We start from the raw sequence: 115343 nt of genomic DNA on the forward strand, positions 1-115343 counted from the left end.
TTGATAGGCCAGATCTGGAAGCCCGGTAACGGGTGGAGGTGACTGGTACTAATAGGCCGAGGGCTTGTCCTCAGTTGCTCGCGTCCACTGTGTTGGTTCTGAAACCACGAACAACCGTCGTAGCCACGGTCACGGCTCCGGTTGACAGTTTCATAGTGTTTCGGTGGTCATAGCATGAGGGAAACGCCCGGTTACATTCCGAACCCGGAAGCTAAGCCTCATAGCGCCGATGGTACTGCAGGGGGGACCCTGTGGGAGAGTAGGACGCCGCCGAACTATTTTTGAGAAAACCCCCGTCCGGGGATACCGGACGGGGGTTTTCTGCGTTCAGGGGTGATTTTCTGCGGGCGCTCCGAGTCCCGTTTCTGTGGCGGAACTCGAAGCACCGGGTCAGAGACGGCCGGCTGCCTTCAGGGAGAGATAGGCATCCGCCAGTGCGGGGGCCAGCTCGGACGGCGTCGCGTCCACCACGGTGACGCCGTGACGCGTGAGTTTGTCGGCGGTACGCCGACGTTCCGCCTTGGCCTGGGCCGCTGAGGCCGCGTCGTAGACGGACTCCACGGAGCCGCGTGACGCTGCCATCGCCTCGATGGCGGGGTCCGCCACCGAGGCCACGATGACCGTGTGCCGTTTCGTCAGGCGGGAGAGCACCGGGAGTAGACCCTCCTCGACGGGGGCTGCCTCCAAAGACGTGAGCAGGACGATGAGGGAGCGGCGCGGGGCTGTGTGGAGGGCCGGGGCGGTGAGGCCGCGCGCGTCGGTCTCCACCAGCTCCGGTTCGAGCGGGGCCATGGCGTTGACCAGCGCCGGAAGGACCTGGTGGGCCGTGCGGCCCTGGACCAGGGCGCGGGTGCGACGGTCGTAGGCGAGGAGGTCGACGCGGTCGCCGGCCCGGGAGGCGAGCGCTCCCAGGAGGAGAGCCGCGTCCATGGAGGCGTCGAGACGGGGTGCGTCGCCGACGCGGCCCGCCGAGGTGCGGCCGGTGTCCAGGACCAGCAGGATGTGCCGGTCGCGCTCCGGGCGCCAGGTGCGGACCGCGACCGCGGACTGACGGGCCGTCGCGCGCCAGTCGATGGAGCGGGTGTCGTCCCCGGGAACGTACTCGCGGAGGCTGTCGAATTCAGTGCCTTCGCCTCTGCTCAGGACGCTGGTCCGGCCGTCGAGTTCGCGCAGGCGGGCCAGTTTCGACGGGAGGTGCTTGCGGCTGTGGAAAGGCGGCAGGACGCGGACGGTCCAGGGGACGGCGTGGGTGCCCTGGCGGGTGAAGAGGCCGAGCGGGCCGTAGGAGCGTACGGTCACGCGGTCCGCGTGGCGGTCGCCTCGCCGGGTGGGCAGGAGGCGGGTGGTGACGCGGCGGCGTTCGCCCGGGGGGATCGTCACGCGGTGGCGGGACGCGGCGTGCTCCGTGCCCGGACGCCAGGCGCTGGGTGGCCAGGCGTCGCGGAGGTGTGCGCGCAACGGGCGGCGCGACGGGTTGGTGACGGTGAGGGTGACGTCGGCCGGGTCGCCGAGGCGTACCGAGGTGTCGCCCGAGCGGGTCAGGCGCAGGCGGCGTACGGGGGCGGCCAGGGCGAAGTCGCAGGCGCAGGCCAGGGCCAGCGGGGTGTTGACGGCGAGGATGCCCGTCCAGCTGGGCTCCCAGATCCCGATGGGGAGGGAGCCCAGGGCGGCGAGCAGGGCCGTACGTCCGGTGAGGGCCATGTCGGTGTCGTCTCCGGCCCGGTCAGCGGGGGACGGGGACGTGGGTGAGGAGGGCGTTGATGACCGAGTCCGGTGTGACGCCTTCCATCTCCGCTTCCGGGCGCAGCTGGATGCGGTGGCGCAGGGTCGGCAGGGCGAGGGCTTTGACGTCGTCCGGGATGACGTAGTCGCGGCCGGTCAGCCAGGCCCAGGCGCGGGCCGTCGCGAGCAGGGCCGTGGCGCCGCGCGGGGAGACGCCGAGGGCGAGGGAGGGGGAGTCGCGGGTCGCGCGGCAGATGTCGACGACGTACGCGGTGATCTCCGGGGAGATCGTGGTCTTCGCGACGGCGGACCTGGCCGTCTCGAGGTCGGCGGCCGTGGCCACCGGGCGGAGGCCGGCGGCGTGCAGGTCGCGGGGGTCGAAGCCGGAGGCGTGGCGGGTGAGGACGTCGATCTCGTCCTGGCGGGTGGGCAGGGGGACGTTCAGCTTGAGGAGGAAGCGGTCCAGCTGCGCTTCCGGGAGGGGGTACGTGCCCTCGTACTCGACCGGGTTCTGCGTCGCCACCACCATGAACGGCTCGGGGAGCGGGCGCGGGGTGCCGTCGACCGTGATCTGACGCTCTTCCATGGCCTCCAGCAGGGAGGACTGGGTCTTGGGCGGGGTCCGGTTGATCTCGTCCGCGAGGAGGAGGTTGGTGAAGGCCGGGCCTGGCTGGAAGGAGAAGCGCGCGCTGTGGGTGTCGTAGACCAGGGAGCCCGTGATGTCGCTGGGCATGAGGTCCGGGGTGAACTGGACGCGCTTGGTGTCGAGTTCGAGGGAGGCGGCGAGGGCGCGGACGAGGAGGGTCTTCGCCACGCCCGGGACGCCCTCCAGGAGGACGTGGCCGCGGCAGAGCAGAGCCACGACCAGGCCCGTGACGGTGGGGTCCTGGCCGACCACGGCCTTGGCGATCTCGGCGCGCAGGGCCTCCAAAGACGCCCGTGAGCTGCGGGGATCGGACGTGGGCCCGGCATTGTCAGTGGTCGGGTCCATCATGAATGGCGTACCTCTCTTTCGAGGGCGTCGAGGTGGTCGGCGAGGGCGATGAGCGCCGCGTCGGTGGCCGGCGGCGGGCCGAAGAGGAGCGTGTGCACGTCCCTGGCGGGCGTCGGGAGCCGGCGCGCCAGGGCGGGGAGGAAGGTCTCGGGCGTGTGGGCCTGGGACGGGGGGATGCCGATGAGGGGGGCGAGCGTGGTGCGGGTGGAGATACGCAGGGCCGTGGCGGCACGGTCGCGGGCGTTCGCCTTGCGGTAGAGGCGGGCGCGGCCTTCGACGGTCTCGGAGGCGCGGATCGCGACGGGGAGCCGTTCGGCCACCAGGGGACCCAGGCGGCGGGCGCGCCACAGCGCGGCGAGTGCTGCCGCGATGAAGAGTTGCAGGGTGCCCCAGAGCCAGCCGGAGGGGAGCAGGTCGAGGAAGCCGCGGTCGTTCTGTGCGCCGTCGGCCGCGGCGTCGTCGGAGAGGGAGGGGAGGTACCAGACCACATGGGTGCGGGTACCGAGGAGTTGGAGGGCGAGCGAGGCGTTGCCCTGCTCGTCGAGGCGGTCGTTGAGAAGGATGTCGGGGGAGCCGAGGACCACCGTGTCGCCGGTGCCGGTCAGCGCGGGCAGGCGCAGGAGGGTGGGGGCGCCGTCGCTCGGATAGCAGGAGTCGGCGTCGGTGCGCGTCGTGTCGTAGCGGTGGCCGCCCGTCTCGGCGGGGCCGGCCCGCCGGGCCGCGGGCAGGGTGCAGTGCGGGGCGAGTGTCCGGTCCGTGCTGGGCGCGGGGTCCTCGCTGACGCCGGGGGCGAGCCGCTCGACAGAGGCGGCACTGGGGGCGACGAGGAGTGTGCGGCCGCCCGAGTCGGCGGTCGCGGCCTGCAATTGCTCCTGCTGGTGCGGGGTGAGCAGGTCGGGGGCGGCCACCAGGACGGTGGTGTCGCGGTCGGTCGCGGCCCGGGCGTCCGCGGTCGTGGTGACCACGCGGGTGTCCACGCCGCGCTCCGCGAGGAGTTGGGCGACGGCCCGGCTGCCGTACGTGTCGGCGGAGCGGGGGTCGAGCGTGCCGTGCTTCTCGCCGGAGCGGACGGCCGCGATGGCCACGCCGGCGACCAGGAGGACGGCCAGAGCGAGGGCGATACCCCGCGTGCGGGTCCAGATCTGACGGACCGTAGGAGTGACGGAGGTGTCGTCGGAGATCGGGGCCGGGAGTGGCGGTGCCGTGAGCGCCGTCGTCGTGGTCGGCGCGGTGGGCGTGACGGTTGTGGTGGCGATGGCTTGGGGGGTCGGGGGTTCGCCTGGGGTGCCGTTGTCGCGGCGGCGGTGGCGGGAGCCGGGCGTGCTGTCCTCGGCTGGTGGTTCCGGGGTCGGCGTGGGTGTGCCCGGTCCGACTGGCGGCTGCGGGGACGGCGTGGAAGTGTCCGGTCCGGCTGGTGGCTGGGGGGTCGGCGTGGGTGTGCCCGGGGGGTGGGGCTGTGGGGTGGTGCTGGTGTGGCGGGAGTTGGGCGTGTTGGTGCCCTCGGCCGGGGGGTGAGCGTCAGCGGCCTCGTGCGGCCGCGGGGTGGTGGGGTCGGTCACCGGGGGGCTCCCGGGGTGGCGGTCGGTGCCGGGGTCGTGCGGGCCAGCTCGGTGTCGAGGGAGGCCAGGCGCTGGTACGTGTCGGGGGTCGCGGTGCGGCCGCCGTACGCGATGGCGTCGAAGGCGCGGGCGGCCGCGTGCAGGCGGTCCGCGTGCAGCGGGAGCGGCCGGGCGGCCTCCGTGGCGGCCTCGTCGGCGGTGCGGCCGGGGTGCGGGTCGAGCAGGGCGCGCTCCTCCAGGGAGCGGACGAGGGCACGCATCCGCTCCTGGACGGCCTGGTTCCAGTGGCCCTGGGCGGCGTGCGCGTCGGCGGCCGCGCGGTGTTCGGCGGCGCTGCGGGGGCGGTCGTCGAAGAGGGGCGCGGCCGGGGCGGGCGAGCGGCGCGGGGTGCCCAGGCGCCACCACAGGGCGACCGCGACGGCGACGACGGCCACGAGGATGACGACCAGGCCGAGCGCTCCGCCCGGTGCGGCGTCGGACGCGGCGGAGAACAGCTTGCCGACCCACTCCCAGAACGCGTTCAGGGCGCGGACGAACCAGCTCGGGTCGTGCTCGTGGTACGCGGGCTTGGACAGCTCACGCTCGGCCGCCTCCCGGGCGGGGCCGCGCGGGAGCGTGACCGGTGGTGCGTCGCCGCCGGCGCGCGTCAGCCGGGCCGCGGCGGTGAGCACTCCCCCTGGCGTGCTCACCGCATCAGCTCCCCGGAGTGGCGCCGGGGGTCTGCCCGTAACCGTGCAGGCCCGCGGCGCGGGCGAGTTCGAGGTCGAGGGCCTCGCGGCGGATCCGCTGGTCTATGTAGAGCAGCACCGTGACGCCCGCGGTGATCGGGAAGGTGATCGTCGAGCCGACCACCGCGCCGATGCCGCTGACGATCAGGAAGGCCCAGCCCACGTCGCCGCCGGTGTCGAGGAAGCCGCTCAGGCCGTCGCCGCTGACCGCACCGGCGATGAGGCTGAAGGGGACCAGGATGATCGACGCCACGACGCCGGCGATGATCGAGGCGAGGATCTGGATGCCGAAGACCCGCCACCAGGAGCCGCGGACGAGCTTGGTGGAGCGGCTCATCGCCTTGCGGACGGTCTGCTTCTCCAGCATCAGCGCGGGCGAGGCCAGCGAGAAGCGGATCACCAGCCAGATCGCGACCACGAATCCGGCGAGGCCGCCGACGACCGCGAGGGCGAGCCCTCCGTCGGACGAGCCGAACAGGGCGACGAGGAGGCCGGGGACCGTCCCGGCGAAGACGACGACGACGGCGATCAGCGGCAGCAGCAGCGTCAGCCCGAGCAGCCGCAGGACCTGCGGGCGGGCATCGCGCCAGGCCTCCTTGGTGGTGACGGATGTGCCGAGCACGGCACGGCTGGTGACCGTGGTGAGCAGGGCGGTGGCGACGATCGTGCCGAGCAGCGTGACCACTTGGACCACGCCGGAGCCGGCCAGGATGCCGCCCATGGCGCGGGTGACCTCGCCGGCGCCGGCATTGGGGTCGTCGAGGACGTCGGTGGTCGCGGAGTCGTTCAGGACGAAGCCCTGGAGAAGGACGACCAGGACTTCGGTGAGCACGGCGACGGCGAGCGAGATGCCGAGGACGGTGCGCCAGTACGTACGCATCGTGGAGACGGCGCCGTCGAGGATCTCGCCGACGCCGAGCGGGCGCAGCGGGATGACGCCGGGCTTGGCCGCGGTGGGCGCGCCGCCGCCGTAGCCCCAGCCGCCGGAGCCGTAGCCGCCCGGGCCGCCGGGAGGCTGGCTGCCCCAGCCCTGGCCGCCCCAGCCCTGCCCCTGCCCCTGGCCCGGGGCAGGGGGCGGTGGTGGCGGGGCCTGGCCGGCGCCGGAGGCGGGCGGGCCGGAGGGCGCGGACCACTGGGCGGGCGGCGGCTGCTCCTTGGACCACTGCGGGCCCGGGGTGTCCTGCGGGCGGGCGTCCTTGGGACCGGCGCCCTGGGACTCCCCGTCCGGGCCGTCCTGGCGGTTGGTGCCGTCGGGGCCGTCGGAGGGGGCAGATCCGGGCGATGCCCAGCCCGGAGTGTCGTTCATCGTCGCTCCTTCAAGGTGCCCGTCCGCGGTCGCGGCGGCAGGTTGGCTGCCATCGTGCCACGGGGCGGGGCCCGGATGACCTGGGCCCGTAGTGGCTGGACACCTTCAATTGTCGGGCCTCTCCGGGGCAGACTGGGCAGATGGCTGATCAGTACGCGCAAACCGGCGGGAACATACGGCCCAGCGAGGACATACAGCCCAGGACCATCGACATACCGGCGATCCGGTGGGAGGAACCGGCCGAGGGACCGGTTGTCGTGCTGCTCGACCAGACACGGCTGCCGGCCGAGGAGGTCGAGCTGGTGTGCACGGACCCGCAGGGGCTCGTGCAGGCGATCCGCTCCCTGTCCGTGCGCGGGGCTCCGCTGCTCGGCATCGCGGGGGCGTACGGGGTGGCGCTGGCGGCCGCCCGGGGGTTCGACGTGCAGGACGCGGCGGACGGGCTGGCCGCGGCCCGGCCCACCGCGGTCAACCTCGGATACGGCGTGCGCCGCGCCTACGAGGCGTACCGCGGCGCGCTCGGGAGCGGCTCGGGCGGCGCGGAGGCAGGGCGGGAGCGGGCCGCGGCGGCAGCGCTCGCCGCCGCGCGGGCGCTGCACCAGGAGGACGCGGCGGGCAGCGTCAAGATGGCCGAGCACGGGCTGCGGCTCCTCGACGAGCTGCTGCCCGGCGGCAACCACCGCCTCCTGACGCACTGCAACACCGGGGCGCTGGTCTCCGGCGGGGAGGGCACCGCCTTCGCCGTGGCGCTCGCCGCGCACCGCTCGGGACGGCTGCGCCGGCTGTGGGTGGACGAGACGCGTCCGCTGCTGCAGGGGGCGCGGCTGACCGCGTACGAGGCGGCACGCAACGGCATGGCGTACACGCTGCTCACCGACAGCGCGGCGGGATCGCTGTTCGCCGCGGGCGAGGTGGACGCCGTGCTCGTCGGGGCGGACCGGATCGCCGCCGACGGTTCGGTGGCGAACAAGGTGGGGAGCTATCCGCTCGCCGTGCTGGCGCGTTATCACCATGTGCCGTTCCTCGTGGTGGCGCCGGTGACGACGGTGGACCCGCTGACGCCCGACGGCGCGTCCATCGAGGTGGAGCAGCGCCCCGGGCACGAAGTGACAGAGGTCACGGCCCCGCAGGCGCCGCTGGCCGGGATCGAGGCGGGAGGCGGAATTCCGGTGGCACCGCTGGGGACACAGGCGTACAACCCCGCGTTCGACGTGACGCCACCGGAGCTGATCACGGCGATCGTGACGGAGTGGGGTGTCGTTTCGCCCGTGACAGGTGGGAGTCTGGCGGAGCTGTGTTCCAGGTCACGCCAGGTAACGATGAGCTAATGGGATGATGTGGTCCATGAAGGGACGAGTCCTTGTCGTCGACGACGACACCGCACTGGCCGAGATGCTCGGCATTGTGCTGCGTGGTGAAGGTTTTGAGCCGTCGTTCGTGGCCGACGGCGACAAGGCGCTGGCCGCTTTCCGTGAGACCAAGCCCGATCTGGTCCTCCTCGACCTGATGCTGCCCGGACGGGACGGCATCGAGGTGTGCCGCCTGATCAGGGCGGAGTCCGGGGTACCGATCGTGATGCTCACGGCCAAGAGCGACACCGTCGATGTCGTCGTGGGCCTGGAGTCAGGCGCCGACGACTACATCGTGAAGCCGTTCAAGCCGAAGGAGCTGGTGGCCCGCATCCGGGCGCGGCTGCGCAGGTCTGAGGAGCCCGCCCCCGAGCAGCTGACCATAGGTGACCTGGTCATCGACGTGGCCGGGCACTCGGTGAAGCGGGAGGGGCAGTCGATCGCGCTGACCCCGCTCGAGTTCGACCTGCTGGTCGCGCTCGCCCGCAAGCCGTGGCAGGTGTTCACGCGTGAGGTGCTCCTCGAGCAGGTCTGGGGCTACCGGCACGCGGCCGACACCCGTCTGGTGAACGTGCACGTCCAGCGGCTGCGCTCGAAGGTCGAGAAGGACCCCGAGCGGCCCGAGATCGTGGTGACGGTCCGTGGCGTCGGCTACAAGGCCGGACCGAGCTGACGTGTCCCGGGACAGTGCCGCTGCGGCGCCCGGCAAGCCGGGGTCACGTCCGGAGCGGCCTGTGGGATCCCCGGCCGGGCGTGGCTCCTGGCTGCGCCGGGCCGTGGACGGGGGTCTGCTCCTGAAGGGCGGGATGAACGGCAGCCCGGTGCTGCGCCTGTTCACCCGCTGGGTGCGGCGCCCGCTGCTGCCCGCGATGCGGCTGTGGCGGCGCAACATCCAGCTGAAGGTGGTCGTCACGACGCTGCTGATGTCGCTCGGTGTGGTGCTGCTGCTCGGCATCGTGGTCATCGGCTCGGTGCGCAACGGTCTGCTCGACGCGAAGGTGAAGGCCTCGCAGAGCCAGGCCGAGGGCGGGTTCCGGGCCGCCAAGGACAGGGCGGACTCCGCCCTGGCCGGGGTGCGCGGCGGCGCCTCCGACGACACCCGCGCCAATTTGAGCTCCAACAAATGGCTGAGCGACCTCGCCACCCAGCTCTCCAGCGGCGGCAAGGGTGCCTTCGACGTGGTCACGCTGAGCCCCGGCGACGCCGACAGCGGCAGCGGACGCGGGCCGCGTGCCTCCGGTGGTGTGGAGCCGGACCGCAGCGTCCCCGGCGACCTGCGCGCGCGGGTCGACCGGATGACCGGCGCCTCGCAGAAGTACACGCGCATCGTCTACAAGGGCGGCGGCGAATCGCAGCCGGGCCTCGTCATCGGCAAGCGGCTCACCGACCCGCAGGGCCACGCCTACCAGCTGTACTACCTCTTCCCGCTGACCCAGGAGGAGAAGTCCCTGGGCCTGGTGAAGGGCACGCTCGCGACGGCCGGACTCTTCGTGGTCGTCCTGCTGGGCGCCATCGCCTGGCTCGTCGTACGGCAGGTCGTCACGCCGGTGCGGATGGCGGCCGGGGTGGCCGAGCGGCTCTCCGCGGGCCGCCTCCAGGAACGTATGAAGGTGACCGGTGAGGACGACATCGCGCGTCTCGGCGAGGCCTTCAACAAGATGGCGCAGAACCTGCACCTGAAGATCCAGCAGCTGGAGGACCTGTCGCGGATGCAGCGCCGGTTCGTCTCCGACGTCAGCCACGAGCTGCGCACACCGCTGACGACGGTACGGATGGCCGCCGATGTCATCCATGAGGCACGGGCCGACTTCGATCCGGTGACCGCCCGCTCCGCGGAGCTGCTCGCCGATCAGCTGGACCGGTTCGAGTCCCTCCTTGCCGACCTGCTGGAGATCAGCCGCTTCGACGCGGGGGCCGCCGCGCTGGAGGCCGAGCCGATAGACCTGCGCGAGGTCGTACGCCGGGTCGTCGGCGGCGCCGAGCCGCTCGCCGAGCGCAAGGGCACGCAGGTGCGGGTCGTCGGCGACGAGCAGCCGGTGGTGGCCGAGGCGGACGCGCGCCGCGTGGAGCGCGTCCTGCGCAACCTCGTGGTGAACGCCGTGGAGCACGGTGAGGGCAGGGACGTCGTGGTGCGGCTCGCGGCCGCGGGTGGCGCGGTCGCCGTCGCCGTGCGCGACTACGGGGTCGGGCTCAAGCCGGGCGAGGCGACGCGGGTCTTCAGCCGTTTCTGGCGGGCCGACCCGGCACGCGCGCGTACGACCGGCGGTACCGGCCTCGGTCTGTCGATCGCCCTGGAGGACGCGCGGCTGCACGGCGGCTGGCTGCAGGCCTGGGGTGAGCCGGGCGGCGGTTCGCAGTTCCGGCTCACGCTGCCGCGGACGGCGGACGAGGCGCTGCGCGGTTCGCCGATACCGCTGGAGCCGGAGGACTCGCGGCGGGCGCGGGAGGCCGGCGCGGCGGGGCTGCCCTCCGGCGCGGACCGCAAGCCGGCGACCGTGCCGGCCCAGCCGGCCGGGTCGGCGCAGAGCGCGATAGCGCCCCGGCTCGCCTCCGCCGCCGTGGCCGCCGATCCGACGGCGCTGCCGGGCAGTGGCGCCCGGGTGGTCTCGCGCGGCGTGCACGGGGACGGGGCGGCGGGTGTGCCCCGCCAGCCCGGCGAGCACCCGCGCCGGACCGCGGACGGGGCCCCGGCGGACCGGGCACAGCGGTACGGGGGCGGGATCGACGAGGCACGCGCCGACTCCGGTGCGTGGCGTGGGGACGTGGCCGTGGGCGGGCGCCGGGCCGCGGAGCCGGACGAGCGCGGCGAGGGGAGCGACGGCGGTCGTGAGTGAGCAGCGGGCGCCGCGACGGCGGCGCGGGGTACGGGCCGGGGCGCTGGCCGGGTGCGGCGCGATCGTGCTCGCCGGGTGTGCGTCGATGCCGGACAGCGGCGGGCTCGAATCGGTCGAGGCGTCACAGCGGCCGGACTCCCAGGTGCGCGTCTTCGCGCTGCCGCCGCGCGACGGGGCCAGTCCCATGAACGTGGTCGACGGGTTCCTGGAGGCTCTGACCAGCGACGATCCGTCGTATGCGATGGCGCGCAAGTATCTGACGCCGGAGGCCGCGAAGGGCTGGCGGCCGGGGGAGCAGACCGTGGTGCTCGCCGACGGACCGAGCCCGCGTCCGGTCGGACAGCAGAACGCGGGGGACGAGGGCCGGGTCTTCCGGCTGACGGGGCAGCAGGTCGCCACGGTCGACAAGCAGCAGGCCTACCAGCCGGACCCGGGCCAGTACGACATGAACCTGCATCTGTCCCTGACCAAGACCGCCAAGGGGAACCAGTGGCGGATCGACAGCCTGCCCACGGGTGTCGTGCTCGGGGAGTCGGACTTCCAGCGGATCTACCAGTCCGTCAACAAGTACTACTACGCGGTGAACACGGTGGCTGAGGACGAGCCCCCGCAGAAACGGCTCGTCGCGGACCCGGTCTTCGTACGGCAGTGGACGGACCCGCTGACCGAGACGGTCAGGGAGGTCCTCGCCGGGCCGACGCGGTGGCTGGACCGTGCGGTGCGCACGGCGTTCCCGACCGGGGCGGGCCTGAAGGACGGCGTGCAGTCGCTGGCGCCGGACGACGCGAACAAGCTGACGGTGCCGCTCAACCGGCAGGCGGAGGACGTCACGCCGACCAAATGCCGGGAGATGGCGGCGCAACTGCTGTTCTCCTTGCGGGACCTGTCGTCGTCGAGCGTGGACGAGGTCGAACTGAAGCGGGCCGACGGCCGGCTCATGTGCGCGCTGAACGAGTCGGAGGCCGACGCCCTGGTGGCGCCGCGCCGCTCCGTCGTCCTGGACGACCAGTACTTCCTGGACGGCAAGGGGCGGCTGGTCCGGATGCCGGGCAGGAGCAGCGCGGACCGGGACCCGGAGCGGGTGCCGGGGCCGCTCGGCGAGGGCGGCCAGCCGATGCGTTCGGTGGCCGTCTCGCGGGACCAGGAGCGGGCCGCGGGGGTGTCGAGCGACGGCCGTTCGCTGTACGTGGCGTCGTTCGTCAGCAGCGCTTCGCTGGGGGACGCGCTGGTGCGCAGCCATGCCGGGGACGTCAAGGACGGCCTGTCGACGCCCAGCTGGGACGGGCGCGGCGACCTGTGGGTGGCCGACCGCAACCCCGCCGATCCGCGGCTGCTCGTCTTCGGCAAGGGGCTCGGCGACCGGATGCAGCAGGTCGCGATCGAGGGGCTCGGCGACGACGACCGGATCGAGACGGTGAAGCTCTCCGCCGACGGCGCGCGCATCGCGCTGCTGGTGAAGAAGGGCAAGGGCACGGCGTCGCTGCGGATCGGCCGGGTCGAGCGGGGGACCGACGGGGAGGGCGGCGCCGAGTTCTCGGTGGCCGATCTGCGGGTCGCGGCACCCGAGATGGAGGACGTCACCGCCGTGTCCTGGGCGGGCGGCAGCCGGCTCGTGGTGGTCGGCCGGGAGGCCGGTGAGCTGCAGCAGATGCGGTACGTGCAGTGCGACGGCTCGACCCCGACCGGCCAGGCACTGCCCGGACTGACCCGGGTGAGCGAGATCGCGGCCTCCGAGGACGACCGGCTCCCGCTGCTGGCACACTCCGACGACGGCATCGTCCGGCTGCCCTCCGGGGCGGCGTGGCAGTCGGTGGCGAAGGACGGGACGGCGCCGGTCTATCCGGGGTAGCGGGTGGTGCCGTAGCGGCGCTCGAACTCGCTTCCGGGCCGCGTCGGCGCCCCGCTCTGCGTTGCCCACAGACCGCCATCCACAGACAGTCATCCACAGACCAGTTGTCCACAGGCCGTTGTCCACAGGGGTGGTCGCGCGGGGCGCGGGTCGGCACAGTGGGGGTATGCGGGGGTGGTGGCAGGACCTCTCCGATCTGGTGCTGCCCGCTCAGTGCGCGGGCTGCGGCAGATCTCGTACGTCGCTGTGCGCGCGGTGCGCGGCGGCGTTGCGCGGCGCTGCGCCCGGCCGGGTGCGGCCGCGGCCGGAGCCGGCCGGACTCCCGGTCGTGCACGCGGCCGCGCCGTACCGGGACGCGGTGCGAGCCGTGCTCCTCGCGCACAAGGAGCGTGGGGCGCTCGGGCTGGCCGAACCGCTCGGCGCCGCTCTCGCCGGGGCCGTACGGGAAGGGCTCTCCGGGGCTGGTCGGACAGGGCTCGCCGAGGCGGCGCAGGCGGCGCCCCCCGGGACCGGCCGGGGCGGTGGTCCCAGCGGCGCCGAAGCGAGGGGTGGCGGCGTCGTAGCGCTCGTCCCCGTGCCGTCCGCGGCCCGTGCCGTCCGGGCGCGCGGGCACGACCCGATGCGGCGGATCGCCTACGCGGCGGCGGCCGAGCTGCGCCGCGGCGGCGTCCCGGCCCGGGTCCTCGCGGTGCTGCGGCAGCGGCGCGCGGTCGCGGACCAGGCGGGGCTCGACGCCCGGCAGCGGCTGGCGAACGTGACCGGCGCGCTGGAACCGGTCGGCGGGAGCGAGCGGCTGCTCGCGGAAGTTGGCCGGATCGTGCTGGTCGACGACCTCATGACGACGGGCGCCTCGCTGGCTGAGGCGGGCCGGGCGGTACGCGCTTTGCCGGGTCCGCAATCGGGCCGGCGGCTGGTCACGGGAGCGCGGGAACGCTCTGTGACCGGCATCGGAAATACCGCCCCGGAGATGGTCCTGGGGGCGGTGATTGCCGCTTCTCCGGATTCCTTCGAAATAAACCGGAACTGACCGAGAATCTGCTTCGTTGCAGGTAGTGACAGGGTTATTTCATCTGAATGGAGGTACGCGCCAGTAGAGGGTGACGACATCCGTCCGGGCGAGATATGTTCGGATGTGAGGAACTTGGGCGAGAAAGCCAGCCGGAGCGCCTCGCATATCGGAATGCCGTGCGGTGGGTTTGCGAAGAGATTCGACAATCACCCGTACCGGTGGGGTGGAGATCTTGCCCACGGGGGAGGAGGAGGTGGAAGTCACCGAGTCCGAGGCTCCGGAAGTGGCCGGAGCCTGGTGCAAAAGGGAGATGCTCCGCAACAGCAGCGGAGCGATCCGGGAACGGAGTTCTGCGTGGACATCGTCGTCAAGGGCCGCAAGACCGAGGTACCGGAGCGGTTCCGCAAGCACGTGGCCGAGAAGCTGAAGCTGGACAAGATCCAGAAGCTCGACGGCAAGGTGATCAGCCTCGACGTCGAGGTGTCCAAGGAGCCCAACCCCCGACAGGCCGACCGGTGCGACCGCGTGGAGATCACGCTGCGCACGCGGGGCCCGGTGATCCGGGCGGAAGCCGCGGCAAGCGACCCGTACGCGGCGCTCGACCTCGCCACCGACAAGCTGGACGCGCAGCTGCGCAAGGAGCACGGCAAGCGCTCGACCAGGCGCGGCACCAAGCGGATCTCGGCGGCCGAGGTCGCCGAGCGTGTTCCGGACGCGGCCACGCTGAACGGGGACGGTTCGCTCGCCCGGGACGAGAGCGGGACCGACGGCGTGCCGACCACCAAGATCGGCCCGCTCGAGGTGCAGGGCGAAGGCCCCCTCGTCGTGCGCGAGAAGACGCACGTGGCGGCACCCATGTCGCTCGACCAGGCGCTCTACGAGATGGAGTTGGTCGGGCACGACTTCTATCTCTTCGTCGACTCCGAGACCAAGGAACCGAGTGTCGTCTACCGGCGCCACGCCTATGACTACGGCGTGATCCACCTCAGCACCGACCCCATGGTCGCCGATGACGAGGTGCGGCACGCCGACGCGGGTGACGCCATCGGCGGCTGAGCCGTCCGGACACCGCTCTTCACCGGGGCACGGCTGTCCGAAACTCACTCGTCCGGTGCCCCTGGAGCGCGCGTGCGCCCCGGGGGCACCTTTGTGCGACCCCCCGGTGCACCGCACCGTCGTCGCACGGCGGTCGCGGCATGAAATCATGGCCCGGCCGGGTCAACCGGCGTGTCGGCGCCTCCGGTTGGCGCGGCACAGGAGAACGGGCCACGGCCTTCAGGGGGAGGAACGATGGCGGACAGCTTCGGACCGATGCGGGGCGGGGGCGCCGGCACTGCCGACGACGGCTCCGGCATGGGACCGGGCGCCGCGGGCGCCCCGCGCGAGGAACCCATCCGGGTCCTCGTCGTGGACGACCACGCGCTCTTCCGGCGCGGCCTCGAGATCGTCCTCGCCGCCGAGGAGGACATCCAGGTCGTCGGCGAGGCCGGGGACGGCGCCGAGGCGGTGGACAAGGCGGCCGACCTGCTGCCGGACATCATCCTCATGGACGTCCGGATGCCCAAGAGAGGCGGGATCGAGGCCTGCACCTCCATCAAGGAGGTGGCCCCCAGCGCCAAGATCATCATGCTGACGATCAGCGACGAGGAAGCCGACCTCTACGACGCGATCAAGGCGGGCGCGACCGGCTACCTCCTCAAGGAGATCTCTACCGACGAGGTGGCCACGGCGATCCGCGCGGTGGCCGACGGTCAGTCGCAGATCAGCCCGTCGATGGCGTCGAAGCTGCTCACCGAGTTCAAGTCGATGATCCAGCGCACCGACGAGCGCCGGCTCGTGCCCGCGCCCCGGTTGACCGACCGGGAGCTGGAGGTGCTCAAGCTCGTCGCCACCGGCATGAACAACCGGGACATCGCCAAGGAGTTGTTCATCTCGGAGAACACCGTGAAGAACCACGTGCGCAACATCCTGGAGAAGCTGCAGCTGCACTCCCGGATGGAGGCCGTGGTCTACGCGATGCGCGAGAAGATCCTGGAGATCCGCTAGCCCTGGCCGTCCTGGCCGCGCCCTACCTGCCCTGCTCCGGGGCCTCGCCCAGCGCGGCGATGAGCGCCGTGCGCAGGGACGCGTCCGCCATGCGCTCCACGCGGACGCTGTCGCAGCCCACCCAGCTCGCCGCCTCCCACAGGGCCGCCGCCGCCCCCGGGACCGCCCTGGAGCCGTCCAGGGAGACCTGCCGCGCGACCAGGGTGGTGCCCTCCCGCGCCGGGTCGACCCGGCCCACCAGGCGCCCGCCGGAGAGCACCGGCATCGCGAAGTAGCCGTGGATCCGCTTCGGCTTGGGGACGTAGGCCTCCAGGCGGTGCGTGAAGCCGAAGATCCGCTCGGTGCGCGCCCGCTCCCAGACCAGGGAGTCGAAGGGCGACAGGAGCGTGGTGCGGTGGCGGCCGCGGGGGGCCGTGGCCAGCGCCGCCGGATCGGCCCAGGCCGGCTTCGACCAGCCCTGCACGGTCACCGGGACCAGACCGGTCCCCGCGACCACCGCGTCGAACTGCTCGCTCTTGAGCCGGTGGTAGTCGGCGATGTCCGCGCGCGTACCGACGCCCAGCGCCTCGCCGGCCTGGCGGACCAGCCGGCGCACGCACTCCGCGTCGTCCAGGTCGTCGTGGAGCAGCTCCGCGGGAACGGCTCGCTCCGCCAGGTCGTAGACCCGCTTCCAGCCGCGCCGCTCGACGCAGACCACCTCGCCGTACATCAGCGCGCGCTCGACGGCGACCTTCGACGCGGACCAGTCCCACCACTCGCCCTTGTTCTTCGCGCCGCCCAACTCCGTGGCGGTGAGCGGGCCTTCGGTGCGCAGCTGCTTGATGACCTGCTCGTACGCTCCGTCGGGCAGGTCGTGGTGCCAGTGCGGGCGGGTGCGGTAGGCGCGGCGGCGGAACGCGAAGTGCGGCCACTCCTCGATGGGCAGGACGCAGGCCGCGTGCGACCAGTACTCGAAGGCGTGCCCCCCGGTCCAGTACGCCGCCTCGACCTTCCTGCGGCCGACCGCGCCCAGCCGCGCGTACGGGATCAGCTCGTGCGAGCGGGCCAGCACCGAGATCGTGTCCAGCTGGACCGCGCCGAGGTGGCGCAGCACCCCGCGGACCCCGCCCTTGCGGTCCGGGGCGCCGAGGAGACCCTGGGCGCGCAGCGCGATGCGGCGGGCTTCGTCGGCGGACAGATCGGCGGCGGGACGCGGCAAGGTCGTCATACCGGAAACGATAGGCCCGGCCACTGACAGTGCGGGCGGGGTCCGGCAGGTGCCGGGGGCGGGTGTCAGGCGGGGGCCGGCAGGTAGGGCAGGGGGCACGGCAGGCCCAGGTCCGAGGGGAGCAGGGCGCCGATCCAGCAGTCGCGGAGCACCTCCTTGTTGAGCAGCCCCGAGCGCAGCACGCCCTCTATCGTGAAGCCGGCCTTCTCGGCGACCGTGCGCGAGCCCACGTTGCCCACTTCGGCCCGCCACTCCAGGCGCGTACAGGCGAGGTCGGCGAAGGCCCAGCGGGCCAGGCCCAGGACGGCTTCCGTCATGTAGCCGCGGCCGCGGTGCTCCTTGGTCGCCCAGAAGCCGATCTCCCAGGTGCCCGCGCGCGGGTGGTGCAGGGAGACCGCGCCGAGGACCGGGCCGTGCTCCTCGGCGCGCAGGGCGAAGGTGTACTCGGTGTCGGAGCGCCAGCCGTCCGGGACCATGTTCCGCACGAAGTACTCCGCGTCCACGCGCGTGTAGGGCGAGGGAACGGGGACCCAGCGCTGGATCTCGGGGTCCTGGACCGCCGCGCACACCTCGTCGATGTCGGCGGGCACGAACGTGCGCAGCTGCAGGCGGCCGGTGGTGAGCGTCACGGGGTCCATCGCCCGATTGTGCGCGGGACGGGGGAGGGATGTCACCACTTTTCGTGTCCCTTACCGGCACCTTCCGCGGGCCCCGTCCGTTGGACCTCACGGCAGACCTCCCGGCGCGGTGGGGTCCTCGCATACGATGGCCGTTGCTCAGGCTGTCGCCTGAGTAACCGACCGTGCCAGGCCCGACCGGCAAGGAGACCAACCGCGTGTCCGTCCTCCAGAAGATCATGCGTGCAGGCGAAGGCAAGATCCTGCGCAAGCTGCACCGCATCGCGGACCAGGTCAACTCCATCGAAGAGGACTTCGAGTCCCTCTCCGACGCCGAGCTGCGCGCCCTCACGGATGAGTACAAGCAGCGGTTCGCGGACGGCGAGAGCCTCGACGACCTGCTGCCCGAGGCGTTCGCGACCGTGCGCGAGGCCGCCCGGCGCGTCCTCGGCCAGCGCCCCTACGACGTCCAGCTGATGGGCGGCGCCGCGCTCCACCTCGGCTATGTGGCCGAGATGAAGACCGGTGAGGGCAAGACCCTGGTCGGCACGTTGCCGACGTATCTGAACGCGCTGTCCGGCAAGGGCGTCCACCTGATCACGGTGAACGACTACCTGGCCGAGCGCGACTCCGAGATGATGGGCCGCGTCCACAAGTTCCTCGGACTGAGCGTCGGCTGCATCCTGGCGAACATGACGCCGGCCCAGCGCCGCGAGCAGTACAACTGCGACATCACCTACGGCACGAACAACGAGTTCGGCTTCGACTACCTGCGCGACAACATGGCGTGGTCCCAGGACGAGCTCGTCCAGCGCGGCCACAACTTCGCGGTGGTCGACGAGGTCGACTCCATCCTCGTCGACGAGGCCCGTACGCCGCTGATCATCTCCGGCCCCGCCGACCAGGCCACGAAGTGGTACGGCGACTTCGCCAAGCTCGTCACCCGCCTCAAGAGGGGCGAGGCGGGCAACCAGCTGAAGGGCCTCGAGGAGACCGGCGACTACGAGGTCGACGAGAAGAAGCGCACCGTCGCCATCCACGAGCCGGGCGTCGCCAAGGTCGAGGACTGGCTGGGCATCGACAACCTCTACGAGTCGGTGAACACCCCGCTGGTCGGGTACCTGAACAACGCCATCAAGGCCAAGGAACTCTTCAAGAAGGACAAGGACTACGTCGTCATCGACGGCGAAGTCATGATCGTCGACGAGCACACCGGCCGTATCCTCGCCGGCCGCCGCTACAACGAGGGCATGCACCAGGCGATCGAGGCGAAGGAAGGGGTGGACATCAAGGACGAGAACCAGACCCTCGCCACGATCACCCTGCAGAACTTCTTCCGCCTCTACGACAAGCTTTCCGGCATGACCGGTACGGCGATGACCGAGGCCGCCGAGTTCCACCAGATCTACAAGCTCGGCGTCGTCCCGATCCCGACGAACAAGCCGATGGTCCGCAAGGACCAGGCCGACCTGATCTACCGCACCGAGGTCGCCAAGTTCGACGCGGTCGTCGACGACATCGCGGAGAAGCACGAGAAGGGCCAGCCGATCCTGGTCGGCACGACGTCGGTCGAGAAGTCCGAGTACCTCTCGCAGCAGCTCTCCAAGCGCGGCGTCCAGCACGAGGTGCTCAACGCCAAGCAGCACGACCGGGAGGCGACCATCGTCGCCCAGGCCGGCCGCAAGGGCGCCGTCACCGTCGCCACGAACATGGCGGGCCGCGGTACCGACATCAAGCTCGGCGGCAACCCGGACGACCTCGCCGAGGCCGAGCTGCGCCAGGCGGGCCTGGACCCCGTCGAGCACGTCGAGGAGTGGGCCGCCGCGCTGCCCGCCGCCCTGGAGCGGGCCGAGCAGGCCGTCAAGGCTGAGTTCGAGGAGGTCAAGGAGCTCGGCGGGCTCTACGTCCTCGGTACCGAGCGGCACGAGTCGCGGCGCATCGACAACCAGCTGCGCGGTCGCTCCGGCCGGCAGGGCGACCCCGGCGAGTCGCGGTTCTACCTCTCGCTCGGCGACGACCTGATGCGGCTGTTCAAGGCGCAGATGGTCGAGCGCGTGATGTCGATGGCGAACGTGCCGGACGACGTGCCGATCGAGAACAAGATGGTGACGCGGGCCATCGCCTCCGCGCAGTCGCAGGTCGAGCAGCAGAACTTCGAGACGCGTAAGAACGTCCTGAAGTACGACGAGGTGCTCAACCGGCAGCGTGAGGTGATCTACGGCGAGCGCCGCCGCGTCCTGGAGGGCGAGGACCTCCAGGAGCAGGTGCAGCACTTCATGGACGACACGATCGACGCCTATGTCGGGGCCGAGACCGCCGAGGGCTTCGCCGAGGAGTGGGACCTCGACCGGCTGTGGGGCGCCTTCAAGCAGCTCTACCCGATCAAGGTGACGGTGGAGGAGCTGGAGGAGGAGGCCGGTGACCGCGCGGGGCTGACCGCCGAGTTCATCGCCGACGCCGTCAAGGACGACATCCACGCGCAGTACGAGGAGCGCGGGGAGCAGCTCGGCGCCGACATCATGCGGGAGCTGGAGCGCCGGGTGGTGCTCTCCGTGCTCGACCGCAAGTGGCGTGAGCACCTCTACGAGATGGACTACCTCCAGGAGGGCATCGGCCTGCGCGCCATGGCGCAGAAGGACCCGCTGGTCGAGTACCAGCGCGAGGGCTTCGACATGTTCACCGCCATGATGGAGGGCATCAAGGAGGAGTCCGTCGGCTACCTGTTCAACCTGGAGGTCCAGGTCGAGCAGCAGGTCGAGGAGGTCCCGGTCGAGGACGCGGCGCCCGCCACCTCGCTCGACAAGGAGGACGCGGTGCCGGCGCAGGCCGGTGCGCGTCCGGAGATCCGGGCCAAGGGCCTGGACGCCCCGCAGCGGCCGGACCGCCTGCACTTCCAGGCGCCGAACGCCGAGGGCGGGGTCGACGAGGGCGACTTCGTCACCGAGGACGGGCCGGCGCGGTCCGAGGCGGACGGCCTGACGCGGGCCGAGCGCAGGAAGCAGTCGAAGGGCCGTCGCCGCAAGAAGTGACCGTCGTCGCGTGAGAGGGCCGGGCACGGGGTGCCCGGCCCTTCGCGTTCCCGAGACACGGCCGCCCGCTCAGCCGTGGTCCCGCGGCGGGCGCCCGTCGAGTTCGACCGCGGTGACGCGCCAGCGGTCGTCGTGCGAGAGGTGCAGGCGGAAGGCGAGGGCGTGCAGCCGGGTGCCCGCGGTGATGCGGGCGAAGACCTCGAAGGTGCCCTCGGACGGTTCGAAGTGCCCGATGCGGTGGATCGTGGGGCGCCGGCCGCCGGTGCCGAGGGAGCGCCGGGCCACCAGCCACAGGAGGTCGTCGTAGGCCCGGTCGGCCGTGTGCCGGGCGAGCCAGTGCGGCGGTTTGTGCCCGCAGAGCACCAGCAGGAGCCGCTGCGTGAAGAGTTCGGTCGGGTGCGGCGGTGCCTGCGGCGGGACCCGGCGTTCGGCCGGGCGCCGGGAGTCCCGGCGGGACGGGGGCCGGGTGGTGGATCGCGGGCCCCGCCTGGTCATCACCTTCTGCACTGCGCGCCTCCGGATACCAGTGAGTAACTCTGTGGGGGACCTTCTACGGCGCCCGGCGGAGCCCGCGCAAGGCGGGCGGGGCCGGGCCCGGTGGCGGCGGCGCGTTCACTTATCCGGGTGACGCGAGCGGCGACGGGCGGGTGGTGGGGCGGGCGCCGGGGGTGACGCGGCGGCGCGCCCTTGACGGGGGCGCCAGGTGCGGCCGGCAGTCCGAAGGGGGACTCCCACCCGTATCCTGAAGGCCCTACCGACCCCGAAGACGACAAGACGACGAAAGCGGCCGGCCATGCGCGTGTACGTTCCTCTGTCCCTGCCCCGACTCGCAGAGGCGTACCGGGCCGGCGAGCTGGGGCCCGCGCCGTTCACCGCCTACGCCGTCACGCCGGCGCTGCGCGAGTGGTACCTGTCCGACGACATCGAGGAGCTGGAGTACGCGGCGCTCAACCGGGCCGCGCTGGCCTCGCTGCGGCTGCTCGCGGGGGAGCCCGGCGCGGCGCGGCGCCGGGTCGTCGTCGCCGTCGACGTGCCGGACCGGGCCGCCGCCGTGGACCCCGGCAGCGGGCTCGACCCGAGCGCGCTCGGTGAGGTGTCCGTGCGCGAGAGCGTGCCGCTGGCCAAGGCCGCCGCGGTGCACGTGGACGCCGACGACGCGGAGGCCGACGTCACCGCCGCCGCGGCCGCGCTGGGCGCCGCCGACCACGGTGACGACGACGCCCAGTTCGTCGTGGACGGCGCCGAGGACCACGAACTCCTCTGGTTCGCCACGCAGGAGATCGCGAACCTGGTGGACCGCGCCGAATAAGGCCGTGGAAGGCGTGGGGCGCGAGGGGTATTTTCTCCGCATGGGGAAGCACATAGCCGCGGCGCACATCGTCTGGGACTGGAACGGGACCCTCTTCCACGACAACGACGCCATCATCCGGGCCACCAACGCCGCCTTCGAGGAGATCGGCCTGCCGCCGATCACACTGGAGCGGTACCGCGCGCTGTACTGCGTGCCGGTGCCCAAGTTCTACGAGCGGCTGATGGGCCGGCTGCCCACGGCGGCCGAGTGGGACGTGATGGACGAGGCCTTCCACCGGCACTACGCCGAGCACTCTGTCGCCTGCGGACTGGCCGACGGGGTGGAGACGCTGCTCGCGAGCTGGCAGGAGGCCGGGCGCAGCCAGTCCATCCTGAGCATGTACGAGCATGAGCAACTGGTGCCGCTGGTAAGGCAGTTGGGGATCACCTCGCGGTTCGTCCGGATCGACGGGCGGACCGGTCCTTCGGGCGGCAGCAAGGCTGAGCACATGGTGCGGCACCTGGGCGCGCTGCGCGGCGTCGCCCCGGAGTGCACCGTGGTCATCGGGGACGCCGCCGACGACGCCGTCGCCGCGCTGGGCGTGGGGGCGCGGGCCGTGCTCTACACCGGGGGCTCGCACAGCCGGGCCGGCCTGGAGGGCGTGGGCGCCCCGGTGGTCGACACCCTGGCCGAGGCGGTCCGGGAGGCCGAGCGGATCGTGACGGCGGCCTGAACGGGTCCGGGCCGAGGCGCCTGGCGTGGCCGGATTCCGGGTGCCGTTGCTCACACCTTCCCCGCGCCGGGCCGCTGTCCGCAGCCGCGCCCGGCGGGCCGTGGGGCCGCGGGCCTGGCGTAAGGGCGGGCCCTGACCGGTTTCTGTGCAGATTGTCGAAGTCCGACCGCTTCTTTTGTACACATACGGCTCATGACGGGTCCCCCGTGGGGAGCGATAGCCTTGTCCCGTGATCAGCGCGATAGCTCGCGGGGGCATCGTCGCCCCCTGTCCGCGCCGGGAGAACACGGGTCGCCGCAGCGACCGTGCCCGGTGCGCAGCTACTGATCATTTCCGGCGGATGGCCAGTTCGTTGAAAATGGCGCATTTCCGTCCGCTCTTCTCCCATTCCGGCATAACGTCGAGCCAGACCGGACCCCCCGCGTCGCGGCGTTACGTCGAGCAATCCATGATCGTCACGTCTACGTCACGCAATGGCGCGCGACAGGAGCCAGAGGACAATGCAGACCAAGCTGGACGAAGCCAAGGCCGAGCTGCTCACACGGGCGGCCCGGGTAGCTGAGAACAGCCCGGTAGGGGGGCACCTACCGACCGGGGCGACGGACCAGGGCTCACCAGGCCCGATGGACCATGAGACCGTGCTCGCGTTCCTCAAGCGCTACTACCTCCACACGGCCCCCGAAGACCTGGCCGACCGTGACCCGGACGACGTCTTCGGAGCCGCGTACTCGCACTACCGGCTCGCCGAGAACCGGCCGCAGGGCACGGCCAACGTCAGGGTCCACACCCCGACCGTCGAGGAGAACGGCTGGACCTCCAGCCACTCCGTCGTCGAGGTGGTCACCGACGACATGCCGTTCCTCGTGGACTCCGTCACCAACGAGCTGTCCCGCCAGGGCCGCGGCATCCACGTCGTCATCCACCCGCAGGTCGTCGTCCGCCGTGACGTGACCGGCAAGCTCCTCGAAGTGCTGCCGGCCGGGGCCACCGCCGAGGGCCACGACGTGCTCACCGAGTCGTGGATCCACGTCGAGACGGACCGCGAGACCGACCGCGCCGACCTCAAGCAGATCACCTCCGACCTGCTGCGGGTCCTGTCCGACGTGCGCGAGTGCGTCGAGGACTGGGAGAAGATGCGTGACGCGTCGCTGCGCATCGCCGACGAACTGCCGCGCGAGCCCCTCGCGGGTGACCTGGACGAGCAGGAGGTCGAGGAGGCGCGCGAGCTGCTGCGCTGGCTCTCCTCGGACCACTTCACGTTCCTGGGGTACCGCGAGTACACCCTCACCGACGACGACTCGCTCGCCGCCGTGCCCGGCACCGGCCTCGGCATCCTGCGCGCCGACCCGCCCCACGAGGGCGAGGACCACCACCCGGTCTCGCCGTCCTTCAACCGGCTGCCGGCCGACGCCCGCGCCAAGGCCCGCGAGCACCGCCTGCTCGTGCTGACCAAGGCCAACAGCCGCGCCACCGTGCACCGGCCCAGCTACCTCGACTACGTCGGCGTGAAGAAGTTCGACGAGAAGGGGAACGTGGTCGGCGAGCGCCGCTTCCTCGGCCTCTTCTCCTCCGCCGCGTACACCGAGTCCGTGCGCCGTGTCCCCGTCGTGCGCCGCAAGGTCGCCGAGGTCCTCAAGGGCGCGGGCTTCTCGCCCGCCAGCCACGACGGCCGCGACCTGATGCAGATCATGGAGACCTACCCGCGCGACGAGCTGTTCCAGACCCCGGCCGACGAGCTGCGCGCCATCGTCACCTCGGTCCTCTACCTCCAGGAGCGCCGCCGCCTCCGGCTCTACCTGCGCAAGGACGAGTACGGGCGCTACTACTCGGCGCTCGTCTACCTGCCGCGCGACCGCTACACCACGGCCGTGCGGCTGCGGATCATCGACATCCTCAAGGAGGAGCTCGACGGCACGAACGTCGACTTCACCGCCTGGAACACCGAGTCGATCCTCTCCCGGCTGCACTTCGTCGTGCGCGTGGCGCCCGGCACCGAGCTGCCGCTGCTCTCCGACGCCGACAAGGACCGCATCGAGGCCCGGCTCGTCGAGGCCGCCCGCTCCTGGGCCGACGGGTTCGGCGAGGCGCTGAACGCCGAGTGCGGCGAGGAGCACGCCGCCGAACTGCTGCGCCGCTACGCCGGTTCGTTCCCCGAGGGCTACAAGGCCGACCACTCGCCGCGCGCGGCCGTCGCCGACCTGGTCCACCTGGAGCAGCTCAAGCAAGGTGGCAAGGACTTCGCGCTCTCCCTGTACGAGCCGGTGGGCGCGGCCCCCGGCGAGCGCCGTTTCAAGATCTACCGGACCGGTGCGCCCGTCTCGCTCTCCGCCGTCCTGCCGGTGCTCCAGCGCCTGGGCGTCGAGGTCACCGACGAGCGCCCCTACGAGCTGCGGTGCAGCGACCGCACGACCGCGTGGATCTACGACTTCGGGCTGCGGCTGCCCAAGCACACGGGCGGCGGCGCGGACGAGCTGGGGGCCGACGGTCGCGAGCGGTTCCAGGAGGCGTTCGCCGCCACCTGGACCGGACGCGCCGAGAACGACGGCTTCAACGCCCTCGTGCTGCGCGCCGGTCTGAACTGGCGGCAGGCGATGGTGCTGCGCGCGTACGCCAAGTACCTGCGCCAGGCGGGCTCCACGTTCAGCCAGGACTACATGGAGGACACCCTCCACACGAACGTCCACACCACCCGGCTGCTCGTCTCCCTCTTCGAGGCGCGGATGTCGCCGGGCCGCCAGAGCGCCGGCACCGAGCTGATCGACGGGTTGCTCGAGGAGTTGGACGGCGCCCTGGACCAGGTCGCCTCGCTCGACGAGGACCGCATCCTGCGCTCCTTCCTCACCGTCATCAAGGCGACCCTGCGCACGAACTTCTTCCAGCGCGCGCAGGACGGCGAGCCGCACGCGTACGTCTCCATGAAGTTCGACCCGCAGGCCATCCCGGACCTGCCCGCGCCGCGGCCCGCGTACGAGATCTGGGTGTACTCGCCGCGCGTCGAGGGCGTGCACCTGCGCTTCGGCAAGGTCGCGCGCGGCGGTCTGCGCTGGTCCGACCGGCGTGAGGACTTCCGTACCGAGATCCTCGGCCTGGTCAAGGCGCAGATGGTGAAGAACACCGTCATCGTGCCGGTCGGCGCGAAGGGCGGCTTCGTCGCCAAGCAGCTGCCCGACCCGGGCGTGGACCGGGACGCGTGGATGGCCGAGGGCATCCGCAGCTACAAGACGTTCATCTCGGCGCTGCTCGACATCACCGACAACCTGGTGGCGGGCGAGGTCGTGCCGCCCAAGGACGTGGTGCGCCACGACGGGGACGACACCTACCTCGTCGTCGCGGCCGACAAGGGCACGGCGACCTTCTCCGACATCGCCAACGAGGTGGCGGGCGCCTACGACTTCTGGCTCGGCGACGCCTTCGCCTCCGGCGGCTCGGCCGGCTACGACCACAAGGCCATGGGCATCACGGCCCGCGGCGCCTGGGAGTCGGTCGAGCGGCACTTCCGCGAGCTGGGTGTCGACACGCAGTCCGAGGACTTCACGGTCGTCGGCGTCGGCGACATGTCCGGCGACGTGTTCGGCAACGGCATGCTGCTGAGCGAGCACATCCGTCTGGTCGCCGCCTTCGACCACCGGCACATCTTCATCGACCCGAAGCCGGTCGCGGAGACCTCGTACGCCGAGCGGCGCCGCATGTTCGAGCTGCCGCGCTCGTCCTGGGCCGACTACGACACGGAGCTGATCTCGCAGGGCGGCGGCGTCTTCCCGCGCTCCGCCAAGGCGATCCAGCTCAACAACCACATCCGCGAGGCGCTCGGCATCGAGTCCCGGCAGGCGAAGATGACGCCGGCCGAGCTGATGAAGGCGATCCTCCAGGCCCCGGTCGACCTGCTGTGGAACGGCGGCATCGGCACGTACGTCAAGTCCTCGGCGGAGTCGAACGCGGACGTCGGCGACAAGGCCAACGACGCCATCCGCGTCGACGGCCAGGACGTGCGCGCCCGCGTCATCGGTGAGGGCGGCAACCTCGGCGCGACCCAGCTGGGCCGCATCGAGTTCGCCCGGACCGGCGGCAAGGTCAACACCGACGCCATCGACAACAGCGCGGGCGTGAACACCTCCGACGTCGAGGTCAACATCAAGGTCCTGCTCAACGGCTTGGTGGGCGACGGCGACCTGACGGTGAAGCAGCGCAACAAGCTGCTCGCGGCGATGACCGACGAGGTCGGGCACCTGGTGCTGCGCAACAACTACGCGCAGAACGTGGCGCTGGCCAACGCCGAGGCGCAGTCCTCGTCCCTGCTCCACGCCCACCAGCGGTTCATGCGCCGGCTCGCCAAGCAGGGCCACCTCGACCGGTCGCTGGAGTTCCTCCCGAGCGACCGGCAGATCAAGGAACTCCTCAACTCCGGACGCGGGCTGAGCCAGCCCGAGCTGGCCGTCCTCCTCGCCTACACGAAGATCACGGCCGCCGAGGAGCTCATCCACACGAGCCTGCCCGACGACGCCTACCTGCGCGGGCTGCTGCACGCCTACTTCCCGAAGGCGCTGCGCGAGAAGTACGCCGACGCGATCGACGGGCACGCGCTGCGCCGCGAGATCATCACGACGGTGCTGGTCAACGACACGGTGAACACCGGTGGTTCGACCTTCCTGCACCGGTTGCGCGAGGAGACCGGCGCCTCCCTGGAGGAGATCGTGCGGGCGCAGCTCGCGGCCCGGGAGATCTTCGGGCTCAGCGAGGTCTGGGACGCGGTGGAGGCGCTCGACAATGTCGTCGCCGCCGACGTGCAGACCCGGATCCGGCTGCACTCGCGCCGGCTCGTCGAGCGCGGTACGCGGTGGCTGCTCAACAACCGCCCGCAGCCGCTCCAGCCCGCCGAGACGATCTCCTTCTTCAAGGACGGCGTCACCGCGGTGTGGGCCGCCATGCCGCAGATGCTCCGCGGCGCGGACGCCGAGTGGTACGAGTCGATCCGCTCCGAGCTGACCGGCGCCGGGGTGCCGCAGGAGCTGGCCGCGCGGGTCGCCGGGTTCTCCTCCGCGTTCCCGACGCTCGACATCGTGCAGATCGCCGACCGGATGGACAAGGACGCGCTGGCCGTCGCCGAGGTGTACTACGACCTCGCCGACCGGCTGGCCATCACGCAGCTGATGGACCGCATCATCGAACTGCCGCGGGCCGACCGCTGGCAGTCGATGGCGCGCGCGTCGATCCGCGAGGACCTGTACGCGGCGCACGCCGCCCTGACGGCCGATGTGCTGGCCGCGGGGGACGGGGAGGCGACGCCGGAGCAGCGGTTCAAGGCGTGGGAGGAGAAGAACGCGCCGATCCTGGGCCGGGCGCGCACCACCCTGGAGGAGATCCAGGGGTCGGACGCGTTCGATCTGGCGAACCTGTCGGTAGCTATGCGGACGATGCGGACGCTGCTGCGCGCGCATTCGTGAGTTCTGGCTGAAGGTACGTTGCCGGGGGCGCCCCGGGTCGGTGGATTATCCGGCCCGGGGCGTTCTTGGGTTTCTCGCGTCTGCGGCGCTGTCGTGGCTGGTCGCGCCCCGCGTCGGTGGTTCGTCCTGCGCCGATAAATCGGGCAATACGTCTAAAGTGGGCATGATTGCCTGACCGGTCGTCCGACAGATGCAGGGAGAGCCGATGCCGTCGATGTCGTCGAAGCCGTCCGGGCCGGGTGCGCAGCCCCAAGAGCGCCCGGCCGCCCTGCCCGCCGACTGGGCCGCGACGCCGCTGACCGTCGTCATGCCGACCTACAACGAGGCGGGGAACCTGCCCGGCATGGCCGAGGCGCTGATGGCCCTGCCGCTGCCGGGCCTGCGCCTGCTGGTCGTCGACGACTCCAGCCCCGACGGCACCGGCGAGATCGCCGAGGAGCACGTGCGCCGGTTCGGCCCCGAGCGGATGGGCGTCCTGCACCGGGCGGGCAAGGAGGGCCTCGGCCGGGCGTACGCCGCGGGCATGCAGCGGGCCGTCGCCGACGGCGCGCGGTACGTGCTGCAGATGGACGCCGACGGCAGCCACCCCGCCGCGAAGGTCCCCGAGCTGCTCGGGGTCGCCCTCTCCACCGGCGCCGCCGTCACCCTCGGCAGCCGCTACGTCCAGGGCGGCACCCTCTCCGAGGCCTGGGGCGCCCACCGCCGCCTCCTCTCCCGCTGGGCGAACGCCTACGCGGGCACCATCCTCGGCACCCGGGTCCGCGACATCACCGGCGGCTTCAACCTCTGGCGCGAGGACGCGCTGCGCGCCATCGACCTCGCCTCCGTGGACAGCGCGGGCTACAGCTTCCAGGTCGAGATGAAGTACCGGGCGCTGCGCCGCGGTTACGGGGTCATGGAGGTGCCGATCCACTTCGAGGACCGCACCGTCGGCGAGTCCAAGATGAACCTGATGGTCCAGCTGGAGTCGGTCGCCATGCCGTGGAGGCTGCGCGCGAGGTCGCGCCGGTGACGGCCTGCCTTCCCGGCCACCGCACGCGGGTCCCCCCGCACCGTGCGCGCCGCCGGTAGCGCCCTGGCGCGGGTCGCGGCCCTGCTCCTGCTCGTCCTGCTGGTGGCGGTCGTCGTGCGGCTGCCGTGGGCCGGTGACCTCGGCATCCACGCCGCCACCGTCGAGCGCCTGCGCCACGACCTGCTCGACCCGGGCGACCCGCTGGTCGCGGCCGACGCCCCGAGCCCGTACTACACGCCCTGGACGCTGCTGCTCGGCTGCGTCGCGAAGGCGACCGGGCTCGGCGTCTTCGTGGTGCTGCGGAGCGCGGCGCTGGTGGCGCTCGGGGTGCTGGTCACGGGGGTGTGGGCGTTCACCGGCACGTTCCTGGCCGACGGGCCGCGGGCGGGCGCCGGGTGGGCGCGACGGGCCACCGTGACCGCGCTGGTGCTGCTCACGCTGGTGCTGCTGTGGGGCACGACCCTGTTCAACTGGAGCGGCTTCCTCGGCCTCAACTCCCTTGCCCTGACCGTCTCCTACCCCAGCACGTTCGCGCTCGGCGCCGCCTTCTGGCTCTGGGCACTGCTGCGCCGGGCCGCCTCCTGGGCCCAGTTCCTGGCGGCCGGGGTGGTGTGGGCGGTGATCCTGCTCAGCCACCAGTTCACCGGTGTGGTCGCCTCCCTGGGGGCGCTGGCCATGGTGCTCGGCGCGCGGCCCTGGCCCGGGCGGGCGGCGTGGCTACGGCTGGGCGCGGGGCTCGCGCTGGGCCTGGTCCTGGTGGCGCTGTGGCCGTACTACTCCTTCTTCTCGCTGTTCGGCGCGGGCGGCCTGGAGGACATCCACCGCTCGCTCTACCGGGACCTGGCGGGCCGCTACTGGCTGGTGGCGCTCCTGGGCGGCGCCGCGCTCGTGCTGCGCGCCCGGCGGGACCGGCGCGATCCGCTGGTGCTGTTCTGCCTGCTCGGGGCCGCGCTCTTCGCGGCGGGCGGGCTGAGCGGGCACTGGTCCTGGGGCCGGGCGCTGCCCGCGGTGCTGGTCCCCGCGCAGGTCGCCGCGGCCCTGGAGGTGTGCTGCGCGCCGCGCCGCGCGGTGCGCGCCGGGCTCGGCTGGGCGCTCGCCGCGGCGCTGGCGCTGGGCGCGTGGACCCAGGCGGGGACGCTGGGGTACGTCCTGCCTCGCTCGGTGCTGCCCCCGGCGGTCGCCGCCAAGTACCGGGAGCCGTGGAAGGACTACCACTGGATCACGCCGTGGGTGAAGTACGGGGACGTCGTGCTCGCCGACAAGTGGCCCGCCCGGCAGATCCCGGCGTACGGGGCGTACACGGTGGCCCCCGGCTACCCGGACTTCTTCCTGGCCGACGAGGCGGCGCGGGCCGCGGCCGTGCGGACGTACTTCGCGCCGGACACGCCGGCCGCCGGGCGCGCGGCGGTGCTGCGCCGCTACGGGGTGCGCTGGGTGGTGGCGTACCCGGGGGCCCACGGGCTGCCCCTGCGGCGCGTCGCCGTGGGACCGCGCGGCCAGCTCCTGTACCGCGTGCCCGCCGGCGCGGATCAGCGCGCGAACTTCGCGACCGCCGCCGCCGTCACCGGGGTGAAGACGTTGACGAGGTTGCCGTCGGGGTCCCGGAAGAGCAGCGACCGGTTGCCCCAGGGCATCGTGGTGGGCCCGGCGACGGGGTCGGTGAGGTGACCTGAGCCGGTCAGCTCCCGGTGCACCCGGTCCACGTCGTCGACGAGGAACTCGGTGATCACACTCTCGTTCGCCGCCGGGCGGGCGGAGCCCGGCGCGAAGAGCGGGACCGTGCGGGTGCCCGCGATCGCGAGGGCCGCCGTCGGCGTGCCGAGTTCGGCGAAGTCCTCCGTGGCCCACACCGCCCGGACACCGGTGACCCGCTCGTAGAACGCGACGAGACGCGCGACGTCATCGGTGATGATGCGGATCGAGACGAATTCCATGAGGCTCTCCCGTGCTGGGGGCGCCCGCGCGGTACGGGTGCCGTGCTGCGCAGGCTAGAAGAGATAGCGGACAGAACCGGTCCGGTATCAGCGCTAGGCTCGCCGTATGCCCGTTCCCGCCGCCCGCATCCTGACCCTGCTGGAGCTGCTCCAGGCGGGCGGCACCCGTACCGTCGCCGAGCTGGCCGGGCGGCTCGGCGTGGAGGGCCGCACCGTGCGCCGCTACGTGCGCCGGCTCGTCGAGCTGGACATCCCCGTGGAGTCGGTGCGCGGCCGTTACGGCGGGTACCGGCTCGCCCCCGGACACCGGCTGCCGCCGCTGATGCTCGGCGACGACGAGGCGCTGGCCGTCCTGCTCGGGCTGATCGCCGGCCGCCGCACCGGCCTGACGACGGCGGAGCGGACGGCGGGCGAGACGGCGGCGGCCAAGATCCGCCGGGTGCTGCCGCGGCACGCCGCCCGGCGGCTCGACACGCTCCTGGACGCCCTCGCCGTCACGGACGGCCCGCAGACGCTCCCCGCCCCGGACGCCGGGGTCCTGCTCACCGTCGCCGACGCGGTGCGCCACCACCGGCCTCTGGCGATCCGCTACACCGACGGGGCCGGCGCCCGCAGCGCACGCACCCTGCACGCCTCCGGGATCGTCGCCCACGCCGGGCGCTGGTACGTCACCGGCCGCGACGCCGGCAGCGGTGCGGACCGGACGTTCCGGCTCGACCGCGTCACCGACCCGCGGATCCTGCCCGGCGCCTTCGAGCCGCCGCCCGGCGACGACGACCCGGCCGAGCGCCTGCTGACCGGTTTCGCCACCGCCCCCTACCGGTACGAGGTGACCCTGCGCGTCCAGGGCACGGAGCAGCAGCTCCGCGCCCAGCTGCCCGCCTCGGTCGCGCGGGTGGAGGAGGCGGCGGAGGCGGGCGCGGGCTGGCTGCGGGTGCGCATCCGGGCGGAGCAGCTCGACTGGCTGCCGCCGGTGCTCGCCGCGCTCGACCGGCCGTTCGTCGTCGAGGAGCCCGACGAACTGCGCGGCCTGGTCGCCGCGTTCGCGGAGCGCCTCGCCTCCTACGCGCGCAGCAGCCGGAGCACCTGACGGGTCCTGCGGGCCAGCGCGGTGCCGGCCACCCGGCGCGCCAAGGGCCGCACGAGTCTGGTCGTCAGTCCTACCGGCTCCCACCGCACCTGGAGCCGGCCCGCGCCGCGCCCCTCGGGCTCCACGGTGACCCGGTGGCGGTCCACCTCGGAGGTGAACGCGGGGAAGTCCAGCGGGGCCAGCAGCAGCCCCGTGTTGCGCAGCCCCTCCGGGGAGCGCAGCTGGAGCAGCGGGTGCCGGATCCCCTCGAAGCCCTGCGCCGGGAGCGAGGCGGCCGCCAGGTCGAGCAGGACCCCGCCCTCGAAGACGCCGGGCCGCACCGGATCGAGTCGGAAGCGGGCGGTCAGGCGTCTGTGGCCGGGGGCGATCACCACCGTGGCGACCTGCGGCCCGACCGGCAGCCGCAGCCCCGGGTCGTAGCTGCGTACCCGCAGCAGGACGGAGGCCGGGCCCGGGCCCCGCTCCAGGTGCACGATCTCGTGCCGGAACTGGGCCCGGGGGAAGGGCCGCGTGTCCAGCGCCAGATCGGCGAGGCTCAGCTCACGCCGGGCGTCCCGCGTCCCCGGCACCTCAGGACCCCAGTAGACGTTCCCGTCCGCATCCGCGACGGTCTCCCGCGGGGCGACGCCGTGGCCGAGGCCGCGCGCCGCGAGCCGCGCGTCGTCGAGGCGGCCGTCGCGCACCAGCTGGAGGACGACGCGCTCGGCCCGCGGCAGCCGCGCGTACGCGTCGGGGGCGAGCCCGGCCAGGTACGGGGTGACGGTCCCGGCGAAGCCCGCCAGCCACGCGTCGTCGCGGAAGGGCAGGTCACCCGCGTACATCCGGAAGTCGTGCTTGAGGAACTTGTAGTCCTTGGCCTCGCGCAGGGCCGGGCTGTAGCCGCCGCGTACCAGGAAGTCGTCGATCAGCTCCTGGACGTGGACGCGGTCGCGGACGTTGCTCAGTTTGTGCCGCTGGTTGGAGATGGAGGCCGCGGACTCCTCGGCGTAGGGCGCGATGTACCAGCGGTAGACCGGCTCCGGGATGATCGTGAACGCCTTGGCCAGGCAGTACGCCTGCGCGGAGAAGAGCTGGTCCTCGTAGTGGATGCCCTCGGGGAAGCGCAGGCCGTGGCGGTCGAGGAAGGCGCGGGCGTACATCTTGCTGGTCGACAGGTGCTCGAAGAACAGGCCCGGCTCGGCCGCGATGCCGTCCACCGTGCGGCGCTCGGCGACCAGGTGCGGCATCCAGACGGAGGTGCGGCCGGTGTCGACGCGCACGCGCTGCACCGCGCCCATCGCGAAGTCGATGTCGGGGCGCTCACGGTGGGCGGCGAGCAGCGACGCGACGGCGTCCGGCGGGAGTTCGTCGTCGCTGTCGAGGAACATCAGGTAGGGCGCGCGGGCGATCTCCAGCGCGCGGTTGCGCGGGGCGCTGCACCCGCCCGAGTTCTCCGGCAGGCGCACGTAGCTGATGCGCGGGTCGGCGGCGGCCAGCTCCCGCGCCACGCGCGGGGTGTCGTCCGTCGAGTGGTCGTCGCTGATGATGATCTCGATGTCGGAGTGGGTCTGCGCCTGGAGCGAGGCGACGGCGCGCGGGAGCCGCTCGGCGTCGTTGAAGACGATGACCGTGACCGTCACGTCGGGGGTGAACGCCATCAGCGCGTGGCCTCCTCGGGAGTGGGCGCGGGCGTGCGCGACTCGACCGGCACGACCGGCGGCAGGGCCTCCTCGGGCTCGCCGAGGAAGACGCGGCGCACGACCCGCTCGGCGGCGTGCCCGTCGTCGAACTCGCAGAACCGGCGCCGGAACCGGTCGCGGACCTTGGCGGACGCCTCGTCGCACCACGCGTCCGAGGCGAGCAGCTCGGTCAACTCCTCCTGGGTGCGCGCCACATGGCCCGGCGGCTCGGCCATCAGGTCGAAGTAGACGCCGCGGGTGCGCGCGTACGTCTCCCAGTCGTCGGCGAAGGTGATGATCGGCCGGTCCAGGTTGGCGTAGTCGAACATGATCGACGAGTAGTCCGTGACCAGCGCGTCCGAGGCCAGGGCCAGCTCCTCCACCGGGTCGTACGCCGACACGTCGATGACGCGGCCGCTGCGGCGCAGCCCCGCGAGCGGGGAGGCGGCGCCGCCGTAGAAGTAGTGGCCGCGCACGAGCAGGACCGTGTCGTCGCCGAGCCGTTCGGCGAGCGCGGCGAGGTCCAGGCGCGGGGTCCAGGCCGCCTCGTAGTCCCGGTGGGTCGGGGCGTAGAGGACGGCGCGCCGGCCGGGCGCTATGCCCAGGCGGTCCCGGACGGCGCGGATCTCGGCGGCGCCGGCGCGGTAGTACACGTCGTTGCGCGGATAACCGTGGTCGAGCGACACATAGCGCGAGGGATAGGCGTGCTCCCACATGCGCGTGGAGTGGGAGTTGGCGCTGACGCTGTAGTCCCACTTGTCGACGCGGGCCAGCAGCGCGTCGAAGTCGAGCCCCCGGGACGCCGTCGGGTAGTCGAACTGGTCCAGGCCCATCTTCTTCAGCGGGGTGCCGTGGTGGGTCTGCAGATGCACCGCGTCGGGGCGCTTGACCACGGCGTTCGGGAAGTTGACGTTGTTGACGAGGTACGCGGCGCGGGCCAGCACCTCCCAGTAGCGGCGGGTGCCGGGCACGACGTGCTCCGTGCCGGGCGGCAGCAGCGGCTCCGCCGCCGAGGACACCACCCACACCGGGCGGATGTGCGGCGCGCGTTCGGCGAGCTCGGCCGCGATCGCCGCCGGACTGCACGCGACCCCGCGGTCCCAGTACGCCGAGAAGACGGCCAGCTGCGGGTCGATGGGCTCTCGCAGCGCCCGCCGGTAGTGCAGGTCGCGGACCTTGGCGCCCACCTGCTTGCGGCCGGCGCGCACCGCCGTCCGGGCCGCGCGCCGCTTGCGGTTGGCGCTCTGGAACGCGCGGTACCTCGGGTACGCGTCCTCCTCCAGCAGCCGCCGCCGGACGCCTTCCGCGCCGGCCGGGCGCTGGTGGCCCTCGGGGCGCAGGCGCCGCGCCGCGGCGGAGGCGCGGTGGAAGAACTCCCGCGCCACCTCCTCCGGCATCGGCTCGCGGGCCACGATCCGCATCGTCTCGGTGGCCATCAGGTCGTACAGCAGGGCGCGGGGCCGCACCGGGGCCTCCCGCAGCTCCATGAGCCGGTGCAGCTCCTCGTACGCGGCGACGAAGCCGTACCGCTGCTCGGCGGTGACCGGCGGCAGGCTCTCCGGGCGCAGCTCGCGCGCCTCGACGATCACGTGTTCCAGGCAGGCGATCCGCTCGGCCAGGACCAGGGCGGCGCGGGCGGTGAACATCTCGGCCACCGGGGCGGCGGCGCTCGCATCGGCGGCGGTCAGCTCCGCGCGGTGCTCGTGCCAGAAGGCGGCGCGCAGGGCGCGGTTGCCGAGCAGCGGCCGCACGCGCAGCAGGTCCGGGACGTCGGCCGCCGGCAGGTCGCGGCGGCCCACGCGGGCCAGGCGCCCGGCGTCGGCGCCGGACGCGCCGGTCGTGCGCCAGGTCGAGCGGACGTGGTCCGCGACGACGACGTCCACCCGGCCCTGCTCCGCCGCGTCCCCGACCTCCGCCAGCCGGTCGAGCAGCGCGCGCGGCGCGCCGGCCGGTAGGCGGTCCTTGGCGTGGACGAACCAGAGCCAGGTGCCGCTCGCCCGCTCGGCGCCCGCGGCGCGCGCCGCGGCGTCGCCGGTGCCGTCGGGCAGCGTGACGACGGTGCCGCCGCGCCCCTGCGCCGCCTCCAGCGCGAACTCGCCGACCGCGGCCGTCACCAGCTCGGCGTCGGGCGGCAGTTGACCGGCCACGCTGTCCAGGCACGGACCGAGCAGACCTTGGACGTCCCGGCCGTACACGATGACACTCAGCTGCGTCATATGAGGCGTCACCCTTCCCGCCGGCCCGCGCCCGGCCCCGTATCCGTCTGTCGCTCAGCGTCCTAATATTGTCACTAATCGGACAAAAGGGTAAGTTCGCTGGGCTTCTGGTGGGCCAAGTGGTGGGTGCTCAGGAGGGAACGGGCGCCGCAGGACGTTTGGCCCCCGGATCGGCCTTGTTCGTGAACGCCTCGTACTCCTTGAGCACGGCCTCGGTCGGCCCGTCCCTGCGCAGTTCGCCGCGCTCCAGCCACAGCACGCGGTCGCAGGTGTCCCGGATCGACTTGTTGCTGTGGCTGACCAGGAAGACGGTGCCGGCGTGTTTGCGCAGCTCGCGGATGCGCTGCTCGGAGCGGATCTGGAAGGAGCGGTCGCCGGTGGCGAGGGCCTCGTCGATCAGCAGCACGTCGTGGTCCTTGGCCGCCGCGATGGAGAACCGCAGCCGGGCCGCCATGCCGGAGGAGTACGTGCGCATCGGCAGCGTGATGAAGTCACCCTTCTCGTTGATCCCGGAGAAGTCGACGATCTCGTCGTAGCGCTCCGCGACCTGCTCGCGGCTCATCCCCATCGCGAGGCCGCCGAGGCGGACGTTGCGCTCGCCGGTCAGGTCGTTCATCAGGGCCGCGTTCACGCCGAGCAGGGAGGGCTGGCCGTCGGTGAAGATCCGCCCCCTCTCCACGGGCAGCAGCCCCGCGACGGCCTTCAGCAGGGTCGACTTGCCCGACCCGTTCGTGCCGATCAGGCCGATCGCCTCGCCCCGGTAGGCGGTGAAGGAGACGCCGCGCACGGCGTGCACGGTGCGCACACCGGAGCGCCGCTCGGCCTTCTTCTTCCCGCCCAGGATGCGGTGGAGGGCGGCGGTGGCGGCGCCCCGGCCCGCGCCCGTGCCGTTGACGCGGTAGACGATGTCGACGCCGTCGACGACGACGGTGGGGACGCGCGCGCCCCCGTCCTTCACGTGATCAGCCACGGCCGTACGTCTCCTCTGCCTTCCAGAAGTAGAGGAACCCGCCGACGCCGACGAGCAGCGCCCAGCCCGCGGCGCAGGCCCATACGTGCGGCGGCAGCTGGCTCCCGGTGAAGCTGTCGATCAGGGCGAACCGCATCAGGTCGATGTAGACCGCGGCCGGGTTGGCCCGCAGCAGCACGATGACGAGGTGCGGCAGGTCCTTGTCGCCGAGCAGGTGGTCCAGGCTCCACATCACGCCGGACAGGTACATCCACGTCCGCAGCAGGAACGGCATGAGCTGCGCGATGTCCGGGGTGTGGGCGCCGATCCGCGCCATGATCATCGCCAGCCCGGTGTTGAACGTGAACTGCAGCAGCAGCACCGGCACCACCAGCAGCCACGACACGGCCGGCGGGATGCCGAAGCAGAGCAGGATGATCAGCAGCGCGCACATGGAGAACAGCAGCTGCTGGAGCTGTTGCAGGCAGTACGAGACGGGGAGCGCGGCGCGCGGGAAGTGCAGCGCCCGCACCAGGCCGAGGCTGCCGGAGATCGCCCGGGTGCCCGCCATCACCGACGACTGCGTGAACGTCCACACGAAGACGCCGGTGACCAGGAAGGGCACGAAGTCGGGGATGCCCTTACTGGTCCCCATCAGCACGCCGAAGATGAAGTAGTAGACCGCCGCGTTCAGCAGCGGGGTCGCCACCTGCCAGACCTGCCCGAGCTTGGCCTGGCTGTACTGCGCGGTCAGCTTGGCGGTCGAGAACGCCGTGATGAAGTGCCGGCGCTGCCAGAGCTGGCGCGCGTAGGCGCCGAGCGAGGGGCGGGCGCCGCTGACGGTCAGCTCGTACCGGGCCGCGAGCGCCGCGGGGTCCGTCGGGTCGGGGGCGGGCGCCGGGCCGGGGGCCGGTGCGGGAGGCGTGTCCAGGACCTGACTCACATCCGCTGCTTTCGGTCGGAGGGAGGGGGATGGCCGGGGGTGTGCGTGGGCCCGCGCGCGCTGCTCGGGACCACGGGCCGCTCGGGCCCGCACAGGACGGTCCCGGCCCGCGCTTTGCCCTGCGAAGAGGTGCTGTTCGCCTGCCGTTCACGTCGGGACGGACCCGTATCGTCGTCACGTGAGAGTAGGCCGGACGAGCGTCGGAACGCAACCGTTTCGTCGTCACGGAACTATGCTGGCCGCATGCCGACCAACGCCGACTCCCCCCAGCCGACGCGTCGCCGGGCCCCGGCCGGGGCCGCCGTCCTGCGCGAGGACGTGACCGAGGCGATCCGGGCCGCCGTCTTCGAGGAGCTGGCCGCGGCGGGGTACGCGCGGATGTCCATCGAGGGCATCGCGCGCCGCGCGGGCGTCGGCAAGACGGCGGTCTACCGCCGCTGGCGCTCCAAGCTCCACCTCGTCCTCGACCTGGTCTCCGCGATAGCGGTCCAGGGCCTGCCCGCGCCCGACACCGGCTCGCTGGAGGAGGACCTGCTGCTCCTGTACCGGGTCACCGCCCGGGCCCTGAAGCACCCGGTGGCCGGCCAGATCCTCCCCGACCTCCAGGCGGAGGCGGCCCGCAACCCGGAGATCGCCGACGCCCTGCAGAAGGCCCTGCGGGAGGGGCAGCACGGGGTGGCGAACGGGATCGTCCGGGCGGCCGTCACCCGCGGCGACCTGCGCGAGGGCCTCGACGAGGAACTGGCGCTCGACCTGATCTCCGGCCCGCTCTACTGGCGCTCGGTCGTCGTGCGCACTCCGGAGCTGCCCAAGGGTCACCTCAAGCGGCTCGCGGCGGCCACGGCGGCGGCGCTCAAGGCGCTGTGACGGGCGCGCCGGGCACGTGAGCGGGCCGGCGGGGAGCCCGGGGAAAAGGGGATGCCCCCTCCGTCCCGCGCCCGCTACCGTCCCCGCATGGCCGAGAACAGGGGCGACGGTTACTTCCCGGAGCGGGTCGCGGCGGCGTACGACCAGTCCTCCGCCCGGATGTTCGACGCGGAGGTGCTCGATCCCGCGGTCGACTTCCTCGCCGGGCTCGCGGGGGACGGGGCCGCGGTGGAGTTCGGCATCGGGACCGGGCGGGTCGCCCTGCCGCTCGCCGCGCGCGGCGTCCCCGTGCACGGCATCGAGCTGTCCCGGGCGATGGCGGCCCGGCTGGGCGCCAAGCCGGGTGGCGCACACATCCCCGTGACGATCGGGGACTTCGCGCACACGAGAGCCCCTGCGGGCGGCTTCGCGGTCGCGTATCTGGTCTTCAACACGATCATGAACCTGACCTCGCAGGCCGCGCAGGTCGACTGTTTCCGCAACGCCGCCGCGCACCTCGCCCCCGGCGGCTGCTTCGTCGTCGAGACGGCCGTGCCGGACCTGCGCAGGCTGCCGCCCGGGCAGGACGCCGTGCCGTTCCAGGCGGACGGGGTGTCCTGGGCGTTCGACCGGTACGACGTCGCGACCCAGGCCATGAGCTCGAACTACGTGGAGGTCGACCCGCGGACCGGCCAGGGCTCGTACCGGTCCATCCCGTTCCGGTACGTCTGGCCCGCCGAACTCGACCTGATGGCCGAGCTCGCCGGACTGCGGCTGCGCGAGCGCTGGAGCGGATGGACCCGCGCGCCCTTCACGAGCGAGAGCGGGCAGCATGTGTCCGTGTGGGAGAAGCCCCGCTGAGCGTGGTGCACCAGGGGGCCCGGTGCGGCTACCCGACCCGGGTCGCCCCCGCGAACGGCATCTGGTCGATCGGTGCGATCCGCACCGGCGCGCTCGGGTTCGGCGCGTGGATCATCTGGCCGCCGCCGATGTAGAGGCCGACATGGCTGATACCGGAGTAGAAGAAGACCAGGTCGCCCGGGCGGAGCTGGGAGCGGGAGACGCGGCGGCCCGCGTCGATCTGCGCGTAGGTGGTGCGCGGCAGCGAGACGCCCGCGGCGCGGTACGCGGCCTGGGTCAGGCCCGAGCAGTCGAAGGCGTGCGGGCCCGTCGCCCCCCACACATAGGGGCTGCCGAGGGCGGCGCGCGCGTAGGAGACGGCGGCCTCGGCCCGGGAGTTCGGGGCGTGGCCGAGGCCGTCCCGGGGCAGGGAGCGCGAGGCGCGGCCCGCGGGGTCGGCGGTGGTGCGTGCGCGGTCCGCGGGGGAGAGCCGGTCGAGCAGCCGCCGGGCGTCCGCCAGCTTCGTCGTCACCGCCTTCTTCTGCTTCTCCAACTCCCGCTGTCTGGAACGCAGTTCGGTGAGGGAGCCGTCCGCCCGCGTGCGCAGCTGGTCGATCTCGCGCAGCTCCTTGCGGACCCGGGCGATGGTGCCGGCCTGCCGGGTGCCGACCCGGTCCGCGAGGGAGGCCTCGTCGAGGAAGCGGTCCGGGGCCGAGGAGAGGAGCAGCCGCACGGACGGGTCGACGCCGCCGGTGCGGTACTGCGCCGCCGCGACCGAACCGAGCCGCTGCCGGCTCGCGTTCAGGGTCTCCGTCCTGCGGCCCGCCTCGTCCTGTAACGAGTCCACCTCCTCGCGGGCCTTGCCGGCCTTCTCCTTCGCGCCGTTGTACTTCTCGGTGGCGACCTCCGCCTCCCGGTAGAGCCGGTCGACCTCCGCCTTCACCTGAGCGGGGGTGAGGTCCGGCTCCGCGTGCGCCGTGCCGCTCTCGACAGCGGTGGCGGCGGTCGCGGAGGCGAGAGCGAGGACGGCCGCCGCGCGGCCACTGAGGAGACGTCGTTTCGGCTTGCGATGCGCTGCCGGCACGAAGAGCCACGTCCTTCCGGTGCGTATCCGACCGCCGGTCGCACGTCCGGCGGCGGCCCGCACAGGGGGAGCGGGCCGCCGCCGGACCTCTCGGCGGTGATGTCCGGCTGCCGCCCCTGGCCCGGGCGGCGGTGTGAGGAGCCGGTCACCTGAGGAAGGACGCTAAACCTCGGCGTCACGGCCTGGCGGCGGATTGTACGGAACTGGTTCTTTTGTTACGGGTGGTGGCGGAGGGTGACAGAGTGCTGTCCGGGGACGCCCGGCGATCGTGGGGAAACAGCGCCCGGTTAGGCTCCGGAGCCATGGACGTACTCATCCATCTCTTCGTCGGCCTGCACATCATCGGCATCGCGGCGCTGCTCGGCGGTTTCCTCACGCAGATGGCGGCGATGGGGCGCGGCACCGCCCGGTTCACCAAGGCGATGCTGCACGGCGCCCTGACCATGCTCGTCACCGGCGTCGCCCTGGTCGGTCTCGACCAGGCCGACGACTCCCCCGTGAACAACATCAAGATCGGCGTGAAGCTGGCGGTCCTGATCGTCGTCCTCGGCATCGTGTACGTGAAGCGCGACGAGGAGACGGCGGAGAAGGGCCTGTTCGCGGCGGTCGGCGGGCTGACGATGGCCAACATCTTCATCGCGGTGCTCTGGACCTGAGGGACCTGAGGGGCCCCGGGGGACCCCGGGGCCCGGGCGTCAGGCGGGACGCACCACGCTGTGGATCGAGCCGGTGCCGTCGTAGTAGATGGACTCCTCGCGGACGGACGCGCCCGGCTTCGGCGCGTGGATCATCATGCCGTCGCCGAGGTACAGGCCGACGTGGCTGATGTCGTCGTAGAAGAACACCAGGTCGCCCGGTTGGATCGACGAGAGCGGGATCGTCGTGCCGGCCTCCACCTGGTCCCACGTGGTGCGCGGCAAGGTGATGCCGGCCGCCTTCCAGGCCGCCTGGGTCAGGCCCGAGCAGTCGTAGGAGTCCGGACCCGTGGCGCCCCACACGTACGGCTTGCCCTCCTGGGACTTGGCGTAGGCGAGCGCCCTGGCGGCCTTGGCCGCGTATCCGGAGGAGCCGCCGGCCGGCGCCTCCGTGGTACCGCCGCCGGACGAGCCGGAGCCGGCCTGCTGCCCGGCGCTCTCCTCGGCCGCCTGCTGCTTCTCCTCCTCCGCCTTCTGCCGGGCGGCGAGATCGGCGGCCTTCTTGCGGGCCGCCGCTTCCTTCTTCTTCTCGATCGCCGCGAGCCGCCGCTTCTCCTCGGCGGTCAGCTTCGACAGCAGCCGGCGGGCGTCGGCCAGCTTCGTCTGCACGCTCTGCTTGGAGGTCTTCAGGTCGGTCTGCGAGGACGTGAGCTGCTGGAGGCTCTCCTGCGCCTCGGTGCGCTTCTTCGCGGTGCTGAGCTGCTGCTTCTGGTAGTCGTCGACCGCGTGCTTCTGGTCGGCGGTCATGCGGCTCATCAGCCGGTTCTGCGCGAAGTAGTCCTCGGGGTCGTCCGCGAGGAACATCGTCGCCGTGTCGCCGATCCCGCCCGAACGGTACTGCTGGGCGGCGAACCGGCCCAGCTCCTGGCGGGCCGAGTTCAGCTTCTCGGTGCGCTGCGCGATGTCGTCGAGGAGGCGGTCGACCTGCTTCTTCTTGCCGTCGGTCTGCTCCTTGGCGGAGTTGTACTTCTGCGTGGCGACCTCAGCCTGCCGGTACAGGCTGTCGACCTTCTTCTGCACCTCTGCCAGGTTCGGCCGGTCCGGCCGGGCGGGGGCCGCCTGGGCGCTCTGCGAGAGGAGGGCCACCGAGGTGAGGGCGACGGTCGTGATCCCGACCGCGGGGGTGGTGCGAAGGCCGCCGGTCATCCGGGACCGGGCACGCGGCTTGCGGTGCGACGCCAAGGAGGCGACTCCTTCCGTGGTCCGCCTACCGGGTTAGCTGACGGGTTCGGGCGTACGGAAGGCTGCCCTACGGCCGCCGCCCCTCGTGCTGACGGGCGGCTGCGCCGACTCACCCCAAGTTCTCGGTGGGTCCCCGGTTCCCTGCCTCACGGCGTACGGGACTCGGCGGGGGCTGCTCGTTCGCCGCGGTGTTCGCGGCGGGGGGACGGGCCGCCCGCGCAGCACCGTAGCCAACTCGTGTCGCCGCTGTGAAGGTTGCTGGTCGATATGCCCGATACATTTTCGTGACCTTGGCGACACCGGGCAGTTGTCGCACCCATCGCGTCCGCTCGGTCACTGTGGGTGCGCCCTTCGGTCCCTCGGCCGGGAGACGCCGCTGACCTGCCGATATGGGCAGTGTGGGGAAGGTGGGGGCGGGGTGTCGGTGCGGCCGCCTAGACTCGTGAGGCGATGAGCAGCCTCTTTGACGACAGCTTCCTGGCGGGCCTCCAGAACCGGACCGAGGGCCCCCCGCCGCCGCCCGACAGCGAGCACGACGGACCGGAGCCCGAGCCGATCCCGGACGACCTGTTCGGCGGGAAGTTCGACGTGCCTCCGGCCCGGGACGCCTACTACCGCGGCGGCGCGCCCCGCCCCGCCCTGGACCCGGCGGCCCTGCTCGACGGGCTGAACGAGAACCAGCGGGCGGCCGTCGTGCACGGCGGCTCCCCGCTGCTCATCGTCGCGGGCGCCGGCTCCGGCAAGACCCGCGTCCTCACCCACCGCATCGCCTACCTGCTGGCCGAGCGCGGCGTCCACCCCGGCCAGATCCTCGCGATCACCTTCACGAACAAGGCCGCGGGCGAGATGAAGGAGCGCGTCGAGGCCCTGGTGGGCCCGCGGGCGAACGCGATGTGGGTCTCCACCTTCCACAGCGCGTGCGTGCGCATCCTGCGCCGCGAGTCCAAGAAGCTCGGGTTCACCTCGTCGTTCTCGATCTACGACGCGGCCGACAGCAAGCGGCTCATGGCCCTGGTCTGCCGCGACCTGGACCTGGACCCGAAGAAGTTCCCGCCGAAGTCCTTCAGCGCCAAGATCTCGAACCTGAAGAACGAGCTGATCGACGAGGAGGACTTCGCGAAGACGGCGGCCGACGGCTTCGAGAAGTCCGTCGCCCAGGCGTACGCGATGTACCAGTCGCGGTTGAGGGAGGCCAACGCCCTCGACTTCGACGACCTGATCATGACCACGGTCAACCTGCTGCGCGCCTTCCCCGACGTCGCGGAGCACTACCGCCGCCGCTTCCGCCACGTCCTGGTCGACGAGTACCAGGACACCAACCACGCGCAGTACGCGCTCGTGCGCGAGCTGGTCGGGCCCACGGACGGGGAGGACGCGGACCCGGCCGAGCTGTGCGTCGTCGGTGACGCGGACCAGTCGATCTACGCGTTCCGCGGCGCCACGATCCGCAACATCCTCCAGTTCGAGGAGGACTACGCGGACGCGACGACGATCCTCCTGGAGCAGAACTACCGCTCCACGCAGACGATCCTCAGCGCGGCCAACGCGGTCATCGAGCGCAACGAGTCGCGCCGCCCGAAGAACCTGTGGACGAACGCGGGCGCGGGCTCCCAGATCACCGGGTACGTCGCGGACACCGAGCACGACGAGGCGCAGTTCGTCGCCGAGGAGATCGACCGGCTCACGGACGCGGGCGAGGCGAAGGCCGGCGACGTCGCCGTCTTCTACCGCACGAACGCGCAGTCCCGTGTCTTCGAAGAGATCTTCATCCGCGTCGGCCTGCCCTACAAGGTCGTCGGCGGGGTGCGCTTCTACGAGCGCAAGGAGGTCAGGGACGTCCTCGCCTACCTGCGGGTGCTGGCGAACCCCGAGGACTCCGTCCCCCTGCGCCGCATCCTGAACGTGCCCAAGCGCGGCATCGGGGACCGCGCCGAAGCCATGGTCGACGCCCTCTCCCAGCGCGAGAAGATCTCCTTCCCGCAGGCACTGCGCCGCGTCGACGAGGCGTACGGCATGGCGTCCCGCTCCACGAACGCGGTGAAGCGGTTCAACACCCTCATGGAGGACCTGCGCACCGTCGTGGAGTCGGGCGCCGGACCGGCCACCGTTCTGGAAGCCGTCCTGGAGCGCACCGGATACCTCGCCGAGCTGCAGTCCTCCACCGACCCGCAGGACGAGACCCGCATCGAGAACCTCCAGGAACTCGCCGCCGTCGCCCTGGAGTTCGAGCAGGAGTCCGCGCAGGCGGAGACGGAGACCGAGGGCGAGACCGGAGGCGTCGGCCTCTCCGCCTTCCTGGAGCGGGTCGCGCTCGTCGCCGACTCCGACCAGATCCCCGACGAGGAGGACGACGGCAGCGGCGTCATCACCCTGATGACCCTGCACACCGCCAAGGGCCTCGAATTCCCGGTGGTCTTCCTGACCGGCATGGAGGACGGCGTCTTCCCGCACATGCGCTCCCTGGGGCAGACCAAGGAGCTGGAGGAGGAGCGCCGCCTCGCCTACGTCGGCATCACGCGCGCGCGGGAGCGGCTGTACCTGACGCGCTCCACCATGCGCAGCGCCTGGGGCCAGCCCTCGTACAACCCGCCCTCGCGCTTCCTGGAGGAGATCCCGGACGCGCACCTGGAGTGGAAGCGCACGGGCGGCTCCGCGCCGGCCCCCTCGGCCAAGGGCATCGGGGGCGGTATCGCCGCCTCGCTGTCGTCGTCCCGCTCCCGTACGACACCGGCCTTCGCGACGCGCCGCGCCGGCGAGAAGCCGGTGGTCTCCCTGGCCGTCGGCGACCGTGTCACGCACGACCAGTTCGGCCTCGGCACGGTGGTGGGCGTGAGCGGCACGGGCGGGAACGCGGAGGCGACGGTCGACTTCGGAGACCCCAAGCCGAAGCGGCTGCTGCTGCGGTACGCGCCGGTGGAGAAGCTGTAGCCAGGTAGGGCCGGGCCCCGGGGGAGGGGCCCGGTGTCACGTCACGTCGGGTCGAGGTCGTGGGCGCGCAGCCACGGCAGCGGGTCGATCGCCGCGCCGCCGCCGGGCCGTACCTCGAAGTGCAGGTGCGGTCCGGTCGAGTTCCCCGAGTTCCCCGAGTGCGCGATCACGTCACCGGCCTTCACCGGCCCGCTCATCACGGTGTGCGAGGAGAGGTGGCAGTACCAGGTCTCCGTACCGTCCTTGGCGGTCACGATCGCCATGTTCCCGTACGCGCTGTTCCACTGCGTCCGCACGGTGCCGTCCGTGGCGGCCATCACCTCGGTCCCGTACGAGACCGGGAAGTCGATGCCGCTGTGCACGGACATCCAGTTGATGCCGGCCTGCCCGTAGTAGGCGCTCAGGCCGTGCTGCTTCACCGGAAGCACGAACTTGGGCCGCATCGCTTCCTTGTGCGCGGCCGCCGCGGCGGCCTTCTTGCGGTCGGCCTCCTGCTTCGCCTTCAGGTCGATCCGCTCCTGCGTGCGGCTCGCCCGGTCGGCGAAGTCGCCCGCGTCCGCGGACATCTCCTTGAGCTGCGTGTCCAGCTTGTTGTTGGCGACGGACGGCTGCACCGCGCTCGCGTCCGGCGCCGCCACCGGCTGCGTCTTCGTGCCCTCGTCCCCGCTGAACGTGCCCACGGAGGCGGCGGCGGCCCCGGCGACCCCGACCGCGCACACCGAGGGCACGGCGATGGTCAGCAGGGCGGAGCGTCTGGCGGGGGTGCGGCGGCGGGAGCGGTTCGCGGCGGTGCGGGTCTGCGCGGCGCGGCGGGACGCGGCGCGGGTGACGGGCTCCGGCCCCGGGCCGGGCTCCGGGTCCTCGCCGGTGTCGTGCCCGGCGTCGGGTTCCGTCGCGCGGTCCGGTGCCTGTGGGACGTCGGACGCGTCGTGCGCCTCGGGGTGTTCGGCGGGGCTGTACTGATCCGGCACGAAGGCGTGGGCCGCGGTGTGGTCCGCGGTGCCGTGGTCCTCCTCGGCGGAAGGGCCGGCCGAGTTCCACGCCGTGGCGTCGTACGCGCCGGTGTCGTAGGCCGTCGTCCCGAAGACCGGTGCGTCGAAGGACCGGGTCTCGAAGGACTCCGGCTCGAAGGCGTGCGGCTCGAAGGCGTGGGGCGTGAACGTCCGCGTGTCGAAGGACTGTGTGTCGAACGTCTGCGCCGCGAAGGCCGGGGCCTCGGAGGACTGTGTGTCGTACGTCTGCGCGGGCCACTGACCGGTGTGCTGCTGGTCGTGGCCGGCGGCGCCCGTCGCCCACATCGTGCTCGTGTCGTACGTGCCCGTGTCGTAACTGCCCGTCCCGCACGCGGTGGTGGGGTACGCGGAAGCGGGATACGGGGAGGTCGCGTACGGCTGCGCGTCCCCGGTGGCCTGCGTGGGCCACTGGCCCGTGTCGTAGGAGCCCGAACCGTAGGAACCGGAATCGTAGGAACCCGAGTGGTAAGAACCGGAATCGTGGGCACTCGGGTCGTACGGGACATCGCCCGGCAGGTCACCGAAGAGTGGGTCGGTGGCGAAGCTGGTCGTGGAATGACCGTCGTAGGCCGCGTGCTGCGCGGTCCCCGACGGATGACGGTCGTTCACCAACTTCTCTTTCGCCTCGACAACAGGGGCTGCCAGAGCAGTGCGGCGACTGTACCCGGCGGTACGAGGGCGCGACAATCTTCGGCAGGTTTCCGGCCCCGCGTAATCGGGCAATCAGCCGCCTTTCGGTGAACTACGGGCGCTTCTTTGGCGCTGAGTTCGAGGGTCGTTCGACGATTCGCCGGATTTGCCCGGCACCACGAGCCCCTCGTCCAGGCCGCCGTCACCACATCGGCACGCGATCCTCACGCCACCGTCAGGCCGCCGACCGGGCCCGCCGCGCGCGTCTCTTCCGCCGCCGTGTCGGCGTCGAGCGCCTGCCGGACGCCCGTCGCCACCGCCGGGTGCACGGGCAGCGCCAGGTGCCCGACGCCCGTCACCCGCACGTTCTGCGCGAGCAGGTCCGGGTGGTCGACGCGGGCCGTCTCCAGCGGCACCATCAGCTGGTCGAGGTCGCTCCAGAAACTCACGAAGTGCGTACGGCACCCCGGTGCGGGCCTCTTCAGTTCTTCGAGGACCGAGGAGCCCGGGCGCATCTGCCGCACGATCGGATGCGCGTCCGCGAGCGGTGCGACGCGGGTCCCGGCGTGCGGCGTGCCGAGTGTGACGAGCGTGCGCACCCGTCGGTCCCCGGTCAGGCACTGCACGTAGTAGCGCGCGATCAGCCCGCCCAGGCTGTGCCCCACGATGTCGATCCGTTCCTGGCCCGTCCGGTCGCACAACTCCTCGACGTGGCGGCCCAGCAGAGCCGCCGCGGTCCGTATGTCGCAGGTCAGCGGCGAGTAGTTGAGCGACTCGATCCGCTGCCTGCCGTGCTGTGCCAGGGAGCGGCGGAGCAGGACGAAGACCGAGCGGTTGTCGATGAAGCCGTGCAGGAGGAGGACCGGGGGTTTCTGGGGGAGGGGGAGCCGTGGGGGCTCCGCCGGGCCGGTCGTGGTTCTGGGCGGGGTCCCGGCCGGGGCGTCGGGAGGGGTTCCGGGCGAGGTGCGTAGGTCGTCCGGCGCGTCCGGGTTCCTGCGCTCCGGGAGGACTCCCGTGGGGTAGAGGAGCAGATGCCCTGTCAGAATGGCCAGTTCGAGTGCGGTCGACTTCAGCAACGCGGCCGACAGTCCGGTCAGCCGCAGCGGCAGCAGCTGTCGGAGTGCGCGCAGGGGCGGAGTCCTCGTGACCTGCATCGGTCGACCTCCCGTCGGCACGCGGCGGGCACCGCTGTCCCCCGGGTGCGCTCATGCGGAGCCCGGCTGCGGTGCTCGCGGCCCCGGACGTGTCGGGCCGGCCGAGCGGACCGCGCCGCGTGGGCGCTCCGGTGCCCTCGGAACGGCCTTCCGTGAAACGGCTTCCCGCGCGCTGCCCCGGATGCGGCTGCTCAGGCGGCCGTAGCGGTTGCGGCGCGTAGCGAACGTGTCCCACCATGTGATTTCCCCCTCCCCGTGCACCGTGAAACGGCCGGTTGCGGGATGCTGGCGATAACGTTCGTTCACTTCGGATATCCGGGACGGGTGTCCGGAACCGGGGGCCCGGGGTACCAAGGCCCCAGGGTCAGTCACTTCATGGAGGCAGTGATGGGTGTGGCAGCCGGTCCGATCCGCGTGGTCGTCGCGAAACCCGGCCTTGACGGCCACGACCGCGGGGCCAAGGTGATCGCGCGGGCGCTGCGCGACGCGGGCATGGAGGTCATCTACACGGGCCTGCACCAGACGCCCGAGCAGATCGTGGACACCGCGATCCAGGAGGACGCCGACGCCATCGGGCTCTCCATCCTCTCCGGCGCGCACAACACGCTGTTCGCGCGTGTCATCGAACTCCTCCGTGAGCGCGACGCCGCCGACATCCAGGTCTTCGGCGGCGGCATCATCCCGGAGGCCGACATCCCGCCCCTCAAGGAGCAGGGCGTCGCGGAGATCTTCACCCCGGGTGCGACGACCACCTCGATCGTGGACTGGGTCCGAGCCAATGTGCGGCAGCCCGCGGGAGCTTGATCGCGGTCGGCGGTCGTGGTGCGCCCTGTGGGCGGTCGCGGGGCGGCGGCCTGGGGCGGGGCGTTGTGGCAGGGCGCATAAGGGCGGATTGTTACGGCGGGGCGTCGCGGGGGTTGTGCATCCCGGCGGCCGTCGCTCTCCGTGCCGGACGGCTTGTGACGTGTCCCGTGCTGGCCGGCTTGTGGCCCGTGCCGGTCGGCACGTGGCGTGGCCCGTGAGGGTCGGCCGGCGCCTCCCGGGTCGGTCGGCCGGTGGCCCGTGGGCGGTCACGGCGTGTGTCCGGCGGCGAGTTCCTCGCGCATGGCCTGGCGCAGCCGCAACGTACCCACCAGGCGCTGGAACGCCTCCGACCAGTAACCCCCCGCTCCGGGAGCCGCGTTCTCCGTCTCCTCCACGGCGGCCGTGAACCCCTCCAGGCGCACCGCCTCCACCGGGTCCAGGCACCGCTCCGCCAGACCCATCACGCCGCTGAAGCTCCACGGATAACTCCCCGCGTCCCGCGCGATGTTCAGCGCGTCGACCACGGCCCGGCCCAGCGGCGCCGCCCACGGTGTGGCGCAGACCCCGAGCAGCTGGAACGCCTCCGACAGACCGTGCGCCGCGATGAACCCGGCCACCCACTCGGCCCGGTCCGCCGCCGGCAGCGCGGAGAGCAGCTTCGAGCGCTCCGCCAGCGAGACCGCGCCCGGGCCCGCCGCGTCCGGCGCGGTCGGCGTCCCGAGCAGCGCCCGCGACCAGCCGACGTCCCGCTGGCGCACGGCGGCCCGGCACCATCCCGCGTGCAGCTCGCCCCGCCAGTCGTCCGCGACCGGCAGCGCCACGATCTCCTCCGGGGCGCGGCCGCCGAACCTCGCCGGCCAGCGGTCCAGCGGCGCGGCCTCCACCAACTGGCCCAGCCACCAGGACCGTTCCCCCCTGCCGGTCGGCGGCTTGGCCACGATGCCGTCGCGCTCCATCGCCGCGTCGCACTCGTGCGGGGCCTCTACCACCACCGTCCCCGTCTCCCGGTCGAGGGCCACACACGACAGCGCCCGGTCCGCCATGCGGGCCGCCAGCGCCGAGTGCGGGAGCGCGGAGAGCAGCTCGGCCGCCGTCGAACGGACGTTCCGGCTGCGGTCCGCCAGCGCCTTCTCCAGGAACGGCTCGTCCGCGTCGCTCAGCCCCTCCCGCAGCGAGTCCAGGAACATGAGACGGTCCTCGGCCCGCTCCGTGCTCCAGGTGCTCTGCAAGAGCGTGCGGGCCGCCTGCGGGTCATGGGCCCGGACCGCGGCCAGCAGCGCCACCCGCTCCGCGAACAGGCCCTCCGCCCACAGGCGTTGCACCTCCTGCGTCTCGCCGGGCGCCGGCAGCGTCGTGCCCGCGCCCGGCGTGGCCCGCAGGGCGAACTTCCAGTCCGGGTTGAGCGCGGCCAGCCACAACGCGCGCGGGCCCGCGAACATGAGGGCGCCGGGACGCAGGTCCGTGCGGCCGCGGGCCGCGTCCAGCAGGGGCGGGAGAAGTTCCGGCGGGGGAGCGTAGCCATATGCGTTGGCCGTCGTCAGCCACTGCGGGAGCAGCTCCAGGAGGTCGGGGGCGGCGCCCCGGCGGGTGGTGCCGGTGCCGGGGCGGTCGGTGAGGAGCGTGGCCAGACGGGCGCGGGCGGGGGCGGGGAGCGGCGGGCGGGGGTCCGGTGCGGCGGGGGTCGGCAGGGGAGCCGCGGCGGCCGGGAGCAGGGCTGCCCGGCGCCGGACGGTCCTCAGCGCCGCGTCGTCCAGCAGGGCCTCCGGGGTGGTGGAGGGGCGGCGGTCCGTGCCCAGCAACGCGGTGGTGACCAGGGCGTCCCAGGGCAGGGCGGCGGCGGAGCCGGGGAGGGCGGTGGAGTCGCAGGTGTGGGTGCTGCTGCCTGGCATGTCTGGCCTCCTGGTGTCACGTGCGGTGCGGGGTGGGTCGGGCGCGGCCGGCCGTTCTCGTTTCCCCGGTGCGGGGCGCTCAGGTGAGGGGGACGGGCGCGGCGGACGTGGACGTCCACGCCGCCAGCGGGCGGAAGCCCTGGTGGCCGCATTCGCCGAAGGCTGTGAGGGGGGTGCCTCCCGAGAGCGCTATCAGGCGCCATAGGGCGGGGGACGAGTGCGGGATGAGAGGGAGGGCCGATTTGCCGTCCGCGTCCGCCAGTTGCCAGGAGTCGGCGTCCGGGTGGCGGGTCGGTATGACGTCCGTGAGCGTGACGGGCCAGGACTCCAGCCAGGGGTCCTGCCTCAGGGCCTCGCCGTAGGCCGCCAGGGCCGTGGCGATGTCGACGCCCCGCGGGCGGTGGGTGGTCGGGGCGGGAGGCGCGCACTGTTCGGTCAGGTCCGCCCGGAGTGTCCGGGCGCCGGGGTGGGGCGTGATCGTCGCGTCCAGGGCCAGGCCCGCGGGCAGGGCCAGGGACGGGGCGCGGCCGGCCGCTCCGAACGACAGGAGCAGCGCCGTACGGTCCGTCTCCGTGCCGTGCAGCCAGATGCGGCGCGTGGTGAGGTGCCCGTCCGCCCTGTCGTACTGGGACAGGACCAGCCAGCGGTCCCTCAGCGGCGGTGACGTCGGTGGCGTGGGCAGGCCGATCCGGGAGCGGACCGTGGTGGCCAGGTCCGCGGGGAGTGCGGCCCGGTGCTGCCACCCCTTGTCGAGGAGGTGGATGAGGGCGCACTCCTCCAGCAGCCGGGCCGGCCAGCCGGGCCCCGACGCCGGGATCGCTCCCAACTCACGTACCCGCGCGGCCAGTCCGGGCGCCTGCGCGTCGACCATGCGGGCCGCCGTCTCCTCCCACAGCCCGTATCCCGCCTGCTCCGCCTGGGCGAGCCCGCCGCGGAGCAGGTCCGTGAGGCGCTGCTCCAGCTCCGTGGTGCCCGTACTGACGCGCTGGGCGCGACGGTCCGCTCTGCGGCGCGCCGCCTCCGGGTCGGCCGGGGCGCCGCCGCCCCGGGCCGCCGCCGGCTCCTGCTTCTGCTCGGCTCGTGCCCTGCGCCCGTCCAGCCAGGGCTGCGCCCACTCCGGTGCCTGGCCAGGTGGCACGCCGGCGTCCCCCGCGGCCCAGAGCAGGAGCAGTCCCAGCGCGTGCTTGCACGGGAACTTGCGGCTCGGACAACTGCACTTGTAGGCCGGTCCCGTCCCGCCGCCGGTGTCCACGATCGTCTGGTACGGCTTGCCGCCGCTGCCCTTGCACAGCCCCCACACCGCCCCCTCGTCCGAACCCCCGGTCTGTGACCAGGGTCCCGCTGCCCCGAGCCTGCTTCCCGCCTTGCGTGACGCGGCGTCAGGCGCCAGTGCCAGCACCTGGTCCGTCGTCCAGCGCACCCCCTGCTGAGTCATGTCACCGACGGTAGGTCCCGGCACTGACAATCCGGGGCGGCCCCCGGCTGACCTGCGGTGACCGGTGCGGCGGCGTCGATTGTCAGTGGTGTGGTGCACGGTGGATCCATCAGCGTGACGAGGCCGGCACGGCCTTGGCGTGGTGGTTTGGGCCGGGCGATTCGAAGTGGGGGACAGTCATGAGCGTTTCCGTGACGGAGCAAGGTGCCGGAGAGGTGCTGCGGGCGCACGCCGAGCACGCGTTCGCGGACGAACTCGCGGCGCTGGCGGCCCAGGACGACCGGCCGCGGCCGGCCCGCTGGCGCCTCTCGCCGTGGGCCGTCGCCACCTATCTCCTCGGCGGCACCCTGCCCGACGGGACGGTGATCACACCGAAGTACGTGGGGCCGCGCCGCATCGTCGAGGTCGCCGTGACGACGCTCGCGACCGATCGCGCGCTGCTGCTGCTCGGCGTGCCCGGGACCGCCAAGACATGGGTGTCGGAGCATCTCGCCGCCGCTGTCAGCGGCGATTCCACGCTGCTGGTGCAGGGCACGGCCGGCACGCCGGAGGAGGCCATCCGGTACGGGTGGAACTACGCGCAGCTGCTCGCCCACGGACCGAGCCGGGACGCCCTCGTCCCCAGCCCGGTGATGCGCGCGATGCAGGAGGGCATGACGGCCCGGATCGAGGAGCTGACCCGGGTCCCCGCCGACGTGCAGGACAGCCTCATCACGATCCTCTCCGAGAAGAACCTGCCCATACCGGAGTTGGGCCAGGAGGTGCAGGCGGTACGCGGGTTCAACCTCATCGCCACGGCCAACGACCGGGACCGCGGGGTGAACGAACTGTCGAGTGCGCTGCGCCGCCGCTTCAACACCGTCGTGCTGCCGCTGCCCGCGAGCGTCGAGGCGGAGGTCGACATCGTCGCGCGCCGCGTCGAACAGATCGGCCGCGGCCTGGAGCTGCCGAGCACGCCCGACGGCATCGACGAGATCCGGCGCGTCGTCACCGTCTTCCGCGAGCTGCGCGACGGGGTGACCGCCGACGGGCGGACGAAGGTGAAGTCGCCCAGCGGGACCCTCTCGACGGCCGAGGCCATCTCGGTGGTGACCAACGGCCTCGCGCTGAGCGCGCACTTCGGGGACGGCGTGCTGCGGCCCACGGACACCGCCGCCGGCATCCTCGGCGCCGTCGTGCGCGACCCGGCGGCCGACCGGGTCGTCTGGCAGGAGTACCTGGAGGCCGTGGTCCGCGAGCGGGACGGCTGGAAGGACTTCTACCGGGCCTGCCGCGAGGTGAGCGCGTGACCGGGCCGCTGCTGCTCGGCGTCCGGCACCACGGGCCCGGGTCCGCGCGGGCCGTGCGCCGCGCCCTGGAGGGCGCGCGGCCGCGGGCCGTGCTGATCGAGGGCCCGCCCGAGGCCGACGCGTTGGTGTCGCTCGCCGCCGACGAGGCGATGCGCCCGCCGGTCGCGCTGCTCGCGCACGTCGTGGACGAACCGGGGAAGTCGGCGTTCTGGCCGTTCGCCGAGTTCTCGCCCGAGTGGGTGGCCCTGCGCTGGGCCCTGGAGCACGGGGTGCCGGTCCGCTTCATCGACCTGCCCGCCGCGCACAGCCTGGCGATGCCGGACGGCGAAGCGGTGCCGCAGAGCGCGGAGGCGGTGCGCGTCGACCCGTTGCGCGTGCTCGCCGAGACCGCCGGGTACGACGACGCGGAGCGCTGGTGGGAGGACGTCGTCGAGCACCGCGCGGACGACGCGTTCGCCGCGCTCGGCGAGGCCATGGCCGCCCTGCGGGAGTCGTACGGGGACGGCGGCCACCGGCGTGACCTGGTGCGCGAGGCCCACATGCGGTTGCGCGTGCGCGCCGCGGTACGGGAGTTCGGGGATGCCGTCGCCGTGGTGTGCGGGGCCTGGCACGTGCCCGCGCTGCGGCAGCGGGCCACCGTCGCGGCCGACCGCGCCCTGCTGAAGGGACTGCCCAAGGCGAAGGTCGACCTGACCTGGGTGCCGTGGACCCACCGCCGGCTCGCCCGCGCCAGCGGCTACGGGGCGGGGATCGAGTCGCCCGGCTGGTACGGGCACCTGTTCGGCGTCCCGGACCGGCCCGTCGAGCGGTGGCTGACCAAGGTCGCGGGGCTGCTGCGCGCCGAGGACCGGATCGTGTCGTCCGCCCACGTCATCGAGGCGGTGCGGCTCGCGGAGAGCCTGGCCGTGCTGCGGGGGCGGCCGCTCGCCGGTCTGACGGAGACCACCGACGCGGTCCGGGCCGTGCTCTGCGAGGGCTCGGACGTACCGCTCCGGCTCATCCACGACCGGCTCGTGGTCGGCGACGTTCTCGGGGAGGTGCCCGAGGCGGCCCCCGCGGTCCCGCTCCAGCGCGACCTCACCCGGCTCCAGCGCACCCTGCGGCTCAGACCGGCGGCCGAGGAGAAGGAGGTGGACCTCGATCTGCGGGGCGACACCGACGGCGCGCGCAGCCGGCTGCTGCACCGCCTGCGGCTGCTCGGCGTCGGCTGGGGCGAGCCGGCCCGGTCGGCCCGCGGCTCCACCGGCACCTTCCGCGAGACCTGGCGGCTGCGCTGGGAACCGGAGCTGTCCGTGCGGGTGGCCGAGGCCGGGATCTGGGGGACGACCGTGCCGGCGGCGGCGACCGCCAAGGCCGAGTCGGACGCGGTCGCCGCGACCGCCCTCGCCGACGTCACGGCGCTCGCCGAGCACTGCCTGCTGGCCGGACTGGCGGCGGCGCTGCCCGTCGTGATGCGGGTCCTCGCCGACCGCGCGGCCCTGGACACGGACGTCGGCCACCTCGCACAGGCCCTGCCCGCCCTGGTCCGCGCCCTGCGCTACGGCGACGTGCGCGGCACCGACACCGGCGCCCTCACCGAAGTGGCGACCGGCCTGGCCCAGCGGGTCTTCGTCGGGCTCCCGCCGGCCTGCGTGGGGCTCGGCGCGGAGGCCGCCGGCGAGATGCGCGGCCATGTCGATGCCGTGCACTCCGCCGTCGGCCTTCTGGAGGACGCGGCGCTGCGCGGACGCTGGCGGGCCGTGCTCCACACGCTCGCCGCCCGGGACAGCGTGGCCGGCGTGGTCCGTGGCCGGTGCACCCGCGTCCTCCTGGACGAGGGCGCGCTCGACGACGACGGCGCGGCCCGGCTGATGGGCCTCGTCCTCTCGCCCGGCACCCCGCCGGGTGAGGCGGCCGCCTGGATCGAGGGCTTCGTCGGCGGCGGCTCCGGCGGCCTCCTCCTCGTCCACGACGAGCGGCTGCTCGGCCTGGTCGACGCGTGGCTGACGGGGGTGCCGGACGCCGCGTTCACCGACGTACTGCCGCTGCTGCGGCGCACGTTCTCGGCGTACGAGGCGGGGGTGCGGCGGTCTTTGGGGGAGCTGGTCCGGCGCGGGGCGGCGACCGCCGGGGCGGGGGGCGGATCCGGGTTCGCCGAGGAGTTCGATCCGGATCGGGCGGAGGCGGTGGAGCCGGTGGTGCGGATGTTGTTGGGGGCAGGGGCCGGTGGATGAGGGGCGGGTCGAAGGGGCCCGTTTTCGGCTGCGGGTCCGGTGGGGCTTCTCGCGCAGTTCCCCGCGCCCCTGAAAGGCGCACTGCGTGCGCTCTCTCCTCGGCCCGTGGGGCTGCGGCGGAGCCGCATGCCACGGCGAGGCCGCGGTCGCGTTCGTGGCGGATATGGCAGATGAGACGGCGAGCAACAACCCCGTAGGAGCGATGACATGACCGGGATCCCAAGCAGCCCCGAGGACGAACGGCTCCGGCGCTGGCGCCTCGTGCTGGGCGGCGACGCGGCCGACGGCACCGGCTGCCGGCTGTCCGGGCAGGACGCGGCGGTGGACGGCGCCCTCACCGCCCTGTACGGCTCGGACCGGGGCAGACAGCAGAGCCCCGGCGGCAGCCGCACCGCGGGGCTCGGCGGCTCGGCCCCGTCCGTCGCCCGCTGGCTCGGCGACATCCGCACGTACTTCCCGTCCTCCGTCGTCCAGGTCATGCAGCGCGACGCGATCGACCGGCTCGGCCTGTCCGCGCTGCTGCTCGAACCGGAGATGCTGGAGGCCGTCGACGCCGACGTGCACCTCGTCGGCACCCTGCTCTCGCTGAACAAGGTGATGCCGGAGACGACGAAGGAGACGGCCCGCGCGGTGGTCCGCAAGGTCGTCGACGACCTGGAGAAGAAGCTCGCCACGCGCACCCGCGCCACGCTGACCGGCGCCCTCGACCGCAGCGCCCGCGTCAGCCGGCCGCGCCACCACGACATCGACTGGAACCGCACGATCGCGGCCAACCTCAAGCACTACCTGCCCGAGTACCGCACGGTCGTGCCCGAGCGGCTCATCGGGTACGGGCGGGCCGCGCAGTCCGTGCAGAAGGAGGTGATCCTCTGCATCGACCAGTCGGGCTCGATGGCCGCGTCGGTCGTCTACGCCTCCGTGTTCGGCGCCGTGCTCGCCTCCATGCGGTCCATCCGGACGCGGCTGGTCGTCTTCGACACGGCCGTCGTGGACCTGACCGACCAGCTCGACGACCCCGTCGACGTCCTCTTCGGCACACAGCTCGGCGGCGGCACCGACATCAACCGGGCGCTCGCGTACTGCCAGTCGCAGATCACCCGCCCCGCCGAGACCGTCGTCGTCCTCATCTCCGACCTCTACGAAGGGGGGATACGCGACGAGATGCTCAAGCGCGTCGCCGCCATGAAGGCTTCCGGCGTGCAGTTCGTGACGCTCCTCGCGCTCTCCGACGAAGGGGCGCCCGCCTACGACCGTGAACACGCGGCCGCGCTCGCCGCATTGGGAGCACCGGCGTTCGCCTGCACCCCCGATCTCTTCCCCGACGTCATGGCCGCCGCCATCGAGAAGCGGCCCCTGCCCATACCCGACACGGCGGCTGAAAGTGGGGGAGCGGCGGCAAACCGGATATGAGTACCCATCGGTAACTCAGGGCTTGCGCTGGCTCCCTCGTCCCGTGCGAGGATCGGCGCACCGTGACCTCCGAGCCCCTTCACCCGGCCCCTGCCGAGCGCCTGCCGCGCCCGGCGGTGCAGTGGCGTGGGCTGCAACTAGCCCTGCTGTTGGGCGGGTTGATCGGACTCGGTCTCCTCTGCGGCGGCCAGGCCCACGCGGACGACGTTCCGGGTGGCGTGTCCAGCACTCTGGCGACGCACCACGGTGCGCTCCGCGCGGGAACGGACCAGCCGGTTGCCCGGGGTGCGCACGCGGTGCGCGACCGGGCCTCCGACGCGGTGCGGAGGCTCACCGCAGAACCCGCCCGCGGGACCCGCGAGGGCGGGGAGGCCCGGGAAGCTCGGCTGGCTGGGGAGATGGCCACGCGCCCGCGCCCTGTCAACGTGCGCCAGGTGACAGACCACGTCGGACAGCTGACGGCGTCACCCCGCGAACTGACGCAAACCGTGGGAGAGCTGCCCGAGCCGGTCGGAGGGCTGACCGGGACCGTCGACGGGTTGACCAAGACCGCCGGTGAGCTGACCGGGACCGTCGACGGCCTGACCGAGACTGCTGGCGGCTTGACTGGGACCGTCGACGGCCTGACCAAGACTGCTGGCGGCCTGACCGGGACCCTCGGTGGGCTGACCGAGACTGCTGGCGGCCTGACCGGGACCCTCGGTGGGCTGACGGAGAACGTCGGTGGGCTGGCCGGGCAGGTCATCGGTGGGGTCGCCACGGCGACTTCGCGACCGTTGCCGGACGCGCCGCCGGTCCTGCCCGGCGTGCCCCGGGTGCCTGAACTGCCCGACCTGCCCGGCCACTCCGCCCCCGCCCCCGCACCGCGCACGCCGCCGGCCCCGTCGACCCCCGCAGATCCCACCGCCCCCGCCGGGCCGTCCGAGCCGACCGCTGGGCAACCGCAGCCCCCGCACACCGCGGCGCCGGAGCACGACGAACACCCGGCTCACACCTCGGCCGCGCTCGCCACCCGGGTGGCGGGACCGGCGGTGTACGGCTCCACGGAGGCCGGTGGCGTCCACCACGACGGTGCGCACCAGAGCCTGGTGGCGCGCCGCGCCGCCGCCCCGCAGCCGGCCGCGCCCGGCACGCCACCGCGCCCCGACGGCGTGCTCGGTGCCAACGCGTCCGCCGGTGTCGGCAGCTCGACGCGCCACAGTGATCTGCACGCGGCCGCTTTCGCGGGCCGGGTGCCCGTTCTGCTGCTGCCCGGCGCGCTCGCGCCGGGCGTCCCCGCGCCGGTGGCCGACCGGCAGCGCGGCATCCCCGAATTCCCCGGCTAGGACAACCCCTCCCCCCGCACGTGACCTGTCGCGCGGGGCCGGAAGCAGGTCTGCCCGACACCGAGATCGCCGGAATTCGAAGGAACAACGTACGCATGAACGAAAACCTCCGCCCCTCCCTCGTCATAGCCGCGGGCGTCTCCGGCGCCTGGGCCCCCGGCTCGGCCGTGGCCAGTGCGGATGAGCTGCCCGCTCACTCACACTCCGTGCCGGACGCGGCCGCCGACGCCGCGAGCGGCCACGACAACCACCGGACCGCCGGCCACCAGGTCACCCGGAAGACGGAATTCGCCGCCACCACCCCGGCCGCCCCCGTCACCCTGGTCACCCCCGTCATCCCCACCGCCCAGGACGACGTCGACCACCTCTTCGGCCCCCTGTCCTCCTCCTCCGCCGAGGACGTCACTGCCGTCGCCACGCCCCTGGCCGACGAGACCGCCGCTGCCGTCCTGCCGCCCGTCGCGGCCACGGCCGTGCACGGCGTGCTGCCGGTCGCGGGCGGTGCGGTCGGGGACGTCGTGCCGCTCGCGACGGGCCTGGTCGGGCAGCGGGCCGGTCCGCTCGCCACCGGCGTGACCGGTGCGGCGGCGCCCCTGGCCTCCGGGGTCGTGGGCGAGGCCGGCCCACTGGCGCAGGGCATGGTCGCGGGCGGCGTCGTCGCCGCCGTGGACCCACTCGTGCGGACGGTCGCCGACCAGGTGCGGCCGGTCGTGCACGGCGTCGGCGCCATTGCCGGCGGCCTGGCGCAGGGCGTCACCGGTGACGTACCTCCGTTTGCGTACGGGGTCGTCGGCGGGAACGTCGCCCCCTTCGCCCGGGCCGTCGTCGGTGACGGCGCGGCGCCGCTGGTGGGCGGGGTGGCCGGCGATGTCACCCCGTTCGCCCATGAACTGACCGGCACGGTAGTGGCCGGCGCACAGCCGCTCGCCGGGCACGCCGTCACCGGTGTGCACGGCGTGGCCGGTGACGTCGCACCGAGCTGCGTGCCGGGTATCTGACCGACGCCGGTGAGCCGGGTCAGCCGAAAACCGTCGGCGCGACCCGGCCCCAAGCCGGCGTGCGAGCGGGCGACTCCGTGGGGACGGACCGCCCGCCACGAGCCCCCTCGGGAATTCTGGGGCTCATCGGGTGGCCTCACCGTGCGTACCCCCGCGCGGTGAGGCCGCGAACCGCACCGGGCGGAGCGACGACACGAGGACGCCGGAGCGACAAAGAGGACGCTCTGTGACCGGTATCACCGCTCAGGTGTGATCTGTGATTTAGAAGCCGTCCCCGCGCGGCGATAACCTGCGAGACGGACATGCCGCGTACCGGCCACTGTGTACGCCTCGTACGCCTCCCTTGTGACAGCGGAGTCACGTTGCCCATCGCGGCACGCCCACGCAGGAAGATCGAACCGCGAGATCACTGATAGGGACGGACGCGCGTGGACCTGTTCGAGTACCAGGCGAGGGACCTCTTCGCCAAGCACGGTGTACCGGTGCTGGCCGGTGAAGTCATCGACACGCCTGAGGCGGCCCGCGAGGCGACCGAGCGTCTTGGCGGCAAGTCTGTCGTCAAGGCCCAGGTGAAGGTCGGAGGCCGAGGCAAGGCCGGTGGCGTGAAGCTGGCCGCCACCCCCGACGAGGCCGTCGCGCACGCGACGAACATCCTCGGCATGGACATCAAGGGCCACACGGTCCACAAGGTGATGATGGCCGAGACGGCTCCGGAGATCGTGGAGGAGTACTACGTCTCCTTCCTCCTGGACCGCACCAACCGCACCTTCCTCTCCATCGCCTCCGTCGAGGGCGGCATGGAGATCGAGGAGGTGGCGGCCTCCCGCCCGGAGGCCGTCGCCAAGACGCCGATCGACGCCAACGAGGGCGTGACCCCCGAGGTCGCCCGCAAGATCGTCGAGGACGCGAAGTTCCCGGCCGAGGTGGCCGGCAAGGTCGCCGACGTGCTGGTGACGCTCTGGAAGACCTTCATCGAGGAGGACGCCCTCCTGGTCGAGGTCAACCCCCTCGCCAAGGTCGCCTCCGGCGACATCATCGCCCTCGACGGCAAGGTGTCCCTGGACGAGAACGCGGACTTCCGCCACCCCGACCACGAGGCGCTCCAGGACAAGGACGCGGCCGACCCGCTCGAGGCCGCTGCCAAGGAGAAGGGCCTCAACTACGTCAAGCTCGACGGCGAGGTCGGCATCATCGGCAACGGCGCCGGCCTGGTCATGTCGACCCTGGACGTCGTCGCGTACGCCGGTGAGCAGCACGGCGGCGTGAAGCCGGCCAACTTCCTCGACATCGGCGGCGGCGCCTCCGCCCAGGTGATGGCGAACGGCCTGGAGATCATCCTCGGCGACGCGGACGTCAAGTCCGTGTTCGTCAACGTCTTCGGCGGCATCACCGCCTGCGACGAGGTCGCCAACGGCATCGTCCAGGCGCTCGCGCTTCTGGAGGAGAAGGGCGAGAAGGTCGAGAAGCCCCTCGTCGTGCGCCTCGACGGCAACAACGCCGAGCTGGGTCGCAAGATCCTCTCCGACGCCAACCACCCGCTGGTGCAGCGCGTGGACACCATGGACGGCGCGGCCGACAAGGCCGCCGAGCTCGCGGCCGCGAAGTAAGGGACGAGGGACAGAACAGCCATGGCTATCTTCCTCAACAAGGACAGCAAGGTCATCGTCCAGGGCATGACCGGTGCCACGGGCATGAAGCACACCAAGCTCATGCTCGCCGACGGCACGAACATCGTCGGCGGCGTGAACCCGCGCAAGGCCGGCACCGAGGTCGACTTCGACGGCACGTCGATCCCCGTCTTCGGCTCGGTCGCCGAGGCGATCGAGAAGACGGGCGCCAACGTGTCCGTCCTCTTCGTCCCGCCGGCCTTCTCCAAGGCCGCCGTGGTCGAGGCGATCGACGCCGAGATCCCGCTCGCCGTGGTCATCACCGAGGGCATCGCCGTCCACGACTCCGCCGCGTTCTACGCGTACGCGAAGTCCAAGGGCGACAAGACCCGGATCATCGGCCCGAACTGCCCGGGTCTGATCACCCCCGGCCAGTCGAACGCCGGCATCATCCCGGGCGACATCACGAAGCCGGGCCGCATCGGCCTGGTCTCGAAGTCCGGCACGCTGACGTACCAGATGATGTACGAGCTCCGTGACATCGGCTTCTCGTCGGCCGTCGGCATCGGTGGCGACCCGGTCATCGGCACCACGCACATCGACGCCCTCGAGGCGTTCGAGGCGGACCCAGAGACCGACCTGATCGTCATGATCGGTGAGATCGGCGGCGACGCCGAGGAGCGTGCGGCCGACTACATCAAGGCCCACGTCACCAAGCCGGTCGTCGGCTACGTCGCGGGCTTCACCGCGCCCGAGGGCAAGACCATGGGCCACGCCGGCGCCATCGTCTCCGGCTCCTCCGGCACCGCCCAGGCGAAGAAGGAGGCCCTCGAGGCCGCCGGCGTCAAGGTCGGCAAGACGCCGACCGAGACGGCGAAGCTCGCGCGCGAGCTGCTTTCGTAGGACAGCGCCGCCGTACGTTCTTCGGGCGCACGCACATCAGGGGGCCCGCACCGGTTTCGGTGCGGGCCCCCTGATCATTGCGCCGTGGGCGCCAGGCGCGCGGGGCCGCCGCTCAGCTCCGAGCGCAGCGCGTCGCGCAGGGCGCGGTCGGGTCCCGTGAGCCGTTCGGGGCCGCCCAGCGGGGGCACCCCGCTGATCGGGGCGCCGGGTGCGGGCACCGGCACGTAATGCGTCGGGGCGGCCCGCACCGTCAGCGCCGTCGCCCCCACGATCAGGGTCGTGACGACGATCGCGGCCCGGGTCCAGAAACGGGTGCGGCGTTCGCCGACGGCCCGGACCAGCGCCGGCTCGGGGGCGTCCAGCTTCTCCGCGGCGGCGAGCGCGGACAGCCGGCGGTGCAATTGCTCGGGGACGGCCAGCTCCGGCAGCCGCTCGGCGACGGCCTCGCGGGCGTGCAGCACGCGGTGGGCGGCGGCCGGCGTACTGGCCTCCGTCTCGGCGGCGGTCTCCGGCAGGTCGAGCCCCACCCAGTCGTAGAGCAGCAGGGAGCGCCGGTAGGTGGGCGGCAGGTTCTGCAACGCGTCCAGCAGTTCGCGGTCCGCCGCCTCGGCGGGCGGCGCGTCCGGGTGCCGCAGGGCGGGGCGCATCCGGTGCCAGGGCGACATCGCGTACTCGTACGCCGCCGCGCGCACCCAGCCCGCCGGGTCCGGGTCGACCGCGACCTCGGGCCAGCGCTGCCAGGCCAGCTGGAAGGCGCGCTCGACGGACTCACGGGCCAGGGCGCGCCGCCCGCAGAGCAGGTAGGCGTGGCGCACCAGGAGCGGCGCGGCATGCGTGTACAACGCGTCGAACGCGATTTCCGGGGCCCGGGTGACCGGTTGCGGGGTGGTGACGGCCTGCTTGGCCGTTGCGGGGCGCTTGGCCGTGGTGACCTGCTCGGGCGACGGGTCCGGGCCGACGGTGGTGACCTGTCCAGGCGCCGGTACGGGCTCGGCTGCCGACGCCGGCTCGCTTGTCGATGCCGACTCGGCTGACGATGCCGGTTCGGCTGACGATGCCCGCTCCGCTGACGTGACCTGCCGGGCAGACGGGTCCCGCTTGGCCGCGGTGGCCTGCTTGGCTGATGTGCCCCGCCGGGTCGCGGTGGCCCGCTTGGCTGATGTGCCCCGCTTGGCCACGGCGGGCTGCTTTGCTGACGCGGCCCGCTCAGCCGACTCGTCCCGGTGGGACAGGGCTGTCTGTTCAGCTGGGGTGGCCTGTTCGGGTGCCGTTGTCGACGCGTGGGCCCGTTCGGTCTCCTGGAGCCGTGGCTCCGGCTGCGGGGCCCTTCCGGAGCGGCGGGGCTTCTCGCGTTTCTGGAGTTGTCCCTTCGGCCGCTTCACCGGCGTGGGGGCCGGGGCCAAGAGGAGGCGGGTGTACGACTCCCGTTTCAGGCCCCCCGGCGAGGTACGGCCCGATTCCCACGCGCGGAGCGTCTCGCGGGTCACGCCCAGCTGCGCGGCGAGCTGGGCCTGGGTCAGTGACTTCGCCTCGCGGAGCCTGCGGCGCTCCTTCGGCGTCGGCAGCGGGGCGGCGGCGCTCTGCGTCATGAGGAACCCCACACACCCTTTCGCGCGGAAAAGTACATAAGCGTATCTTGAGCGACACATCCGTACTTTGCCTGTTACGCGGATAAAGCGCGTGTCGTTGGCAGCATGGGCCCGTGACCCAGATGACCGGCCGTGGACTGACGTTGCCCGTGCTGCTGGCCCGCGTGCGGGAACGATCGCCCGGGCCCGCCGCCGGAGTGTTCGGCGGCATCGTCGCGGCGGGGCTCGGGCTCGGCACCATCGCGGTGCTGGTGATCGCGATGTGGATCAGCTCGCCCTACCCCGACAGCGGCCCCGGCGGCGCCCTGCACACCGCCGCCGCGCTGTGGCTCCTCGCCCACGGCACCGAGATGATCAGGTCCGACACGCTCTCCGGGGCGCCCGCGCCGGTGGGCCTGACCCCGTTGCTGCTCATGGCGCTGCCCGTGTGGCTGGTGCACCGGGCGGCGCGGGACGCGGCGGAACCCGAGGAGGAGGGCGCGCCGCTGGGGTCGGCCACCGGGGTGTGGGCCGGGGTCGCCTGCGGCTACCTGGTGATCGGCATCGCCACCGCCTGTTACGCGTCCGGCGGTGAACTGACCCCCTCCTGGGTCAGTTGCACGGCGCACCTCGTCCTGGTCGCGGTGGCCGCGTCCGGGTCCGGGGTGTGGATCGCGCACGGCCGGCCGGACGGTCCGCTGCCCCCGGCCCTGCACCGGTCCCTGGAAGTGCTGCCGCGGGTCCTCGTGGAGAAGGTCCTGCCGGTGGCCGCGCGGGCCGCGGCCGCCGGCGCCCTCGTCCTCGTCGCCGGGGGCGCGCTCGTGGTGGCGGCGTCCCTCGTGTGGCACGGGGGTGCGGTGCGCGAGTCCTTCCAGCAGCTCACGGCCGCCTGGTCGGGCCGGATCGCCGTGCTGCTGCTCTGCCTCTCGCTGGTCCCGAACGCCGCGATCTGGGGCGCCGCGTACACCCTGGGCCCCGGCGTCATGCTCGGCACCGGCCACCCCGTCGGCCCGCTCGGCGGGGTGGACGTCCCGCTCCTGCCGGCCTTCCCGCTGCTGGAGGCGGTGCCGGCGGCGGGCGAGGGAACGCCGCTGACCTGGGCGGCCGGTGTGGTGCCGGTGGCGGCCGCGGTGACCGTGGCGTGGTTCGTAGTGGTGGCGGGCGAGCGGGCCGGCTGGACCGTGGGACGGGTCTGCTACGCGATGACCGTGGCGGCCGCGCTCTGCGGAACGATGTTCGCGGTACTCGCCGTCGCCGCGGGCGGCGCGCTGGGCGACGGGCTGCTCGCCTCGTTCGGCCCGGTCGGCTGGCTGACCGGGTTCGCCGCGGCGGCGTGGACCGCGGTGGTGGGGACGCCGGTGGCGCTGGTGGTGTGGGCCTGGCGCGTGCGCGGATCCGGGGCACGGCGCCGGGAGGCCGTGTGGACGACGTCCGTGCCCGCGATGCAGCCCGCCCGGCGCCGGACCGCTGTCGTGCCGAAGCCCGCACCCGTCGAGGACGAGGAGGAGTTCGACGTCTACGACTTCTTCGACGAGACGGCACGCGCGACGCGCTGGGCCCTCCCGACGGAAGCGAGGACAGGGCCGCAGCGACCGGCTCCGCCGGGCCAGGAGCCGCAGGACCGGGACGAGCCGCAGGATTCGGAGGACTCGGAGGACTCGGAGGACCCGGCGGACCTGAAGGACCCGGAGTCGGCTCCGACAGCCCAGTCGCAGCAGGCCGAACCACAGACATCCGAGCCGCAGAAGGCCGAGCCGATCGTGCCAGAAACCCCGGACCCAGCTCCAGCGAAGCCCCCGGCCTCGGCCGAGACCTCAGCCCCGGCCCAGACCCCCGCCCCGCCAGAACCCCCGGCCCCGGACCCCGCCGACTCCCCGGACCGACAGCCGACCCCGGAGCCCTGAGACCTCGTCAGCCCCCGCCGCGTACCGGCAAGTTCAGCGCTCAGCGCGAACCGAGAAGCGGTCGCAGCTGCTTCGGGAGCAGGTCGTCACAGGACTGGTCCGCCGCGTTGGTCAACGCGTCGGCCCGGCACTCGAAGTAGTCGCTGTAGACCAGCTTCGCCGTGAACATCGACGCCACCATCGCCAGCGCCAGCGCACCCGTGACGAGGCCGCTGACCGCCGCCGTCGTCTGCTGGCGGGTCGCCCCCGGAGGGGTGGCCGGGGCGGGGGTGTCCGGGTCCGGGGTGCGGGGCTTCGCGCGCAGGGCGCTGATGCTCCAGTACAGGGCGAGCGCGCCGAGCAGCAGGGCCACGTACGGCCAGCCGAACAGGGCGAAGAAGAAGCCCCACATGCCCGACAGGATCGAGTAGCGCGCGCGGCGCTGGGCCGGGTCCGTCGGGTCCCAGCGCAGGCCGGGGCCCTGCCCAGGCCCCTTTCCCTCGGGGCCGCCCTGCCCGCCGCTGCCGGGGCGGTCGCCGAAGCGGCCGTCCTGGGCGCGGCCGGGCTGGCGGTCGCTCCACTGGCTGCCCCAGGGAGAACGGGGCTCACCGCCCCCGGTGGAGTCCTGGCCCTCGGGCCGGCGCGGCTGCCAGGGACGGTCGGGGGCGTCCTCGGGCGGCGGCGCGAACGGATTGTCCGCCCGCGTCTGCCCGGAGCCCTCGCCCTCGGCGGAGCCCTTGTCCTCGGCCGGGTCCTTGGACCCGTCGGGCTCCCTGGACTGCCCGGGCCGGCCGGCGGGCGTGGCGCCCCCGGCCTCCGTGGACGGCGACGGCGGCGTGGGTCGGCCTTCGCGCAGCAGGACGGCGCCGTGGGGCAGCGTGAGGCGAAGGCTTCGGTCCGGCATCAGGTGTGCGTCTTCCCCTAGGTCGTCGGTCGGGTCGCAGGTGCGGGTCGGTGCGTTCTCTTCGTCAACGTTCCGTGCCCGTCCCGCGTTCCGCGCCCGGGCAGGATCTTCAGGTGTCGCGGGATCTTGCTCGGTGTTCCTGGACGCTGACGCTACCTCCCGGCCACGCCCCCGTCCCGTGGGGGCCGCCGGGTGTGCCGGTATCGTTGCTGACGGCCGGCCCGTTCGTAGGGTTCCCCGTATGTGCGGGTGCGAAGCTTTCGTAGGAACGGACAAGCCGGCCGCGCGAAGAAGCTCTCCCGTGAACGAGAAAGGGCCCCGCCGTGGCCAAGGCCAAGCGCCTCGTCGTGCTGGTCTCCGGATCAGGTACGAATCTGCAGGCTCTGCTGGACGCCATCGCGGCCCAGGGGACGGACGTGTACGGGGCGGAGGTCGTCGCGGTCGGCGCGGACCGTGCGGGCATCGCCGGCCTGGAGCGGGCCGAGCGTGCCGGGATCCCCACCTTCGTGTGCCGGGTCGCGGACCACGCCACGCGCGCGGACTGGGACCTGGCGCTGGCCGAGGCGACCGCCGCGCACGAACCGGACCTGATCGTCTCGGCGGGCTTCATGAAGATCGTGGGCAAGGAGTTCCTCGCGCGCTTCGGGGGGCGGTTCGTCAACACGCACCCGGCCCTGCTGCCCAGTTTTCCCGGTGCTCACGGTGTGCGCGACGCCCTCGCGTACGGCGCCAGGGTCACCGGCTGCACCGTCCACTTCGTCGACGACGGCGTCGACACCGGTCCGATCATCGCCCAGGGCGTGGTCGAGATCGTGGAAGAGGACACGGACGACGGTGAGAGCGCTCTGCACGAGCGCATCAAGGAAGTCGAGCGCACGCTGCTCGTCGATGTCGTGGGGCGTCTGGCCCGTAACGGCTACAGCATCGAGGGACGAAAGGTAGTTATCCCGTGACCGCCGAGAGCAACAAGCGGCCCATTCGCCGGGCGCTGGTCAGCGTCTACGACAAGACCGGTCTGGAGGAGCTGGCGCGCGGGCTCCACGAGGCGGGCGTCGAGCTGGTCTCCACCGGTTCGACCGCTGCGAAGATCGCCGGGGCCGGGGTCCCGGTCACCAGGGTCGAGGACGTCACCGGCTTCCCCGAGTGCCTCGACGGGCGGGTCAAGACGCTGCACCCGAAGGTGCACGCCGGCATCCTCGCCGACCTGCGCCTGGAGGACCACCAGAAGCAGCTCGCCGACCTCGGCGTGAAGCCGTTCGAGCTGGTCGTCGTGAACCTGTACCCGTTCCAGGAGACCGTCGCCTCCGGCGCCACCCCCGACGAGTGCGTCGAGCAGATCGACATCGGCGGCCCCTCGATGGTCCGCGCCGCCGCCAAGAACCACCCCTCGGTCGCGGTCGTCACCAGCCCGCGCCGGTACGCCGACGTCCTCGCGGCGGTCAAGGACGGCGGGTTCGACCTGACGACCCGCAAGCGGCTCGCCGCCGAGGCCTTCCGGCACACCGCCGCTTACGACGTGGCCGTCGCCTCCTGGTTCGCCGCCGACTACGCCGCCGCCGACGACAGCGGGCACCCCGAGTTCCTCGGCGCCACGTACGCGCGCAAGAACGTCCTGCGCTACGGCGAGAACCCGCACCAGGGCGCCGCCCTGTACGTCGACGGCACCGGCGGCCTCGCCGAGGCGGAGCAGCTGCACGGCAAGGAGATGTCGTACAACAACTTCACGGACACGGACGCCGCGCGCCGTGCCGCGTACGACCACGACGACCCGTGCGTGGCGATCATCAAGCACGCCAACCCCTGCGGCATCGCCGTCGCCGCGAACGTCGCGGAGGCCCACCGCAAGGCGCACGCCTGCGACCCGGTCTCGGCGTACGGCGGCGTGATCGCCGTGAACCGGCCGGTCACCAAGGAGATGGCCGAGCAGGTCGCCGACATCTTCACCGAGGTCATCGTCGCGCCCGACTACGAGGACGGCGCCCTCGAAGCCCTCACCAAGAAGAAGAACATCCGCGTGCTGCGCGCCCCGAACGGGCCGTCCGCCACCGTCGAGACGAAGCAGATCGACGGCGGCGCGCTCCTCCAGGTCACCGACCGCCTCCAGGCCGACGGCGACAACCCGGCCTCCTGGACCCTCGCGACCGGCGACGCGCTGTCGCAGGGCGAGCTGGACGAGCTGGCGTTCGCGTGGAAGGCGTGCCGCGCCGTGAAGTCGAACGCGATCCTGCTCGCCAAGGACGGCGCCTCCGTCGGCGTCGGCATGGGCCAGGTCAACCGCGTCGACTCCTGCAAGCTCGCCGTCGAGCGGGCCGGTGAGGAGCGGGCGCGCGGCTCCTTCGCCGCCTCGGACGCGTTCTTCCCGTTCCCCGACGGGCCGCAGCTCCTCATCGACGCCGGTGTGAAGGCGATCGTGCAGCCGGGCGGGTCGATCCGGGACGAGCAGGTCGTCGAGGCCGCCAAGAAGGCGGGCGTGACGATGTACTTCACCGGGACGCGCCACTTCTTCCACTGAGTCACCCGTACGTGACGAGGGCCCGCCGGTCACCGACCGGCGGGCCCTCATCGTGTCGCGGTGCGGGGGTCAGCCCTTCACGTGGACGACGACCGTGCTCGCTACCTTGTCGTGCCAGCCCTGCTTGCGGCCGGACTTGTCCCAGAAGGGGGAGAGGTAGACGAGGAGCGCGCCGACACCGCAGGCGAAGCTGCCGACCAGCGGGATGACCCAGCGCAGGAGAGCGCCGCCGATGCCGGGCTTCGCGCCGGTCTCCGCCTTCAGGACACGGATGCCGACGGCCAGCTTGCCCAGCGTGGCACCGACGAAGGCGATCATCAGGACCTGGTAGAGCAGGACGACCACCATGAAGACCAGGGCGATGGGCAGGGTCGCGGACTGGAAGTCCGACGTGGCGTCGTTCATGCAGGTGTCGTACGTGGACGAGCCCGCGTCACAGGCCCGGACCGCGTCGATCAAGTCCATGAACTTCGGCGCCAGGAACACGAAGTAGAGGATGCCGATCAGCACCCCGTCGATCAGCTGCGCGCCGAGCCTGCGGCCCATCGAGGAGAGCGGCGGCACACCGGGCGTGCCGTGGCCCGGCATCCCCGACTGCTGCGGGTAGGACGGGAAGGGCTGACCGGGCTGCTGCGGATAGCCGTACCCCTGCTGCGGCACGCCCTGCGGCGCCTGCTGCCCGTACGGGTCGGGCTGCTGCTGGCCGTACGGGCCGGACTGCGGCGGCTGCTGGCCGTAGGGATTGTTCGGTTCGCCGTGGCTCATGGCGAGATTCCTCCGGGGACGAGGTCGGGGACGGCGCGGACCTGCGGAGGAAAATTACGAAATACGGCCGCATACGCGGTGTGCCCCCCTGCCGCTGTCCGCGGCACTGCGCGGATCATGCTCCTCAACCGGACAGGGTCCTGTCCAGAGGGCCTTCCGGGCCATTGTGCAAGTGCAACTTGGGCGAACCCGGGGCGCCCTGAAACAATGGGCACCATGACCGCCCAGATTCTCGATGGCAAGGCCACCGCAGCCGCGATCAAATCCGAACTGACCGCCCGCGTGGCGGCCCTCAAGGAGAAGGGGGTCACGCCCGGACTCGGCACCGTCCTCGTCGGCGAGGATCCCGGCAGCCAGAAATACGTGGCAGGAAAGCACCGCGACTGCGCGCAGGTCGGCATCGCCTCCATCCAGCGCGAGCTGCCCGCCACGGCCACGCAGGAAGAGATCGAGACGGTCGTCCGCGAGCTGAACGAGGACCCGGCCTGCACCGGGTACATCGTCCAGCTCCCGCTGCCCAAGGGCATCGACGAGAACCGCATCCTGGAGCTGATGGACCCGGCCAAGGACGCGGACGGACTGCACCCGATGAACCTCGGCCGTCTCGTCCTGAACGAGCCGGCGCCGCTGCCCTGCACCCCGTTCGGCATCATCACGTTGCTGCGCAAGCACGGCGTCGAGATCAAGGGCGCCGAGGTCGTCGTGGTCGGCCGCGGCGTGACCATCGGCCGCCCGATGCCGCTGCTGCTCACCCGCAAGTCGGAGAACGCCACGGTCACCCAGTGCCACACCGGCACCCGCGACCTCGCCGCGCACCTGCGCCGGGCCGACATCGTCGTGGCCGCCGCGGGCGTGCCGCACCTCATCAAGCCGGAGGACATCAAGCCGGGCGCGGCCGTGCTCGACGTCGGCGTCTCGCGCGACGCCACCGGCAAGATCGTCGGCGACGTGCACCCGGGCGTCGCCGAGGTCGCCGGCTGGATCTCCCCGAACCCCGGCGGCGTGGGCCCGATGACCCGCGCCCAGCTCCTCGTGAACGTGGTCGAGGCGGCGGAACGGAACGCGCACGGTGTCCGCTGACGCCTCCCCGGGCGCGGACGGGAAGAAGCGGGGCACGCGGCGCTTCCCGCTGTGGACGCGCGACACCGCGCGCCCCGAGGGCGGCGGCCGGGCCGCCCCCCGCGACGCCCCCGCGCCCGCCCGCCAGTGGCCGCTGATCGCCGTGCTCGTGCTGGCCGGGATCGGACTGCTGGTCACCGCGTTCGGCGCGTTCCGCGTCGGCACGATCCTGGTGGGCGTCGCCCTGCTGGGCGGTGCCGTGATGCGCTGGGTGCTGCCGTCCGTCGGCATGCTCGCCGTGCGCTCCCGCTTCACGGACATGGTCACGTACGGGATCCTCGGGCTCGCCATCGTGCTGCTGGCGATGATGGCGCAGCCGGACCCGTGGCTGAAGGTCCCCTTCCTCCAGGACACGCTGCACTTCACGGTGCGGTGAACCGCCGGGGGAGCCGCCGGGGGGAACTGACTTCCTGGCTCTGCGCATCTCACCGGAGAGCCGACGGACGCCGGGGCCGGAGCGTGGCGCGGGGGAGTCCACGCCCGGCGCAGGGGATGAGGGGGAACGCAATGCCTCGTTGGACGGCGCTACCGGACGAACTCGACCCGCAGCTGGCGGAGTTCACCGGCCGGCTCCGCGGACTGGTGGAGCGCGGCGGGCTGGGCGTCGCCGCGCTGGCCGACCGCACCGGCTACAGCAAGACGTCGTGGGAGCGGTACCTGAACGGGCAGCTGCTCGCCCCGAAGGGCGCCGTCGTGGCGCTCGCCGAGGCGACCGGCACCGACCCCGTCCACCTGATCACGCTGTGGGAGCCGGCGGAGCGCGCCTGGAGCCGCTCCGAGAAGCGCCACGACCTGACCATGGAGGCGATACGGATATCCAGGGCGCGCGCGGCGCTCGGGGTGTTCGGCGGGCCGGCGGCGCGGCCCGGCGGCGGGCGTGACGGTGCTGGTGCCCACGACGGTGTCACCGGTCCCACCGACGCCGCCGGACCCGCGGGTGGCTCGTCGGCCGTGCCTGCGCGGGCGCCGGGGGCGCCCGCCGGTACGTTCGGGCCCGCGCCGGCGGCCGCGGCCCCGCCGACAGGCTCCGCGGGCGCGGGGCGCCGGTTGCCCACGGTCCTCGCGGCAGTCGTGGGCGCGGCCCTCGTCGGGCTCGGCGCGTACGCGCTGACCAGCAGCGGCGTCGACAAGAAGGAGACCGCCGGGCCGTCCGCGCCGCCCACCACCAGCGCGCCCGAACTCCCCGCGGGCGTCCGGTGCGTGGGCGCGGGCTGCACCGGGAAGGACCCCGAGGCCATGGGGTGCGGCGGTGACCTCGCCGACAGCCCGGCCCGGACCGCGGTCGGCGCCGTCTCCGTCGAGGTGCGGTACAGCAAGACGTGCAAGGCGGCCTGGGCGCGGATCCAGGGCGCTGCCCCCGGCGACAGCGTCCAGTTGAAGGTGGGCGCCGCGGCCTCGAAGAAGGGCCGGGTCGGCACCGCGGACACGGACGCGTACACGCCGATGGTGGCGGTGGGGTCGGCCGCCGAGGCGAAGGCGTGCGCGACACTCGGCTCCGGGCGGAGCGGCTGTACGGAGTAGTGCGGCCGAGGGCCTCAACGGTCGCTTCGAGGGCCGCTTCGACGGCCGCTTCGGATGCCGCGCGAAAGAGTGTGCATAGGGCCTCCGTTTCGGGGAAGGGGCTCCAGTACCCCCACGGGATGGTCACACGGTGACACCCACCGGCGGCCGCCGAAGCCCACCCCCCGGGCCGGCGGCCGTCCCCGTGTCCGGGCTCGGACCGATACAGAGAACTCGCTCTGTGGGGTGAGCCACACGCACCGATAGGTCCGGTAAGGGCGCGGCGCGATAGCCTGACGGGCGGATCTCTTGATGCCGAGAGATCGATCAAAAGCCCTGCTGTCATACGGAGAACGCCATGACCCGCACTCCCGTGAACGTCACCGTCACCGGCGCCGCCGGCCAGATCGGCTACGCACTGCTCTTCCGCATCGCCTCCGGCCAGCTGCTCGGCGCGGACGTGCCGGTCAAGCTGCGCCTCCTGGAGATCACCCCGGCGCTCAAGGCCGCCGAGGGCACCGCCATGGAGCTCGACGACTGCGCCTTCCCGCTGCTCCAGGGCATCGAGATCACCGACGACCCGAACGTCGCCTTCGACGGCGCCAACGTCGGCCTCCTCGTCGGCGCCCGCCCCCGCACCAAGGGCATGGAGCGCGGTGACCTCCTGGAGGCCAACGGCGGCATCTTCAAGCCCCAGGGCAAGGCCATCAACGACCACGCCGCGGACGACATCAAGGTCCTCGTCGTCGGCAACCCGGCCAACACCAACGCCCTCATCGCCCAGGCCGCCGCGCCGGACGTACCGGCCGAGCGCTTCACCGCCATGACGCGCCTCGACCACAACCGCGCGCTGACCCAGCTCGCGAAGAAGACGGGCTCGACGGTCGCCGACATCAAGCGGCTCACCATCTGGGGCAACCACTCGGCCACCCAGTACCCCGACATCTTCCACGCCACGGTCGGCGGCAAGAACGCGGCCGAGACCGTGAACGACGAGAAGTGGCTGGCCGACGAGTTCATCCCGACCGTCGCCAAGCGCGGTGCCGCGATCATCGAGGCGCGCGGCGCGTCCTCGGCCGCGTCGGCCGCCAACGCCGCCATCGACCACGTGTACACGTGGGTCAACGGCACCGCCGAGGGCGACTGGACCTCCATGGGCATCCCCTCGGACGGCTCGTACGGCGTCCCGGAGGGCCTGATCTCCTCCTTCCCCGTCACCACGAAGGACGGCGCGTACGAGATCGTCCAGGGCCTGGACGTGAACGAGTTCTCGCGTGCGCGCATCGACGCGTCCGTCGCCGAGCTGGCCGAGGAGCGCGAGGCGGTCCGCGGCCTCGGTCTGCTCTAGGACAGGCTCCGGAGCGGGAGAGGCCCCGGCCCCCCTCCCGCGTCCCGGTTCTTCCGCCGCCCACGGCGGGTCTTCGGACCCGCCGTGGGCGGTCTGCGTTCGGCGGCGGCTCTGCCGCCTCGGACAGAACGCCCCACACGGCGCCTTTCGGGACGTTCCCCGGCACAGGTGGTGACGCAGCGCACTTTCGGCCACGGAATGTGCATGCTTTGGCCACCCCCGGGCAGGGACATCCGGCACCACGGCAGACCGCTCCCCAGGGGCATCTGCGGTGTTCGGGGGAGAAAACCGGAACGGAAGGCGAAGCAGGACGTGTCAGTACAGAGCACCATCCATGTCGGCGGAGAGTGGCGCGGCGCCGCCGCAGGGGCCACCCGCGAGATCCTCGACCCCGCGGACGCCACGACGTTCGCGGTGATCGCCGAGGGCGGTGCCGAGGACGCGGACGCCGCGATAGCCGCCGCGCGCCGCGCCTTCGACGAGGGCCCCTGGCCGAGGACGCCCGTCGCCGACCGTGCCGCGCTGCTGCGCCGCGTCGCCGACCTCCTCGTCCGGGACCGGGAGAAGATCGGCCTCCTGGAGAGCCGGGACGCCGGCAAGACCGTGGAGGAGGGCCGCGTCGATGTCGACTGCGTCGCCGACGCCTTCCGCTACTTCGCCGACCTGGTCATCGGCGAGGGCGCGGGCCGCGTCGTCGACGCGGGGTCCGAGGAGATCCACAGTGTCGTCGTGCACGAACCGGTCGGTGTCTGCACGATGATCACGCCCTGGAACTACCCGCTGCTCCAGGCGAGTTGGAAGATCGCGCCGGCGCTCGCCGCGGGCAACACCTTCGTCGTCAAGCCGAGCGAGATCACCCCGCTGACCACGGTCGTCCTGATCGAACTGCTGGTGGAGGCCGGACTGCCGGCCGGTGTCGCCAACATCGTGACGGGCCCCGGCGCCACCGTCGGCGCCCGCCTCGCCGACCACCCCGACGTCGACCTGGTCTCCTTCACCGGCGGCCTGGCCAGCGGCACCAAGGTGGCGCAGGCCGCCGCCGCGGGCGTCAAGAAGGTCGCCCTGGAGCTCGGCGGCAAGAACCCGAACGTCGTCTTCGCCGACGCCTGCGAGACCGAGGACGGCTTCGACACCGCCGTCGACCAGGCGCTCAACGCCGCGTTCATCCACAGCGGCCAGGTCTGCTCCGCCGGCTCCCGCCTCATCATCGAGGAGTCCGTCCGCGAGCGCTTCGTCGCCGAACTCGCCCGCCGCGCCGAGAAGATCCGGCTCGGCCGCGGCACCGAGGACGGCGTGGAGTGCGGGCCGCTCGTCAGCGAGCAGCAGCGCGACAAGACCGAGTCCTACGTCGCCTCCGCGCTCGCCGAGGGCGCGGTGCTGCGCAGCGGCGGCAAGCGCCCCGAGCCGAGCGCCGCCCGGCCCGCCACCGGTTACTTCTACGAGCCGACCGTCCTCGACCAGTGCCACCGCGAGATGCGCGTCGTGCGCGAGGAGACCTTCGGGCCGATCCTCACCGTCGAGACGTTCCGCACCGAGGACGAGGCCGTCGCCCTCGCCAACGACACCGAGTACGGCCTCGCCGGCGGCGTGTGGACCGCCGACGCCGGGCGCGCCCGGCGGGTCGCCGCCCGCCTGCGCCACGGCACCGTCTGGATCAACGACTTCCACCCCTACCTGCCGCAGGCCGAGTGGGGCGGCTTCGGGAAGAGCGGCGTGGGCCGCGAGCTGGGCCCCGCCGGGCTCGCCGAGTACCGCGAGGCCAAGCACATCTACCAGAACCTGGCGCCGAAGCCGGTGCGGTGGTTCGCGGGCTGAGCCCGCCCTTCTTCCTGCCTCCGCACCGCCACCACCACTTACGCGAAGTACCTTGCCTCGCCTTGGAGTTGACGCATGCCTGAGAACCCTGAACCGCCGCAGAACGCCACCCGGGCGGAACACGCCGTCCGGGCGGAACACGCCGTCCGGGCCGGGAACGCCGACCCGTCCCCCGGGAGCGGCCCGGCCCCGCACACGTACGACTACGTCATTGTCGGCGGCGGCACCGCAGGATCGGTGATCGCCTCCCGGCTCACCGAGGACCCGGACGTCACCGTCGCCGTCATCGAGGGCGGCCCCAGCGACATCGACCGCGACGACGTGCTGACCCTGCGCCGCTGGCTCGGGCTGCTCGGCGGCGACCTCGACTACGGCTACACCACGACCGACCAGCCGCGCGGCAACTCGCACATCCTGCACAGCCGCGCCAAGGTGCTCGGCGGCTGCTCGTCGCACAACACCCTCATCTCGTTCAAGCCGCTGCCCGGCGACTGGGACGAGTGGGCCGCCGCCGGCGCCGAGGGCTGGGACCACCGGTCCATGGACCCCTACTTCGCCAAGCTGCGCAACAACATCGTCGCCGTCGACGAGAAGGACCGCAACGCCATCGCCCGCGACTTCGTCGAGGCCGCACAGACCGCCACCGGCGTACCGCGCGTCGAGGGCTTCAACAAGGGCCCGTTCAAGGACGGCGTCGGCTTCTTCGACCTCGCCTACCACCCCGAGAACAACAAGCGTTCCTCGGCCTCGGTCGCGTACCTCCACCCCCACATGGAGGCCGGCGACCGCCCCAACCTGACGCTGCTGCTGGAGACCTGGGCGTACAAGCTCCACTTCACCGACGGCCGTGACGGCGCCCCGGACGGGGAAGGCGCGGACGTCGCCGGCCCGCGGGCGCGCGGGGTGCACGTGCGCTCGAAGGACGGCGAGGAGCGGCTCATATCGGCGCGCCGCGAGGTCGTCGTCTGCGCCGGCGCCGTCGACACGCCCCGCCTGCTGCTGCACTCCGGCGTCGGTCCCCGGGCCGATCTGGAGAAGCTCGGCATCCCGGTCGTGCTCGACCTGCCGGGAGTCGGCGAGAACCTGCTCGACCACCCGGAGTCGGTCATCGTCTGGGAGACGGACGGACCGATCCCCGACAACAGCGCGATGGACAGCGATGCCGGCCTGTTCATCCAGCGCGACCCCGAGGCCGCCGGACCCGACCTGATGTTCCACTTCTACCAGATCCCGTTCACGGACAACCCCGAGCGGCTGGGCTACGAACGGCCCGAGCACGGCGTCTCCATGACGCCCAACATCCCCAAGCCGAAGAGCCGCGGCCGTCTCTACCTGACCAGCGCGGACCCCGAGGAGAAGCCCGCCCTCGACTTCCGCTACTTCACGGACGAGGACGACTACGACGGGCGGACCCTCGTCGACGGCATCCGCATCGCCCGCGAGATCGCCAGGACGCAGCCGCTGGCCGGCTGGCTCAAGCGCGAGGTGTGTCCCGGCCCGGACGTCACCGGCGACGAGGAGCTGAGCGAGTACGCCCGCAAGGTCGCCCACACCGTCTACCACCCCGCAGGCACCTGTCGCATGGGCGCCGGGAGTGATGAACTCGCGGTGGTCGACCCCGAGTTGAGGGTCCGCGGGCTGCAGTCCATCCGAATCGCCGACGCGTCCGTCTTCCCGACGATGCCCGCGGTGAACCCGATGATCGGAGTGCTCATGGTCGGGGAGAAGTGCGCCGAACTGCTGGGTGGTGATGCGTGATGAGTACGCAGACTGTGGTGCGGGACCCCGCCCCCGACGCGAACGCGGGAACCGCTTCCGCCGAGACCGTCTTCTCCGTCCGCAACCTGTGGAAAGTGTTCGGCCCCAAGGCCGAACGCGTCCCGGACGACGCGGAGCTGACCGAGCTGAGCGCCGCCGAACTCCGCACCCGCACCGGCTGCACCGCCGCCGTGCGCGACGTCTCCTTCGACGTCCGGCGCGGTGAGGTCTTCGTGGTGATGGGCCTGTCCGGCTCCGGCAAGTCCACGCTGGTGCGCTGCCTGACCCGCCTCATCGAACCCACGGCCGGCTCCCTGTCCATCGACGGCGAGGACGTACGCGCCATGGACAAGAGCCGGCTGCGCGCGCTGCGCCGCCACCGCGCCGCGATGGTCTTCCAGCACTTCGGCCTGCTGCCGCACCGCACCGTCCTCGACAACGTCGCCTACGGACTGGAGATCCAGGGCGTCGGGCGCGCCGAGCGCCGGGCCAAGGCGATGGAGGTCGTCGCCAAGGTGGGCCTGGAGGGGCTGGAGTCCCGCCGCCCCGGCCAGCTCTCCGGCGGCCAGCAGCAGCGGGTGGGCCTCGCCCGGGCCCTCGCCGTCGACCCCGAAGTCCTGCTGTTCGACGAGCCGTTCAGCGCGCTCGACCCGCTCATCCGGCGCGACATGCAGGAAGAGGTCGTGCGCCTGCACCGCGAGGAGGGCCGCACGATGGTCTTCATCACCCACGACCTCAACGAAGCGCTGCGCCTCGGCGACCGCATCGCCCTCATGCGCGACGGCCGCATCGTCCAGCTCGGCACGCCGGAGGAGATCGTGAGCGCGCCCGCCGACGACTACGTCCGCGCGTTCGTCCGCGACGTCCCGCGCGAACAGGTCATGACGGTCCGGCGCGCCATGCGCCCCGCCGACGCCGACGAGGCGGACCGCGGCCCCGAGATAGCCCACGACGCCACGGTCTCCGAGGCGATCGAGGCGGTGGCCCGCAGCGGGTTCGCCGTGCGGGTGATGGACGCCGACCAGTGCGTGGGGATTGTCGACCATGAACGGCTTCTCGGGGTCGTGGCGGGGACGAATGTGGTCTCCGGGGGGACGGGTGGTGCCTCCGGGGGAACGGATGGCGCCCCGGGGGCGGGTGGCGCCCTCGAGGGGGCGAGTGGCGTCTCCGGGGGGCCCGGGGGTGTGGCCCGTTCGAGCGGTGCGGCGGGTTTGAGCGGTGTGGTCGGGGCTGACGGTGCGTCCGGTTCCGGCGGCTCCGCTAGCGCCACCGGGTCCGCCGGGTCCGCCGGGTCCGCCGGGTCCACCGGTTCTGGCGGTTTTGCCGGCTCCGCCAGTTCTGCCGACTCCTCCGGTTCCGCTGGGTCCGCCAGGTCCGCCGACTCCGCTGACTCCGCCGGTTCTGACGGCTCCGCCGACTCCTCCGGTTCCGCTGACTCCTCCGGTTCCGCTCGTTCCGCCAGTCCCTCCGACTCTGCCGGTTCCGCCGGGTCCGCCGACGTGGCCGGATCAGACGGTTCGGCCGGCCCGGCCGATGGTCCCGCGTCCGCCGCGGGCGACAAGGCGGTCTGATATGTCCGCTGCTGTCACCGTTGCCCCCACCAAGGACACCCCCACCCGCCAGAACGCCCTGCTCCGCAACCGCGTACTCGGCAAGCTCCTGCTGCTCGCCGCGGCCGCCGCGATCATCGCCCCGCTCCTCAACGCCCGCTGGTCCAGCGGCAGCTGGCCGGACGCGCTGACCGTCGACGTCTCCGAACCGCTCGGCAAGGCCAGCGACTGGATCATCGACAACCGGGACAGCCACCCGCTGTTCCTCTACTTCCTCGGCCACATCAGCAACGCGATCGTCCTCTCCATCCGCGCCGTCTACCTCGTGCTGCTCGCCGCCGGCTGGGCCGGCGTGACCGCCGCGGCCGGTCTGATCGCCTGGCGCGTCGCCGGTTGGCGCCTGGCCGCCTCCGCCGTAGTCGCCTTCCTCGTGTGTGGCGCCCTCGGCATGTGGGTGCCCACCGTGCAGACACTGGCGCTCATGGTGGTCGCCGTGTTCGTCTCGGTCGTGCTCGGCGCCGTACTCGGCCTCGCCGCCGGCCTGAGCGACCGCATGAACCGCGTCCTGCGCCCCGTCCTCGACACCATGCAGGTCTTCCCCGCCTACGCCTACCTCCTCCCGGTCGTGCTGATCTTCGGCATCGGCGTGCCCGCCGCGGTCCTCGCCACCGTCGTCTACGCCGCCCCGCCCATGGCCCGCCTCACCGCGCTGGGCCTGCGCTCCGCCGACAGCGGCGTCATGGAAGCCGTCGCCTCGCTCGGCGCGACCGGCCGGCAGCGGCTGCTGACCGCCCGTCTCCCCCTGGCCCGCAAGGAACTCCTCCTGGGCCTCAACCAGACGATCATGATGGCCCTCTCCATGGCCGTCATCGCTTCCGTCATCGGCGCGGGCGGCCTCGGCGACCGCGTCTACCAGGCGCTCGCCTCGGTCGACGTCGGCGCCGCTCTCGCCGCCGGCATCCCGATCGTGCTGCTCGCCGTCGTCCTCGACCGCGTCACCAGCGCGGCGGGGGAGCGGCTCGGCTCCGATGAGACCCCGGCCCCCTGGAAGTGGGGCGTCGTCGCCGCCGGCACCGTCGTCACCGCCCTCGCGGCGCGCTTCGCCGACCGCCTGGAGTGGCCCGACTCCTGGGTCGTGAACATCGCCACCCCCGTCAACGACGCCGTCGACTGGATGACCGACCACCTCTACACCGGCGTCCCCTACGTGGGCGGCACCGCCGACTGGGCCGGCCACTTCACCACCTGGATCCTCGACCCGCTGCGCTCCGGCCTGACCTGGCTGCCGTGGTGGGCGGTGCTGCTGATCGTCGCCGCGCTCGCCTGGCTCATCGGCACCTGGCGCACCGCCCTGACCGCCGTGCTCGCCATGGCCGCGATCGGCGTGCTCGGCGTCTGGAAACCGTCCCTCGACACGCTCTCCCAGGTCCTCGCCGCCGTCGCCGTGACCCTGGTCCTCGGCTTCGCCGTCGGCATCGCCGCCGCCCGCAGCGACCGCCTGGAACGCGCCCTGCGCCCCGTCCTCGACGTCTTCCAGACCATGCCGCAGTTCGTCTACCTGATCCCGGTCGTCGCCCTCTTCGGCGTCGGCCGCGCCCCCGCGGCCGCCGCGGCCGTCGTCTACGCGCTGCCCGCCGTCGTCCGCATCACCGCACAAGGACTGCGCCAGGTCGACCCCGCCGCCATGGAGGCTTCCCGCTCGATGGGCGCCACCACGGCCCAGCAGCTGCGCCAGGTGCAACTCCCGCTCGCCCGCCCCGCACTGCTTCTCGCCGTCAACCAGGGCGTCGTCCTGGTCCTCGCCGTCGTCATCATCGGCGGCCTCGTCGGCGGCGGCGCTCTCGGCTACGACGTCGTCTTCGGCCTCGCCCAGGGCGACCTCGCCACGGGCCTCGTCGCGGGCGCCGCGATCGTCTGCCTCGGTCTGATGCTGGACCGGGTGACGCAGCCGACGGAACGCCGCACCCGCGCCGGAAAGAAGGCCTGACCCATGCGCACACGTAGGACTCACAGGTCACTCGCCACCGTCGCCGGGGTGGGCGCCCTGCTGGCCGTCACCGGCTGCGGCGCCGCCGACATGACCAAACAGGCGTCCCCCTACGCCAACGCCCAGGGCGCCAAGACGGTGACCCTCTCCGTCCAGTCCTGGGTCGGCGCCCAGGCCAACGTCGCCGTCGCCCAGTACCTCCTGGAGCACGAACTCGGCTACCGCGTCGACACCGTCCAGGTCGACGAGGTCCCCGCCTGGGACGCCCTCAGCCAGGGCCGCGTCGACGCGATCCTGGAGGACTGGGGCCACCCCGACCAGGAACAGCGCTACGTCAAGGACAAGAAGACCATCCAGAACGGCGGCGACCTCGGCGTCACCGGACACATCGGCTGGTTCGTCCCCACGTACTTCGTCAAGCAGCACCCCGACGTCACCGACTGGAAGAACCTCAACAAGTACGCCGACCAGTTGAAGACCGCGGAGAGCGGCGGCAAGGGCCAACTCCTCGACGGCTCCCCGTCCTACGTCACCAACGACAAGGCCCTGGTCCAGAACCTGAAGCTGGACTACCAGGTCGTCTTCTCCGGCTCCGAAGCCGCCCAGATCACCCAGATCAAGCAGTTCGCCAAGCAGAAGAAGCCGTTCCTGACGTACTGGTACCAGCCGCAGTGGCTCTTCAAGAAGGTGCCGATGACCGAGGTGAAACTGCCCGCCTACAAGGAGGGCTGCGACGCCGACCCGGAGAAGGTCGCCTGCGCCTACCCGCAGACCCCGCTGCAGAAGTACCTCAACGCCGACTTCGCCCGCGGCGGCGGCAAAGCCGCGGCCCTCCTGAAGAAGTTCCACTGGACGACGGAGGACCAGAACGAGGTCTCCCTCCTGATCGCCGAGCAGAAACTGTCGCCCGGCGAAGCGGCCAAGAAGTGGATCGACACCCACCGCTCCACCTGGGAGGCGTGGCTCCCCCGATAACCGGGCAGGTTGTACGGTGCCGGGTGCCTTTCCTGACGGGGGCACCCGGCACGGTCGTATCCGGGGCGCGGTCGTATCCAGGGCGCGGTGTGGCTGCCGGACTGGGCACCGGGCCGGGGCTCCGGCCGGGCTCCCGGACAGGGCGGCCGCACAGGCCCGGTCGGCCCGCATCTGCCCCCGGGCGCCGGGTGTGTGGACGCGGGGTGCGTGCCCCCGGCCGGTTCGCGGCGCGGCTCAGGCGAGGGTGGCGGCGATCTCCCGCAGCGCGGCGGCCGCCCTCCGCTGCAGTCCGGGTCCGAACGTGATCCGCGTCGCCCCCAACTCCCCCCACTCCTTCAACGTCGGCCCCCCGGGCGGCGCCCCGACGTTGATCGGCCCCTCGATCCCGGCCCGCAACCGGGGCAGCGCCTCGGCCGGCGCCCCGATCGGGTACACACAGTCCGCTCCCGCGGCGACGTACAACCGGGCCCGCTCGATCGCCTCCCCGACCGGGTCGGCGACCCCCTGGACGAGGAACGCGTCGATCCGCGCGTTCAGCACGACCCGGTCACCGGCCGCCGCCCGGACCTCGGCGAGCCACTCCGCCTGCTGCTGCGCGTCCTTGAGGACCCGCTCCTGCTGCCCACGGCCACCGGAACCGGTCGGTGCGGCAACCGCACCCGTCCCCGAGTCCTCCAGGTTGCACCCGACGGCGCCGGTCTCCAGCAACCGCTCCACGAGCTCCTTCGGCGCGAGCCCGTACCCGGCCTCGATGTCCGCGGAGACCGGCACCGACACGGACCGCACGATCCGGGCCACGGCAGCGAACATCTCGTCCGCCGGCGTCCGCCCGTCCTCGTACCCGAGCGACGCGGCGACCCCCGCACTCGGCGTCGCCAGAGCCGGGAACCCAGCCTCCTCGAAGACCCGCGCACTCGCCGCGTCCCACGGCCCCGGCAGGATCAACGGGTCACCGGCCGCGCGACCGTGATGCAGGGCACGAAGCACAGCCACGGGAGTGGTGGCCCCCTGCGACAGCTCCGGGTTCACCATGCGGGTCCTCCTGGTGCGATACGGCGGCTGACCATCAGCCGGTTCCAGCTGTTGATCGCGGCGATCGCCGCGATCAGGTGAGCCAGCTCGCTCTCACTGAAGTGCTCGGCGGCGAGTGCATACGTCTCGTCGGGCACGAACCCCTCCGTCAGTACCGTCACCGCCTCCGTCAGCGCGAGCGCCGCCCGCTCCCGCTCGCTGTACAAGTCGCCCGCCTCGGCCCACGAGTCGAGCAGCGCGATGCGCTTCGTGCTCTCCCCGTTCTTCTCGACGGCGATGTCGACATGCATGTCGAGGCAGAACGCGCACTCGTTGATCTGCGACGCCCGGATCATCACCAGCTCGGCGAGGACGGGGTCCCCGAGCCCCTTCTTCGCCGCCGCGCCGAAGGCCACCATCGCGTCCCGGACACCGGCGTCCAACTGCGTCGTCCGGGCACTCACTTGAAGTCTCCGGCCTTGTAGTGCCCCGGCGCCTGACGGGTGGAGACCCCGAACCTGTTCCACGCGTTGATCGTCGCGATCGCCGCGATCAACTGGCTCAGCTCCTTCTCGTCATAGACCTTCGCCGCCCTCTCGTACACCTCGTCCGGCACGAAACCGTCCGTGAGCACCGTGACCGCGTCGGTCAGCTCGATCGCGGCGATCTCCCTCTCGGTGTAGTAGTGCTTCGACTCCTCCCAAGCAGCGAGCTGAATGATCCGCTCCACGCTCTCACCCGCGGCCAGAGCGTCCTTGGAGTGCATGTCCAGGCAGAGCGCACAACGGTTGATCTGCGACGCGCGGATCTTGACCAGCTCGTACGTCACCGGGTCGATCCCGCGTCGAGCCGCCGCGTCGAGCCGCACCATCGCCTTGAAGACCTCCGGCGCGTGCTGCGCCCAGGCCAGCCGCGGCGCGTGCTCGTGCATGAGCTGCTGGCCGCCTTCGGTCCCGCCCCCGTCCCGGCCGCCTTCGTGCCCCTCGGTCCCATGCGTCTCATCCACAGTCGTCTCGCTCTCGTGTGTCGTCATGCCTCAACCCTAAGAAGGGATTAGCCCAGCGGTATGGTCCATTCCCATGGTGAAAAACTGGGCCACTTCGCCCTCCGGGCAGGCCCTCGGCATCGACCTCCACATCGAGCCCACCGGTCCCGGCCTGCGGCGGGGCCTGACCGACGCACTCCGCGAGGCCGTACGCGGCGGCCGCCTCGCCCCGGGCACCAGGTTGCCTGCCTCCCGCACCCTCGCCGTCGATCTGGGCATCGCGCGCAACACCGTCGCCGACTCCTACGCCGACCTCGTCGCGGAGGGCTGGCTCACCGCGCGCCAGGGCTCCGGCACCCGGGTCGCCGAACGCCCCGTCGAAGCTCCCCGCCCCGTCCAGCGCCCGGGCCGCCGCGCCCCCGGCAAACTCCTCCACGACCTCCACCCCGGCTCCCCCGACCTCGCCTCCTTCCCCCGTGCCGAGTGGCTTCGCGCCTCCCGCCGAGCCCTGACCGCCGCCCCGAACGAGGCGCTGGGCTACGGCGACCCCCGCGGCCGCCCCGAACTACGGCTCGCCCTCGCCGACTACCTCGCCCGCGCCCGCGGCGTCCACGCCCACCCCGACCGACTCGTCATCTGCGCCGGTTTCGTCCAGGGTCTGACACTGCTCGGCGAGGTACTGCGCCGCAGGGGTGTCCACGACATCGCCGTCGAGTCGTACGGCCTCGATGTCCACTGGAACCTCCTGACCCGTGCCGGCCTGCGCACCCACCCCCTCCCCTTGGACGAACTCGGCACGGACACCGGCGAACTGGACACCTGGAGCGCCGGCACCGAACCTCTGCCCCGCACCGCCCACTTGCCGCGTGACGGCGACTCGGCCGGTCATGACGCATCGGCTCGGAGTGGCGCGACGGCTCAGTTGGGCGACTCGGCCCGGATGGGTGACTCGGCTTGGGTCGGCGACTCGTCCGGCAATGACAGATCGACTCGGGACAACGGCTCGTCCCGAGTCGAGCGCCCGTCCCGGAATCGCGGCACGGCCGGCACCGGGGGTGCGGCCAGGACGGTGGAGTCGGGAGCATCCGGAGCCCCTGCCCGGGTGACCGGCGTCGGTGCGGCCCTGTTGACACCCGCCCATCAGTTCCCCATGGGCGTTCCACTCCACCCGGATCGGCGGGCCGCCGTCGTCGACTGGGCGCGGCGCACGGGAGGACTGATCCTGGAAGACGACTACGACGGCGAGTTCCGCTACGACCGCCAGCCCGTCGGCGCCCTTCAGGGACTCGACCCGGACCACGTCGTCTACCTCGGCACCGCGAGCAAATCACTCGCCCCCGGACTTCGGCTCGGCTGGATGGTCCTCCCGGCCGGTCTCATCGACGAGGTCATCGACGCCAAGGGCGTCAGCGACTGGTCCTGCGGCGTCCTCGACCAGCTCACCCTCGCCGAATTCCTGAACTCCGGTGCCTACGACCGTCACCTGCGCAGCGCCCGGCTGCGCTACCGCAGGCGCCGCGACCAACTGGTCGCCGCCCTAGCCGAACGCGCCCCCGCGGTCCACGCCACCGGAATCGCCGCCGGCCTGCACGCGGTCCTCCAACTCCCGCCCGGCACCGAGCAGTCCGTGGTCCGTGCCGCCGCCTGGCAACGCCTGGGCGTCGCAGGTCTGTCCAGCTACCGTCACGAGGACATCGACGTCTCCACCACCCCGCTCGACGCCTTGGTCGTCGGCTACGGCACCCCGCCCGACCACGCTTGGGCCGGAGCCCTGGACTCCCTGTGCCGCGTACTCCCGTAGCGACGACGAGACAGGACAGGCGGGGCGGACCCTGCCTCCTGGGCTCACCGCCCATGCTCGCGGCACGAACCGGGCCCGGAGATGCAAGTGGCGGCAGGTGGCGAGGGTCCTGCCGGCTCTGGGGAACCGGCGCATCACCGCTCACCGTGTTCTTCTACGCTGACCGCCGACATACACCAGGACGCGCCGGGGCAACCGGGAACAAGTCGCGGCCGGTCCCACGGTGCCGGTCCTGCACGGCGGTGGGTATCAGCAGGCAGACGGGGGGATACGACGCATGGCGGAGAAACGACGGCGACTGCGGTCGAGCACGGTGGTGCTCGGCAGCATGGGCGTGCTGGCCGCAGCCCTGACCTCCTGCAGCTCCGACCCGGACCGGCGCTGCGTGGACCGGGACAGTTACGAATCGGCCAACGGGTACAAGATCGTCAGCGACCAGTACTGCAAGAACGGCTCGGGTAAGAGCTCGACCGGTAAGGGCCGCAAGAGCGGTGCCGGGACAGGTGGCAGCGCGAGCGGTACCAGCAAGAGTGGCCGGGTCGACGGCGCCTGGTACTACGACGCCGATGTCAGCGGCCGCCGCGCCGACGACGGCACCTTCAGCCGCAGCGAAGCCGTCGACCGGGGCGGCTTCGGCTGCTCGGGCTCCGGCTCCGGAGGCGGCTGAACCGGATGCGACGCCACACCATCCAGCCACGCGACGGCTGGCAGCAGACCGTCGAGGAGCAGGGGCTGATCTATCCGCTCACCCGGTACCCGGACGACTCCCTGCGCCCGTACTGGGACGAGAGCGCCTACTACTCCTTCTCCCTGTCCGAGGTCGAGGCCCTGGAGGAGGTCGTCGAAGAGCTGCACGAGATGTGCCTGGTCGCAGCAGATCACCTCGTCGCCGAGGACCGCCTCGCCGACCTGGGCATCACCGACCCGCAGCTGGTCTCCCTCATCCGGGAGGCCTGGCACCGGCGCGCCGAACTCCCCTCCGTCTACGGGCGATTCGACCTTCACTACGACGGCCGCACCGGAGCCCCGGCAAAGCTCCTGGAGTACAACGCCGACACGCCCACCTCCCTCGTCGAAGCCGCCGGCCCGCAGTGGTTCTGGATGGAGGAGCGCTTCCCCGGTGCCGACCAGTGGAACTCCCTTCACGAGCGCCTGGTCGACGCCTGGAAGAAACAGGCCCCGCTCCTGCCGCCCGGCAGCCCCCTGCACTTCGCGCACTCGGCCGCCGACGAACTCGGCGAGGACCTGATGACCGTTGCCTACCTGTGCGAGACCGCGGAACAGGCCGGGCTGGACACCGAGGCCATCTCGGTGGAGGACATCGGCTGGGACCCGCTGTCGCGGCGCTTCGTCGACAAGAGGCTCCGCTTCATCCGCAGCTGCTTCAAGCTCTACCCCTGGGAGTGGCTCACCACCGACCGCTTCGCCCCCCACGTCCTGGAGACCCTCGACAACGGTGGCGGTACCGGCACCACCCTCTGGATCGAACCCGTCTGGAAGATGCTGCTGTCCAACAAGGCCCTTCTGGCCGCGCTGTGGGAACTCTTCCCAGGCCACCCGAACCTCCTTCCGGCCTATCTGGACGGCCCGCGTGAACTCGCCGCCACCACCGGCTACGTCGCCAAGCCCCTCCTCGGCCGCGAAGGAGCAGGGGTCACCCTCCATGCGCCGGGTGAGGGCGCCACTGGGCCGGCGGGGGGCCAAGAGGCGTGCTGCTACCAAGAGCTGTGCCCGCTTCCCGACTTCGATGGCAACCGGGTGGTGCTCGGCGCCTGGGTCGTGGAGAACGAGGCGGCAGGTCTCGGCATCCGGGAGTCCGCAGGACCGGTCACGGACGAGTACGCCCGATTCCTGCCGCACGTCATCCTCTAGCGGTCCGGCCCGCTCGGCCCGGGCGCGCGCAGACCGGGCGGGCCAGGGGTGAAACGGGGGTCGAACCGTTGTGGATTCGGCCCCGCCTTCCGGCCCCGCCCGAGAACCGGGGGCCGGTCCCTGGCCCCCGGGCGCTCATTCCCGACCCCGGACTCCCTCCCACCGGTCCGGGGCCCGCCGAGGGCATTTCCACTCTTCAGATGTCAAGGAACATTCGGATCTCTCCGGGCGCCACCGGTCAGGCGCCGAGTACCGCACGGAGCTGGTCGAGCCCCCAGTCCACGTCCTCCTTACTGATCACCAGGGGCGGAGCGATCCGGATCGTGGAACCATGGGTGTCCTTCACGAGCACACCCCGCGCCATCAACTTCTCCGAGATCTCCCGGCCCGTCCCGTACGCCGGGTCGATGTCGACACCGGCCCAGAGTCCGCGGCCCCGAACCTCCGTGACCTTGCCCGTCCCGGCCAGCAACCGCAGCTCGGCGTGGAGGTGGTCGCCCAGCTCCGTGGCCCGCTGCTGGAACTCCCCGGTGCGAAGCATCGCGATCACTTCCAGCGCCACCGCGCACGCCAACGGATTGCCGCCGAAGGTCGACCCGTGCTCGCCCGGTCGGAAGACTCCCAGCACCGCCTTGCTGGACACGACCGCCGAGACGGGCACGACTCCACCCCCGAGGGCCTTGCCGAGTACATAGATGTCGGGCACCACACCCTCGTGCTCACAGGCGAAGGTCCGCCCCGTGCGGCCGAGCCCCGACTGGATCTCGTCCGCGATGAACAGCACGTTCCGCTCGCGCGTCAACTCCCGCACCGCCGCGAGGTAGCCGGCCGGCGGGACCAGCACTCCCGCCTCACCCTGGATGGGCTCCAGAAGAACCGCCACCGTGTCCTCGGTGATCGCCTCCCGGAGAGCCTCCAGGTCTCCGTACGGAACGATGTCGAACCCCGGCGTGTACGGCCCGAAATCCGCTCGCGCCTCCGGATCCGTGGAGAAGCTGACGATCGTCGTCGTCCTGCCGTGGAAGTTGTCGCTCGCGACCACGATCCGCGCCCGCCCGTCCTGCACCCCCTTGACCCGGTACCCCCACTTCCGGGCGGTCTTCACCGCGGTCTCCACCGCCTCCGCCCCGGTATTCATCGGCAGCACCATCTCCATGCCGCACAGCTCGGCCAGCTGCGTACAGAACTCCGCGAAGCGGTCGTGATGAAACGCCCTGGAGGTCAGCGTCACCCGTTCCAGCTGTGCCTTCGCGGCCTCGATCAGCCGCCGGTTCCCGTGCCCGAAATTGAGCGCGGAGTAGCCGGCGAGCATGTCCAGATAGCGGCGTCCCTCGACGTCCGTCATCCATGCGCCGTCCGCCGTTGCTACGACGACCGGCAGGGGGTGGTAGTTGTGCGCACTGTGCGCGTCGGAGGCGGCGATCAGGCCCTGCGTCGCGGCACCTGAGTCATCGGCGGCGGGGGCGGGAGTCACAGAAGTCACGGGATCTCCGTTCTTACGGCTCTGCGAGCCTTGCGGCTCTTACGGCGTGAGACGGGTTTGTGGCCCTTTCCTATCGTCGCTCGCATCATGGACGCGGAAACCTCCCGCACCGGCGTGCCGGGTACTGTGAGAGCAGGGCCGTGACTGGCGCGCTGGGATGGGACCGACCATCGGGGAGCGGCCCGCGAACTGTGTGCCGTGCGCCTGGGCCGAACCGTGCACCACCCCATGGGCCCGACACCGCTCGGGCCGGGGGGAACCCGTCCCGGAGGTCCGTCATGCCAGAGCCCACTTCGTCTTCCTCCTCCCTGTCCACCGAGTCCGTGGCCTTCCGCGGCGCCCTCGACGTGATCCGGAGTGTGGAACCCCGGGTCGCCGACGCCATCGGCCAGGAGATCGCCGACCAGCGCGAGATGCTCAAGCTGATCGCCAGTGAGAACTACGCCTCCCCGGCCACGCTGCTGGCCATGGGCAACTGGTTCAGCGACAAGTACGCCGAAGGCACCGTCGGGCGCCGCTTCTATGCAGGCTGCCGCAACGTCGACACCGTCGAGTCCCTCGCCGCCGAGCACGCCCGCGAGCTCTTCGGCGCCCAGCACGCCTACGTCCAGCCGCACTCCGGCATCGACGCCAACCTCGTCGCCTTCTGGGCTGTCCTCGCGGACCGCGTCGAGGCCCCCGCTCTGCAGCGGGCCGGCGTGCGCAACGTCAACGACCTGTCCGAGGCCGACTGGGCCGAACTGCGTCAGGCCTTCGGCAACCAGCGCATGCTCGGCATGTCCCTGGACGCCGGAGGCCACCTCACTCACGGCTTTCGCCCCAACATCTCCGGCAAGATGTTCGACCAGCGTAGCTACGGCACGGACCCGACCACGGGCCTGCTGGACTACGAGGCGCTGCGCGTCACCGCCCGCGAGTTCAAGCCGATGATCATCGTCGCCGGGTACTCCGCCTATCCGCGCCTGGTGAACTTCCGCATCATGCGGGAGATCGCCGACGAGGTCGGGGCGACGCTCATGGTCGACATGGCGCACTTCGCCGGTCTCGTCGCCGGCAAGGTCCTCACCGGCGACTTCGACCCGGTGCCGCACGCCCAGATCGTCACCACGACCACCCACAAGTCGCTGCGGGGCCCTCGGGGAGGCATGGTCCTGTGCGACGACTCGCTCGCCGACCAGGTCGACCGCGGTTGCCCGATGGTGCTGGGCGGGCCGCTCCCGCACGTCATGGCAGCCAAGGCCGTCGCCCTCGCCGAGGCCCGGCGCCCCGACTTCCGCGGTTACGCCCAGGCCGTCGTCGACAACGCCCGCGCCCTTGCCGAAGGCCTCACCCGGCGCGGTGCCACGCTGGTCACCGGCGGTACGGACAACCATCTCAATCTGATCGATGCCGCCACCTCCTATGGTCTGACCGGCCGCCAGGCCGAGTCCGCGCTTCTTGACTCCGGCATCGTCACCAACCGCAACGCCATCCCTGCCGACCCGAACGGTGCCTGGTACACCTCCGGTATCCGCATCGGTACCCCCGCTCTGACCACCCGCGGACTGGGCACGACCGAGATGGACGAGATCGCCGCGCTGATCGACCGTGTCCTCACGGCCACCGAGCCCGGCACCACCAGCAAGGGCGCCACCTCCAAGGCCCAGCACGTCCTGGAGCCCAAAGTCGCCGAGGAGGTCTCCCACCGGGCCGCAGACCTTCTCGCGGGCTTCCCGCTCTACCCGTCCGTCGACCTGACCTGAGCCCGCCCTTGCCTCCGGCCCGGCCACTCCGGCCGGAGGCAGGGCCTCTGGCCGTCCTCGGTCGGTAGCCCTCCCGAGAACTACCGAGCGGACGGCCACAGGCTTCACAGCTCCTGTGGGAGCCCCGGCTCTCTGATCCGGTGCCCCGAGGCAAGCGGCTACGAAAGGTCGCGCCACCAACGGCCGCAGCAGCGCCGCCGCGGCTCCCGCGATCGCCCCGGACAGCTCGACCGCCAACCGGCGTCACCGGCCACCGCAGTGGCTGCGGACGAGACCGTCCCCGGCCCGTCGGCCGCCGCCCGTGAAGACTGCGGCTTCCGCCACCTCAACCGGCCGTCTGCCTTGTCACTGAAGTAGAGCGACACGCTCCACAGCACCACCAGCAACGCGGCGACCGGCACCGCGGCCGGCGTCGCCCCTCTCCCTCTCCGTACCGCATGCATCCGAACCCCCTCCCGATCGGTCCGCCACGACCCCTCCGTGCCGGTTCACCTCTGGTACACCGCTCGAGCACGCTGGGTTCCCGATCCCGCCGCATGTCCTTTTGCGGCGTCCACCGGATCCGCCGTTATCGAGCCTCTGACCCGGGGAACCGTCGGCACAGCTCAGCCGTGCCGTGCAGCGCGCACCGACTTGGCGACCCTCAACGCTTCGTCCGCAGACATGGCTCCTACCAGACGCAGCGTGAGGTCGACACCGTGCGTCTGCCGTGTCCACAGCAGGGTCGGTGCCGCCGGACGCTCGCGGCGGATCCACCGATCGCCGTGCTCGTCGAGCATCCAGAAGCTCAGCCGATGCTCATGCGAGAACCACAGCCCCGTCTCTCCCCCTACCGCCACCCACTGCGGCTGCACGGGGACCGTCTTCGCAAAGCCGATGTCGAGGCGTGCCGGATACTCGTCGAGCCGTACCGTGCGGCCCGAGTCCCGCCAGCACACGGTGAACAGAGCCCGGTCGTTCGACTCGCGGGTGACTGCGACCGCGTCGGGCGCGCCCAGCTCGGCAGGGAGCAGCGGTGTGAAACCGGCCTGACGTACAGCCTGTTCCAGAGGGAGGGCGGCCCCGCACCCGGGAACCCGAGTCTCCGACGACGGCACGGCCGAAGGCTCATAACGCACCTCGACCTCACCGAGGGCGAACCAGTCCGTGACCGTCGCCCGCACGGGAGGCGTGACCACGACGATCGTGGCCACGCCGCACAGCGCAGCGGTCAGTGCCCGCCAACGCAGCCGCACCCAACGCCGTATCCCGCGAACGGGCCGCCGGGGGCCCGGTGGCCCGGCGACCGGCGTGGGCACGCGCTCAGCCAGTATCTGCGCCAGCACACGCTCGGCCATCGTCTCGCCCGCGCCGTCCGGACCTTCCAGGAGACGGCCCAGCGAGCGGAGCTCCTCGGGGAGCCCCACGTCGTCACCGCGTCGCCCGTCCACGCCCCTCACCTCCTCCGCGCGACCGCTGCGTCGGTACCGAGGCAGGCTCACACCCGGTGCCGGGCAACAGTTCGCCGAGCTTGCGCAGCGCACGATTGAGCCGGGACTTGACCGTGCCCCGGGGCCAGCCGAGCGCCTGCGCCGTCTCCGACTCGTCCATCTCCAGCAGATAGCGGTAGGTGACGACGAGCCGATGCTCCTCGCTCAACAGCTCCAGCGCACGGAGCAGCGCGGATCGGCGCTCTCTCTCGATCGCCGCCGTCGCCGGATCAGCCGACTCCGGTATCAACGGCTCGGCCTCGATCATCGCGGCCTCCCGGCTGGCAAGCGAGCGCTGCCGCCCGACCGATCTCACTGTGTTCCTCGTCTCATTGGCGACAATCTTGAGCAGCCACGGCCTGAAGGCCGAGCCGTCTTTGAACCGCCCCAAGCTGCTGTATGCCTTGAAAAAGGACTGCTGCACGACGTCTTCCGCGTCCGCTCCCGCGCCCAGCGCCACCGCCGCGCGCAGAGCGACGCCGGTGAAAGCGCGGACCAGCTCCGCGTACGCCTCCGGCTCTCCGGCGCGCACGCGAGCGATCACCGCTCCCTCGTCGACGGCGCGGCCCCCCTCCAGGACTTCCCCCTGTGTCCTCACGCCGTTGATACACCGGCCGACGGTGATCGGTTCCCACTCGCGTCGCACAAGTTCTCACTGTCCGTGACGATTCGGCCTGGGCCTGCGCGCACGTCGTGCACACGCGATGTGCACGCGCCGAGCACCTGGGGCCGAGCTATGAGAGACACCTGAGAGAATGAGGGGCATGGCCTCTGAAAGTCCCCGCGTGCTCTCCGGTATCCAGCCCACCGCAGGCTCGTTCCACCTCGGCAACTACCTCGGCGCGGTCCGCCAGTGGGTGGCGCTGCAGGAGTCTCACGACGCCTTCTACATGGTGGTGGACCTGCATGCGATCACGGTTCCGCAGGATCCGGCGGAGCTGCGGGCGAACACTCGCCTCGCGGCGGCCCAGCTCCTGGCGGCCGGCCTCGATCCGGACCGCTGCACGCTGTTCGTCCAGAGCCACGTCCCCGAGCACGCCCAGCTCGGGTGGATCATGAACTGCCTCACCGGTTTCGGCGAGGCGAGCCGTATGACGCAGTTCAAGGACAAGTCCGCCAAGCAGGGGGCGGACCGCGCCACGGTCGGTCTGTTCACGTACCCGATCCTCCAGGTCGCGGACATCCTCCTCTACCAGGCCAACCAGGTCCCGGTCGGCGAGGACCAGCGCCAGCACATCGAGCTCACGCGCGACCTGGCCGAGCGCTTCAACGGCCGCTTCGGGGAAACCTTCACGATCCCGGCGCCGTACATCCTGAAGGAGACGGCGAAGATCTACGACCTTCAGGACCCGTCGATCAAGATGAGCAAGTCGGCATCGACTCCCAAGGGGCTCATCAACCTCCTCGACGAGCCGAAGACCACGGCCAAGAAGGTGAAGAGCGCAGTCACCGACACCGACACGGTGATCCGCTACGACGCGGAGAAGAAGCCGGGTGTCAGCAACCTGCTCACCATCTACTCCACCCTCACCGGAACCGGTATCCCGGAACTGGAGCAGAAGTACGAGGGCAAGATGTACGGTGCGCTGAAGACGGACCTGGCTGAGGTCATGGTGGACTTCGTGACGCCGTTCCGGACCCGCACCCAGGAATACCTGGACGACCCGGAGACGCTCGACTCGATCCTGGCCAAGGGGGCGGAGAAGGCCCGGGCCGTCGCCGCCGAGACTCTCTCCCAGGCGTACGAGCGGGTCGGCTTCCTGCCTGCGAAGCACTGAACCGGCCCAGCCGCACGTCCCGCCCGCACGCCCACCACACGACGACAGGAGTACGACGTGGGGACCGTAACGATCGGTGTTTCGATCGCGGTCCCGGAGCCTCACGGCAGCTTGCTTCAGGAGCGGCGTGCGGGCTTCGGTGACGCCGCAGCACACGGCATTCCCACGCACATCACCCTGCTCCCGCCGACCGAGGTGGAAGCCGGTGACCTGCCGGCCATCGAGGCCCACCTGGCAGAGGTCGCGGGCACCGGACGGACCTTCCCGATGCGTCTGTCGGGGACGGGAACCTTCCGTCCGCTGTCACCCGTTGTGTTCGTGCAGGTCGTCGAGGGCGCCGAAGCCTGCACCTGGCTGCAGAAGCAGGTGCGCGACGCCTCGGGCCCCGTCGCGCGCGAACTGCAGTTCCCGTACCACCCGCACGTCACCGTGGCGCACGGCATCGCCGAGGAGGCGATGGACCGTGCGTTCGAGGAACTCGCCGACTACGAGGCGGCCTGGTCCTGCAACGGCTTCGCCCTGTACGAGCAGGGCGCGGACGGCATCTGGCGCAGGCTGCGGGATTTTACCTTCGGCAAGCCGACGCTCCCCAGCCAGGCGCCTGACCGTTCGAACTGCGGACGCCGACAGCCCGCACGCTGAGCCGAACCGTCGGCACCCCGTCGGTGACGGTGGATCGAGTCGGAGCGCACGGGCCGGCGCCCTTTGCCGCGCCATTGAGTATCAGACGGGCAGCCTGCGGAAGACCGGCCGCGGCACATGCCGCAGTGCAGACATGACCAGCCGCAGGGGGCCCGGCACCCAGACCGCCTCCGACCGGCGTCGCAGTCCGGTTTCGATGGCCAGCGCCACCGCCACAGGTGTCGTGGCCATGGGCGCTTCGGCCATGCCCGCCGTCATCTTCGACCGGACGAACCCCGGCCGCACCACCATGACGTGAACCCCGGTGCCGTGCAGGGCGTCGCCCAGCCCCTGCGCGAAGGCATCGAGCCCTGCCTTGCTCGATCCGTAGATGAAGTTGGCGCGGCGTGCCCGCTCTCCCGCGACGGACGACAGCACGACCAACGACCCGTGACCTTGAGCTTGCAACGCGCGTGCGCAGATCAGTCCGGCCGAGACGGCGCCGGTGTAATTGGTCTGCGCGACACGTACCGCCGCCATCGGATCGCCCTCGTCACGGGCCTGGTCGCCGAGGATGCCGAACGCCAGCAGCACCATGTCGATGTCACCTTCGGCGAAGACTTTGCCGAGGGTCTCCTCGTGGGACTCCGAGTCCAACGCGTCGAACGCGACGGTACGAGCGTCGGCCCCAATGTCACGCAGGTCCGCTGCGGCGCGTTCGAGCGCGGGGGAGGGGCGGCCGGCGAGCCACACGGTGCGGGTGCGCCGGGCGACCAGCCGACGGGCCGTCGCGAGTGCGATCTCGGACGTGCCACCGAGGATGAGCAGGGACTGGGGGGTGCCGAAGGCGTCCTTCATGACTACCAAACTCCAATGCGGCGGGGCTGAGCTGTGATCTGCCCGGGGCGTGGACCGGCAGCGCGCCGGTGCGGAAATCGAGGATTCCGATCGGGAACCTGATCGGTTCGAGCGGTGTATCAAAAGTGACGAGGGCGCGGAGAGACCGTGCCGGAGGGGCGGGTGGGTCAAGTGGAGTATCGAGAGAGCAATGCGCGCGCAGTTCTTTCGGATGGGTCGGTGAAGCGCGGTGGAAAGGTGGGCGGGCACTCTCGCGTAGGGAGGGGAGAAGCGGTTGAAACGGCTTGGCTCGAGGCGCGACTCAAAGCCGCAACCGCCGTGAAAGATCTGAGCGGAACACGCCGTTCGGATCCATCCGGGCGCGCAGGGAGCGGAAGTCCTCCAGCCGTGGATACATGGCAGAGAGGAGTTCGGGGCGTAGCCGGGAGTCCTTGGCGAGGTAGATGCGTCCGTCCGCCGCGGCCACCTCCTCGTCGAGTTCATCGAGAAACGGGCCGAGTTCAGGAAGATTCGCGGGAATGTCGAGGGCGAGGGTCCAGCCCGGCATCGGGAAGGACAGCCAGCCGGGATCGGCGTCACCGAAGCGCTTGAGTACTGCGAGGAACGAAGGGCAGCGACGGTCCGAGATGCGCTGCACGATGCGGCGGAGGGCTTCTTCTTTTCCGTACCCGACCACGAATTGGTACTGCACGAAACCGCTGCGTCCATAAATCCGGTTCCAGTGCGGGACGCCGTCGAGGGGGTGGAAGAAGGTCGACAGTTTCTGGATTTCGCCGACGCGGGATGTGGGCGCCTTGCGGTACCACAGCTCATTGAAGAGGCCGACGGTCGTCCGCCCCAAGAGACCTTCGGGCAAGAAGGAAGGGGCCGAAGGCAGCTGGCCGGGGCGGAAGGCCAAGGGGGCTCGACGTGCGCGCGCAGGCAGGGCATCCAGCGGCGCGTGGTCCCCGCGGGTCAGGACGGAGCGACCCATCGTGGCCCCACGGGCCAGCAGGTCGATCCAGGCCACCGAATAGCGGTAGCGGTGATCGGTGGCGGTGAGGCGGGCCATCAAATCGTCGAGGTCCGTGGCGCGTTCGGTGTCTACGGACATCAGCGAGGTCTCGACGGCCTGGAGTTGCACTGTGGCCGTGAGGATGACTCCGGTCAACCCCATGCCACCGGCCGTGGCGTCGAAGAGTTCGGTGCCGCGCTCGACGATCCGGATCTCGCCGTCAGCCGTGAGGAGTTCCAGTGCCAGGACGTGACGGGAGAACGAGCCGGAGACGTGGTGGTTCTTGCCGTGGATGTCGGCGCCGATCGCGCCGCCGACCGTGACATAACGCGTGCCGGGGGTGACGGGGACGAACCAGCCGAGAGGAAGGAGCACCTCCATCAGCCGGTGGAGCGAGATACCCGCGTCGCACAGCACGGTGCCGTTGGCGGCGTCGATGGCGTGGATCTGGTCCAGGCCGGTCATGTCGAGGACGGCGCCGCCCGCGTTCTGAGCCGCGTCACCGTAAGCGCGTCCCAGGCCACGCGCGATGCCGCCCCGCCGACCGGGAACGGCGCATTCCTGGATGGCTGCCACGGTCTCCTCGTAGGAGCGGGGGCGCACCATGTGCGCGGCGGTCGGGGCGGTACGACCCCAGCCTGTGACCGGCACGGTGTCGTACCCCAGGGCCGAAGGCACGGTCGGGACCACGGCGGGGGACGACGCCGAAGGGGCGAGCGGGGCGGGTCGGAGCGCAGACGGGGCCGAGGAGTCCGGCCCGGCGGAGGAGGAAGGGCCGGACACAGGGGCGGCGACAGGTACAGGTACTGAAACGGGGGTGGAGACAGGGTCGGCAGCCATGGGCGCGACCGTATCGTCCATAGAAGGACCATTAACCCTAAACGTTCCCATTGGTCACTGAAATGAGTGATTAATAGGGTGTCATCTTATATTGCTCAAGTTAAAGATGATTTAGGTACCAAAGTGGGCCGCATGGATGACATGGATCGCCGATTGCTTTCGGCACTGCGCGACTGTGGCACCGACCGGCGTGTGGCTGCGGCGGCGCGGACGCTGTCCTGGGCGGGTGAACACGGGGCCCTCTGGCTGGCGGCCGGTCTGGTGGGAGCGGCTGCCGACCGCGAGCGGCGGACGGCGTGGCTGCGAGGGACGGCCCTCACCGCCGGGGCGCACGTAGCCAGCATGTGCGTGAAAAGGGTGGTGCGCAGGCCGAGACCGACAGCGGACAAGGGACACGAGCCGCTGGTGCGCACGGTGGGGAAGCACTCGTTCCCCAGCTCGCACGCGACGTCGGCGGCAGCGGCGGCAGTGGCGTACGGGGCGCTGCGTCCGGTGGGGTCCCAGTTCGTGCCGCCGCTGGCTGCGGCGGTCTGCGTCTCACGGCTGGTCGTCGGGGTGCACTACCCCTCTGATGTGGCGGCCGGCGCGGTGCTGGGCGCGCTCACCGCTCGGCTCGGCGCGCGCTGGATGACGGGGGGCGGGGTGCGGTGACCGGGCGCATCGAGAGGACTGATGCAGTGCAAGGGGGAGCGGAAAACATGGTGGTGGCAGAGGAGTTGGATGTGCGCGCGGTGATCGACGAGCGCGGCCGGGACCGGCGGGGAGGTGAGGAACAGATGGTTAGTAGGAGCGGGATCTCGGATGCCGGCGCGGTGGTGGTCGGGGCCGGTGGTACGGCTGTGCTGGAGCGACCACCGATGTCGACGGTCAGGGGAGTGACGCCGCTTGGATTGCCGGCCGGGCTGGTCAGAACGGCGCGGCCGAAACAGTGGGTGAAGAACGTCCTGGTGGTGGCCGCGCCTGCGGCGGCGGGGGAGTTGTTCTCGTGGCATGCGCTGGGGCAACTCGTGGTGGTCTTCGTGTTGTTCACCGTGGCGGCCTCGGCGGTGTACCTGATCAATGACGCGCGGGACGCCGAGGCGGATCGGGCACATCCGGTGAAGCGCAACCGGCCCGTGGCGGCGGGGCAGGTACCCGTATCGGTCGCGTACGCGGTCGGCGGGGCGCTGGCGGTGTTCGCTCCCGTCGCCGCGGCGGTGCTCTGCAATCCGGTGACGGCGGCGCTGCTGACCGCTTATGTCGCGATGCAGTTGGCGTACTGCGTCAGCCTCAAGCACGTGCTGGTCGTCGACCTGGTTGTGGTGACCACCGGGTTTCTCATGCGGGCGATGATCGGCGGGCTGGCGCTCGGGATTCCGCTGTCGCGCTGGTTCCTGATCACGACGGGGTTCGGCGCCCTGTTCATGGTCTCGGCCAAGCGGTACTCCGAGGCGGTGCAGATGGCCGACAGGGCGGGGGCGACGCGGGCGCTGCTGAACGAGTACACGAGTGGCTACCTGCGGTTCGTCTGGCAGCTGGCGGCCGGCGTGGCCGTGCTCGCGTACTGCCTGTGGGCGATGGAGGAAGGGGGAGTCGCGCGCAGCAGTCTGCTGCCGTGGCGGCAGTTGTCGATGGTGGCGTTCATCCTCGCCGTCCTCAGATACGCGGTCTTCGCCGACCGGGGCACGGCGGGGGAGCCGGAGGACGTGGTCCTGAGAGACCGTGCGTTGGCTGTCATCGGGCTCGCGTGGTTGGCGATGTACGGGCTGGCGGTCGCGGACTGGTGACGGGGCGGGGGCGTGAAGGGACCTGGAAGGGAGGCGTCGGCATGGGGGCGGAGAGTGTGCTGAAGCCGGTGGAGACACGGGGTGGAGTGCGGGGACGGTTGCGGGAGATCGGGCCCGAACTGGTGGGGTTCGCGGTGGCGGGAGCTTGTGCGTACGCCGCTGACCTGGGGCTCTTTGTGTGGTTACGCGGGCCGGTCGGCATGGACCCGATCTCTGCCAAAGCACTGTCGTTCGTGGCCGGTTGCTCGGTGGCGTACCTGGGGAATGCGCTGGGGACGTACCGGAAGCAGGTGGCCGAGGGGTCACGGCTGCGGCAGTACGGGGTCTTCTTCGTGGTGAATGTGGCGGGGGCGCTGGTGCAGTTGGTGTGCATCGCGGTGTCGCACTACGTGCTGGGGTTCACGTCGCCGCGGGCGGACACGGTCTCGGGGGCGGGGGTGGGTATGGCGCTGGCCACGGTGGTGCGTTTCTGGGGTACTCGGACTCTGGCCTTCGGTGCGAGGGCGGAGGAGAGACCGGGTGGTGAGACGTCCGACGGAGAGAGACCTGACGGAGAGAGACCGGTTGGTGAGGGCCCGGCCGGTATGGGGCCGCCAGGCATGGAGTGCGTCGGGGTGGAGCCGACAGGCATAGAGCCAGTTGGTGTGGGGCCGACTGGCAAGGGGCCGGCCGGTAGGGAGTCGGTCGGCATGGGGTCGGCCGGGGAGGGCCCGGCCGGCGAGGATCCGGTCGGGGTGAGGCAGGTCGAACCGGTGGATCGGGGCAGGTTGGGATCATGGACTGGCTGAAGAAGCTCCCCGTTGTCGGGCCGTTGGTGGCCCGGTTGATGCGGACCCATGCCTGGTGGGCCTATGAGCGGCTTGACGAGGTGCACTGGACTCGGTTGGCCGCGGCGATGACCTTCATCAGCTTCCTGGCGTTGTTTCCGCTCATCACCGTGGCGGCGGCGGTCGCGGCCGGCACACTCGGCGCGAGTCAGCAGCGGAGACTCGAATCGAAGATCAGCGACCAGGTGCCGGGGATCGCGGATCAGTTGGACCTCGGGGCGTTGATCGACAACGCGGGGACGATCGGGGTCGTGGCCGGAGCGCTGCTGCTGTTTACCGGTGTCGGATGGGTCGGTTCGATGCGGGAGTGCCTGCGGACCGTGTGGGAACTGCCGGACAGCGAGGAGAATCCGGTCCTGCGCAAGCTCAAGGACGCCGGTGTGCTGGTGGGGCTCGGGGGAGCGGGGCTCGCTTCGCTGGTGGCGTCGACGGCGGCGTCCACGGCCGTGGAGTGGACCACGGCGCGGTTGGGGATCGACAGCGGGGGATGGGGCGGGGCGCTGCTGCAGATTCTGGCGTTCGGGATCGCGGTGTTGGCGGACTTCCTGGTGCTGTTGTACGTGCTGACGTTGTTGCCCGGGGTGGAGCCGCCGCGGCGGGACCTGCTCACGGCGGCGCTCATTGGGGCGGCCGGGTTCGAGCTGCTGAAGATTCTGCTCGGCGGCTATATGAAGGGGGTGGCAGCGAAGAGCATGTACGGGGCGTTCGGTACGCCGGTCGCGTTGTTGTTGTGGATCAACTTCTTGGCGAAGCTGGTGTTGTTCTGTTCGGCGTGGACCGCGACGGGGGGCGCTGGCGCGCGGGAGGGGGATGAGGGGGACGCGGGGTCTGATGGTTCGGAGGGGCGCGGGGGTGTAGGCGCTGCTGGGGTTGGGGGTGGCAGCGGGGCCGGCGGGACTCAGGCCGCTTCCGATGTCGAGGCGAGGGTGAGTGGCTCTGGTTCTGGGGCTGGGAGCAGTGGGACCATTGGGGGCGCTGCTGGGGTGGGTACCGAGGGGAGCACGCTGGTGGCGGGGGCTGCGTCTGGCAAGAGGTTCACGCGGGGGAAGTGATGGGTCTTGGAGAGCAGGGGTAGAGCGGACCGGGGCTGGCCAATCGCAACTCGGCTCTGTCTCGCCACATCCGACCTTCCCAACCGGTCCGACGTAGCCAGCCCAGCATCCTCCGGACCGGCGCCTTCCCACCCGGAATAGCCCGGCCCAGCCCCCGGACCTGACCTGGCCCCAGCCAGGCCCGGCCCCCAACCGGCCCCCGCCTCCAACCTGGCCCGGTCTGGATCGCTAGCCCGGCGCGCTCTTCCCGGTCCAGCCAGGCCCGGGCCCGGGGCACCCCGGCCCAGCTGTGCGCAACCCGCGATCAGGGTCAGGGTTTAGTGCGGGTGGGCCACTTTTTGCGGACGGTGAAGGCTGCTGCGGCCAGGACGGCGAGGGCGCCGGCGGCGATGGCCAGGGCGGTGCCGATGCCGCCGGAGTGCTTCGTGGAGACGGCGGCGTGGGCGGCGGGTTTGGCGGGGCCCGCGTCGCCCTGGGCGGTGGCCGAGGCGGAGGGTTCGGCGCTCTTCGGGGGGACGAGGGTGCCGACCGGGGTGACCTTGCCGTCGGCCTGGAAGCCCCAGTCGAGGAGGCGGGCGGTTTCCTTGTAGACCGCGTGGCTCTCCTTCGTGTCGGGGTGCATGACGGTGACGAGGAGGACCTTGTTGTTGCGTTCGGCGACGCCGGTGAAGGTCGCGCCGGCGTTGGTGGTGTTGCCGTTCTTGACGCCGGCGATGCCCTTGTAGGCGTCGAGGCCCACGTCGCCGGTGAGGAGACGGTTGGTGTTCTGGATCTCGAAGCGGCTGGTCGTCTTCCCCTTTTTCTGCGCCTCGGGGAACTGGGCGGTGGCCGTGGCGGCGTACTCGCGGAAGTCCGCCTTCTGCAGGCCGGAGCGGGCGAAGAGGGTGAGGTCGTAGGCGGAGGAGTGCTGGGTGGGGGCGTCGTAGCCGTCGGGGCTGACGACGTGCGTGTCGTTGGCCTGGAGCTCCTCGGCGTGGGCCTGCATGTCCGCGACGGTCTGGGAGACGCCGTGGTTCATGGCGGACAGGACGTGTACGGCGTCGTTGCCGGAGCGCAGGAAGACGCCGAGCCACAGGTCGTGGACGGAGTAGGTGAAGTCTTCCTTGATGCCGACGAGGCTGGAGCCCGCGCCCATCCCGGCCAGATCGGAGGAGATGACCTTGTGCGTCGAGGTCTTGGGGAACTTGGGGAGGAGCGTGTCCGCGAAGAGCATCTTGAGGGTGCTGGCGGGGGGCAGCTCCCAGTGCGCGTTGTGCGAGGCGAGGACGGCGCCGGACTCGGCGTCCGTGACGATCCAGGACTTCGCGGTCAGGTCCTTGGGCAGGACGGGGGCGCCGGCGCCCAGGTTCACCTGGGTACCCGGTTTGCCGAGCAGGTCGCCACCGATCGTCGACATGTCGGACGGCGGGTCGGCCTTGTCCGCCGCGCCCTTGGTCGGCTTGGCGTCCGGCTTGTCCGCGGCCGAAACGGCAGAAGTGGCCGACGCGGGCAGCGCGGTCGTCAGGGAGAGGGCCGAGACGCTGAGCAGGACCGCGGTGGCCGTGAGCAAGGTGGAGCGCAGTGGACCCTTCACGCGCGCGGGCCCCGAGGGCCTCGGCCGGGTGAGCTTCTGCATGTATGACATGTACGACGCATGGGAGGCAGGCACGGTCGAGAACGTACATGTACCCGGCCCGTAAGTCGCCGCCGAGGTGTTCTGTGTCTCCCCGGCCCCACCCCGGCGGCGGTGCACGAAAGCGGCTGGCGATACTGAAGGCATGAAGCTCAGCCGTCCCGTCTCCTGGTTCCTGCTCGCCTTCGGGGTGTGGAGCTGGATCATCTGGATCACTTTCGTCAAGAACCTGTGGAAGGACGGCAGCGGCCTCGCCTTCGACGATGCCGGTGACCCGACGGCGTACTTCTTTGTGCATCTGACGCTCGCCGTCGTCTCCTTTGTCTTGGGGACGGTGGTCGGCGTCATCGGGTTCCGCGGAGTGCGTGCTCTGCGGCGCACTTCATAGCGCAGTGCGGTGCGGGTGACCGTGCGGCGGACTGCGTAGCGGACGGACAGACGGACGAACGAACGGGCAGGCGGGGTCGTGGTCGTTGTCTTTGTGCTGGTCGCCCTTGTCGCGCTGGCGGTGTTGGCGGGGCTGCACTACTACGTGTGGCGCCGCCTGGTGCGGGACACGACGGCGGGGCCCGGGTGGCCGAGGCGGCTGGGCACGGCGGTGTTCGTGGCGGGGCCGGTGCTGATGGTCGCCGGGTTGGTCGCTGAGCGGGCCGGGGTGCCCTTCCTGGTGCAGCGGGTGCTGGCGTGGCCGGGGTTCCTGTGGATGGCGCTCGCGATGTACTTGCTGCTTGCGTTGCTGGTGGGGGAGGTGGTGCGGCCGTTGTTGTGGCGGGTGCGCTGCCGCTACCGCGGCCGAGGTGGACGCCTGGACGGTACGCCCGGTCACGCGCCAGCCGCCGATACCCCGGCCTCCGCCGACGCCCCGGCCCGGGCCGACACCCCGCCCCGGGCCGACACCCCGGCTCGAGTCGAGATCTCGCCCCGAGCCGTTATCCCGCCTCGAGTCGAGACCTCGATCCCGCCTCGAGTCGAGACCTCGCCGCAGGCCGCTGAAGCCGCCACCGGTGTCGGCGTCGCGGGACAGCCCGTAGGGGTAGGCGGATCCAGTCGGCGGTTGTTCCTCGGTCGGGCCGTGGGGGCGGCAGCCACTGTCGCCGCTGTCGGGGTCGTGGGGAACGGGACCTATGGGGTGATGCGGGGGCCGAAGGTGAAGCGGGTCACCGTGCCGTTGGCGCGACTGCCGCGGGCGGCTCATGGATTCCGGATCGCGGTGGTCAGTGACATCCACCTCGGGCCCGTGCTCGGACGGGGGTTCGCAGAGCGGGTGGTGGACACCATCAACGCCACGCAACCCGATCTGATCGCGGTCGTCGGTGACCTGGTCGACGGGAGCGTGGCGGACCTCGCCCCGGCGGTCGCTCCGCTCGCGCGGTTGCGGGCTCGGCACGGCACGTACTTCGTCACCGGCAACCACGAGTACTTCTCGGGCGCCGACCCCTGGGTGGCCCACGTGCGCGAGATCGGGCTGCGCCCGCTGGAGAACGCCCGCGTCGAGATGGGCGCCTTCGACCTCGCCGGCGTCAACGACATCAGCGGCGAGAACTACGGCGAGGGTCCCGATTACGCCAAGGCCCTCGGCGACCGCGACCGTTCCCGTGCCGCGATCCTCCTCGCCCACCAGCCGGTCATGGTCCACGAGGCGGTGCGCCACGGGGTCGACCTCCAGTTGTCGGGGCACACGCACGGCGGTCAGCTGTGGCCCGGCAACTTCATCGCTGACTTGGCCAATCCGACCGTGGCGGGCCTGGAGCGTTACGGCGACACCCAGCTCTACGTCAGCCGGGGCGCCGGAGCGTGGGGGCCGCCCGTCCGGGTGGGCGCTCCCTCGGACATCACGGTGGTCGAGCTGGCCTCGAAGCAGGCCTGACAGCTGGTGCGTCCCGCGGAATCGGATGGGCGGCTTCCGGTGTCGGATGCGCGGCTGGATCTGACCGGATTGTGGTGGGGGAAAAGCGAACGGGGTGGCGCACAGAGCGGTCGCGGCGCTGCATGATGTGTCGAACCTGTGTTCACGGAGTGGAGGAGGTGGCTACGTGTGTTGCGCCGCAGGGCGTTCCGACTGCCCCGGCATCCGGCCTCGGTCGGGGTGGCGCGGTTACGGGTCCGCGATCATCTGGCGGTCTGGGGGCACACCGAACCGGCCGACGCGCTCGACGCCGCCCTCCTGCTCGTCTCCGAGCTGGCGACGAACGCGATCCGGCACGGGCCGGCGCGCGAGCGGGAGTTCGAGATCGCGGTGACGGTGCTCGCGGACGGCTCGTGCTTCATCGAGGTGTCCGACGAGTCCGCGGCGGAACCCGAGTTGAGGTCGCCGCGCGCACCGGACGACGAGGGCGGCCGGGGGTTGCATCTGGTCGACGCGCTCGCGGAGGCGTGGGGGGTGTGGCACCGGGGCCGTTACGGCAAGACGGTGTGGGCGCTGGTCCGTTCCTGACCCGGGCCACGGCGCACGTCCCTGGTTCCGCTCCTGACCCGGACCACAGGACACGCCTCTGACCCCACACCTGACCTCCCTGCTCTCTGACCTGCGCACTCTCTGGCCTGCGCACTCTCTGGCCTGCGCACTCTCTGGCCTCCCACCCCTCCGATCTCACCCCGCCCTCGCCCCCACCCCCGGCAGCTCCACGGTCACCGTCAGGCCCGCCCCCGGCCGCGTGTCCGCCCGGACCTCGCCTCCGTGCGCGCGCACCACCCCCTGCACGATGGCCAGGCCGAGCCCGCTGCCCGCGCCCCCGCCGGCCCGGAAGAAGCGGTCGAAGACGCGTGCCGCGTCCTCCGCGGCGAGACCGGGGCCCTCGTCGGTGACGACCAGCCGTACCGTTCCCGCCTCGCGGGTCACGGACAGCGCGCAGGCCGTCTCCGCGGGCGTGTGCACGCGTACGTTGGTGAGGAGGTTGCCCAGGACCTGCCGCAGGCCCGACTCGTCGGCGCGGACGAGTACCGCCCCGTCGGCGGCCACGGTCACCGGGCGCTCCGGTTGCTGCATCCGCAGATCATCCGCGGCGTCCCGCACGAGGCGGCTCAGGTCGACGTGGCGCAGCCGGAGTTCGGGGCGCTGGTCGAGCCGGGCGAGGGTGAGCAGTTCGTCGACGAGGCGCTGCATGCGGTCGGTCTCGGCGTTCACGCGCTGCCAGGCGCGGGCGCGTTCGCCGGGTTCGCGGAGCATCCCCTTGTCGTAGAGCTGGAGGTAGCCGCGGATCGCGGAGAGCGGCGTACGCAGTTCGTGCGAGGCGTCCGCGACGAACCGGCGCAACTGGGCCGCGCTGCGTTCGCGTGTCTCGAAGGCCGATTCGACCTGGTGGAGCATCGAGTTGAGGGCGAGGCGCAGTTGCTCGGTCTCCTGGACGGGCGCGCGGCGCGAGGGCACGCGCCGGGTCAGGTCGCCCTCGGCGATCGCGGACGCCGTCTCCACCATGTCCTCCAGCGGGCGCAGGCGCCGGTGCGAGCTGTACATCGTGGCGACGGCGAGCAGCAGCAACAGCGTGACGCCGAACGCGAGATCGAACCGTAGCGCCTGGTGGACGCCGGACTGGACGGCCCCGGTGGAGGTCGCCAACAGGATCGTGGCGTCGTCGGCGAGACCGGCTCCCACCAGGCGGTACGGGGTGCCGTCGAGCTGCACGTCGTGGACGGCCGGGTCGCGGGCGAGGGTGGCGGGGTCGGTGACGGCGGCGGCCAGTTCGCGCTGCCGGCCGGTCGGCCGGAGCGCCCCGACGGGGACCGGCCGCCCGGCCCGGTCGACGGCGACGAAGAGCGAGTCGGAGCGCGGCAGCGCGCCCGCGGGCCCTGAACCGCCCGGCGACATCTTGTCCAGGGCGATGCCCAGCTGGCTGAGCGCCTCGACCTGTTTGAGGGTGATCCCGGTCCGCTGGAGGGAGGTGCGGGAGGCGCGCAGCTCCGCGTCGATGTTGTCGAGGAGGTAGTGCCGCATGCCGATCAGGCTGACGGCGGTGGCGGCGGCGATGCCGAGGGCGAGCAGCAGGACGTTCGCGACGGTCAGCTTGGCCCGCAGCGAGTGCGCTCCGCGCCGGCGCCGCTTCACCGGCCCACTCCCACTCCGACCAGGACGGCCACCCGGGACCGGCGGATCATCCGGGCCACCCGGGACCCCCTGGCCTCCCGATTCACCCCGGTCACCCGAGTCACCCCCCGCCCCCTCCCGCCCTCACCCCACCGCCGCCAGCCCATACCCCACCCCCCGCCGCGTCATGATCAACGGCGGTCCCAGCGCGTCCAGCTTGCGCCGCAGGTAGCTGATGTAGGTCTCCACGACCGTCGACCCGGCCGTGGCCGTGGCGGCGTGCTCGTACTGCCAGACATGGCGCAGCAGCTGCTCCTTGGGCACGATCCGGCCACCGTTGCGGACGAGGAAGCGCAGCAGCGCGTACTCCGTCGGCGTCAGCTGCACGGCGCGGCCGTCCCGGTGGACCGTGTACGTCACGTCGTCCAGCTCCAGATCGCCGTAGGTGAGCGGCGGCCGCTGCGGCAGGACGTCGGCGGGCCGGGTGCGCCGCAGGACGGCTTGCAGCCGGGCGACGACCTCGTCGATGTTGAACGGCTTGGTGATGTAGTCGTCACCGAAGCCGAGCGCGCCGACGACCTCGGCGGGAGCGTCCCGCGCCGTGAGGAAGACCAGCGCCAGATCCGGGCGGCGGGCGCGCAGTTCACGGCCGAGGGCCCGGCCGTCGCCGTCCGGCAGCATGATGTCGAGCAGTGCCGCGTCCGGCCCGGTCCGCTCCGTCAGGGCGAGGGCCTGGCGTACGGTGCCCGCCGTCATCACCTCGAACCGGTGGTAGCGCAGGGCGATCGCGAGGACGTCGGCGATGCTCGGCTCGTCCTCGACGACAAGCACCGTCGCGGGGGTCGCGCCGTTGACAGTCATGGGCCGATTATCCGCGCGCATCCGCGCCGGCGGCCCGCCGGCCTCCTTGGAGTTCCTTGAGAGTCACGGCCACGCCGGTGGGAACCGGCGGCGGCCGTCGGATGCTGGGAGAACGCCCGGGGGACACGGACGCGTCGACAAGGAGCGAGCACGTGACGGCATTGGCTCGGTGGTGCTACCGGCACCGCCTGGTGGTCCTGGTGCTGTGGGTGGGGGCGTTGTTCGGCCTCGGGGCCGCGGGCACGACGGCGGGCACCGACTACGCGAACGTCTTCTCCCTCCCGGACACCGATTCGAAGACGGCCTACGACCAGTTGGCGAAGGCCTTCCCGGAACGGTCGGGAGACACGGACACCATCGTCTGGAAGACCGGCGAGGGCTCCGTGCGGGACCGGGCGGTACGGACCCGGATCGAGCCCGCGCTGCGGGACATCGCCGCGATGAAGGGCGTCGGCGAGGTCGCCGGGCCCTACGGGAAGACGCCCGGGCGGATCAGCGCGGACGGCACCATCGCCTACGCGCAGGTGACCTTCGTCGAGCAGGCCAACGAGGTCCCGACGGAGCTGGTGCAGGACGTCGTCGACCGCGCGCGGGCCGCCGCACGGGACGGCCTGCAAGTGGAGGCGGGCGGCCAGGCCGTCACCCGGACCCAGGAGCCGCCGCAGGGGCTGTCGGAGGCGGTCGGGATCGCGGCCGTGGCGGTCGTGCTCTTCCTGGCGTTCGGCTCGCTGTTCGCGATGCTGCTGCCGATCGTCGTCGCGGTGATGGGCGTGGGCACCGGCCTGATGTCGACGGCGCTGCTCAGCCATGTCACGGACGTGCCCGAGGTGGCGCCGCTGCTCGGCTCGCTGATCGGCCTCGGCGTCGGCATCGACTACGCCCTGTTCATCGTCACCCGGCACCGCAAGGGCATCGAACGCGGCCTGGAACCAGAAGAGTCGGCGGTCCAGGCACTCAACACCTCCGGCCGGGCCGTGCTGTTCGCCGGCGGCACCGTCTGCATCGCGCTCGCCGGGATGCTCGTGATGAACATGCGGTTCCTCGACGGCGTCGTCATCGCCACGTCGCTCACCGTCGTCCTGTCGGTCCTCGCCGCGATCACGCTGCTGCCCGCCCTGCTCGGCCTCCTCGGGCCGCGCGTGCTCGGCCGCCGCCGTCGTCGCAGGCTCGCCGCGCAGGGGCCCGAGCCGGCCGAGGCGAACGGTCTCGCGGCGCGCTGGTCGGCGTACGTGCACAAGCGGCCGCGCACGATCGGGGCGGCGGCGCTCGTCGTCATGCTGGTCCTCGCGATCCCGGTGCTCTCGCTGCGGCTGGGCGCCACCGACCAGGGCAACCACAAGGAGTCGACCACGACCCGGCAGGCGTACGACCTGCTGGCGGAGGGGTTCGGGCCCGGGTTCAACGGGCCGTTGCAGGTCGTCGTGGCGGGCGGCGCCGACGCGTCCGACCTGGTCGCGAGGGTCCGTACGACCGAGGGGGTCGCCCAGGTCGCGGCGGCGCCGCCCGCGCACGGGGTCTCCGTCATGCAGGTGGTGCCGACGACCTCGCCGCAGTCGGTCGAAACGGACGAGCTGATCGACCGGCTGCGCGACGACGTGATCCCGCGGGCCGGGGTGGAGGCGCATGTCGGAGGCGCGACGGCGGTCTTCAAGGACTTCGCGGCGGTGACGGGCGAGCGGCTCCCGTACTTCGTCGGCACGATCATCGGGCTCGGTTTCCTGCTGCTGCTCGTCGCGTTCCGCTCGCTCGTCGTGCCGCTGACGGCGGCGCTGATGAACCTGATCGCGGCCGCGGCCTCCTTCGGTGTCCTCGTCGCCGTCTTCCAGTGGGGCTGGGGAGCCCAGGCCCTGGGCCTCGGCAAGGAGGGGCCCATCACGGCCTTCCTGCCGGTGATCATGCTCTCCCTGCTCTTCGGGCTCTCCATGGACTACCAGGTCTTCCTGGTCAGTCGGATGCACGAGGAGTGGGTGCATACGCGGGACAACGCGCGGGCCGTCCGCGTCGGCCTCGCCGAGACCAGCCGGGTCATCAACTGCGCGGCCCTGATCATGGTCTGCGTCTTCTCCGCGTTCGTCCTCAGCGGCGACACGGAGGGGGCGATGGCGGGGATCGGGCTCGCGGCGGCGGTCGCGCTGGACGCGTTCATCCTGCGGACGGCGCTGGTGCCGGCGGCGATGCATCTGCTCGGCCGGGCCAACTGGTGGCTGCCGCGCGGCCTCGACCGCCGGCTGCCGCATCTCGCCGTCGAGCCCCGGCAGGCCATGGAACCGCCCGCGCCGCAGGTCACGGCCCTGGCGGCGACGGACACCGGCGCGACGGTGGTCCACGGCTTCCTGCGCACCCCGGACGGCGCGCCGCGGCCCGGCGCCCGCGTCACCCTGATCTCCCAGGGCGGCCGCCAGCTGGACCGCGTCGAGTCCCTGGCCGACGGCTCCTACATCGTGGCGGTCCCGGCCCCCGGCGGCTACACGCTAGCGGTGACGGACCGTCACCTCCCGTCGCTGGCCCGCCACGTCACGGTCGGCACGGAGCCGCTGGTGTACGACGTGGAGCTGCCGGAGGCGGCGGAGACGGACGCGCCGGTGCAGTAACCATGTCCTGCCGACCCCGGCTCCGGAGCTCGCCGCCCCCTGCGCCACGGCTCCGAGTCACCCTGCCGGGTCCGGGAGCCTGAGGTCGCTGCCCCCTGTGCCGCCGCCCCGAAGACGCGCTGCCGACCCCTGATCCGGCGCTCGCCGCCTGCGACACCGTCCCGGAGGACGTCCTGCCGGGGCCGGGAGCCTGAGGTCGTTACCCCCTGCGCCGCCGCCCCGACGGCCGCGCCCGCCGGCGCAGTGCGAGCAGGCTTCCGCCCGCCAGGGCCGCGACCGTCGCCGAACCGCCCAGGGCCCAGCCCTCGTCGTGGGCGACCGGAGGTGACGCGGGCGGCGCGCCCCGCGTGCCCCGTGACCCGGTGGCCGGGGACGCGGCCGCCTTCGGTTGCTCGCTGAGCGGCGTGACCAGCTCGCCGACCGGACGCACCGCGCCACCCGCGGCGAAGCCCCAGTCGAGCAGCGCGGCGGTCTCCCGGTAGACCGCCTCGTACCCGGGCGCGGGGTGCATGACGGTGACCAGGAGCGTGCGGCCACCACGGGTCGCGGCGCCGGTGAAGGTGTTGCCCGCGTGCGAGGTGTAGCCGTTCTTGACGCCGATGAGACCGTCGTACGCGGCGACGCCCTGCCCGGTGAGCAGGCGGTCGGTGTTCTGGATCTGGAAGGACTTGCCGCCGCCCGCGGGGAAGGCGGCGGCCTTCGTGCCGCAGTAGCCGCGGAAGTCCGCGTTCTTCAGGCCGGCGCGGGCGAACAGTGTGAGGTCGTACGCGGAGGAGAGCTGGCCCGGGTGGTCGAAGCCGTCCGGGCTGACCACGTGCGTGTCGCCGGCCCGGAGGTCCGCCGCCCGCGCCTGCATCGCCGCGACCGTCTTCGCGACCCCGCCGTACATCGAGGCGAGCACATGCACGGCGTCGTTGCCGGAGCGCAGGAAGACGCCCTGCCACAACTGGTGGACGGTGTACGTGGTCCCGGCCTGGATGCCGACGAGGCTGGAGCCCGCCGGGATCCCGGCCAGGTCCGCGGCGGTCACCCGGTGCTTCAGATCGTGCGGGAACGCGGGCAGGACCGTGGCCGCGAAGAGCATCTTCAGTGTCGAGGCGGGCGGCAGCGCCCGATGGGCGCCGTAGGCGGCGAGCACCTCGCCGCTGTCGCCGTCGGCGACCAGCCACGCCTTCGCGGCGAGCTTCGGCAGCTTCGGCGCGCCCGCGCGACGCCGCACCTGCACCCCGGACGCAGCGAGGCGCTCACCCCCGGGCACGGCGGCCGGGGACGCGGCGGACGCGGCCTGCGCGGGCAGGGCGAGGGCGGCTGCCGCTGTGAGGCCCATGCCGAGGGCGCCGCGGCGGCTGAGGTGCGAGGGGTCGGGAAATGCGGTGGTGCCAGGCATCCCGCGACGGTACCGGCCCAAGCGGGGGTAAAGACCAGAGGGGCCCGCTCCGGCCAGGACGACCCGGCCCCGTCAGCGCCCCGCCCCCGGCCGCGAACCAGGCCCGTCCGGTCCGCTCACGACGTACCGCCGCGGGTCATCCCCGGCAGGAAGTCGATGAACAGTTCGTGCACCTCACGGACGAGCGGCCGCAGGACCCGGAACCGGGCGAGCGCCACCCCCCGCGTCGTCAGCCGGGCCCCGCGCTCGGCGAGCCGCCGGCTGCGTTCGCGGCCCTCGGAGCTGTCGAAGACCCAGTAGAGGACGAGCCCCATCTGGGAGAGCCACATCAGCTCCGGCAGGATCTGCGCCAGCTCGGCCGGGACCTTGGTCCTCGAGCCGGCCAGCACCTCGCGGTGCAGCGCGATGGAGGCCTCCCGGGCTCGCTCCGACTCGGCCGAGAACGGGCTGAGCGGCGAGTCCGGATCGGCCGCGTTCTTGAAGAACTGGGCGGCGAACTCGTGGTACGGCTCGGCGATCTCCAGCCAGGTCCGCAGCACCCCGGCGAGCCGCGCCTGCAACTCCGTCTCCGTGTCCAGGACGGACCGGACCGCCGCCTCGTGCTCGGCGGCGATCCCGTCGTAGAACCCCTGGATGAGGTGTTCCTTGCCCGCGAAGTAGTAGTACGCGTTGCCGACGGAGACCCCGGCCTCCTGCGCGATGGCCCGCATCGTCGTCTTGTCGTAGCCCCGCTCCCGGAACAGCCGCATCGCCGTCTCCAGGATCAGCGCCCGCGTCTGCTCGCTCTTGGCGCCCTTGGTCTCCACTTTGGTCGCCGCCTTGGCTTCCGCCCCGGCCGCCGCCTTGTCTGTAGCCACGCCCCCGAGCCTAATCGGCCACGCGGCAGCCACTGTCACAGGCGGCGCCCGGCGCCCCACGGCTCGCGGACACCGTGCCGGGCCGCACGTAGTACCAGCCGTCCTTCGGGTCGTACGCCCAGCCGTCGGCCCGCCGGTACGCCCCGCCCCCGGCCCCCCGCCCCTGATGCGCTGCGCGGTACTTGGCGGCGGCGAGCACCACCTGCTTGGCGACCTTCATCCCGGCGGGGGTGGCCATCCGGTGCGCCGTGGCCCGGTGCTCGCGCAGCGCCCACATGCACACCACCCAGGCGGCGGGGCCGCGGTAGAGCCGGCCGCCGTCGTCGATGACGGTGATGTCGCTGAGCGTGGCGGCGTGGTCGAGCCCCGGGAAGCGCCCCCTCGCCTCGGCGGACCCGGCGGCGACGAACTCCAGCGGCACCAGCTGCCGCTGCCGGGCCAGCCAGCCCCGCGCGAACGTGCACAGCGGGCACTCGGCGTCGTACAGCACGGTGAGCCGGCGGACCGGGACGTCCCCCCGGGCGTCCCGGTCCGCCTCCCCCGTGGCTCCCACCGCCGTCATGCCTGGGCTACCGGAGCGGCCCACCCCTGCGGCGGGACCGGCGGCTGCTGTTCGCGTTCCATGACGCGGCGCCGCCGGATCTTGTTGAGGACATAGACGTTGCCCAGGTGCATCACGCCGAGGACGAGCAGCACCACGCCGAGCTTGGTCGACAGGGCCTCGAAGATGCCGCGGGCGCTGTCGATGGTCCCGTCATCGCTCAGGTAGAGGGCGACGAAGCCGAGGTTGACGAGGTAGAAGCCGACCACCAGCAGGTGGTTGACGGCGTCGGCCAGCTTCTCGTCACCGTGCAGCACGTCGGAGAGGAAGACCCGTCCGTTCCGGCTCAGGGTGCGCGCCACCCAGACGGTCAGCCCGATGCTGACGACAAGGTAGACGACGTAGGCGACAACTGTGAGGTCCATGCCCCACCCTCCTTGAACGCGTTCAAAAACGCTGACAGGAGTGACAGTAGACCTGTTTTTGAACGCGTTCAAGCGCGAGGTGTCGTACGTGACGGGCGTCTCGGGGCAAGGGGTGGGGAGAGGGCCGCGGAATGCTTAATTCCGGGCCAGCTCCGGGCGTTTGAGGTAGTCGGTGAAGCCGAGCACGTTGCCCCAGGGGTCCGCGATCTCGACCACGTAGCCGGTGGAGGTGGAGAAGGGCGGGTCCAGCGGCGCGATGCCCGCCGCCTCCAGGGAGCGGGCCACGGCGCGGGCGTCGGGCACCTCCAGCCAGAGCCGCGCCGCGGGCCACGGCGGCGGCCGGTGCCCGTAGCCGTCCTCCACGCGCAGCAGGAGGCCGGGCGTCTCCTTGCCGATCGCGAGCAGCGCGATCCCGGCCTCGTCCAGGCGGAACTTCACGGGCAGCCCGACGCGCTCGTAGAAGGCGACGGCCTCGGGCAGGTCGCCGACGGGGAGCAGGGCGTTGTCGAAGCCGAGGGTCTCAAGGGCTGGTGACATACCGTCAGATTAGCCATGAATCGTCCTGATCCCGGTACCTGCGGTCAGCGGTGGATGCGTGGCGCCCCGGTCACCGCCGTCATCAGGCAGTACAGCGAGGTGGTGGCGGTGAGGAACATGAGGTTGTTCTTGGCGCCGCCGAACGCGATGTTGGCGACGGGTTCGGGGGTGCGGAGCCGCCCGAGCAGGGTGCCGTCCGGGTCGTAACAGTGCACGCCGCCGTCCATGGCCGCCGCCCACAGACGCCCTCCGTCGTCGAAGCGGATGTTGTCGAACCGCCCGAGCCCCGGCGCCATCGCGGCGAACACCGTGCCCTCGCCGAGGGAGCCGTCCGCGCGGACGTCGTAGGCGCGCAGGACGCCCGCGCGGGTGTCGGAGACGAACAACCGGCGCTCGTCGGGGGAGAAGACCAGCCCGTTCGGCGCCCCGAGCCCGTCCGCGACGAGCCGCACCTCGCCGTCGGCCGGGTCGACGCGGTAGACGTTGTTGGCGCCGATCTCGGACTCCGCGCGGAACCCTTCGTAGTCGCTCGTGATCCCGAAGTCCGGGTCGGAGAACCACACGGAGCCGTCCGAGCGCACCACCGCGTCGTTCGGGCTGTTCAGCCGCTTGCCCTGCCAGCGGTCGGCGAGCACGGTGAGCCGCCCGTCGTGCTCGGTGCGGGTCACGCGCCGGTTGCCCTGCTCACAGCTGATCAGCCGGCCCTCGCGGTCCAGGGTGTTGCCGTTGACGTGCCCGGCGGGGGCACGGAAGACGCCGACGGCGCCGTTGGTCTCGTCCCAGCGCAGCAGGCGGTCGTTGGGGATGTCGCTCCAGATGAGCTGGCGCCAGGCCGGCAGGTAGAGCGGCCCTTCCGCCCAGCGGCTCTCGGAGTGCAACACCTGCATGCGGTCGTCGCCGCTCGCGCAGCGGCCGGTGCGGAAACGCTCGTCCAGGACCTCGTACGAGACGGGAACGGTCTGCGTGGGCATGGTCATCCTCCGGAAGCTGTCGTGGAACCGGAGGCCATCCTGTACCGCGGGGGCGGCGGGCGCCGGGTGCGTTGTCAGTGGCGGCCCGTAGCGTCGTCGGCATGGGAACGGTGACGTTCGTCGACGAGACGACATCAGGGGACAGGGGCACGGCCTTCGGGCTGGAGATCACCGAAGAGCGGCTCACCGCGCGTGAGTTGATCAGGCGGCGGGTCTTCCAGGAGGTCGCGGAGTTCCACGCGCGCTCGGCGCCGCAGGTCTTCCAGGGCCTGGTGCAGCCCGAGGACACGGAGCGCGTGCTGAACGGGTACGCGCTGCGCACTGCGCGCCGCATCGACCCGGAGGCGCAGACGCGGCGCGCGCTGGCCGCCTTCGCGGGCAACGGATTCCTCGTGCTGGTCGGCGACCGGCAGGTCACCGACCCCGACGAGGAGATCGAGCTGCCGCTCGGCGTCGAGGTGACCTTCCTCAAGCTCGTGCCGCTGGTGGGTGGCTGACCATGGACGAGCTGATCGACCCGGAGACCGTGCGCCGCCACGTGGCCGCGCGGGACGCCGTCGCGCTCGCCCGCGAGGCCCTGCGCGCGGCGCTGAACCCGGAGGGGTTCCGGGGGTATGTCTGGGGTCAGGTCGCCGCGGTGCTGGAGCCACTGGACCCCGCGCTGCGCGCCGCCGTCGCGGGCGAGCTGGGCCGGCTGTACACCGAGTCCTGCTCCGGCGAGCGGGTGCGGGTGGACGTACTGCGGCTGCTGCAGGAGGCGGGCGCCGGCCTGCCCGGTGATCCGCTGGCGGCCGGGCGGACCGCCGAGCTGGCCAAGCTCGGCCTGGAGGACTCCTTCTGGTGGGACAACGGCGTGGGGGCCGCCGCCGAGCACGAACTGGCCGCGGGCCGCTCCCTGCCCGCACCCGTCGTGGCGTTCCTGCGCCGCAGCGCCCTGGCCGCCTACCGGCGCAAGGAGCTGGTCGCCGCGGCCGCGAAACTGACCGACCCCGTGCT

Annotated in this window: 89 protein-coding genes, 1 rRNA gene, 4 pseudogenes and 2 riboswitches (1 of these 96 running past the window's edge); of the genes and pseudogenes, 55 read left to right on the forward strand and 39 right to left on the reverse strand. The window is 72.2% G+C overall.

What is annotated here, in order from left to right; all coding sequences use genetic code 11:
* The first annotated feature begins 159 nt into the window (after positions 1–159).
* Positions 160–276: ribosomal RNA gene (gene rrf / locus ABZY33_RS00005) — 5S ribosomal RNA — on the forward strand.
* A 114-nt stretch (positions 277–390) separates the two neighbouring features.
* On the opposite strand, the gene ABZY33_RS00010 is transcribed toward rrf, so the two are convergent.
* The 5 genes from ABZY33_RS00010 to ABZY33_RS00030 form a co-directional block, all read right to left on the reverse strand.
* On the reverse strand, positions 391–1701 hold the full coding sequence (locus ABZY33_RS00010; protein ID WP_356489113.1) for a DUF58 domain-containing protein: 1311 nt from the start codon (positions 1699–1701) through the stop codon (positions 391–393).
* Between the two features lie 22 nt (positions 1702–1723).
* Positions 1724–2713 (reverse strand): MoxR family ATPase, encoded by a 990-nt coding sequence (locus tag ABZY33_RS00015; RefSeq protein ID WP_356489114.1) that lies wholly within the window; start codon positions 2711–2713, stop codon positions 1724–1726.
* Positions 2713–3897 carry a DUF4350 domain-containing protein gene (locus tag ABZY33_RS00020; RefSeq protein WP_356489329.1) on the reverse strand — a complete coding sequence of 395 codons (1185 nt, stop codon included), beginning with the start codon at positions 3895–3897 and terminating at the stop codon, positions 2713–2715. Before ABZY33_RS00020 ends, ABZY33_RS00015 begins: the two co-directional genes overlap by 1 nt.
* 374 nt (positions 3898–4271) lie before the next feature.
* Entirely contained in the window at positions 4272–4964 is a 693-nt protein-coding gene (locus tag ABZY33_RS00025; protein WP_356489115.1) for a DUF4129 domain-containing protein, read from the reverse strand.
* A 4-nt stretch (positions 4965–4968) separates the two neighbouring features.
* Entirely contained in the window at positions 4969–6309 is a 1341-nt protein-coding gene (locus ABZY33_RS00030) for a glycerophosphoryl diester phosphodiesterase membrane domain-containing protein (protein ID WP_356489116.1), read from the reverse strand.
* Positions 6310–6449: 140 nt separating this feature from the next.
* Here ABZY33_RS00030 and mtnA point away from each other — a divergent pair, with 140 nt between their 5' ends.
* The 7 genes from mtnA to ABZY33_RS00065 all read left to right on the forward strand — a co-directional run bounded on the left by mtnA (position 6450) and on the right by ABZY33_RS00065 (position 15396).
* Positions 6450–7637: an S-methyl-5-thioribose-1-phosphate isomerase gene (gene mtnA, locus ABZY33_RS00035; RefSeq protein WP_356489117.1), complete on the forward strand. Its 1188-nt coding sequence runs from the start codon at positions 6450–6452 to the stop codon at positions 7635–7637.
* A gap of 4 nt (positions 7638–7641) precedes the next feature.
* Positions 7642–8331, forward strand: coding sequence for a two-component system response regulator MtrA (gene mtrA / locus ABZY33_RS00040; RefSeq protein ID WP_356489118.1), 690 nt, complete (start codon positions 7642–7644; stop codon positions 8329–8331).
* 1 nt (position 8332) lies between these two features.
* Positions 8333–10492 (forward strand): MtrAB system histidine kinase MtrB, encoded by a 2160-nt coding sequence (mtrB, locus tag ABZY33_RS00045; protein WP_356489119.1) that lies wholly within the window; start codon positions 8333–8335, stop codon positions 10490–10492.
* Between the two features lie 85 nt (positions 10493–10577).
* Entirely contained in the window at positions 10578–12341 is a 1764-nt protein-coding gene (locus tag ABZY33_RS00050) for an LpqB family beta-propeller domain-containing protein (RefSeq protein ID WP_356489330.1), read from the forward strand.
* A 166-nt stretch (positions 12342–12507) separates the two neighbouring features.
* Positions 12508–13368 (forward strand): ComF family protein, encoded by an 861-nt coding sequence (locus ABZY33_RS00055; RefSeq protein WP_356489120.1) that lies wholly within the window; start codon positions 12508–12510, stop codon positions 13366–13368.
* 279 nt (positions 13369–13647) lie between these two features.
* Positions 13648–14406, forward strand: coding sequence for a ribosome-associated translation inhibitor RaiA (gene raiA / locus ABZY33_RS00060; RefSeq protein WP_356489121.1), 759 nt, complete (start codon positions 13648–13650; stop codon positions 14404–14406).
* A gap of 234 nt (positions 14407–14640) precedes the next feature.
* Positions 14641–15396: a response regulator transcription factor gene (locus ABZY33_RS00065; RefSeq protein WP_356489122.1), complete on the forward strand. Its 756-nt coding sequence runs from the start codon at positions 14641–14643 to the stop codon at positions 15394–15396.
* A gap of 22 nt (positions 15397–15418) precedes the next feature.
* Here the strand turns inward: ABZY33_RS00065 and ABZY33_RS00070 are convergent, their stop codons facing one another.
* Entirely contained in the window at positions 15419–16603 is a 1185-nt protein-coding gene (locus ABZY33_RS00070; RefSeq protein ID WP_356489123.1) for a crosslink repair DNA glycosylase YcaQ family protein, read from the reverse strand.
* 65 nt (positions 16604–16668) lie between these two features.
* A complete protein-coding gene (locus ABZY33_RS00075) occupies positions 16669–17241 on the reverse strand; it encodes a GNAT family N-acetyltransferase (protein ID WP_356489124.1) in 573 nt (190 codons plus the stop codon).
* A gap of 197 nt (positions 17242–17438) precedes the next feature.
* On the opposite strand from ABZY33_RS00075, the gene secA reads away from it, so the two are divergent.
* Positions 17439–20249, forward strand: coding sequence for a preprotein translocase subunit SecA (gene secA / locus ABZY33_RS00080; RefSeq protein WP_356489125.1), 2811 nt, complete (start codon positions 17439–17441; stop codon positions 20247–20249).
* Positions 20250–20318: 69 nt separating this feature from the next.
* Here secA and ABZY33_RS00085 read toward each other — a convergent pair whose 3' ends face one another.
* Positions 20319–20744 carry an Rv3235 family protein gene (locus ABZY33_RS00085; protein WP_356489126.1) on the reverse strand — a complete coding sequence of 142 codons (426 nt, stop codon included), beginning with the start codon at positions 20742–20744 and terminating at the stop codon, positions 20319–20321.
* A 298-nt stretch (positions 20745–21042) separates the two neighbouring features.
* Here ABZY33_RS00085 and ABZY33_RS00090 point away from each other — a divergent pair, with 298 nt between their 5' ends.
* The 5 genes and pseudogenes from ABZY33_RS00090 to ABZY33_RS00110 form a co-directional block, all read left to right on the forward strand.
* On the forward strand, positions 21043–21558 hold the full coding sequence (locus tag ABZY33_RS00090; RefSeq protein ID WP_356489127.1) for a hypothetical protein: 516 nt from the start codon (positions 21043–21045) through the stop codon (positions 21556–21558).
* Positions 21559–21598: 40 nt separating this feature from the next.
* On the forward strand, positions 21599–22273 hold the full coding sequence (locus ABZY33_RS00095) for an HAD family hydrolase (RefSeq protein ID WP_356489128.1): 675 nt from the start codon (positions 21599–21601) through the stop codon (positions 22271–22273).
* 500 nt (positions 22274–22773) lie between these two features.
* A complete protein-coding gene (locus ABZY33_RS00100) occupies positions 22774–27714 on the forward strand; it encodes an NAD-glutamate dehydrogenase (protein ID WP_356489129.1) in 4941 nt (1646 codons plus the stop codon).
* 307 nt (positions 27715–28021) lie between these two features.
* On the forward strand, positions 28022–28726 hold the full coding sequence (locus ABZY33_RS00105) for a polyprenol monophosphomannose synthase (RefSeq protein WP_356489331.1): 705 nt from the start codon (positions 28022–28024) through the stop codon (positions 28724–28726).
* Positions 28727–28768: 42 nt separating this feature from the next.
* A pseudogene (locus ABZY33_RS00110) lies at positions 28769–30241 on the forward strand (hypothetical protein); the annotation flags it as partial.
* A 14-nt stretch (positions 30242–30255) separates the two neighbouring features.
* On the opposite strand, the gene ABZY33_RS00115 reads toward ABZY33_RS00110, so the two are convergent.
* Entirely contained in the window at positions 30256–30660 is a 405-nt protein-coding gene (locus ABZY33_RS00115) for a VOC family protein (protein WP_356489130.1), read from the reverse strand.
* A gap of 106 nt (positions 30661–30766) precedes the next feature.
* Between ABZY33_RS00115 and ABZY33_RS00120 the strand changes: the two genes are divergently transcribed.
* Entirely contained in the window at positions 30767–31750 is a 984-nt protein-coding gene (locus tag ABZY33_RS00120) for a WYL domain-containing protein (RefSeq protein ID WP_356489131.1), read from the forward strand.
* Here the strand turns inward: ABZY33_RS00120 and ABZY33_RS00125 are convergent.
* The 4 genes from ABZY33_RS00125 to ABZY33_RS00140 all read right to left on the reverse strand — a co-directional run bounded on the left by ABZY33_RS00125 (position 31723) and on the right by ABZY33_RS00140 (position 37516).
* Complete coding sequence (locus tag ABZY33_RS00125; RefSeq protein ID WP_356489132.1) at positions 31723–33387, reverse strand: glycosyltransferase; 1665 nt, start codon at positions 33385–33387, stop codon at positions 31723–31725. The two genes, ABZY33_RS00120 and ABZY33_RS00125, sit on opposite strands and share 28 nt — an antisense overlap.
* On the reverse strand, positions 33387–35624 hold the full coding sequence (locus ABZY33_RS00130; protein ID WP_356489133.1) for a CDP-glycerol glycerophosphotransferase family protein: 2238 nt from the start codon (positions 35622–35624) through the stop codon (positions 33387–33389). Before ABZY33_RS00130 ends, ABZY33_RS00125 begins: the two co-directional genes overlap by 1 nt.
* A gap of 130 nt (positions 35625–35754) precedes the next feature.
* Positions 35755–36594 (reverse strand): ABC transporter ATP-binding protein, encoded by an 840-nt coding sequence (locus ABZY33_RS00135; RefSeq protein ID WP_356489134.1) that lies wholly within the window; start codon positions 36592–36594, stop codon positions 35755–35757.
* Entirely contained in the window at positions 36587–37516 is a 930-nt protein-coding gene (locus ABZY33_RS00140; RefSeq protein WP_356489135.1) for an ABC transporter permease, read from the reverse strand. Before ABZY33_RS00140 ends, ABZY33_RS00135 begins: the two co-directional genes overlap by 8 nt.
* Before the next feature lie 243 nt (positions 37517–37759).
* Between ABZY33_RS00140 and ABZY33_RS00145 the strand changes: the two genes are divergently transcribed.
* Positions 37760–38383 carry a TetR/AcrR family transcriptional regulator gene (locus tag ABZY33_RS00145; protein WP_356489136.1) on the forward strand — a complete coding sequence of 208 codons (624 nt, stop codon included), beginning with the start codon at positions 37760–37762 and terminating at the stop codon, positions 38381–38383.
* Positions 38384–38470: 87 nt separating this feature from the next.
* Positions 38471–39223 (forward strand): class I SAM-dependent methyltransferase, encoded by a 753-nt coding sequence (locus tag ABZY33_RS00150; protein WP_356489137.1) that lies wholly within the window; start codon positions 38471–38473, stop codon positions 39221–39223.
* A 28-nt stretch (positions 39224–39251) separates the two neighbouring features.
* Here the strand turns inward: ABZY33_RS00150 and ABZY33_RS00155 are convergent, their stop codons facing one another.
* On the reverse strand, positions 39252–40286 hold the full coding sequence (locus ABZY33_RS00155) for an NlpC/P60 family protein (protein WP_356489138.1): 1035 nt from the start codon (positions 40284–40286) through the stop codon (positions 39252–39254).
* Positions 40287–40588: 302 nt separating this feature from the next.
* Between ABZY33_RS00155 and ABZY33_RS00160 the strand changes: the two genes are divergently transcribed.
* A complete protein-coding gene (locus tag ABZY33_RS00160) occupies positions 40589–40942 on the forward strand; it encodes a hypothetical protein (protein ID WP_356489139.1) in 354 nt (117 codons plus the stop codon).
* Positions 40943–40981: 39 nt separating this feature from the next.
* On the opposite strand, the gene ABZY33_RS00165 is transcribed toward ABZY33_RS00160, so the two are convergent.
* Positions 40982–42127, reverse strand: a complete 1146-nt coding sequence (locus tag ABZY33_RS00165; protein ID WP_356489332.1) for an NlpC/P60 family protein — start codon at positions 42125–42127, stop codon at positions 40982–40984.
* Between the two features lie 42 nt (positions 42128–42169).
* Positions 42170–42341: riboswitch (cyclic di-AMP (ydaO/yuaA leader) on the reverse strand.
* Positions 42342–42613: 272 nt separating this feature from the next.
* Between ABZY33_RS00165 and pcrA the strand changes: the two genes are divergently transcribed.
* The gene (gene pcrA / locus ABZY33_RS00170; RefSeq protein ID WP_356489140.1) at positions 42614–45091 is read left to right on the forward strand and encodes a DNA helicase PcrA; all 2478 of its coding nucleotides are present in this window, start codon (positions 42614–42616) and stop codon (positions 45089–45091) included.
* A 41-nt stretch (positions 45092–45132) separates the two neighbouring features.
* On the opposite strand, the gene ABZY33_RS00175 is transcribed toward pcrA, so the two are convergent.
* Both ABZY33_RS00175 and ABZY33_RS00180 read right to left on the reverse strand, forming a co-directional pair.
* Complete coding sequence (locus ABZY33_RS00175; protein ID WP_356489141.1) at positions 45133–46713, reverse strand: peptidoglycan DD-metalloendopeptidase family protein; 1581 nt, start codon at positions 46711–46713, stop codon at positions 45133–45135.
* A 245-nt stretch (positions 46714–46958) separates the two neighbouring features.
* Positions 46959–47888: an alpha/beta fold hydrolase gene (locus ABZY33_RS00180; RefSeq protein WP_356489142.1), complete on the reverse strand. Its 930-nt coding sequence runs from the start codon at positions 47886–47888 to the stop codon at positions 46959–46961.
* 387 nt (positions 47889–48275) lie between these two features.
* Here ABZY33_RS00180 and ABZY33_RS00185 point away from each other — a divergent pair, with 387 nt between their 5' ends.
* Positions 48276–48692 (forward strand): cobalamin B12-binding domain-containing protein, encoded by a 417-nt coding sequence (locus ABZY33_RS00185; RefSeq protein ID WP_356489143.1) that lies wholly within the window; start codon positions 48276–48278, stop codon positions 48690–48692.
* Between the two features lie 266 nt (positions 48693–48958).
* Here ABZY33_RS00185 and ABZY33_RS00190 read toward each other — a convergent pair whose 3' ends face one another.
* Positions 48959–50581, reverse strand: a complete 1623-nt coding sequence (locus ABZY33_RS00190) for a DUF5691 domain-containing protein (protein ID WP_356489144.1) — start codon at positions 50579–50581, stop codon at positions 48959–48961.
* A 79-nt stretch (positions 50582–50660) separates the two neighbouring features.
* Positions 50661–52016: an SWIM zinc finger family protein gene (locus ABZY33_RS00195; protein WP_356489145.1), complete on the reverse strand. Its 1356-nt coding sequence runs from the start codon at positions 52014–52016 to the stop codon at positions 50661–50663.
* A gap of 179 nt (positions 52017–52195) precedes the next feature.
* On the opposite strand from ABZY33_RS00195, the gene ABZY33_RS00200 reads away from it, so the two are divergent.
* The 7 genes from ABZY33_RS00200 to sucD all read left to right on the forward strand — a co-directional run bounded on the left by ABZY33_RS00200 (position 52196) and on the right by sucD (position 61761).
* Positions 52196–53305 (forward strand): AAA family ATPase, encoded by a 1110-nt coding sequence (locus ABZY33_RS00200; protein WP_356489146.1) that lies wholly within the window; start codon positions 52196–52198, stop codon positions 53303–53305.
* Positions 53302–55518, forward strand: coding sequence for a DUF5682 family protein (locus tag ABZY33_RS00205; protein ID WP_356489147.1), 2217 nt, complete (start codon positions 53302–53304; stop codon positions 55516–55518). The genes ABZY33_RS00200 and ABZY33_RS00205 overlap by 4 nt, the downstream gene beginning before the upstream one ends.
* Before the next feature lie 207 nt (positions 55519–55725).
* Positions 55726–56928 carry a VWA domain-containing protein gene (locus ABZY33_RS00210; protein WP_356489148.1) on the forward strand — a complete coding sequence of 401 codons (1203 nt, stop codon included), beginning with the start codon at positions 55726–55728 and terminating at the stop codon, positions 56926–56928.
* Between the two features lie 434 nt (positions 56929–57362).
* Positions 57363–58253, forward strand: coding sequence for a hypothetical protein (locus ABZY33_RS00215; RefSeq protein WP_356489149.1), 891 nt, complete (start codon positions 57363–57365; stop codon positions 58251–58253).
* Positions 58254–58348: 95 nt separating this feature from the next.
* Positions 58349–59251, forward strand: coding sequence for a hypothetical protein (locus tag ABZY33_RS00220; RefSeq protein WP_356489150.1), 903 nt, complete (start codon positions 58349–58351; stop codon positions 59249–59251).
* 428 nt (positions 59252–59679) lie between these two features.
* A complete protein-coding gene (sucC, locus tag ABZY33_RS00225; RefSeq protein WP_356489151.1) occupies positions 59680–60858 on the forward strand; it encodes an ADP-forming succinate--CoA ligase subunit beta in 1179 nt (392 codons plus the stop codon).
* A 21-nt stretch (positions 60859–60879) separates the two neighbouring features.
* A complete protein-coding gene (gene sucD / locus ABZY33_RS00230) occupies positions 60880–61761 on the forward strand; it encodes a succinate--CoA ligase subunit alpha (RefSeq protein WP_356489152.1) in 882 nt (293 codons plus the stop codon).
* 74 nt (positions 61762–61835) lie between these two features.
* Here sucD and ABZY33_RS00235 read toward each other — a convergent pair whose 3' ends face one another.
* Positions 61836–63350, reverse strand: a complete 1515-nt coding sequence (locus tag ABZY33_RS00235; protein ID WP_356489153.1) for a sigma factor-like helix-turn-helix DNA-binding protein — start codon at positions 63348–63350, stop codon at positions 61836–61838.
* Positions 63351–63472: 122 nt separating this feature from the next.
* On the opposite strand from ABZY33_RS00235, the gene ABZY33_RS00240 reads away from it, so the two are divergent.
* Positions 63473–65233, forward strand: a complete 1761-nt coding sequence (locus ABZY33_RS00240; protein WP_356489333.1) for a DUF6350 family protein — start codon at positions 63473–63475, stop codon at positions 65231–65233.
* Positions 65234–65273: 40 nt separating this feature from the next.
* On the opposite strand, the gene ABZY33_RS00245 is transcribed toward ABZY33_RS00240, so the two are convergent.
* Positions 65274–66116, reverse strand: coding sequence for a hypothetical protein (locus ABZY33_RS00245; RefSeq protein WP_356489154.1), 843 nt, complete (start codon positions 66114–66116; stop codon positions 65274–65276).
* 323 nt (positions 66117–66439) lie between these two features.
* On the opposite strand from ABZY33_RS00245, the gene purN reads away from it, so the two are divergent.
* The gene (purN, locus tag ABZY33_RS00250) at positions 66440–67069 is read left to right on the forward strand and encodes a phosphoribosylglycinamide formyltransferase (RefSeq protein ID WP_356489155.1); all 630 of its coding nucleotides are present in this window, start codon (positions 66440–66442) and stop codon (positions 67067–67069) included.
* Positions 67066–68628, forward strand: a complete 1563-nt coding sequence (purH, locus tag ABZY33_RS00255) for a bifunctional phosphoribosylaminoimidazolecarboxamide formyltransferase/IMP cyclohydrolase (protein ID WP_356489156.1) — start codon at positions 67066–67068, stop codon at positions 68626–68628. The genes purN and purH overlap by 4 nt, the downstream gene beginning before the upstream one ends.
* 69 nt (positions 68629–68697) lie before the next feature.
* Here the strand turns inward: purH and ABZY33_RS00260 are convergent, their stop codons facing one another.
* Positions 68698–69393 carry an RDD family protein gene (locus ABZY33_RS00260; protein ID WP_356489157.1) on the reverse strand — a complete coding sequence of 232 codons (696 nt, stop codon included), beginning with the start codon at positions 69391–69393 and terminating at the stop codon, positions 68698–68700.
* 216 nt (positions 69394–69609) lie between these two features.
* Here ABZY33_RS00260 and ABZY33_RS00265 point away from each other — a divergent pair, with 216 nt between their 5' ends.
* The 9 genes and pseudogenes from ABZY33_RS00265 to ABZY33_RS00305 all read left to right on the forward strand — a co-directional run bounded on the left by ABZY33_RS00265 (position 69610) and on the right by ABZY33_RS00305 (position 81445).
* Positions 69610–70473, forward strand: a complete 864-nt coding sequence (locus ABZY33_RS00265; protein WP_356489158.1) for a bifunctional methylenetetrahydrofolate dehydrogenase/methenyltetrahydrofolate cyclohydrolase — start codon at positions 69610–69612, stop codon at positions 70471–70473.
* A 4-nt stretch (positions 70474–70477) separates the two neighbouring features.
* Positions 70478–70888 (forward strand): annotated as a pseudogene (locus ABZY33_RS00270) (DUF3017 domain-containing protein); the annotation flags it as partial.
* 131 nt (positions 70889–71019) lie between these two features.
* A complete protein-coding gene (locus ABZY33_RS00275; protein ID WP_356489159.1) occupies positions 71020–72033 on the forward strand; it encodes a DUF2690 domain-containing protein in 1014 nt (337 codons plus the stop codon).
* A gap of 337 nt (positions 72034–72370) precedes the next feature.
* Complete coding sequence (locus ABZY33_RS00280) at positions 72371–73360, forward strand: malate dehydrogenase (RefSeq protein WP_356489160.1); 990 nt, start codon at positions 72371–72373, stop codon at positions 73358–73360.
* 312 nt (positions 73361–73672) lie between these two features.
* Positions 73673–75175, forward strand: a complete 1503-nt coding sequence (locus ABZY33_RS00285; RefSeq protein WP_356489161.1) for an aldehyde dehydrogenase family protein — start codon at positions 73673–73675, stop codon at positions 75173–75175.
* Positions 75176–75250: 75 nt separating this feature from the next.
* Complete coding sequence (locus ABZY33_RS00290) at positions 75251–76933, forward strand: GMC oxidoreductase (RefSeq protein WP_356489162.1); 1683 nt, start codon at positions 75251–75253, stop codon at positions 76931–76933.
* Positions 76933–78009 (forward strand): annotated as a pseudogene (locus ABZY33_RS00295) (glycine betaine/L-proline ABC transporter ATP-binding protein); the annotation flags it as partial. The gene ABZY33_RS00290 and the pseudogene ABZY33_RS00295, both read left to right, overlap by 1 nt.
* A 496-nt stretch (positions 78010–78505) precedes the next feature.
* Positions 78506–80470 (forward strand): ABC transporter permease subunit, encoded by a 1965-nt coding sequence (locus ABZY33_RS00300; protein WP_356489163.1) that lies wholly within the window; start codon positions 78506–78508, stop codon positions 80468–80470.
* A 3-nt stretch (positions 80471–80473) separates the two neighbouring features.
* Entirely contained in the window at positions 80474–81445 is a 972-nt protein-coding gene (locus ABZY33_RS00305; RefSeq protein ID WP_356489164.1) for an ABC transporter substrate-binding protein, read from the forward strand.
* 234 nt (positions 81446–81679) lie between these two features.
* On the opposite strand, the gene ABZY33_RS00310 is transcribed toward ABZY33_RS00305, so the two are convergent.
* The 3 genes from ABZY33_RS00310 to ABZY33_RS00320 are packed head-to-tail and all read right to left on the reverse strand — an operon-like array spanning position 81680 to position 83387.
* Positions 81680–82477: an isocitrate lyase/phosphoenolpyruvate mutase family protein gene (locus ABZY33_RS00310; protein WP_356489165.1), complete on the reverse strand. Its 798-nt coding sequence runs from the start codon at positions 82475–82477 to the stop codon at positions 81680–81682.
* Positions 82471–82920, reverse strand: a complete 450-nt coding sequence (locus ABZY33_RS00315) for a carboxymuconolactone decarboxylase family protein (RefSeq protein WP_356489166.1) — start codon at positions 82918–82920, stop codon at positions 82471–82473. The genes ABZY33_RS00310 and ABZY33_RS00315 overlap by 7 nt, the downstream gene beginning before the upstream one ends.
* A complete protein-coding gene (locus tag ABZY33_RS00320; RefSeq protein WP_356489334.1) occupies positions 82917–83387 on the reverse strand; it encodes a carboxymuconolactone decarboxylase family protein in 471 nt (156 codons plus the stop codon). The genes ABZY33_RS00315 and ABZY33_RS00320 overlap by 4 nt, the downstream gene beginning before the upstream one ends.
* Before the next feature lie 148 nt (positions 83388–83535).
* Here ABZY33_RS00320 and ABZY33_RS00325 point away from each other — a divergent pair, with 148 nt between their 5' ends.
* The 3 genes from ABZY33_RS00325 (at position 83536) to ABZY33_RS00335 (ending at position 87114) form a co-directional block, all read left to right on the forward strand.
* The gene (locus ABZY33_RS00325; protein WP_356489167.1) at positions 83536–85242 is read left to right on the forward strand and encodes a PLP-dependent aminotransferase family protein; all 1707 of its coding nucleotides are present in this window, start codon (positions 83536–83538) and stop codon (positions 85240–85242) included.
* A gap of 277 nt (positions 85243–85519) precedes the next feature.
* Positions 85520–85909: a hypothetical protein gene (locus ABZY33_RS00330; protein WP_356489168.1), complete on the forward strand. Its 390-nt coding sequence runs from the start codon at positions 85520–85522 to the stop codon at positions 85907–85909.
* 5 nt (positions 85910–85914) lie between these two features.
* A complete protein-coding gene (locus tag ABZY33_RS00335) occupies positions 85915–87114 on the forward strand; it encodes a glutathionylspermidine synthase family protein (protein ID WP_356489169.1) in 1200 nt (399 codons plus the stop codon).
* Between the two features lie 238 nt (positions 87115–87352).
* Here the strand turns inward: ABZY33_RS00335 and rocD are convergent, their stop codons facing one another.
* Positions 87353–88588: an ornithine--oxo-acid transaminase gene (gene rocD, locus ABZY33_RS00340; RefSeq protein ID WP_356489335.1), complete on the reverse strand. Its 1236-nt coding sequence runs from the start codon at positions 88586–88588 to the stop codon at positions 87353–87355.
* 139 nt (positions 88589–88727) lie between these two features.
* Positions 88728–88814, forward strand: a riboswitch (ZMP/ZTP riboswitch).
* A gap of 61 nt (positions 88815–88875) precedes the next feature.
* On the opposite strand from rocD, the gene ABZY33_RS00345 reads away from it, so the two are divergent.
* A complete protein-coding gene (locus ABZY33_RS00345) occupies positions 88876–90339 on the forward strand; it encodes a glycine hydroxymethyltransferase (RefSeq protein ID WP_356489170.1) in 1464 nt (487 codons plus the stop codon).
* A 605-nt stretch (positions 90340–90944) separates the two neighbouring features.
* Here ABZY33_RS00345 and ABZY33_RS00350 read toward each other — a convergent pair.
* Together ABZY33_RS00350 and ABZY33_RS00355 are read right to left on the reverse strand one after the other, a co-directional pair.
* Positions 90945–91769, reverse strand: a complete 825-nt coding sequence (locus tag ABZY33_RS00350) for a hypothetical protein (protein WP_356489171.1) — start codon at positions 91767–91769, stop codon at positions 90945–90947.
* Positions 91750–92352, reverse strand: coding sequence for a sigma-70 family RNA polymerase sigma factor (locus tag ABZY33_RS00355; RefSeq protein WP_356489172.1), 603 nt, complete (start codon positions 92350–92352; stop codon positions 91750–91752). Before ABZY33_RS00355 ends, ABZY33_RS00350 begins: the two co-directional genes overlap by 20 nt.
* Before the next feature lie 220 nt (positions 92353–92572).
* Between ABZY33_RS00355 and trpS the strand changes: the two genes are divergently transcribed.
* Positions 92573–93586, forward strand: coding sequence for a tryptophan--tRNA ligase (trpS, locus tag ABZY33_RS00360; protein ID WP_356489173.1), 1014 nt, complete (start codon positions 92573–92575; stop codon positions 93584–93586).
* Between the two features lie 57 nt (positions 93587–93643).
* Complete coding sequence (locus tag ABZY33_RS00365) at positions 93644–94228, forward strand: 2'-5' RNA ligase family protein (protein ID WP_356489174.1); 585 nt, start codon at positions 93644–93646, stop codon at positions 94226–94228.
* 81 nt (positions 94229–94309) lie between these two features.
* Here the strand turns inward: ABZY33_RS00365 and ABZY33_RS00370 are convergent, their stop codons facing one another.
* Both ABZY33_RS00370 and ABZY33_RS00375 read right to left on the reverse strand, forming a co-directional pair.
* A complete protein-coding gene (locus ABZY33_RS00370; protein ID WP_356489175.1) occupies positions 94310–95065 on the reverse strand; it encodes a decaprenylphospho-beta-D-erythro-pentofuranosid-2-ulose 2-reductase in 756 nt (251 codons plus the stop codon).
* A 301-nt stretch (positions 95066–95366) separates the two neighbouring features.
* Positions 95367–96665, reverse strand: coding sequence for an FAD-binding oxidoreductase (locus ABZY33_RS00375; RefSeq protein ID WP_356489336.1), 1299 nt, complete (start codon positions 96663–96665; stop codon positions 95367–95369).
* Between the two features lie 366 nt (positions 96666–97031).
* Here ABZY33_RS00375 and ABZY33_RS00380 point away from each other — a divergent pair, with 366 nt between their 5' ends.
* The 4 genes and pseudogenes from ABZY33_RS00380 (at position 97032) to ABZY33_RS00395 (ending at position 100544) form a co-directional block, all read left to right on the forward strand.
* On the forward strand, positions 97032–97550 hold the full coding sequence (locus ABZY33_RS00380) for a phosphatase PAP2 family protein (protein ID WP_356489176.1): 519 nt from the start codon (positions 97032–97034) through the stop codon (positions 97548–97550).
* Between the two features lie 206 nt (positions 97551–97756).
* Complete coding sequence (locus ABZY33_RS00385) at positions 97757–98665, forward strand: decaprenyl-phosphate phosphoribosyltransferase (RefSeq protein ID WP_356489337.1); 909 nt, start codon at positions 97757–97759, stop codon at positions 98663–98665.
* Between the two features lie 86 nt (positions 98666–98751).
* A pseudogene (locus tag ABZY33_RS00390) lies at positions 98752–99159 on the forward strand (GtrA family protein); the annotation flags it as partial.
* 281 nt (positions 99160–99440) lie between these two features.
* Positions 99441–100544, forward strand: coding sequence for a YihY/virulence factor BrkB family protein (locus ABZY33_RS00395; protein WP_356489177.1), 1104 nt, complete (start codon positions 99441–99443; stop codon positions 100542–100544).
* A 310-nt stretch (positions 100545–100854) separates the two neighbouring features.
* Here the strand turns inward: ABZY33_RS00395 and ABZY33_RS00400 are convergent, their stop codons facing one another.
* On the reverse strand, positions 100855–102159 hold the full coding sequence (locus ABZY33_RS00400; protein WP_356489338.1) for a D-alanyl-D-alanine carboxypeptidase: 1305 nt from the start codon (positions 102157–102159) through the stop codon (positions 100855–100857).
* A gap of 142 nt (positions 102160–102301) precedes the next feature.
* Here ABZY33_RS00400 and ABZY33_RS00405 point away from each other — a divergent pair, with 142 nt between their 5' ends.
* The 3 genes from ABZY33_RS00405 to ABZY33_RS00415 all read left to right on the forward strand — a co-directional run bounded on the left by ABZY33_RS00405 (position 102302) and on the right by ABZY33_RS00415 (position 104590).
* Positions 102302–102544: a hypothetical protein gene (locus tag ABZY33_RS00405; RefSeq protein ID WP_356489178.1), complete on the forward strand. Its 243-nt coding sequence runs from the start codon at positions 102302–102304 to the stop codon at positions 102542–102544.
* A 78-nt stretch (positions 102545–102622) separates the two neighbouring features.
* On the forward strand, positions 102623–104023 hold the full coding sequence (locus ABZY33_RS00410) for a metallophosphoesterase (RefSeq protein ID WP_356489179.1): 1401 nt from the start codon (positions 102623–102625) through the stop codon (positions 104021–104023).
* 168 nt (positions 104024–104191) lie between these two features.
* The gene (locus ABZY33_RS00415) at positions 104192–104590 is read left to right on the forward strand and encodes an ATP-binding protein (protein ID WP_356489180.1); all 399 of its coding nucleotides are present in this window, start codon (positions 104192–104194) and stop codon (positions 104588–104590) included.
* Between the two features lie 156 nt (positions 104591–104746).
* Here the strand turns inward: ABZY33_RS00415 and ABZY33_RS00420 are convergent, their stop codons facing one another.
* Positions 104747–106198, reverse strand: a complete 1452-nt coding sequence (locus tag ABZY33_RS00420; RefSeq protein ID WP_356489181.1) for a HAMP domain-containing sensor histidine kinase — start codon at positions 106196–106198, stop codon at positions 104747–104749.
* Between the two features lie 123 nt (positions 106199–106321).
* A complete protein-coding gene (locus ABZY33_RS00425) occupies positions 106322–107038 on the reverse strand; it encodes a response regulator transcription factor (RefSeq protein WP_356489182.1) in 717 nt (238 codons plus the stop codon).
* A gap of 161 nt (positions 107039–107199) precedes the next feature.
* On the opposite strand from ABZY33_RS00425, the gene ABZY33_RS00430 reads away from it, so the two are divergent.
* Complete coding sequence (locus tag ABZY33_RS00430) at positions 107200–109629, forward strand: MMPL family transporter (protein ID WP_356489339.1); 2430 nt, start codon at positions 107200–107202, stop codon at positions 109627–109629.
* A 199-nt stretch (positions 109630–109828) separates the two neighbouring features.
* Here ABZY33_RS00430 and ABZY33_RS00435 read toward each other — a convergent pair whose 3' ends face one another.
* The 6 genes from ABZY33_RS00435 to ABZY33_RS00460 form a co-directional block, all read right to left on the reverse strand.
* Positions 109829–111016, reverse strand: a complete 1188-nt coding sequence (locus tag ABZY33_RS00435; RefSeq protein ID WP_356489183.1) for a D-alanyl-D-alanine carboxypeptidase — start codon at positions 111014–111016, stop codon at positions 109829–109831.
* Positions 111017–111132: 116 nt separating this feature from the next.
* Complete coding sequence (locus ABZY33_RS00440; protein ID WP_356489340.1) at positions 111133–111822, reverse strand: TetR family transcriptional regulator; 690 nt, start codon at positions 111820–111822, stop codon at positions 111133–111135.
* 61 nt (positions 111823–111883) lie between these two features.
* Positions 111884–112435 (reverse strand): DCC1-like thiol-disulfide oxidoreductase family protein, encoded by a 552-nt coding sequence (locus ABZY33_RS00445; RefSeq protein WP_356489184.1) that lies wholly within the window; start codon positions 112433–112435, stop codon positions 111884–111886.
* Complete coding sequence (locus tag ABZY33_RS00450; protein WP_356489185.1) at positions 112432–112839, reverse strand: hypothetical protein; 408 nt, start codon at positions 112837–112839, stop codon at positions 112432–112434. The genes ABZY33_RS00445 and ABZY33_RS00450 overlap by 4 nt, the downstream gene beginning before the upstream one ends.
* A gap of 135 nt (positions 112840–112974) precedes the next feature.
* Complete coding sequence (locus ABZY33_RS00455; protein ID WP_356489186.1) at positions 112975–113376, reverse strand: VOC family protein; 402 nt, start codon at positions 113374–113376, stop codon at positions 112975–112977.
* A 44-nt stretch (positions 113377–113420) separates the two neighbouring features.
* Positions 113421–114347, reverse strand: a complete 927-nt coding sequence (locus ABZY33_RS00460; RefSeq protein ID WP_356489187.1) for an SMP-30/gluconolactonase/LRE family protein — start codon at positions 114345–114347, stop codon at positions 113421–113423.
* Between the two features lie 101 nt (positions 114348–114448).
* Here ABZY33_RS00460 and ABZY33_RS00465 point away from each other — a divergent pair, with 101 nt between their 5' ends.
* Both ABZY33_RS00465 and ABZY33_RS00470 read left to right on the forward strand, forming a co-directional pair.
* The gene (locus tag ABZY33_RS00465) at positions 114449–114844 is read left to right on the forward strand and encodes a hypothetical protein (protein ID WP_356489188.1); all 396 of its coding nucleotides are present in this window, start codon (positions 114449–114451) and stop codon (positions 114842–114844) included.
* A gap of 2 nt (positions 114845–114846) precedes the next feature.
* Positions 114847–115343, forward strand: the beginning of a protein-coding gene (locus ABZY33_RS00470; RefSeq protein ID WP_356489189.1) for a DUF4132 domain-containing protein. 1972 nt of this gene lie beyond the right edge of the window; 497 of the gene's 2469 nt are visible here — the first part of the coding sequence; its start codon is at positions 114847–114849; the stop codon falls past the right edge of the window.

Origin of the sequence: Streptomyces sp. NPDC006552 (assembly GCF_040611655.1) — a bacterium.
GTDB lineage: Bacteria > Actinomycetota > Actinomycetes > Streptomycetales > Streptomycetaceae > Streptomyces.

Excerpts from the sequence above, each read along its gene's own strand:
- ABZY33_RS00465 (WP_356489188.1), top strand. The coding sequence starts at position 114,449 with ATGGGAACGGTGACGTTCGTCGACGAGACGACATCAGGGGACAGGGGC.
- ABZY33_RS00335 (WP_356489169.1), top strand. The coding sequence starts at position 85,915 with ATGCGACGCCACACCATCCAGCCACGCGACGGCTGGCAGCAGACCGTC.
- ABZY33_RS00240 (WP_356489333.1), top strand. The coding sequence starts at position 63,473 with ATGACCGGCCGTGGACTGACGTTGCCCGTGCTGCTGGCCCGCGTGCGG.
- ABZY33_RS00275 (WP_356489159.1), top strand. The coding sequence starts at position 71,020 with ATGCCTCGTTGGACGGCGCTACCGGACGAACTCGACCCGCAGCTGGCG.
- ABZY33_RS00265 (WP_356489158.1), top strand. The coding sequence starts at position 69,610 with ATGACCGCCCAGATTCTCGATGGCAAGGCCACCGCAGCCGCGATCAAA.
- ABZY33_RS00085 (WP_356489126.1), bottom strand. The coding sequence starts at position 20,744 with ATGACCAGGCGGGGCCCGCGATCCACCACCCGGCCCCCGTCCCGCCGG.
- ABZY33_RS00130 (WP_356489133.1), bottom strand. The coding sequence starts at position 35,624 with ATGACGCAGCTGAGTGTCATCGTGTACGGCCGGGACGTCCAAGGTCTG.
- ABZY33_RS00245 (WP_356489154.1), bottom strand. The coding sequence starts at position 66,116 with ATGCCGGACCGAAGCCTTCGCCTCACGCTGCCCCACGGCGCCGTCCTG.
- ABZY33_RS00330 (WP_356489168.1), top strand. The coding sequence starts at position 85,520 with ATGGCGGAGAAACGACGGCGACTGCGGTCGAGCACGGTGGTGCTCGGC.
- ABZY33_RS00320 (WP_356489334.1), bottom strand. The coding sequence starts at position 83,387 with ATGCACGAGCACGCGCCGCGGCTGGCCTGGGCGCAGCACGCGCCGGAG.
- ABZY33_RS00180 (WP_356489142.1), bottom strand. The coding sequence starts at position 47,888 with ATGCAGGTCACGAGGACTCCGCCCCTGCGCGCACTCCGACAGCTGCTG.
- ABZY33_RS00220 (WP_356489150.1), top strand. The coding sequence starts at position 58,349 with ATGAACGAAAACCTCCGCCCCTCCCTCGTCATAGCCGCGGGCGTCTCC.
- ABZY33_RS00375 (WP_356489336.1), bottom strand. The coding sequence starts at position 96,665 with ATGGTGCGCCCCCGCTCCTACGAGGAGACCGTGGCAGCCATCCAGGAA.
- ABZY33_RS00015 (WP_356489114.1), bottom strand. The coding sequence starts at position 2,713 with ATGGACCCGACCACTGACAATGCCGGGCCCACGTCCGATCCCCGCAGC.
- mtrA (WP_356489118.1), top strand. The coding sequence starts at position 7,642 with ATGATGTGGTCCATGAAGGGACGAGTCCTTGTCGTCGACGACGACACC.
- ABZY33_RS00400 (WP_356489338.1), bottom strand. The coding sequence starts at position 102,159 with ATGCAGAAGCTCACCCGGCCGAGGCCCTCGGGGCCCGCGCGCGTGAAG.
- ABZY33_RS00165 (WP_356489332.1), bottom strand. The coding sequence starts at position 42,127 with ATGACCGGCGGCCTTCGCACCACCCCCGCGGTCGGGATCACGACCGTC.
- ABZY33_RS00290 (WP_356489162.1), top strand. The coding sequence starts at position 75,251 with ATGCCTGAGAACCCTGAACCGCCGCAGAACGCCACCCGGGCGGAACAC.
- ABZY33_RS00370 (WP_356489175.1), bottom strand. The coding sequence starts at position 95,065 with ATGAAGGACGCCTTCGGCACCCCCCAGTCCCTGCTCATCCTCGGTGGC.
- ABZY33_RS00310 (WP_356489165.1), bottom strand. The coding sequence starts at position 82,477 with ATGGTGAACCCGGAGCTGTCGCAGGGGGCCACCACTCCCGTGGCTGTG.
- ABZY33_RS00280 (WP_356489160.1), top strand. The coding sequence starts at position 72,371 with ATGACCCGCACTCCCGTGAACGTCACCGTCACCGGCGCCGCCGGCCAG.
- ABZY33_RS00030 (WP_356489116.1), bottom strand. The coding sequence starts at position 6,309 with ATGAACGACACTCCGGGCTGGGCATCGCCCGGATCTGCCCCCTCCGAC.
- ABZY33_RS00445 (WP_356489184.1), bottom strand. The coding sequence starts at position 112,435 with ATGACGGCGGTGGGAGCCACGGGGGAGGCGGACCGGGACGCCCGGGGG.
- ABZY33_RS00070 (WP_356489123.1), bottom strand. The coding sequence starts at position 16,603 with ATGACGACCTTGCCGCGTCCCGCCGCCGATCTGTCCGCCGACGAAGCC.
- ABZY33_RS00385 (WP_356489337.1), top strand. The coding sequence starts at position 97,757 with ATGTCGACGGTCAGGGGAGTGACGCCGCTTGGATTGCCGGCCGGGCTG.
- ABZY33_RS00095 (WP_356489128.1), top strand. The coding sequence starts at position 21,599 with ATGGGGAAGCACATAGCCGCGGCGCACATCGTCTGGGACTGGAACGGG.
- ABZY33_RS00425 (WP_356489182.1), bottom strand. The coding sequence starts at position 107,038 with ATGACTGTCAACGGCGCGACCCCCGCGACGGTGCTTGTCGTCGAGGAC.
- ABZY33_RS00065 (WP_356489122.1), top strand. The coding sequence starts at position 14,641 with ATGGCGGACAGCTTCGGACCGATGCGGGGCGGGGGCGCCGGCACTGCC.
- ABZY33_RS00460 (WP_356489187.1), bottom strand. The coding sequence starts at position 114,347 with ATGCCCACGCAGACCGTTCCCGTCTCGTACGAGGTCCTGGACGAGCGT.
- ABZY33_RS00090 (WP_356489127.1), top strand. The coding sequence starts at position 21,043 with ATGCGCGTGTACGTTCCTCTGTCCCTGCCCCGACTCGCAGAGGCGTAC.
- ABZY33_RS00055 (WP_356489120.1), top strand. The coding sequence starts at position 12,508 with ATGCGGGGGTGGTGGCAGGACCTCTCCGATCTGGTGCTGCCCGCTCAG.
- ABZY33_RS00305 (WP_356489164.1), top strand. The coding sequence starts at position 80,474 with ATGCGCACACGTAGGACTCACAGGTCACTCGCCACCGTCGCCGGGGTG.
- sucD (WP_356489152.1), top strand. The coding sequence starts at position 60,880 with ATGGCTATCTTCCTCAACAAGGACAGCAAGGTCATCGTCCAGGGCATG.
- ABZY33_RS00325 (WP_356489167.1), top strand. The coding sequence starts at position 83,536 with ATGGTGAAAAACTGGGCCACTTCGCCCTCCGGGCAGGCCCTCGGCATC.
- ABZY33_RS00210 (WP_356489148.1), top strand. The coding sequence starts at position 55,726 with ATGACCGGGATCCCAAGCAGCCCCGAGGACGAACGGCTCCGGCGCTGG.
- ABZY33_RS00435 (WP_356489183.1), bottom strand. The coding sequence starts at position 111,016 with ATGCCTGGCACCACCGCATTTCCCGACCCCTCGCACCTCAGCCGCCGC.
- ABZY33_RS00200 (WP_356489146.1), top strand. The coding sequence starts at position 52,196 with ATGAGCGTTTCCGTGACGGAGCAAGGTGCCGGAGAGGTGCTGCGGGCG.
- ABZY33_RS00455 (WP_356489186.1), bottom strand. The coding sequence starts at position 113,376 with ATGTCACCAGCCCTTGAGACCCTCGGCTTCGACAACGCCCTGCTCCCC.
- ABZY33_RS00100 (WP_356489129.1), top strand. The coding sequence starts at position 22,774 with ATGCAGACCAAGCTGGACGAAGCCAAGGCCGAGCTGCTCACACGGGCG.
- ABZY33_RS00300 (WP_356489163.1), top strand. The coding sequence starts at position 78,506 with ATGTCCGCTGCTGTCACCGTTGCCCCCACCAAGGACACCCCCACCCGC.
- ABZY33_RS00380 (WP_356489176.1), top strand. The coding sequence starts at position 97,032 with ATGGATGACATGGATCGCCGATTGCTTTCGGCACTGCGCGACTGTGGC.
- ABZY33_RS00160 (WP_356489139.1), top strand. The coding sequence starts at position 40,589 with ATGGACGTACTCATCCATCTCTTCGTCGGCCTGCACATCATCGGCATC.
- ABZY33_RS00260 (WP_356489157.1), bottom strand. The coding sequence starts at position 69,393 with ATGAGCCACGGCGAACCGAACAATCCCTACGGCCAGCAGCCGCCGCAG.
- ABZY33_RS00185 (WP_356489143.1), top strand. The coding sequence starts at position 48,276 with ATGGGTGTGGCAGCCGGTCCGATCCGCGTGGTCGTCGCGAAACCCGGC.
- ABZY33_RS00345 (WP_356489170.1), top strand. The coding sequence starts at position 88,876 with ATGCCAGAGCCCACTTCGTCTTCCTCCTCCCTGTCCACCGAGTCCGTG.
- ABZY33_RS00405 (WP_356489178.1), top strand. The coding sequence starts at position 102,302 with ATGAAGCTCAGCCGTCCCGTCTCCTGGTTCCTGCTCGCCTTCGGGGTG.
- ABZY33_RS00120 (WP_356489131.1), top strand. The coding sequence starts at position 30,767 with ATGCCCGTTCCCGCCGCCCGCATCCTGACCCTGCTGGAGCTGCTCCAG.
- ABZY33_RS00075 (WP_356489124.1), bottom strand. The coding sequence starts at position 17,241 with ATGGACCCCGTGACGCTCACCACCGGCCGCCTGCAGCTGCGCACGTTC.
- ABZY33_RS00450 (WP_356489185.1), bottom strand. The coding sequence starts at position 112,839 with ATGGACCTCACAGTTGTCGCCTACGTCGTCTACCTTGTCGTCAGCATC.
- ABZY33_RS00235 (WP_356489153.1), bottom strand. The coding sequence starts at position 63,350 with ATGACGCAGAGCGCCGCCGCCCCGCTGCCGACGCCGAAGGAGCGCCGC.
- ABZY33_RS00190 (WP_356489144.1), bottom strand. The coding sequence starts at position 50,581 with ATGCCAGGCAGCAGCACCCACACCTGCGACTCCACCGCCCTCCCCGGC.
- ABZY33_RS00150 (WP_356489137.1), top strand. The coding sequence starts at position 38,471 with ATGGCCGAGAACAGGGGCGACGGTTACTTCCCGGAGCGGGTCGCGGCG.
- ABZY33_RS00145 (WP_356489136.1), top strand. The coding sequence starts at position 37,760 with ATGCCGACCAACGCCGACTCCCCCCAGCCGACGCGTCGCCGGGCCCCG.
- ABZY33_RS00010 (WP_356489113.1), bottom strand. The coding sequence starts at position 1,701 with ATGGCCCTCACCGGACGTACGGCCCTGCTCGCCGCCCTGGGCTCCCTC.
- mtnA (WP_356489117.1), top strand. The coding sequence starts at position 6,450 with ATGGCTGATCAGTACGCGCAAACCGGCGGGAACATACGGCCCAGCGAG.
- ABZY33_RS00050 (WP_356489330.1), top strand. The coding sequence starts at position 10,578 with ATGCCGGACAGCGGCGGGCTCGAATCGGTCGAGGCGTCACAGCGGCCG.
- ABZY33_RS00105 (WP_356489331.1), top strand. The coding sequence starts at position 28,022 with ATGCCGACCTACAACGAGGCGGGGAACCTGCCCGGCATGGCCGAGGCG.
- pcrA (WP_356489140.1), top strand. The coding sequence starts at position 42,614 with ATGAGCAGCCTCTTTGACGACAGCTTCCTGGCGGGCCTCCAGAACCGG.
- trpS (WP_356489173.1), top strand. The coding sequence starts at position 92,573 with ATGGCCTCTGAAAGTCCCCGCGTGCTCTCCGGTATCCAGCCCACCGCA.
- ABZY33_RS00195 (WP_356489145.1), bottom strand. The coding sequence starts at position 52,016 with ATGACTCAGCAGGGGGTGCGCTGGACGACGGACCAGGTGCTGGCACTG.
- ABZY33_RS00115 (WP_356489130.1), bottom strand. The coding sequence starts at position 30,660 with ATGGAATTCGTCTCGATCCGCATCATCACCGATGACGTCGCGCGTCTC.
- ABZY33_RS00395 (WP_356489177.1), top strand. The coding sequence starts at position 99,441 with ATGGACTGGCTGAAGAAGCTCCCCGTTGTCGGGCCGTTGGTGGCCCGG.
- ABZY33_RS00125 (WP_356489132.1), bottom strand. The coding sequence starts at position 33,387 with ATGGCGTTCACCCCCGACGTGACGGTCACGGTCATCGTCTTCAACGAC.